This window comes from Pseudomonas trivialis (assembly GCF_036864995.1).
GTDB lineage: Bacteria > Pseudomonadota > Gammaproteobacteria > Pseudomonadales > Pseudomonadaceae > Aquipseudomonas > Aquipseudomonas trivialis.
Genome location: NZ_CP142151.1, coordinates 631,707 through 747,049 on the forward strand (window position 1 = coordinate 631,707; position 115,343 = coordinate 747,049).

At 62.2% G+C, this 115,343-nt stretch carries 88 protein-coding genes, 2 tRNA genes, 3 rRNA genes and 3 pseudogenes (2 of these 96 cut by a window edge); 41 read left to right on the forward strand and 55 right to left on the reverse strand.

Going from position 1 to position 115,343, the window contains the following annotated elements; all coding sequences use genetic code 11:
• Positions 1-2,327: the final stretch of an NEL-type E3 ubiquitin ligase domain-containing protein gene (locus tag VRB54_RS02625; protein WP_338479415.1), read on the forward strand. It extends 4,672 nt beyond the left edge of the window; only the last 2,327 of its 6,999 coding nucleotides appear in the window; the start codon falls outside the window, past its left edge; its stop codon occupies positions 2,325-2,327.
• A 45-nt stretch (positions 2,328-2,372) separates the two neighbouring features.
• Here VRB54_RS02625 and ureC read toward each other — a convergent pair whose 3' ends face one another.
• From ureC to urtA, 11 genes are all read right to left on the reverse strand, one after another.
• A complete protein-coding gene (ureC, locus tag VRB54_RS02630) occupies positions 2,373-4,073 on the reverse strand; it encodes an urease subunit alpha (protein WP_338479416.1) in 1,701 nt (566 codons plus the stop codon).
• Between the two features lie 112 nt (positions 4,074-4,185).
• Entirely contained in the window at positions 4,186-4,491 is a 306-nt protein-coding gene (locus tag VRB54_RS02635) for an urease subunit beta (protein ID WP_338479417.1), read from the reverse strand.
• On the reverse strand, positions 4,488-5,021 hold the full coding sequence (locus VRB54_RS02640; protein ID WP_338479418.1) for a GNAT family N-acetyltransferase: 534 nt from the start codon (positions 5,019-5,021) through the stop codon (positions 4,488-4,490). The genes VRB54_RS02635 and VRB54_RS02640 overlap by 4 nt, the downstream gene beginning before the upstream one ends.
• A complete protein-coding gene (locus tag VRB54_RS02645) occupies positions 5,018-5,539 on the reverse strand; it encodes an N-acetyltransferase family protein (RefSeq protein WP_338479419.1) in 522 nt (173 codons plus the stop codon). The genes VRB54_RS02640 and VRB54_RS02645 overlap by 4 nt, the downstream gene beginning before the upstream one ends.
• 10 nt (positions 5,540-5,549) lie before the next feature.
• Positions 5,550-5,852: an urease subunit gamma gene (locus VRB54_RS02650; protein ID WP_338479420.1), complete on the reverse strand. Its 303-nt coding sequence runs from the start codon at positions 5,850-5,852 to the stop codon at positions 5,550-5,552.
• A 145-nt stretch (positions 5,853-5,997) separates the two neighbouring features.
• A complete protein-coding gene (locus tag VRB54_RS02655) occupies positions 5,998-6,837 on the reverse strand; it encodes an urease accessory protein UreD (RefSeq protein ID WP_338479421.1) in 840 nt (279 codons plus the stop codon).
• 31 nt (positions 6,838-6,868) lie between these two features.
• Positions 6,869-7,567 carry an urea ABC transporter ATP-binding subunit UrtE gene (gene urtE / locus VRB54_RS02660; protein WP_057009713.1) on the reverse strand — a complete coding sequence of 233 codons (699 nt, stop codon included), beginning with the start codon at positions 7,565-7,567 and terminating at the stop codon, positions 6,869-6,871.
• 83 nt (positions 7,568-7,650) lie between these two features.
• Positions 7,651-8,484 carry an urea ABC transporter ATP-binding protein UrtD gene (urtD, locus tag VRB54_RS02665; RefSeq protein ID WP_338479422.1) on the reverse strand — a complete coding sequence of 278 codons (834 nt, stop codon included), beginning with the start codon at positions 8,482-8,484 and terminating at the stop codon, positions 7,651-7,653.
• The gene (urtC, locus tag VRB54_RS02670) at positions 8,481-9,548 is read right to left on the reverse strand and encodes an urea ABC transporter permease subunit UrtC (protein WP_338479423.1); all 1,068 of its coding nucleotides are present in this window, start codon (positions 9,546-9,548) and stop codon (positions 8,481-8,483) included. The genes urtD and urtC overlap by 4 nt, the downstream gene beginning before the upstream one ends.
• The gene (gene urtB / locus VRB54_RS02675; protein WP_338479424.1) at positions 9,548-11,050 is read right to left on the reverse strand and encodes an urea ABC transporter permease subunit UrtB; all 1,503 of its coding nucleotides are present in this window, start codon (positions 11,048-11,050) and stop codon (positions 9,548-9,550) included. The genes urtC and urtB overlap by 1 nt, the downstream gene beginning before the upstream one ends.
• A gap of 139 nt (positions 11,051-11,189) precedes the next feature.
• Positions 11,190-12,455, reverse strand: coding sequence for an urea ABC transporter substrate-binding protein (gene urtA, locus VRB54_RS02680; RefSeq protein WP_338479425.1), 1,266 nt, complete (start codon positions 12,453-12,455; stop codon positions 11,190-11,192).
• Positions 12,456-12,732: 277 nt separating this feature from the next.
• Between urtA and VRB54_RS02685 the strand changes: the two genes are divergently transcribed.
• From VRB54_RS02685 to VRB54_RS02700, 4 genes are all read left to right on the forward strand, one after another.
• Complete coding sequence (locus tag VRB54_RS02685) at positions 12,733-13,158, forward strand: hypothetical protein (protein ID WP_338479426.1); 426 nt, start codon at positions 12,733-12,735, stop codon at positions 13,156-13,158.
• A 130-nt stretch (positions 13,159-13,288) separates the two neighbouring features.
• Positions 13,289-13,840, forward strand: a complete 552-nt coding sequence (locus tag VRB54_RS02690) for a hypothetical protein (RefSeq protein WP_338479427.1) — start codon at positions 13,289-13,291, stop codon at positions 13,838-13,840.
• A gap of 38 nt (positions 13,841-13,878) precedes the next feature.
• Positions 13,879-17,223 (forward strand): hypothetical protein, encoded by a 3,345-nt coding sequence (locus VRB54_RS02695; protein ID WP_338479428.1) that lies wholly within the window; start codon positions 13,879-13,881, stop codon positions 17,221-17,223.
• 93 nt (positions 17,224-17,316) lie between these two features.
• Entirely contained in the window at positions 17,317-21,927 is a 4,611-nt protein-coding gene (locus VRB54_RS02700; protein WP_338479429.1) for a DUF4329 domain-containing protein, read from the forward strand.
• A 4-nt stretch (positions 21,928-21,931) separates the two neighbouring features.
• Here VRB54_RS02700 and VRB54_RS02705 read toward each other — a convergent pair whose 3' ends face one another.
• From VRB54_RS02705 to cbiE, 10 genes and pseudogenes are all read right to left on the reverse strand, one after another.
• Positions 21,932-22,942: an iron ABC transporter permease gene (locus VRB54_RS02705; protein WP_338479430.1), complete on the reverse strand. Its 1,011-nt coding sequence runs from the start codon at positions 22,940-22,942 to the stop codon at positions 21,932-21,934.
• The gene (locus VRB54_RS02710; RefSeq protein WP_338479431.1) at positions 22,939-23,886 is read right to left on the reverse strand and encodes an ABC transporter substrate-binding protein; all 948 of its coding nucleotides are present in this window, start codon (positions 23,884-23,886) and stop codon (positions 22,939-22,941) included. The genes VRB54_RS02705 and VRB54_RS02710 overlap by 4 nt, the downstream gene beginning before the upstream one ends.
• On the reverse strand, positions 23,883-24,671 hold the full coding sequence (locus tag VRB54_RS02715; RefSeq protein ID WP_057009705.1) for an ABC transporter ATP-binding protein: 789 nt from the start codon (positions 24,669-24,671) through the stop codon (positions 23,883-23,885). Before VRB54_RS02715 ends, VRB54_RS02710 begins: the two co-directional genes overlap by 4 nt.
• Before the next feature lie 59 nt (positions 24,672-24,730).
• The gene (locus tag VRB54_RS02720; protein ID WP_338479432.1) at positions 24,731-26,839 is read right to left on the reverse strand and encodes a TonB-dependent receptor; all 2,109 of its coding nucleotides are present in this window, start codon (positions 26,837-26,839) and stop codon (positions 24,731-24,733) included.
• 149 nt (positions 26,840-26,988) lie between these two features.
• A complete protein-coding gene (locus VRB54_RS02725) occupies positions 26,989-28,371 on the reverse strand; it encodes a PepSY domain-containing protein (RefSeq protein ID WP_338479433.1) in 1,383 nt (460 codons plus the stop codon).
• Positions 28,372-28,514: 143 nt separating this feature from the next.
• The gene (locus VRB54_RS02730) at positions 28,515-28,904 is read right to left on the reverse strand and encodes a DUF2946 domain-containing protein (RefSeq protein ID WP_338479434.1); all 390 of its coding nucleotides are present in this window, start codon (positions 28,902-28,904) and stop codon (positions 28,515-28,517) included.
• Positions 28,905-28,915: 11 nt separating this feature from the next.
• Positions 28,916-29,389 carry a copper chaperone PCu(A)C gene (locus tag VRB54_RS02735; protein ID WP_338479435.1) on the reverse strand — a complete coding sequence of 158 codons (474 nt, stop codon included), beginning with the start codon at positions 29,387-29,389 and terminating at the stop codon, positions 28,916-28,918.
• Positions 29,390-29,437: 48 nt separating this feature from the next.
• Positions 29,438-29,833, reverse strand: a complete 396-nt coding sequence (locus VRB54_RS02740) for a DUF2946 domain-containing protein (protein ID WP_338479436.1) — start codon at positions 29,831-29,833, stop codon at positions 29,438-29,440.
• A 197-nt stretch (positions 29,834-30,030) separates the two neighbouring features.
• Positions 30,031-30,755: pseudogene (locus VRB54_RS02745) on the reverse strand (cobalt-precorrin-6A reductase).
• Complete coding sequence (gene cbiE / locus VRB54_RS02750) at positions 30,752-31,957, reverse strand: precorrin-6y C5,15-methyltransferase (decarboxylating) subunit CbiE (protein ID WP_338479437.1); 1,206 nt, start codon at positions 31,955-31,957, stop codon at positions 30,752-30,754. Before cbiE ends, VRB54_RS02745 begins: the two are co-directional and overlap by 4 nt.
• A 38-nt stretch (positions 31,958-31,995) precedes the next feature.
• Here cbiE and cobG point away from each other — a divergent pair, with 38 nt between their 5' ends.
• The 5 genes from cobG to VRB54_RS02775 all read left to right on the forward strand — a co-directional run bounded on the left by cobG (position 31,996) and on the right by VRB54_RS02775 (position 37,325).
• Positions 31,996-33,333, forward strand: a complete 1,338-nt coding sequence (gene cobG / locus VRB54_RS02755) for a precorrin-3B synthase (protein WP_338479438.1) — start codon at positions 31,996-31,998, stop codon at positions 33,331-33,333.
• Positions 33,326-33,952 (forward strand): precorrin-8X methylmutase, encoded by a 627-nt coding sequence (locus tag VRB54_RS02760; protein WP_338479439.1) that lies wholly within the window; start codon positions 33,326-33,328, stop codon positions 33,950-33,952. Before cobG ends, VRB54_RS02760 begins: the two co-directional genes overlap by 8 nt.
• Positions 33,952-34,683 (forward strand): precorrin-2 C(20)-methyltransferase, encoded by a 732-nt coding sequence (locus tag VRB54_RS02765; protein WP_338479441.1) that lies wholly within the window; start codon positions 33,952-33,954, stop codon positions 34,681-34,683. The genes VRB54_RS02760 and VRB54_RS02765 overlap by 1 nt, the downstream gene beginning before the upstream one ends.
• A complete protein-coding gene (gene cobJ / locus VRB54_RS02770) occupies positions 34,680-36,320 on the forward strand; it encodes a precorrin-3B C(17)-methyltransferase (RefSeq protein ID WP_422396073.1) in 1,641 nt (546 codons plus the stop codon). Before VRB54_RS02765 ends, cobJ begins: the two co-directional genes overlap by 4 nt.
• 225 nt (positions 36,321-36,545) lie before the next feature.
• On the forward strand, positions 36,546-37,325 hold the full coding sequence (locus VRB54_RS02775; RefSeq protein WP_338479442.1) for a hypothetical protein: 780 nt from the start codon (positions 36,546-36,548) through the stop codon (positions 37,323-37,325).
• Between the two features lie 290 nt (positions 37,326-37,615).
• Here the strand turns inward: VRB54_RS02775 and VRB54_RS02780 are convergent, their stop codons facing one another.
• From VRB54_RS02780 to VRB54_RS02835, 12 genes are all read right to left on the reverse strand, one after another.
• Positions 37,616-40,387, reverse strand: coding sequence for a hybrid sensor histidine kinase/response regulator (locus VRB54_RS02780; protein WP_338479443.1), 2,772 nt, complete (start codon positions 40,385-40,387; stop codon positions 37,616-37,618).
• Positions 40,388-40,484: 97 nt separating this feature from the next.
• On the reverse strand, positions 40,485-41,777 hold the full coding sequence (gene purD, locus VRB54_RS02785) for a phosphoribosylamine--glycine ligase (RefSeq protein WP_338479444.1): 1,293 nt from the start codon (positions 41,775-41,777) through the stop codon (positions 40,485-40,487).
• Positions 41,778-41,933: 156 nt separating this feature from the next.
• Positions 41,934-43,541 carry a bifunctional phosphoribosylaminoimidazolecarboxamide formyltransferase/IMP cyclohydrolase gene (gene purH / locus VRB54_RS02790; protein ID WP_338479445.1) on the reverse strand — a complete coding sequence of 536 codons (1,608 nt, stop codon included), beginning with the start codon at positions 43,539-43,541 and terminating at the stop codon, positions 41,934-41,936.
• Positions 43,542-43,622: 81 nt separating this feature from the next.
• Positions 43,623-43,943, reverse strand: coding sequence for a DNA-binding transcriptional regulator Fis (gene fis / locus VRB54_RS02795; protein ID WP_003221275.1), 321 nt, complete (start codon positions 43,941-43,943; stop codon positions 43,623-43,625).
• Positions 43,940-44,953, reverse strand: a complete 1,014-nt coding sequence (gene dusB / locus VRB54_RS02800) for a tRNA dihydrouridine synthase DusB (RefSeq protein WP_338479446.1) — start codon at positions 44,951-44,953, stop codon at positions 43,940-43,942. The genes fis and dusB overlap by 4 nt, the downstream gene beginning before the upstream one ends.
• Before the next feature lie 186 nt (positions 44,954-45,139).
• Complete coding sequence (locus VRB54_RS02805; RefSeq protein ID WP_338479447.1) at positions 45,140-46,336, reverse strand: DUF3426 domain-containing protein; 1,197 nt, start codon at positions 46,334-46,336, stop codon at positions 45,140-45,142.
• A gap of 30 nt (positions 46,337-46,366) precedes the next feature.
• Complete coding sequence (gene prmA, locus VRB54_RS02810) at positions 46,367-47,245, reverse strand: 50S ribosomal protein L11 methyltransferase (RefSeq protein WP_338479448.1); 879 nt, start codon at positions 47,243-47,245, stop codon at positions 46,367-46,369.
• 265 nt (positions 47,246-47,510) lie between these two features.
• Complete coding sequence (gene accC / locus VRB54_RS02815) at positions 47,511-48,872, reverse strand: acetyl-CoA carboxylase biotin carboxylase subunit (RefSeq protein ID WP_057009687.1); 1,362 nt, start codon at positions 48,870-48,872, stop codon at positions 47,511-47,513.
• Positions 48,873-48,889: 17 nt separating this feature from the next.
• The gene (gene accB / locus VRB54_RS02820) at positions 48,890-49,351 is read right to left on the reverse strand and encodes an acetyl-CoA carboxylase biotin carboxyl carrier protein (RefSeq protein ID WP_015373672.1); all 462 of its coding nucleotides are present in this window, start codon (positions 49,349-49,351) and stop codon (positions 48,890-48,892) included.
• A 24-nt stretch (positions 49,352-49,375) separates the two neighbouring features.
• Positions 49,376-49,831 (reverse strand): type II 3-dehydroquinate dehydratase, encoded by a 456-nt coding sequence (aroQ, locus tag VRB54_RS02825; protein ID WP_015373673.1) that lies wholly within the window; start codon positions 49,829-49,831, stop codon positions 49,376-49,378.
• A 308-nt stretch (positions 49,832-50,139) separates the two neighbouring features.
• The gene (locus VRB54_RS02830; RefSeq protein WP_338479449.1) at positions 50,140-52,101 is read right to left on the reverse strand and encodes a methyl-accepting chemotaxis protein; all 1,962 of its coding nucleotides are present in this window, start codon (positions 52,099-52,101) and stop codon (positions 50,140-50,142) included.
• A gap of 53 nt (positions 52,102-52,154) precedes the next feature.
• Positions 52,155-53,825, reverse strand: a complete 1,671-nt coding sequence (locus VRB54_RS02835; protein WP_338479450.1) for a PleD family two-component system response regulator — start codon at positions 53,823-53,825, stop codon at positions 52,155-52,157.
• Between the two features lie 298 nt (positions 53,826-54,123).
• Between VRB54_RS02835 and VRB54_RS02840 the strand changes: the two genes are divergently transcribed.
• From VRB54_RS02840 to VRB54_RS02860, 5 genes are all read left to right on the forward strand, one after another.
• Positions 54,124-55,191 (forward strand): DUF2333 family protein, encoded by a 1,068-nt coding sequence (locus tag VRB54_RS02840; RefSeq protein ID WP_338479451.1) that lies wholly within the window; start codon positions 54,124-54,126, stop codon positions 55,189-55,191.
• A gap of 2 nt (positions 55,192-55,193) precedes the next feature.
• Positions 55,194-55,730, forward strand: a complete 537-nt coding sequence (locus tag VRB54_RS02845; RefSeq protein ID WP_338479452.1) for an NUDIX hydrolase — start codon at positions 55,194-55,196, stop codon at positions 55,728-55,730.
• Between the two features lie 183 nt (positions 55,731-55,913).
• Positions 55,914-56,285 (forward strand): translation initiation factor Sui1, encoded by a 372-nt coding sequence (locus VRB54_RS02850; RefSeq protein WP_209988113.1) that lies wholly within the window; start codon positions 55,914-55,916, stop codon positions 56,283-56,285.
• A 142-nt stretch (positions 56,286-56,427) separates the two neighbouring features.
• Positions 56,428-58,341, forward strand: a complete 1,914-nt coding sequence (speA, locus tag VRB54_RS02855) for an arginine decarboxylase (RefSeq protein WP_338479453.1) — start codon at positions 56,428-56,430, stop codon at positions 58,339-58,341.
• Between the two features lie 136 nt (positions 58,342-58,477).
• Positions 58,478-59,371, forward strand: coding sequence for an alpha/beta hydrolase (locus VRB54_RS02860; RefSeq protein WP_338479454.1), 894 nt, complete (start codon positions 58,478-58,480; stop codon positions 59,369-59,371).
• Here the strand turns inward: VRB54_RS02860 and VRB54_RS02865 are convergent.
• Entirely contained in the window at positions 59,316-60,653 is a 1,338-nt protein-coding gene (locus VRB54_RS02865; protein ID WP_338479455.1) for an MATE family efflux transporter, read from the reverse strand. The two genes, VRB54_RS02860 and VRB54_RS02865, sit on opposite strands and share 56 nt — an antisense overlap.
• A gap of 263 nt (positions 60,654-60,916) precedes the next feature.
• On the opposite strand from VRB54_RS02865, the gene VRB54_RS02870 reads away from it, so the two are divergent.
• Complete coding sequence (locus VRB54_RS02870; RefSeq protein ID WP_338479456.1) at positions 60,917-65,812, forward strand: alpha-2-macroglobulin; 4,896 nt, start codon at positions 60,917-60,919, stop codon at positions 65,810-65,812.
• A 57-nt stretch (positions 65,813-65,869) separates the two neighbouring features.
• Here the strand turns inward: VRB54_RS02870 and VRB54_RS02875 are convergent, their stop codons facing one another.
• Positions 65,870-66,163, reverse strand: a complete 294-nt coding sequence (locus VRB54_RS02875) for a hypothetical protein (protein ID WP_003233162.1) — start codon at positions 66,161-66,163, stop codon at positions 65,870-65,872.
• A 207-nt stretch (positions 66,164-66,370) separates the two neighbouring features.
• On the opposite strand from VRB54_RS02875, the gene pbpC reads away from it, so the two are divergent.
• From pbpC to VRB54_RS02900, 5 genes are all read left to right on the forward strand, one after another.
• Positions 66,371-68,686, forward strand: a complete 2,316-nt coding sequence (pbpC, locus tag VRB54_RS02880; protein ID WP_338479457.1) for a peptidoglycan glycosyltransferase PbpC — start codon at positions 66,371-66,373, stop codon at positions 68,684-68,686.
• A 159-nt stretch (positions 68,687-68,845) separates the two neighbouring features.
• Entirely contained in the window at positions 68,846-69,154 is a 309-nt protein-coding gene (locus VRB54_RS02885) for a MazG-like family protein (RefSeq protein ID WP_338479458.1), read from the forward strand.
• Positions 69,147-69,896: a methyltransferase gene (locus VRB54_RS02890; RefSeq protein ID WP_338479459.1), complete on the forward strand. Its 750-nt coding sequence runs from the start codon at positions 69,147-69,149 to the stop codon at positions 69,894-69,896. The genes VRB54_RS02885 and VRB54_RS02890 overlap by 8 nt, the downstream gene beginning before the upstream one ends.
• 24 nt (positions 69,897-69,920) lie before the next feature.
• Positions 69,921-70,532, forward strand: coding sequence for a DUF4136 domain-containing protein (locus VRB54_RS02895; RefSeq protein ID WP_338479460.1), 612 nt, complete (start codon positions 69,921-69,923; stop codon positions 70,530-70,532).
• Between the two features lie 23 nt (positions 70,533-70,555).
• Entirely contained in the window at positions 70,556-71,113 is a 558-nt protein-coding gene (locus VRB54_RS02900) for a DUF4136 domain-containing protein (RefSeq protein WP_338479461.1), read from the forward strand.
• Positions 71,114-71,175: 62 nt separating this feature from the next.
• Here the strand turns inward: VRB54_RS02900 and VRB54_RS02905 are convergent, their stop codons facing one another.
• On the reverse strand, positions 71,176-72,024 hold the full coding sequence (locus VRB54_RS02905; RefSeq protein WP_338479462.1) for a MaoC family dehydratase: 849 nt from the start codon (positions 72,022-72,024) through the stop codon (positions 71,176-71,178).
• Positions 72,025-72,026: 2 nt separating this feature from the next.
• Positions 72,027-73,370, reverse strand: coding sequence for a 3-oxoacyl-ACP reductase (locus tag VRB54_RS02910; protein ID WP_338479463.1), 1,344 nt, complete (start codon positions 73,368-73,370; stop codon positions 72,027-72,029).
• 105 nt (positions 73,371-73,475) lie between these two features.
• Between VRB54_RS02910 and VRB54_RS02915 the strand changes: the two genes are divergently transcribed.
• Positions 73,476-74,753 (forward strand): acetyl-CoA C-acetyltransferase, encoded by a 1,278-nt coding sequence (locus VRB54_RS02915; protein ID WP_338479465.1) that lies wholly within the window; start codon positions 73,476-73,478, stop codon positions 74,751-74,753.
• Positions 74,754-74,887: 134 nt separating this feature from the next.
• Positions 74,888-75,787 carry a PA4780 family RIO1-like protein kinase gene (locus VRB54_RS02920; RefSeq protein ID WP_338479466.1) on the forward strand — a complete coding sequence of 300 codons (900 nt, stop codon included), beginning with the start codon at positions 74,888-74,890 and terminating at the stop codon, positions 75,785-75,787.
• Between the two features lie 339 nt (positions 75,788-76,126).
• Here VRB54_RS02920 and cueR read toward each other — a convergent pair whose 3' ends face one another.
• From cueR to VRB54_RS02935, 3 genes are all read right to left on the reverse strand, one after another.
• Positions 76,127-76,528 (reverse strand): Cu(I)-responsive transcriptional regulator, encoded by a 402-nt coding sequence (cueR, locus tag VRB54_RS02925; protein WP_338479467.1) that lies wholly within the window; start codon positions 76,526-76,528, stop codon positions 76,127-76,129.
• The gene (locus VRB54_RS02930) at positions 76,525-78,717 is read right to left on the reverse strand and encodes a heavy metal translocating P-type ATPase (protein ID WP_338479468.1); all 2,193 of its coding nucleotides are present in this window, start codon (positions 78,715-78,717) and stop codon (positions 76,525-76,527) included. Before VRB54_RS02930 ends, cueR begins: the two co-directional genes overlap by 4 nt.
• A gap of 70 nt (positions 78,718-78,787) precedes the next feature.
• Positions 78,788-79,168, reverse strand: coding sequence for a hypothetical protein (locus VRB54_RS02935; RefSeq protein ID WP_003233137.1), 381 nt, complete (start codon positions 79,166-79,168; stop codon positions 78,788-78,790).
• A gap of 204 nt (positions 79,169-79,372) precedes the next feature.
• Here VRB54_RS02935 and VRB54_RS02940 point away from each other — a divergent pair, with 204 nt between their 5' ends.
• Positions 79,373-80,566: a multidrug effflux MFS transporter gene (locus VRB54_RS02940; RefSeq protein WP_209988152.1), complete on the forward strand. Its 1,194-nt coding sequence runs from the start codon at positions 79,373-79,375 to the stop codon at positions 80,564-80,566.
• 4 nt (positions 80,567-80,570) lie between these two features.
• Here VRB54_RS02940 and VRB54_RS02945 read toward each other — a convergent pair whose 3' ends face one another.
• Together VRB54_RS02945 and VRB54_RS02950 are read right to left on the reverse strand one after the other, a co-directional pair.
• Complete coding sequence (locus VRB54_RS02945; protein ID WP_338479469.1) at positions 80,571-81,584, reverse strand: zinc-binding alcohol dehydrogenase family protein; 1,014 nt, start codon at positions 81,582-81,584, stop codon at positions 80,571-80,573.
• A 37-nt stretch (positions 81,585-81,621) separates the two neighbouring features.
• Positions 81,622-81,915 carry a putative quinol monooxygenase gene (locus VRB54_RS02950; RefSeq protein ID WP_231422446.1) on the reverse strand — a complete coding sequence of 98 codons (294 nt, stop codon included), beginning with the start codon at positions 81,913-81,915 and terminating at the stop codon, positions 81,622-81,624.
• Between the two features lie 117 nt (positions 81,916-82,032).
• Between VRB54_RS02950 and VRB54_RS02955 the strand changes: the two genes are divergently transcribed.
• From VRB54_RS02955 to VRB54_RS02965, 3 genes and pseudogenes are all read left to right on the forward strand, one after another.
• A complete protein-coding gene (locus VRB54_RS02955; protein WP_338479470.1) occupies positions 82,033-82,944 on the forward strand; it encodes a LysR family transcriptional regulator in 912 nt (303 codons plus the stop codon).
• Positions 82,945-83,096: 152 nt separating this feature from the next.
• Positions 83,097-83,792: a helix-turn-helix transcriptional regulator gene (locus tag VRB54_RS02960; protein WP_338479471.1), complete on the forward strand. Its 696-nt coding sequence runs from the start codon at positions 83,097-83,099 to the stop codon at positions 83,790-83,792.
• Positions 83,793-83,897: 105 nt separating this feature from the next.
• Positions 83,898-85,267, forward strand: a pseudogene (locus VRB54_RS02965) (MFS transporter).
• A gap of 66 nt (positions 85,268-85,333) precedes the next feature.
• Here the strand turns inward: VRB54_RS02965 and VRB54_RS02970 are convergent.
• On the reverse strand, positions 85,334-86,287 hold the full coding sequence (locus VRB54_RS02970) for an adenosine deaminase (protein WP_338479472.1): 954 nt from the start codon (positions 86,285-86,287) through the stop codon (positions 85,334-85,336).
• A 193-nt stretch (positions 86,288-86,480) separates the two neighbouring features.
• Here VRB54_RS02970 and VRB54_RS02975 point away from each other — a divergent pair, with 193 nt between their 5' ends.
• Positions 86,481-87,572: a calcium:proton antiporter gene (locus tag VRB54_RS02975; RefSeq protein WP_338479473.1), complete on the forward strand. Its 1,092-nt coding sequence runs from the start codon at positions 86,481-86,483 to the stop codon at positions 87,570-87,572.
• Between the two features lie 123 nt (positions 87,573-87,695).
• Here the strand turns inward: VRB54_RS02975 and VRB54_RS02980 are convergent, their stop codons facing one another.
• From VRB54_RS02980 to VRB54_RS03005, 6 genes are all read right to left on the reverse strand, one after another.
• Entirely contained in the window at positions 87,696-89,036 is a 1,341-nt protein-coding gene (locus VRB54_RS02980) for an 8-oxoguanine deaminase (protein ID WP_338481040.1), read from the reverse strand.
• 138 nt (positions 89,037-89,174) lie between these two features.
• A complete protein-coding gene (locus VRB54_RS02985; RefSeq protein WP_338479474.1) occupies positions 89,175-89,861 on the reverse strand; it encodes an SDR family oxidoreductase in 687 nt (228 codons plus the stop codon).
• A 54-nt stretch (positions 89,862-89,915) separates the two neighbouring features.
• Positions 89,916-90,497, reverse strand: coding sequence for a YigZ family protein (locus tag VRB54_RS02990; protein WP_338479475.1), 582 nt, complete (start codon positions 90,495-90,497; stop codon positions 89,916-89,918).
• Positions 90,498-90,509: 12 nt separating this feature from the next.
• The gene (locus VRB54_RS02995) at positions 90,510-91,169 is read right to left on the reverse strand and encodes a TetR/AcrR family transcriptional regulator (RefSeq protein WP_003233113.1); all 660 of its coding nucleotides are present in this window, start codon (positions 91,167-91,169) and stop codon (positions 90,510-90,512) included.
• A gap of 87 nt (positions 91,170-91,256) precedes the next feature.
• Entirely contained in the window at positions 91,257-92,651 is a 1,395-nt protein-coding gene (locus tag VRB54_RS03000; protein ID WP_338479476.1) for a nucleobase:cation symporter-2 family protein, read from the reverse strand.
• 88 nt (positions 92,652-92,739) lie between these two features.
• Complete coding sequence (locus tag VRB54_RS03005) at positions 92,740-93,660, reverse strand: LysR family transcriptional regulator (protein WP_338479477.1); 921 nt, start codon at positions 93,658-93,660, stop codon at positions 92,740-92,742.
• Between the two features lie 126 nt (positions 93,661-93,786).
• Here VRB54_RS03005 and VRB54_RS03010 point away from each other — a divergent pair, with 126 nt between their 5' ends.
• The 10 genes and pseudogenes from VRB54_RS03010 (at position 93,787) to VRB54_RS03055 (ending at position 106,229) form a co-directional block, all read left to right on the forward strand.
• Entirely contained in the window at positions 93,787-95,136 is a 1,350-nt protein-coding gene (locus VRB54_RS03010; RefSeq protein WP_338479478.1) for an aspartate aminotransferase family protein, read from the forward strand.
• Positions 95,137-95,176: 40 nt separating this feature from the next.
• The gene (locus VRB54_RS03015; protein WP_338479479.1) at positions 95,177-96,670 is read left to right on the forward strand and encodes a CoA-acylating methylmalonate-semialdehyde dehydrogenase; all 1,494 of its coding nucleotides are present in this window, start codon (positions 95,177-95,179) and stop codon (positions 96,668-96,670) included.
• 612 nt (positions 96,671-97,282) lie between these two features.
• Positions 97,283-98,819 (forward strand): 16S ribosomal RNA (locus tag VRB54_RS03020).
• Between the two features lie 82 nt (positions 98,820-98,901).
• A tRNA-Ile gene (locus tag VRB54_RS03025) sits at positions 98,902-98,978 on the forward strand.
• A gap of 30 nt (positions 98,979-99,008) precedes the next feature.
• Positions 99,009-99,084 (forward strand) — tRNA-Ala (locus tag VRB54_RS03030).
• 247 nt (positions 99,085-99,331) lie between these two features.
• Positions 99,332-102,223 (forward strand): 23S ribosomal RNA (locus VRB54_RS03035).
• A gap of 172 nt (positions 102,224-102,395) precedes the next feature.
• A 5S ribosomal RNA gene (gene rrf / locus VRB54_RS03040) occupies positions 102,396-102,511 on the forward strand.
• The 16S, 23S and 5S rRNA genes sit together here with 2 tRNA genes alongside, the layout of an rRNA operon.
• A gap of 153 nt (positions 102,512-102,664) precedes the next feature.
• A complete protein-coding gene (locus VRB54_RS03045) occupies positions 102,665-103,324 on the forward strand; it encodes a paraquat-inducible protein A (protein WP_338479480.1) in 660 nt (219 codons plus the stop codon).
• Positions 103,311-103,934, forward strand: a complete 624-nt coding sequence (locus tag VRB54_RS03050) for a paraquat-inducible protein A (RefSeq protein WP_057007050.1) — start codon at positions 103,311-103,313, stop codon at positions 103,932-103,934. Before VRB54_RS03045 ends, VRB54_RS03050 begins: the two co-directional genes overlap by 14 nt.
• Positions 103,927-106,229 (forward strand): annotated as a pseudogene (locus VRB54_RS03055) (MlaD family protein). Before VRB54_RS03050 ends, VRB54_RS03055 begins: the two are co-directional and overlap by 8 nt.
• Positions 106,230-106,389: 160 nt before the next feature.
• Here the strand turns inward: VRB54_RS03055 and mksF are convergent.
• From mksF to mksB, 3 genes are read right to left on the reverse strand one after another with little or no spacing between them, the layout of a single operon-like run.
• Positions 106,390-109,221 (reverse strand): Mks condensin complex protein MksF, encoded by a 2,832-nt coding sequence (gene mksF / locus VRB54_RS03060; protein WP_338479482.1) that lies wholly within the window; start codon positions 109,219-109,221, stop codon positions 106,390-106,392.
• Positions 109,218-109,925: an Mks condensin complex protein MksE gene (gene mksE, locus VRB54_RS03065; protein ID WP_338479483.1), complete on the reverse strand. Its 708-nt coding sequence runs from the start codon at positions 109,923-109,925 to the stop codon at positions 109,218-109,220. The genes mksF and mksE overlap by 4 nt, the downstream gene beginning before the upstream one ends.
• On the reverse strand, positions 109,915-111,192 hold the full coding sequence (mksB, locus tag VRB54_RS03070; protein ID WP_338479484.1) for an Mks condensin complex protein MksB: 1,278 nt from the start codon (positions 111,190-111,192) through the stop codon (positions 109,915-109,917). The genes mksE and mksB overlap by 11 nt, the downstream gene beginning before the upstream one ends.
• Positions 111,193-111,379: 187 nt before the next feature.
• Between mksB and VRB54_RS03075 the strand changes: the two genes are divergently transcribed.
• Together VRB54_RS03075 and rimI are read left to right on the forward strand one after the other, a co-directional pair.
• On the forward strand, positions 111,380-112,123 hold the full coding sequence (locus VRB54_RS03075; protein ID WP_338481041.1) for an energy transducer TonB: 744 nt from the start codon (positions 111,380-111,382) through the stop codon (positions 112,121-112,123).
• Positions 112,116-112,568, forward strand: a complete 453-nt coding sequence (rimI, locus tag VRB54_RS03080; protein WP_003188286.1) for a ribosomal protein S18-alanine N-acetyltransferase — start codon at positions 112,116-112,118, stop codon at positions 112,566-112,568. Before VRB54_RS03075 ends, rimI begins: the two co-directional genes overlap by 8 nt.
• Before the next feature lie 120 nt (positions 112,569-112,688).
• Here the strand turns inward: rimI and VRB54_RS03085 are convergent, their stop codons facing one another.
• The gene (locus VRB54_RS03085; RefSeq protein ID WP_338479485.1) at positions 112,689-113,093 is read right to left on the reverse strand and encodes a serine kinase/phosphatase; all 405 of its coding nucleotides are present in this window, start codon (positions 113,091-113,093) and stop codon (positions 112,689-112,691) included.
• Positions 113,094-113,232: 139 nt separating this feature from the next.
• Here VRB54_RS03085 and can point away from each other — a divergent pair, with 139 nt between their 5' ends.
• A complete protein-coding gene (gene can / locus VRB54_RS03090) occupies positions 113,233-113,877 on the forward strand; it encodes a carbonate dehydratase (protein WP_338479486.1) in 645 nt (214 codons plus the stop codon).
• Positions 113,878-113,956: 79 nt separating this feature from the next.
• On the opposite strand, the gene VRB54_RS03095 is transcribed toward can, so the two are convergent.
• Both VRB54_RS03095 and acpA read right to left on the reverse strand, forming a co-directional pair.
• Positions 113,957-115,126: a hypothetical protein gene (locus VRB54_RS03095; protein ID WP_338479487.1), complete on the reverse strand. Its 1,170-nt coding sequence runs from the start codon at positions 115,124-115,126 to the stop codon at positions 113,957-113,959.
• 121 nt (positions 115,127-115,247) lie between these two features.
• A protein-coding gene (gene acpA, locus VRB54_RS03100) for an acid phosphatase (RefSeq protein WP_338479488.1) crosses the window boundary here: on the reverse strand, positions 115,248-115,343 show its 3' end. Its footprint extends 1,605 nt past the window's final position; 96 of the gene's 1,701 nt are visible here — the last part of the coding sequence; its start codon lies beyond the right edge, outside the window; its stop codon occupies positions 115,248-115,250.

Below are 115,343 nucleotides of genomic sequence, written 5' to 3' on the forward strand. Positions count from 1 at the left end.
TTGCCCCCGACTTCAGCCAGATCAGCGATATGCGTTCACTCGGCTTGTCCAACGCAGGCCTTGAGACCTGGCCGGTTGGCCTGGCTGAGCAACCGTTACTGGATGGGATAAACCTTTCGGCAAATCACCTGACGAGCATTCCTGCCTCGGTGATTTCGCCGCCCGACGCACAGTTGGCGCAAACCGCACGGGTCAACAACGTCACGGACGCGAGTAACAACCCATGGTCCGAGGCGACGTTGCAGCAGGTGCAAGCGTACGGCGAGCGGCTTGAACGCGCAGGGCTGGCATCCGCCGGGCGTCCGAATCGCTTGGTCGCCACGGTTGCGCGTCGCGCGAGCCCGGGTGCCCCGGCACTGGAAAGCGCTGCGCCCTTTCGACGTTGGGCCACGGGGCTTACCGAAGCCCAGGTGCCGGCCAGGAAAGCCCAGTGGGACGGGTTGCACGGGCGGGCGGGTGCGCAGGGTTTCTTCGAGATGCTCAGCGGCCTGGAAACCTCCAGCGCCGGCCATGCGGATCTGCAACGCCGGGTCTGGGAAGTTATCGATGCCATCACCGCCCATTCCGCCGAGTCCGAAAGCCTGCGCGAGCAAATGTTCGAGTGGGCGGGCAGGGCGGCGTGTTGTGATCGTGCCGCGCTGTCTTTCGGCAACCTGGAGATCATGGCCATGGTCTACAAAGCCCGGCTCCAGGCCATGGACGCGAACCAGGGCGCGGCCTTGTCGACCTTGTCAAAAAGGCTGTTTCGCCTGGACCAGGTTGAGAAGATCGCCTTGAACGATATCGACCAGCGGCGTACTGCAATCAACCATAACCCGCAGTTGACGCCGATCCAGAAAGAAAGCCAGTTGGCTGCGCTGGAGGAAGTCGAAATACGCCTGGCCTATCGAGATGGCCTCAAGGATCGGCTTGATTTGCCAGGGGCGCCTGCGCAAGCCCGGTTCACCCGCCTGGCAGAGGTGACGCAAGCCATGCTGGATGCCGCCTATGCCAAAGTCATGGCGCTGGACGAGTCTGTGCAAGCGTTTCAAGCGCTGCTGGCTAGGGAGTTTTGGCAGGACTTCATCACCCAGAAATATCGGCCGTACTTCGAGGCGCAGAGCAAACCCTATCAGGATGAGCTGGCGGTTTTATTCGAGCAAAACAGCGACGGTCGCTTGTCGAACCACGCATTTGAAACAAAGGCCCAGGCGTTGCAGGCACGGCTGGTGATCGAGGATGCGGCGTTGATTGACCGGCTGACGCGCAAAGAGATTGTTGATCACCAGGCGGCGGTGACCGGGCTTGAAGCGCTGATTGAACCCGTAGCCGGTCGACTGGCACTGTCACAGGCGCAGGTTATCGAGTGCGACGGGGCGCAGTATTTCATTGCGAGCATGCCGGATGCGGGGGATGGGCAGCATTACCTGTTGCGGGTACAGAGCCCGGACAATCCCTTCCAACTGGTCAGCAGCGGCATTGTTGCCAAGCCGGACGTGGCTGGCGTGTGGAAGCGCAGGGGCCTGGCGGGAGGCGGCTCCGACAGCGAATACGAGGAGGCATCGGAAGCCATGCCGGTGGCGCCCTACACCGCTGCAGAGCTCAGTTTCATGCGAGCCACCGCTCACTTCACCACCCTCAAGAACGAGCTGGGGCGCTACAACCGGGCCAACAACGGCAAGTATCCGCTCAGGGATCTACAGGGCAGGCCGATTCGTATCCGCAGCCTGCAGAGGCAGGTCACTATGCACCCAGACGCTATCTATGCCTCGACTCCTATCAAACCCTACCTCCAGTTTGAAGGGTATGAACACGTGGGGGGACTGTATGAAGAGAAATTGCAGTGGCGGCTGTTTACCGCCGATGATGTAAAAGTGCCTGGCGAACAGGCCTTGATCGGACAATCGATGGTGGTGGCCAACAGGCGAATCGTCAAAGGGGAAATTGTCGGCCTGTATGGTGGGACGGTTATTCCGTACGGCATGTCGGTGCGCTCGGAGAGTACGTTCGGGATGATCGTCGGCTACGAGCTGGCCCCTGTTGTGGGCAGCTTTCGTGCCGACCCGATCCTTATCATCGGCGACAACATCATTTCCAGGGTCAATACGAACTTCGAATATGACGTGCATGGCCAGCCCGTACGCCAGGCGCCCGAGGGGTATAACGTCGAGTGTGTTCCCTTCGAAGTTGAAGCCGAACACGCGACCAGCGCTGCGGGCAAAAGGACGTCGTACAGGCTGAATACTGTCTTCGCGACGCAGGACATCCCGGCGGGCACCGAGTTGCGCATGGATTATGGGTACACGGAGGCGATGATCAAAAACAAGTTTTCTGGCGCGGCGCAGTGAGGGTCAACCCTGAAGACACGGCTCTTCAGGGTTGATGGGCCTTTATCAGAACAGGAAATACCGCTGCGCCATCGGCAGCACATCGGCCGGCTCGCACCACAGCAGCACGCCGTCCGCCTTGACCTGATAGGTCTGCGGGTCCACTTCGATATCCGGCAGGTAATCGTTGTGGATCAGGTCGGTTTTCTGCACATCGCGGCAGCCCTTCACCACGGCAATCTGCTTTTTCAAACCCAGGGCTTCGGGCAATCCGGCGTCCTGCGCGGCCTGGCTGATAAAGGTCAGGCTGGTGGCGTGCAGCGAGCTGCCGAAGCTGGCGAACATCGGACGGTAGTGCACCGGCTGCGGGGTTGGAATTGACGCGTTGGCGTCGCCCATCAGGCTTGAGGCAATCGCGCCGCCCTTGAGAATCAGGGTCGGCTTGATACCGAAAAATGCCGGACGCCACAGCACCAGATCGGCCCACTTGCCCACTTCAATCGAACCGACGATATGGCTCACCCCGTGGGTGATTGCCGGGTTGATGGTGTACTTGGCGATGTAGCGCTTGGCGCGGAAGTTGTCGTTGCCAGGGCAGTCGCCGGGCAGTGGGCCGCGCTGTTTTTTCATCTTGTCGGCGGTCTGCCAGGTGCGTGTGATCACCTCGCCGACCCGGCCCATGGCCTGGCTGTCGGAGCTGATCATCGAGAACGCGCCGAGGTCGTGCAGGATGTCTTCGGCGGCGATGGTCTCGCGGCGGATGCGGCTTTCGGCGAAGGCCACGTCTTCGGCAATGCTCGGGTCCAGGTGATGGCAGACCATCAGCATGTCGAGGTGTTCGTCGATGGTGTTGCGCGTAAAAGGTCGCGTCGGGTTGGTGGAGCTGGGCAGCACGTTGGGGAAACCGCAGGCCTTGATGATGTCCGGGGCATGGCCGCCACCGGCACCTTCGGTGTGGTAGGTGTGAATGGTGCGGCCCTTGAGCGCGGCCAGGGTGGTTTCGACGAAACCCGATTCGTTGAGGGTGTCGCTGTGGATCGCCACCTGCACATCGTACTGGTCGGCGACGCTCAGGCAGTTGTCGATGCTGGCCGGTGTGGTGCCCCAGTCTTCATGCAGCTTCAAACCGATGGCGCCGGCCTTGACCTGTTCGATCAACGGTTCGGGCAGGCTGGCGTTGCCCTTGCCGGTGAAGCCGATGTTCATCGGGAACGAATCGCTGGCCTGGAGCATGCGCGCCAGGTGCCAGGGGCCCGAGGTGCAAGTGGTGGCGTTGGTGCCGGTAGCCGGCCCGGTGCCGCCGCCGATCATGGTGGTGACGCCGCTGGTCAGCGCCTCTTCGATCTGCTGCGGGCAGATGAAATGCACGTGGCTGTCGATGCCGCCAGCGGTGAGGATCATGCCTTCGCCGGCGATCACTTCGGTGCTGGCGCCGATGGCCATGGTCACGCCGGGTTGAATGTCCGGGTTGCCGGCTTTGCCGATGGCGTGGATGCGGCCATTCTTGAGGCCCACATCGGCCTTGACGATGCCCCAATGGTCGATGATCAGCGCGTTGGTGATCAACGTGTCGACCACTTCGTGGGCAAGCAACTGGCTCTGGCCCTGGCCATCGCGGATCACCTTGCCACCGCCGAATTTGACCTCTTCGCCGTAGACGGTGAAGTCCTGTTCCACTTCGACGAACAGCTCGGTGTCGGCCAGGCGGACCTTGTCACCGACGGTGGGGCCGTACATGTCGGCGTAGGCTTGGCGGCTGATTTTCATGTGTGTGAACCCTGAAAAAATGTGTTGAATGTGAAGCCGCTATCGGGAGCAAGCCCCCTCCCACAGTTGAAATACGTTCCCCTGTGGGAGGGGGCTTGCTCCCGATGAGGCCCTAAAGATCACCCATGACCCGTCCGGCAAACCCGAACACCCGCCGCCCACCGCTCAAATCCACCAACTCGATGTCGCGACTCTGCCCCGGCTCAAAGCGCACCGCCGTGCCCGCCGGAATATTCAGGCGCATGCCGCGGCTTGCCGCACGGTCGAAGGTCAGCGCGTCGTTGGTCTCGAAAAAGTGATAGTGCGAGCCCACCTGAATCGGCCGGTCGCCGCTGTTGGCCACGCTCAGGGTGACGGTGCGGCGGCCGACATTGAGTTCGATCTCGCCAGGCTGGATCTGATATTCACCAGGAATCATGCAGGTTGCCCCAAGGTCTTGAAGTAGATGGCGGTTGGGCTGTAGCGCCCGTCCGGGCTTTGGCAGTAGTCCGGCAGCTCACCGATTTTGGTGTAGTGCAGCGACCGGTAAAAGGCTTCGGCGCCGGAGCCGGCCTCGGTGTCCAGGTACAGCAGACCGCGCTTGTGCTGGCGCGCGGCGAGTTCGAGGGTAGTCATCAATTGCTGGCCCAGGCCATGACGGCGCGCGCTGCTGTGTACCAGCAGCTTTTGCACTTCGGCGCGGTTGCGCCCGTTGGCTTTCTGGCACAGCGCCAATTGCACGCTGGCGATCACCTGCTCGTCACGCACCACTACCCATAGCAGCAGGCTCTGGTCTTCGATGCTGGCCTGTACGCCGGTCAGGTAGGCGCGGGCCTGGGCTTCATCGAAGTCGGCCATGAAGCCGACCGAGGCGCCATGCTGTACCGCGTCCAGTAACAGGTCGATCAGCCCCAGGCGGTAGTGGGCAAAACTTTCAGCATTGACTCGACGCAGTTGCGCAGTACTCATCGATGCCACTCCTTGGGCGGTTCGGCGCCCGGGTTCAAGGCCAGTTGCATGAAGGTCAGGTCCAGCCAGCGGCCGAACTTGATGCCCACTTGCGGCATCTGCCCGGTGGTGACGAACCCCAGGCGTTCGTGCAGGCGGATCGAGGCCAGGTTGCCGCTTTCGATGGCGGCCACCATCACGTACTTGCCGCAGGTGCGGGCACGTTCGATCAGGGCTTCCATCAACCGTGGGCCCAGGCCTTTGCCGCGCTGGTCGTTGCGCACGTACACCGAGTGTTCGACGCTGTAGCGAAAGCCTTCGAAGGGGCGCCAGTCGCCGAACGAGGCGTAGCCGGTGACCTCGTCGTTTTCGATGGACACCAGAATCGGGTAGCCCTGGGCCTGTCGCGCATTGAACCAGGCCTGGCGGTTGGCCAGATCCACCGGTTGCTCGTTCCAGATCGCCGTGGTGTTGAGCACCGCATCGTTGTAGATGGCGCAGATCGCCGGCAGGTCGCTTTCAATGGCGTCACGAATCATGGCCGGCTTCTCACGCGATGGGCTGGTGGACGGTGACCAGCTTGGTCCCGTCCGGGAAGGTGGCTTCCACCTGGATATCCGGAATCATCTCCGGGATGCCTTCCATCACCTGCTCGCGGCTGAGCAGGGTGGTGCCGTAGTGCATCAGGTCGGCGACGGTGCGGCCATCGCGCGCGCCTTCCATCAGCGCAGCGGAAATGTAGGCGATGGTTTCCGGGTAGTTGAGCTTCACCCCGCGTGCCAGGCGGCGCTCGGCAACCAGGTCGGCGGTGAAGATCAGCAGTTTGTCTTTTTCCCGTGGGGTCAGATCCATGGTTCAAGGTCCTTCAGACTACATTCATAAAAACACTGGAGATCCCCGTGGGAGGGGGCTTGCTCCCGATAGCTGAGTGTCAGGCAATGCCGCTGTCACTGACCCACCGCAATCGGGAGCAAGCCCCCTCCCACAGTGTTGATCTTCATGTGCTCCAGATTCTCGGTGCTACCGCTTCCCGTCCCAGCACCGCCGGGCGCAGCAAACGCCATAAATCAATCAACCAGGCCCGCGCCTGCAGCGCTTCACTGGCCAGGCAGCGGGCCACCAGCAGACCGGGCAGTTGGGTCAGGTCGCCGCGCACCGCATGGGGCAGGGCGCGGCAGGCTTCAAGTAATTCAGGATCGATGTCGCCGGTGAGCAGCAGGGTGGCGAACACCGGTTGCCCGTCCAGCCCAATCGGTGAGTCAAGCAACCCATCGTCGCCCACGATGCGCTGGCGTTCATGCCAGAGCAACTGGCCGTCACGGCGGATGTTCAGATGCGACTGAAAATGGCCCAGGTCAAAGCGCTCGCCGCTGGCCGGGCGACCGAGGGCGACCACGTCCCAGTAGAACAACCGTGCATCGCCCTGCAGCTCAATGCGTGTGGTCAACTCGGCCTGGGCGGCGCTGAACACGATGGTTTCCTGGGGCAGCCACTCCAGCGTGGCGCCAGCCTCCACGGTCAGTTCGAGCTGTTGATACGCCGGACCGCTGGCGCGGTACCACTTGGCGGCGCCGGGGCTGGTCAATTGTGCCCACGCCCCTTCGCCAACGTGCGCGCGGATATCCAGCCGATCGCCGCCGGCAATGCCGCCGGGCGGGTGCACGATGATGTGCTGGCACACCTCGGGGCCTTCGGTGTACAGGTGCTTTTGCACGCGCAGCGGGCCGATGTGCCGGCGCATCACCGGGCGCGTGGTATCGCCGAAACGCGCGTAGCCGAGGTCCAGCGCGGCGTGCCAGCTGGGAGTGAACAGGGCAGGGGAAACGGGCAGGTTCATGGTTTCTGGCTTAGTGTCGGGACGCCACAGGTTAGATGGTTACGAGGCCGCGTACACCCTCGCTCTGCATATTTTCGCCACGGCCCTGCTGCACGATTTCACCCCGCGACATCACCAGGTACTGGTCGGCCAATTCGGCGGCAAAGTCGTAGAACTGCTCCACCAGCAGGATCGCCATGTCGCCGCGAGCCGCGAGTTTCCTGATCACCGCGCCGATTTCCTTGATCACTGACGGCTGGATGCCTTCGGTCGGTTCATCGAGAATCAGCAGGCGCGGACGACTGGCCAGGGCGCGGCCGATTGCCAATTGCTGTTGCTGCCCACCGGACAGGTCGCCGCCGCGTCGATGTTTCATCTGCAGCAGCACCGGGAACAGCTCGTAGATGAACGCCGGTACTTCCTTGGCCTCGGCGCCAGGAAAACGCGACAACCCCATCAACAGGTTCTCCTCCACCGTCAATCGAGCGAAAATTTCCCGCCCCTGGGGCACGTAGGCAATGCCGGCGTGCACGCGCTGGTGCGGCTTGTAGCCGGTGATGGCTTTGCCTTCCCAGTTCACTGCGCCTTCCTTGGCCGGCAGCAGGCCCATCAGGCACTTGAGCAGGGTGGTCTTGCCCACGCCGTTGCGTCCTAGCAGGCAGGTGACTTCGCCGATCTTCACGTCAAACGAAAGCCCGCGCAGGATGTGGCTACCGCCGTAGTACTGGTGCAGCTTGTCGACTTGCAGCATGTTCAAATACTCCTCAAATCGTGCGGGTGCCTGGCTTCTGTGGCAAGCCTGCTCGCCACACAGGCGTGCGTACCACCCACTTTTCAGCGACCGAGGTAAACCTCGATCACCCGCTCGTTTTCCTGCACCTGTTCCAGCGACCCTTCGGCCAGTACGCTGCCCTGGTGCAACACGGTCACGTGATCGGCAATCGAACCGACGAAGCCCATGTCGTGCTCCACCACCATCAGCGAATGCTTGCCCGCCAGGCGCTTGAACAGCTCGGCGGTGAACTCGGTTTCGGCGTCGGTCATGCCTGCCACCGGTTCATCCAGCAGCAACAGTTGCGGGTCCTGCATCAGCAGCATGCCGATTTCCAGAAACTGTTTTTGCCCGTGAGACAGCAACCCGGCCGGGCGCTGCACCGAGGCGGTCAGGCGAATGGTCTCGAGCACTTCCTCGATGCGGTCCTTCTGCTCGCCACTCAGGCGCGCACGCAGGCTGGCCCATACGGACTTGTCGGTCTTCTGCGCCAGCTCCAGGTTTTCGAACACGCTGAGCGCTTCGAACACCGTGGGCTTCTGGAACTTGCGACCGATGCCGGCCTGGGCGATCTGCACTTCGCTCATGCTGGTCAGGTCCAGGGTTTCGCCGAACCAGGCCTTGCCGTGGCTGGGGCGGGTCTTGCCGGTGATCACGTCCATCAGCGTGGTCTTGCCTGCGCCGTTGGGGCCGATAATGCAGCGCAGTTCGCCGACGCCGATGTACAGGTTCAGATCGTTGAGCGCCTTGAAACCATCGAAACTGACGCTGATGTCTTCCAGGGTCAGGATAGTGCCGTGGCGCGTATTGAGGCCCTTGCCTGCGGCCTGGCCGATGCCGATGGCATCGCGGCCGCTGCCCGCATCGAAGATAGGTTCCAGCATGACGTTCCTCATTTTTTCAGCAGCCCGATCACGCCCTTGGGCAGGTACAGGGTGACGATGATGAACAGCGCCCCAAGAAAGAACAGCCAGTATTCCGGGAAGGCCACGGTGAACCAGCTCTTCATGCCATTGACCACGCCGGCGCCGAGCAGCGGCCCGATCAGCGTGCCGCGTCCGCCCAGCGCCACCCACACGGCGGCTTCGATCGAGTTGGTCGGCGACATTTCGCTGGGGTTGATAATGCCCACCTGCGGCACATACAAGGCTCCGGCCAGGCCGCACAACACCGCGCTCAGCACCCACACGAACAGCTTGAAACCGCGCGGGTCGTAGCCGCAGAACATCAGGCGGTTCTCGGCATCGCGCAGGGCGGTGAGCACCCGGCCGAACTTGCTTTGCGCCAGGCGCCAGCCGATGTACAGGCTGGCGATCAGCAGCAGCACGGTGGCGATGAACAGCGCCGCACGGGTGCCGGGCTCGGTGATGCCGAACCCGAGGATGCTGCGGAAATTGGTGAAGCCGTTATTGCCGCCAAAGCCGGTCTCGTTGCGAAAGAACAGCAGCATTCCAGCGAAGGTCAGCGCCTGGGTCATGATCGAGAAATACACGCCCTTGATCCGCGAGCGAAACGCGAAGAAGCCGAACACCAGAGCGAGCAATCCGGGAGCGAGCACCACCAGGCACAGGGCCCAGAGGAAGTGGTCGGTGCCGGCCCAGTACCAGGGCAATTCCGTCCACGACAAAAAGGTCATGAACGCCGGCAGCTCATCGCCGGACGCCTGGCGCATCAGGTACATGCCCATGGCATAACCGCCGAGGGCGAAGAACAGGCCGTGGCCGAGGGACAGCATGCCTGCGTAGCCCCACACCAGGTCCAGGGCGAGGGCGACAATCGCATAGCAAAGAATCTTGCCCATCAGCGTCAGCGTGTAGGCGGAAACATGAAGGGCGTTTTCCGGCGGCAACAATGACAGCAGCGGCAGGGCCAGCAGCACCGCGAGGATCAACGCGCCCACTGCAATCGTCACCTTGGGGCCGGCCTTTTGCGTGGCCGTGAGCATCAATGGCTGGTTCATCAGTCGATCACCCGTCCTTTCAGTGCGAAGAGTCCCTGCGGACGTTTCTGGATAAACAGAATGATCAGCGCGAGGATCAGGATCTTGCCGAGCACCGCGCCAATCTGCGGCTCCAGAATCTTGTTGGCGATGCCCAGCCCGAACGCGGCCATGACGCTACCGGCCAACTGACCGACGCCGCCCAGTACCACCACCAGGAACGAGTCGATGATGTAGCTCTGGCCCAGGTCCGGGCCGACGTTACCGATCTGGCTCAGCGCCACGCCGCCAAGGCCTGCGATGCCGGAGCCCAGACCAAAGGCGAGCATGTCCACACGCCCGGTGGGTACACCGCAGCAGGCGGCCATGTTGCGGTTCTGGGTGACGGCGCGCACGTTGAGGCCCAGGCGCGTCTTGTTCAGCAGCAGCCAGGTCAGCACCACCACGAACAGCGCAAACGCGATGATCACAATGCGGTTGTACGGCAGCACCAGGTTGGGCAGCACTTGAATGCCACCGGACAGCCACGCGGGGTTGGCCACTTCGACGTTCTGCGCACCGAACACCAGGCGCACCAGCTGGATCAGCATCAGGCTGATGCCCCAGGTGGCGAGCAGGGTTTCCAGTGGGCGGCCATACAGGTGACGAATCACCGTGCGCTCCAGTGCCATGCCGATGCAGGCAGTGACGAAGAACGCCACCGGCAGTGCGATCAGCGGGTAGAACTCGATGGCGCCGGGCACGTAGCGCTGCATCAACAGTTGCACCACATAGGTGGAGTAGGCGCCGAGCATCAGCATCTCGCCGTGGGCCATGTTGATCACGCCAAGCAGGCCGAAGGTGATCGCCAGCCCCAGCGCCGCCAGCAGCAGGATCGAGCCTAGGGACATGCCGCTGAACGCCTGGCCGAGGATCTCGCCAAACATCAGCTTGCGTTTGACCTGGGCCAGGCTGGTCTCGGCGGCGGTGTGCACGGCGGCATCGGTTTCCACACCGGGCGCCAGCAGCGCCTCAAGGCGGGTGCGGGCCAGCGGATCGCCGGTGCCACCGAGCAGGCGTACGGCGGCCAGGCGCACCAGCGGGTCGCTGTCGACCAGTTGCAGGTTGGCCAGGGCGAGGCTGAGGGCGGTGTGGACGTCCTCGTCGGTCTCGGCGGCGACCTGCTGATCGAGAAATTTGAGTTGCGCAGGCACGGCGCTTTTTTGCAGGGTGCGGGCGGCCGCCAGGCGCACTTTGGGATCGGCGGCAAGCAGTTGCTGGCTGGCCTGTACGTTATCGATCAGGCTGCGCAGGCGATTGTTCAGGCGTACGGTTTTGGTTTCGCCGTTGAGTGTGAGCTGGCCTTGTTGCAGGGCGTCCACCAGCTCGATGCGTGCCGGGTCAGGCTGGGCGGCCCAGTCCTGGAGCAGCTTGGCTTGTTGCATCGGGTTGGCGGCGAGGAAGTCTTCGGCGTCGCCTGCGTGTGCGGTGAGGGGCAGCCACAGCAGGGCGGCGAGGATGAAGCGGTAAAGGGCAGAGGGCATAAACAAATGTCCTGATCATGCGTGGACAGTGTGGGAGGGGGCTTGCCCCCGATAGCGGAGTGTCAGGTGAAACTTCTGTCACTGAACCACCGCCATCGGGGGCAAGCCCCCTCCCACATTTTTAACCTGTGGTGGGGTTTTAGTTGCTCTTCACCGCGTGATCCGGCTTCTTGTCATTGCCCGGAATGTAAGGGCTCCACGGCTGTGCACGGATCGGCTCTTCGGTCTGCCACACCACCTGGAACTGCCCGTCGGCCTGGATCTCGCCGATCATCACTGGCTTGTGCAGGTGGTGGTTGGTCTTGTCCATGGTCAGGGTGAAGCCGGACGGCGCAGCGAAGGTCTGGCCGGCCAGGGCTTCACGCACTTTGTCGACGTCGGTGGACTTGGCTTTCTCCGCCGCCTGCGCCCACATGTGGATGCCCACGTAGGTGGCTTCCATCGGGTCGTTGGTCACCGCTTTGTCGGCGCCCGGCAGGTTGTGTTTCTTGGCGTAGGCTTTCCAGTCGGCGACGAATTTCTGGTTCACCGGGTTCTCCACCGACTGGAAGTAGTTCCAGGCGGCGAGGTTGCCCACCAGCGGCTTGGTGTCGATGCCGCGCAGTTCCTCTTCGCCCACCGAGAACGCCACCACCGGCACGTCGGTGGCTTTCAGGCCCTGGTTGGCCAGCTCCTTGTAGAACGGCACGTTGGAGTCGCCATTGACGGTGGAGATCACGGCGGTTTTGCCGCCGGCGGAGAACTTCTTGATGTTGGCGACGATGGTCTGGTAATCGGCGTGGCCGAACGGGGTGTAGACCTCTTCGATGTCCTTGTCCGCCACGCCTTTGGAATGCAGGAACGAACGCAAAATCTTGTTGGTGGTGCGCGGGTAAACGTAGTCGGTGCCCAGCAGGAAGAAGCGCTTGGCACTGCCGCCTTCTTCGCTCATCAGGTATTCCACTGCCGGGATCGCCTGCTGGTTGGGCGCCGCACCGGTGTAGAACACGTTTGGCGACATCTCTTCACCTTCGTATTGCACCGGGTAGAACAGCAGGCCGTTGAGCTCTTCGAACACCGGCAATACCGATTTGCGCGACACCGAGGTCCAGCAACCGAACACCACAGCGACCTTGTCCTGGGTCAGCAACTGACGGCCCTTCTCGGCGAACAGCGGCCAGTTCGACGCCGGGTCCACGACCACCGGCTCAAGCATCTTGCCGTTCACACCACCCTTGGCGTTGATCTCGTCGATGGTCATCAGCGCCATGTCTTTAAGGGACGTCTCGGAGATCGCCATCGTGCCGGACAACGAATGCAGGATGCCGACCTTGATGGTCTCGGCGGCCTGTACGGTCCAGGTCAGGCCCATGGCGACAATGGAGGCGGACAGGGTGAAAGCCTTGATCAAGCTGCGACGCTTCATGGTGCGATCTCCGGAACTATTGGTGTTGTAAGGGCAGATGCAGGAGGCATTGCAAGGGGTGTGCCTAGTCGCAAAGGAGCACCTGCCGGTCGTTTCGCCAGGGGGGCTGGCGCGATGGCGCACCACAAGCGGGCAGATGCAATTGATGGTGCGCTGCGAAGCGCCAAAATGACGCGCATTAGCTATGTAGTGATTGTGTTGACGCTATTGGGCCGACAGTAACGAGCACTCTCCCTGCCATGGTGGCGTGGAGCATGTTTTTCGCAAGGAGCCCCAGATGAGCGAATTGGTTGACCCAAAAAAAGTGCCTGTATTACCCCCGTTGGGGCCGTCTTTCCTGGCGCTCGACGATGCCGCCCGTTGGGCCCATGAACAGATCGGCAACCGTCGGGACCGCGAATATGGCGGTGTGATACTCAAACAGGGGGATCGTTACTTCGCGACGACGCCGGTAGTGGGTTCCACGATGACTTACGATCACGGCGATATCCTCGCCCGGAATGCCAACCATCTGTTTGTCACGCCTGCAGGCTTTACCGGCGCGGCGTTCTATCACTCCCATCCGAAGCAGGCCGCACCTGGTTTCACTGCGCAGCAATTGAAACTGATCAACAGTTTTTTTCCCCACCGGACCAGATATTCAGCATCGTTCACCGTTACTTTGCCCCGGTCCATTATTTGTCCGGGCCAGATGGGTCGATGATCAAGTATGTCTCCAGCGGTTCGGCGCCAGAGCGTCAACTGCTGATGCAGTTGCTCGGCAAAGCGCCTCCTCCCCCCATGGGTATTTTGAAAGTCGAATACATCAATTGGCTGCGGTGGGGGAGTTGTGGGTGTTGGTGCCCAATGCTCCGTGGGGCAGTAAGCGTGGCCTTGTAACGCAGCACTGGCTGTTGGGCAAACCCGTGGAGCCCGAGCCAAGGCCGCAACCGTTCTTCACACCGCTCTTTGACAAGGCCAGCGATGCCATCGCCAGTGTATTGAGTGATCTGCCGCCCAACCTTGCGAATCGTCGCTGGGGCGTGGTGCTCAAGCATGTGGGCGAGAAGGCCTACGCTGCCAGCCTGCCAGTCGTTGAGGGCGCAGCGTTGCCACTGCCGGAGTCGCATTTTGCGCGTGACGCTCAAGGCGTTGCGCAATTGCCGCTGCGGTATCAGCTCGACGGGATTTACCTTTCATCGTCCACGCCCGAAAAACTTCCGGTGAAAGAGCCTCGGTTGTATCGCAACTTTTTTCTCCGGCAGAACTGGCTCAGGGCATCGCGCAGTCAAGACGCGGCGCTCCCCAGCCTGCTTCGCAGGGTGATTTCTCGATCTATCGGGCCACCCGTGACGGCGCTTTATTGCAGTACCGATGTTCGGGCAATGACCTTGAAACCCGCCTGATGGGGCCTGCAAAAAAGGGAAGCGCATTCAGGACCGGTTTGCAGGAGCCGATTCTTTCCGGGCGCCTGACGCCCTCTGAGTTTGTGTATCGGGTGGCGGACGCAGGTGAGCTGGAAGTGTTGCGCACCGGCGGTCTATGGGACGTGCCGGGCATCGTGGGCCCGCAATGGGTGCCTCATGCCTGGCGCCAGCGCACCCTGGGCCTGGCCTTCGCCACTGCCGACGATGCGGCGCGCCATGCCCATGAACAGGTAGGGGATCGGCGGGAACAGGATCATGCGGCGCTGATCCTGCAGCGCGAAGACGGGCGCTTTGTGGTGACGGATCCTTTGGTTGCCAAAGGTGCGCGTTTTGCCCTGGATACGGTCTATTCGTCGCAGGAGCACAGCGCACTACAGGGCTACAAGCTGCATGGACTGTTTGCTTCGCGGGGTCGCACGGCCAAGCCCCGGCAATGGAGTGGAGCGCAGGCTGAAGTTTTTACGCAAATGTTCAGCGATGACGATATTTACCGGCTGCTTACCCAACGCAAAACGGTGGACCTGGCCTATCTCAGCGGCTCGCGGAACAGTTTGCTGAGGTTCGTCTCGGATGGCCTGACGACAGGGGCGGAGCAGGAGTTGCTGGGCCAGGTCAGTCCTGGCGATGGCAGCAGCGCCGTTGCCCTCGAGTGGGCCCAGGGCACCCGTTTGCCCAGTGAGTTTGTGCAGACGCTGGCCTTCACCAGTCACTTGACCGTGCTGGTGGGAAGTGCGCTGTGGGGCGCACCGGTTGATCTGTCCGGGGACTGGGAGCCTTACGGTGCCGATCGATGGAGCGTTTTGCCTGCGGTGCCGATGACGGGCGCGATGTGCGCCAGTGCCCAGGAAGCCGTGCTGCAAGCCCATGGCCGGGTGGCGGACCGCTATGCGTCCGAGGTGGCGGGCATGGGGTTGCTGCTCAAACACCAGACTCTGGAACAGTACGTGGCGACACAGCGCGTGCCGGCCGACCAATTGAATCTATTGGCGCAACGCTGTGAAAACGCCTTGCCTTTGAGCAGTGCAGGGTTTGTGGTGGACAGTGTGTATTACTCCTCGCGCCGCGTTTCCGCTGGTGCTTCGGAGCAGGCGCGCTGGTTGCATCGGCATTTTCTGGCACCCGCGGAGCTGTTCGCCGCCCTTTACAAAAGCGCCGGTGAACGGCGGTTTGCCTTGACCCGTCCGGCGGTGGTGCACATCGCTTGCCTGGACGGCGCTGTACTGCACTACGCATACTCCGCCGGTTCGCGCCTGTTCCAGTTGGCGCCGGGTAGAGATAGCCCTGCCGTTCTTGAACACGATCTGATGCACGGGGCGCTGTCGGCCCGCGACTACGTGGTAAAAGTGGCCGGGCAGGGACAGCTCACGGTCAACCTCAGCAGCGAGTGCTGGGATGAAGACGGGCTGGTCGGCCCGCACTGGCAGCCGTTTGCGCATATCACCCCGCGCTATCTGAGCCCTGCGTTCGCCACGGCCGACGATGCCGTTCGCTACGTTCATCGAATACTGGGCAAACGACGGGACCAGGTCTACGGTGGACTGGTCTTGAAGGGGGTCGGTGGTGGGTATGTGGTGACCGAACCACTGGCGGTGCATGTGGAGGATTTTGATCCGCAGTGGGTCCGTTTGCATGCATTGGTGGAAACGGGGCAGTTTCTGGGTGGCAGCTCGATTGTCGCCTGCTACCACACGCGCGCGCCGTCGCGCGGGGGCTTGTCGGTATCAACCCAGGAGCAGGCGGTTTACGAGGGCATGTTCTCGACGCACTTTTTGCAGGCCGTGCTGGGCAATGAAGCCTGGCCACAGACGGCCAGCCCCAGAACCGATTACCTGCTGTGTCACGACGGCGCATTGCTGCGGTTCAGGGTCAATGGCACGGCACATCCGTCCATCCTCGCAGACGATGTGGAGCAGCGCCTGCGCAACGGCGTGCTGTTGCCCAGCGAGTGGGTGCGGCGGGTTGCCGCTGCGGGAGATCTTCAGGTGCTGGAGGGCAGCCCGCTATGGGGCGTGCCGCAAAAAGTCATGGCGGCCTGGACCCCTTATCCCGAGGAGCAAGACCCCTGGCTGTCGCCAGCCGTGCAGGCGGATTTGCCCATGAGCCCTTTGTTTGCGCAGATCAATGACGCGGTGCGCTACGCTCACCGACAAGCAGGGGAGCGCCAGTCTCGTGTGTTCGGCTGGGTGCTGAAGGTGCCCGGCAATTTGTATATGGTCAGTCAACCGACGCCGTTGTGGGGGCGACGCAGCATTGGCCTGGATCATCTGTTCGAGGGGGGAGTGCTGCCTGCGGGCTATTTCGTTATTGGTGTGTATCTGTGCACACAGGCGCCTGAGGCGCAGGCGTCGGCAGAAGAGGTGCGCAGCAGCTTTCTGCTTCCGCTGGATCTGCAACTCGGCCTGTCGGCCGCCATGCAGCCTGGTGCAGCCCATGGCACGGGCGTGTTGCTGTTCATCTCCTGTACCGACGGCGCGTTGCTCAAACTCGATCACTTTCGGCCCGACAACGACTTGCTGCACGGCGCCGATCGCTATGATGCCCGCGTGCGAAAGGGCGATGTCAGCACCGCCGATTACGTGCACAAGGTGGCCCGCACCGGAGCCCTTAAAGTGCTGGTGCCCAGTGAATTCTGGAGCGCCAGGGGCGTGGTCTCGCAGCAGTGGCAGCCCTTCCAGAGCGCAGGGTTGAGCCAGCAGCAGGACAATCGCCTTGACTTGGGACCGCTGTGCCTGCAACCCGATGATGCGGCCCGGCACGCCCAGCAATGGGTGAGAGATCAGCCGGATAAAGCCTGGCTGGGAGGCGTTCTGACCCATTCCCGGCTAGGGGCGGTCGCCATTGAACCATTGCTGGATACCCAGACGCCTTCGGTTGCCGAGCAACGGCTGTTCTGGACGTCCGGGCGCAATGCGACTGCGCCTGAACCGCTGCCGGTTCCGGAACTGCCCGAAGGGTTCGAGGTGACGGCAGCTCATCATTTCTACAAGAGCGATATGCCGGCTGAAGAGGGCCCGTTGCAAGCGAACTTTATCTCCTGGACCTATCTGTTCAATTACACCCGGCGTTTGCGGCGGTTTGGGCTGCCCGTGACGTGCTACTACTTATCGACCCGCGACGGAGCATTGCTCAAATACACGGTGGACAGTTCCGTTGGAAGTCATCAGAACGAGATGGTCGAGAGCTTCAGGCATCTGGGGACATACACCGCCGCTTATCTGCTGGATCAACTGATGACCGACAAGAGCCTGACGGTGGTACAAACCGGCAGCTTCTGGCAGCGACGCGGGCCGGTTGTTGCGCCAGCGAAGTCCTCGCCGGCGGCGAACACACCTGTGTTGCTCCGTGAAAGGGATGAGTTCTAGCGCCAGGTTGGCAGCGCGGTACCGTGCGGCATGAGCCGTACGGTGTCAGCGCAAGCAACTATGTAGCGCCCTCGGCGTTGGCGAAGGGGGAGGATGAAACGCTTATCCACATTGCGTTTCGAGGTTTATGTCATGGATGCACCCCTCTCCCGGGAAAAGCGCGCCACTCTCGGCACCCTGACCCCCGCTTTTCTCAGCGCCGATGATGCCGCGCGCTACGTGCACGAGCGTATTCCGCGCACCACCGAGCGCGAATACGGCAGCGTGATCCTGCAGCGGCTGTCCGATGATCTGTTTGTCGCCTCGCAACCGATTGCCGGCAGCGCCAGCTCATTTGACTTCACCCAACTGCTGGAACGCTCCGGACCCACCGCAGACTTGATTAACCCGGCCGGCTACCGGATCGTGGCCCACCTGCATTCCCACCCCGATCTTGTTCAGTCCACCAGTCAATTGAACCCGACGTGGTCGATGCCGCAGGTCAAGGCGTTTCTCAGTTTCTATTCCGAGCCGGATATCGTTTTCAACTTTACCGAGCGCGCGCAATTCAGGCTGGCCTATTTGTCTGGCCCGGACGGCGCGCTGCTCAAGTACCAGGTGCACGATGTCAAGGCTGCCGAAGGCCATGTGAATTGGTTGAAGGCACGGGGGCCCTTTACCTCCCCTGATGCGCCAGATGGAACCCTCGAAGGCTCGTTCAAGAAACTCGCCAGTGTGGGCAAGTTGATGTTCCTGGTCTCGAGCCCATCATGGGGCGGCTCCGTCGGCGAGGTGCCGAGTGATTGGCAGCCGCTTAGGCCGTTCGCCAGCGAACCGCTAACCTTGCCCTGTGGGCCGGTCTTTCCCTCGCAGGACCTGGCGCTGAACTACGCTCAACAGCGCATTCAGCGCCAGCCCGCGTCGCAACAGCAGGTGGTGATCCTGCAGCAGACGCTCTCGGAGCGCTACATCGCCAGCGAACCCGTCGCGCTTGAGCCGCTGTTCGATCCACTGCCGCCGTTACCTGCCGGCTGCTACGTACGCGGCTTCTACGTGCAGGCGCGACCGTTGCCGGCCAATTACCCCGAACTGGAAGACTGGCTGTATAAAAACTTCATCAGCCCGATACAGCTGGCCCGGCACATCGCCCACTACCGACATTTTGCCCGCAGCGTGCAATCAACCCTCGGTGCTTCGCTGTTCATCCGGCTACGTGATGAGGCGATTCTGTACTACCGCTTCTCTGGTTCGGCCGCCGAGTCGAAGCTGTTCGACACGGGCAGCGACGGCACGGTCAATGACAACGGGCACCAGGCCAAACTCAAGGCCGGCACCTTGTTGACCCGAGCGTTCGTGCGCCAGGTGGCGCAGGCAGGTGAACTGTCGGTGCAAAAAACCAGTGCACTGTGGGACCGCCTCGGTGTGGTCAAGGAAGCGTGGGAACCCTACGCCGACTTTTCGTTGCCGGGGCTCAGTCGCCGTTTTCTGACGGCCGACGATGCGGTTCGCTACGCTCACGCCAGTATCGGCGAGCGCCGGGACAAGATGTTCGGCGGGCTCGTTTTGCAACGCAGTGACGGTCGCTTTGTGGTCACAGAGCCTGTTGAGACCCCTGTGCGGGGATTGCTGCATGACGGCTGGTACCCGAAGGACCGGTTGGGGAAAATGATCATTGTGCATGCAGGCCATCGTTTGAAAGGGCGCTACGGTTCTTGCCCTGGGTTGTCGACGATGGACCCGGCCCACATTGCCCGGCTCAAATGGACACACCAGGAAGCCGAACTGCATGGGCAAATGTTCACCGACCAGGAGGTCGAGGCGATTGTTCAGTCCGGGTTGCCGGGGTATCTGTCAGGTACACAGGACAGCTTGATCAGCTTCCAGTTAGGCCCCGCCCCAGGCAATTGGCGGCAGCAGTGGCAAGCCGATGCATCTGGCGGGATAAGCCCCATCTCCAGGCAACTCGAAGACGGCAAGATCAAGCCAGCCGACGTGGTTCGCTCCCTTGCCGAGGGCGGCACGTTGCGGGTCATGACCGGCACGGCGCTGTGGGGGCCGGCCGGGAAAGTGGAAGTGGACTGGGGGCCTTTTGTACGCGTGCTGGAGTTTCAACGCCCGGTCGAGCTCAGTTACGGCGCGCTGTTCGAAACGGCGGATGCAGCCGCGCTGGATGTCTACCACCGTCGGCCTGAGCGGGAGCAGAATCGGCATGTCGATCAGTACTTCGCCTTTATTTTCAAGCACGAAGGAAAAGAGGAGTACCTCGCCAGCGAGCTCGTGGCGACCACGCGCAAGACACCGCTGCTGTCACTGGCGGACGTATCCGCAAACCCGGTGCCTGAAGGTTTTGGTTGCTGTGGTGTGTACTACGCCCAGCAATGGTCGGGTGAAGGCAAGACGAAATGGCTGGATCGTTTTTTCATCGCACCGCAGGATTTGAGTATCGCGATTACCCAGCTGCGTAGTGCCCAATCGCTGTCGACCAGCCAGCCTTCGTTGTATATCGCACCGCCCGAAGGTGTATTGCTGCGCTATCGCTCACCCTCTACCAGCGCCTTGTTTGAAGCGCAAAGCGAAAGCGATACGTTTCAGACGATCCAGGCCAAGCTGGATGTAGGTTCCCTCTCGCCACCGCAGTTTGTCCACATGGTGGCCGATGCGGGTGACCTGCAGGTCATCCGCTACAGTCATTGCTGGGACCGCCTGGGCAAGGTGACGGGGCAGTGGAAGCCCCACGCACATATCCAGCGTCGCCGGTTGGGCCCTGCGTTCCTGTCGATGGATGATGCTGCGCGGTATGTGCGTCGGCGGGTGCCGGTGACGGCGCGCGTTTGCTACGGTGGTCTGATCCTGCTACGCGATGATGGCTGGTTCTTGGCCACTGAACCGGTTGTGGTGCTCAATGAAGTGTTCGATATCAAGCAGATTTTTCCTGACGTATTGGCGGACCTGGGGCTTCATCCTGTCCGCACTTCTGTGGTGGCGCGCTATCACTCGAAACCTGCCACGCACATGCCGTTCCTGCTGACCGCCGAGCAGGCCGTGATCTACAGCGCCATGTTTTCCACGCGAGTACTGGCCCAGGCCATGGTCGCCGGAGACGATCGCATGCATCACTATGCATTGGGCGCGGACGGATCATTGATCAGCCTGTTGATAACCCCTCGCTCCAGGCTGATCACTCGTCATGACTTGGTTCTCTACCCGCACGGTCGCCATGATTGGCTGCACGGAGAGCTTGAGCGCAAGCTTCGCTCCGGCGAGTTGACGCCTTTGGGGTATGTGAAGCGAGTCGCCGGAACCTACCCATTGCGGGTGGTGGTGGGCAGCCGGATGTGGGGTGAGCCGGGCCAGGTATCGAACGGGTGGCGCCCGTTCGCTTCGGCCGTCGGTACCGACAAGGGCTACACCCTGGCTCAAACTGACCCGGCCTGCAGTGCGATCTGCGCCCAACCGGACGATGCCGCACTGTGTGTGCACCAGCAAGTGACGACGCGTGCCGAACTGAGTTTCGGTTACTTGCTCAAGTCCATTAAAAACGGCAACTACACCGCGACGTTGCCGGTGGCCGACAGGGGCGCCAGGTTTGCTCGTCGCCGGGTGTTCAGCGACGCCGGTTACCCCTACCGCCATGAAATGGCCGGGCTGTATTTTTGCGTGCCGCAGCGCGCTGACTTTCATCCGGCGGGGCCATCGGTAGCGGGCGACAGCCGGTACCTGGGGCTGTTCTCGCCCGAGGATTTGAAAAGCGCGATTGTGTTGGTGCACGCCACTGCGTCGCGCACGGCCCTGCCGGTTTATATCTCCTGTGCGGACGGTGCGTTGCTCAAGTTTGTGGTAGCGGATAGTCAGTTTATCAAGCCCAACGATCTGCTTTTTTTAAGGCTGAGGTTGTTGAGCCCGCGTGACTATATCCGCCGCATGGCGTCGGCCGGGGAATTGCGGGTGCTCCGTTCCAGCGCAAGTTGGCCAGGCCTTGGCGTGGTCGGCAACGACTGGCAACTGGGGCAAACACGAGCCGTTGCAGACCCGCTCGACAGCCGTTTGGTGCTGGGACCGATTCACGCCCACGCAGAAGATGCTGCGCACTATATCCATGGACGGGCGGGGACATTCAGCGGCGAACAATATCTGGGTGCTCAACTGGCGAGCCCGGACGGTCTTTGCTATTTGCCAGTGCTTGCGCAGACCGATGACGGTTTTCCTTCGGCGGTGGCCGAACGATTGTTTCCTCAGGCGCGCTTTGTGACCGGACCGAACCCCTCGCTTGCCCTCCCGCTGCCGCAGTTGCCTCACGGTTACCAGTTCAATGCTGCTCACCTGGTGTTTCATGCGGGGCTCGACCAGCCGGAAGCGGTCGGTGAAAGTGAGTACAGACAGTATTTCGTCTCCTGGCGTGAGCTGGGGTTCTACCTTCATGAGTTGAAACGCAAGGGGCTGCCTGTAAACCGGGTCTATCTGTCGCTGCGCGATGGAGCGTTATTGAGCTACATGGCACGGTTCAGCAACGACGAGGCCACGCTATTCGACACTACCGCCAAGTGGTCGAAAGACGAGGGGTACTCAGCCAGTGCGCCTGCCCCTTCCCGGGTCGTCTTCGAGCTGACAGGCATTGGCGAGTTACGCGTGATTCACCCGGGAAGCTTCTGGAAGTTGCGGGGCAAGGTGGAGCAGGATTTCAAGGACGTGAATGGCAGTTTCGTGCCGGACAGGGACGAGCTGTGAGCCGTTAGCGCTTGCGCATCAACCCGATAAAAAACAACCCGCCAATCGCCGCCGTGGCCACGCCGATCGGTAGATCCTCGGGGGCGATCAGGGTGCGCGCGGCCACATCCACCCACACCAGGAACAGGCTGCCCAGCAGCGCGCACACCGGCAGCAGACGACGATGCTCGGCGCCGACCAGACGCCGCGCGATATGCGGCACCATCAGCCCGACAAAGCCGATGGAGCCGCTAATGGCCACCAGTACGCCAGTCATCAGCGAGGCCACCAGAAACACCTTCAGGCGTACCGTGCGCGCGTTGAGCCCGAGGGTCACGGCGGTCTGTTCGCCGGCCATCAGCGCGTTCAGCGGCCGGGCCATGCCCAGCAGGATCAGCAGGCCCAGCAGCACCGTGGCGGCGGGAATCGCGAGCAACTCCCAGCGTGCCAGGCCAAGGCCGCCGAGCATCCAGAACATCACCGCCGACGCTGCACGATGGTCGCCCATGAACAGCAGCAGGTTGGCGGCGGCCATCATCACAAAGGACACCGCCACGCCGCACAGCAACAGGCGATCACTCTCCAGCCGGCCATTGCGACTGGCCACCGCCAGCACCACCAGCATGCTCGCCAGCGCGCCGATGAATGCAGCGATGGGCAGGGTCAGCAAACCGATGATTTCACCCACATGCAGCACCACGATCACAGCGCCCAGGGTGGCGCCGGACGTGACGCCGAGCAGGTGCGGGTCGGCCAAGGGGTTGCGCGTGACCGCCTGCAGCACCGCGCCGATCAGCGCCAGCCCCGCACCCACCAACGCCCCGAGCAGCATGCGCGGCACGCGGATCAGCCAGACAATATGCTCCTGCCCGGCCGGCCAGTTCACCTCGCCGAATCCAAAGGCCTTGTGCAGCAGGATGCGCCACACCACGTCCACCGGCACTCGCGCCGGGCCGAAGCCCAGGGAGATTACGCAGGACACCAGCAACAGCGCACCGAGGGCGGCGAGCAACAGGGCGTAGCGACGGCTGATCATTCGCCGTGGAACCCCTTGGCCAGGGTTTCCACCGCCTGCACGTTGTCGATGCCCGGCGTGGCCTGCACGTAAGGGATTACGATAAAGCGCTGGTTTTTGATCGCGTCCACCCCTTGCAGCGCGGGGTTATTGAGCAGGAATTGCTCCTTCTGGTCGGCAGTGATTTCGCTGTAGTCGACGATCACGATCACCTGCGGGTTGCGCTCTACCACGGTTTCCCAGTTGACGCGGGTCCAGCTGGCGTCGATGTCGTCGAGGATATTGCGCCCGCCAGCGGCGGCGATCAGCGCGTGCGGCATGCCCAGGCGCCCGGAGGTCATGGCGCGGTCTTCGCCGCTGTCGTAAAGAAACACACGGGGTTTGTCGGCCGGCAGGTCTTTTTGCACCTCGGCCACTTGCGCCTGCATCTGCGCGATCAGTGCGTTGGCGCGGTCCTGCACGTCGAAGATCCTGCCCAGATTGCGCAGGTCGTTGTAGGTGTCGTCCAGGGTTGCCGCCTTGCGCTTCATCACGAACGCGCAGGACTCGGTCAGCTCATACACGTTGATGCCCAAGGGTTGCAGGGTGGCGGGCGTGAGGTCGCCGCCTACGCGCATGCCGTAGTCCCAGCCAGCGAAGAAGAAATCCACGTTGGCGTTGAGCAGGGTTTCCACCGACGGGTACTTGCTCGCCAGTTCCGGCAGGCCGTCGAGGATCGCGGCCATCTCGGGCGTCACCGACTTCCAGCCAGTGACGCCGCTGTAGCCGGCCATCCGCGACTTCAAGCCCAGGGCGAGCATCATCTGGGTCATGTTGATGTCATGGCTGACCGCATGTTGCGGCGCTTCCTGGAAGGTCACGTTGCGGTTGCAGCTCTTGATGGTCACCGGGTAATGGGTGGCCTCGGCGAACGCCTGGGCGGTGCCGAGCAGCAGGGCGAGAGACAGCAGTGAGCGCAGGATCATGGTTGAGTTATCCAGGTGATTCGGGGGTAGCCGGACAAGGGGTGAGTGTCGATCAGTGCCTGCACGCCAAACACGTCGTGCAGCAGTTCGGCGGTGAGGACTTCATGGGGTGTGCCGCTGGCGATGATGCGGCCGTGGTCGATCACGTACAGGCGATCACAGAACGCGGCGGCCAGGTTCAGGTCGTGGATGCTGGCCAGGGTGCCGATGTGCAGGCGCTTGACCAGGCGCAGCAGCTCCAGTTGGTAACGCGGGTCGAGGTGGTTGGTCGGCTCGTCGAGGATCAGCAGGTGCGGCTCCTGGGCCAGGGCGCGGGCGAGGATCACACGCTGCTTTTCGCCGCCTGAGAGGGTGGCGAAAGCGTGGTCTTCGAAACCTTGCATGCCAACTGATTCGAGCATGCTGCACACCAACTGCCGGTCGTGCACGGTGTCGCCGTCGAACAGGCCCTTGTGGGGCGTGCGGCCCATGGCGACCACTTCATCCACGCGCAGGCCGAAGGCATCGGGGAACTCCTGCAGCACCACGGCGATGCGTTGCGCGCACCACTTGGCGCTTTGCTTCCACACGTTCTGGTGCTGCAGCAGCACGTCGCCCTGGTCCGGTTTGCTGAAACGGTAGGCGCAGCGCAGCAGGCTGGTCTTGCCGCTGCCGTTGGGGCCTATCAGCCCCACGAACTCACCGGCGGCGACGTGCAGGCTGGCGTCACACAGGTGGAACTGGTGATGACAGCTGCCGTGGTCCCGTGGGGTCCAGGTGAGGTGAGTGAGGCTCAGTGCGGTCATCAATTTTCTCAGGTGCAGTGCAGGGTCTAAAGGTGGGAGGGGGCTGTGTGTAATGCCGGTCAGAAGGTGTAGTCCGCCGTGACGAACAGCGAGCGCGGCTCGCCGAGGATCCACTGTTGGCCGTCGTTGTACTGGCTGACGGCGTAGGTGCGGTCAAACAGGTTGTTCAGCTGCAGGCCCAGGGTGGTGTTGCGCAGGGCCTTCCATGACACGCTCGCGTCCACCACGGTGTAGCTCGGCAGTTCGTTCTGGTTGGCCATGTCGGCATAACGCGCGTCGACATACCGCACGCCGGCCCCGGCGCGGATGTTTTCGCTCACGGCCTTGCTCAGCCACAGGTTGGCGGTTCGTCGCGGCACGTCCACCGGGCGGTTGCCGTCGCGCGATACCTGCTCACCGCCGACGTCCTGCTGGAAGTCGTCGTACTGCGCACGCACGAGGGCGGCGTTGGCTTGCAGTTGCCAGGCATTGGGCAGTTGCAGGTCGAGGCTGGCTTCCAGGCCACTGGAGGATTGCTGGCCGACTTGCTGCTTGAGGTTCGGGTTTCCCGGAACGTCGGTCAGCAGTTTCTTTTTCACAATGTGGTAGGCCGCCAGGGTCCAGTTGCCGCGTCCGCTCCAGAACGCCTGCTTGATGCCGATTTCGCTTTGTCGGGCCGTGGACAGGTCGAACTGCTGCTGGCTCGGACTCAGCGAAATCAGGCCGCCGACGCCGTCGGTGCTGGTGGCGTACTGGCCATAGACCGAGGTGTCCGGCGTGATTGCATACACCAGCCCGGCCTTCCAGTTGTTGCCGGTCAGCGTTCTGCTTGTTTGGCTGCCATCGCGCAAATCATCGCGATCGACATGGGCGTAGTCGCGGCGAATGCCGGTGACCAGTGCAAGCTGGTCAGTGAGCTGCAGGCGGTTTTCGGCAAAACCTGCAACGGTTTTGGTGGTGGTGGCGAACAGCGGTTCGAACGGATCGGCGCTGGCAAACGGCCCCGGTTGCGGGTGGTTCACGTCGATGGGCTGGCCGTTGGCAAAGGTGTCGTCAAACGGCGAGTTGCTGGCCAGGCGAAAGCGGATGCGGTTGTACTCAATGCCGGTCACGGTCTGGCTGTCGAGACCGAACAGCGTGTGCTTGAAGGTGACGGTCTGGCGATCACCCACCTGTTCCTGATTGTGCTTGATGCCGAAGTTGCCGCTGCGGGTGAGTTGGCCGTTGGTGAAGTTGTAGTTCTCGGCGTTCTGCCAGCGGCGCTGGTTTTTCAGGTAGAACAACTCGTTGGTGGTGCTGACGCTGTCGTTGATCTGCCACTCGCTGGTCAGGCGCGTCCACTGGTCGTTGTAGTGCTGGGTGTCGTTGCTGACGTTGTAATTTTTGTCGCGCAGGCCCTTGTGCAACTGGCCATTGATCAACGGGGTGCCGAAGTAGTTTTGCGGTTGCTGGTCACCGTAGTCGCTGGCAAGTGTGAAGCTCAGGGTGTCCGCCGCCTGCCAGCGCAGCGCACCGCTGACGAAGTCGCTGGCCGAGTCGCCACGGTCGATGAAACCGTTGCTGCGCAGGCGGTTGACGTTCAAGCGATAGCTCAAGGTGTCGGTCAGCGAGCCGCCGCTGTCGAGGGCTTGCTGTTGGCGGTCGTAGGAGCCGTAGCCGAGGCGCACGTGGTTTTCGATTTCGCCTTCGAACGGCTTTTTCGGCACGGTATTGATCACCGCACCGGTGGCGCCTTCGCCGTACAGCACCGAGGCCGGGCCGCGCAGCACGTCAACGCGTTCCACCGACCAGGTGTCCACCGGGAAGGTCGAGGTGCCCATGCCCATGTACATGCGGTTGCCGTCGTACAGCTGCATCACCGAACCCTGGCCGGTAAAACCGCGTGCCGACAACGAGGTGCCGCCGTCGCCCGGCGAGCCGGTGCGGCTGATGCCGGTGGCACGGGAGATGGCGTCCTGCACACTGGCATCGCCACGCTGGCGAATCTGCGTGCCGGTCTGGCTTTCGACGCTGCCCGGGGTTTGCAGGGCGGTGAGGTTAAGGCGCGAGCCAGCGGTGGTCGGGGTGTTCAGGTCGACCCGTTCGTCATCCACGGCGGGCGCGGTGACGGGGCTGGCTGGCAGGGTCAGGGCCTGGGCGCTGTTGTGCAGGGCGAGCAGGCACAGGCCGGACGCAAGGTACTTGTTCATCGGTCGATCAGTCTTCCTGGGGTGTGCTCGCCGCAGGGCGCGGCGAGCAACGATAACGCACAAAGTGTTATAAGTTAACACTTATCGACTGCATGACTAAAAGTTCGCGCAGCCTACACAAGCCTTGTGGCGTGGGCATCTCGCCGGTTTCATGCAGAACCTGAGGCGGATTCACCTTGAGCAAAAAGACGCGACAGCACCAGGCGATCGACTGCCCACACGGCGATCAACGACGCGCCTACCAAGGGAAAAATGATCGCCAGGCCGAGCATGATCAGCATCGCGGTTTTCCATTTCGGCAGGTCATGACGCAGCGGCGGAACGCCCAGCCCGCCCATGGGCCTGCGCTTCCACCAGATCACCACGCCACTGACCGCGCTGAGCAGAATCATCAGGCAGATCAGCAATACGATCAGTTGGTTTACCCAGCCGAACATCTTGCCTTCGTGCAGCATCACGCCGGTCTCGGTGGCGCGCGCCGCCAGGTTGTAGTGCTGCCAGCGCACGTCGGCGAGGACCTTGCCGGTGTACTGGTCCACATGCAGGGTGGCGTCATTGCGCGGGTCGTCGGCGAACACCGAGACTGTGAACACGCCTGTGGCGGTGGTGGGGAAGGTGATGCTGTAGCCGGGTTCGACCTTGCGCGCAGTGGCAAGGTCGACCACCTGTTGCAGGCGCACGCCGGGCGCGGCGGGGCCTGCATGCATGGCGCCGTGGTTCATGTGTTCGGCATGGTCGCCGGACATCGGCATCGGCGTGTTTTCCATCGCCCACGGCACCGTCTGCTGGCTGGCGCTGTTGAGGATGCGCGCCTGCTGGTCGGACTGCGGCACGTTGTTCCACATTGCCGCGGGGAAGGTGTTCCACAGGGCGGCGTATTGCTTGCCCCAGAAGCCGGTCCAGGTCATGCCGCTGAGCAGCATCACCAGCAGGAAGGCCGCGCCCCAGAAACCGGCGACGGCGTGCAGGTCGCGCCATAGCAGGCGGCCCCTGGCGCTCAGGCGTGGCCACAGGACTCCGGCCGATGACTTGCCACGCGGCCACCACAGGTACAGGCCGGACACCACCAGCATCACCCCCCAACCGGCGGCGAGTTCCACCAGGCGGTCGCCGGTGGTGCCGATCATCAACTCACCGTGCAGCGCGCGGGCGATGGCTTGCAGGTTGTATTTGGCGTCCTGCTCGCCGAGCACGTTGCCGCGATAGGGGTCGACGAACACGGTTAGTTCGCGGCCGCCGTTGTGCATGACGAATTGCGCGCTGCGGGTGGCGTCGACCGGTGGCAGGTACTTGCTGACCGTCGCCTGCGGGTACGCGGCCCTGGCGCGCTGCAACTGTTCGTCGGCGCTCAGAGCGTGCTCGGCGCTTTTTACGGTGAGCAGGTCGGCGTACATCAACGGGTCTAGCTGGGGTTTGAACAGGTAGATGATGCCGGTGAGGGCCAGCAGCACCATGAACGGTGCCACGAAGAGGCCGGCGTAGAAGTGCCAGCGCCAGGCGAGGTTGTAGAAGGATACTTTTTGGGTGGTCATCAGGGGCTCCGCAAGCCTTGAATGTTGGATGCCGGTTGGGCTTCATCGGGAGCAAGCCCCTTCCCACAGTCGATCTGTGAACACATTTGAATGTGCGAGGGGCTTGCTCCCGATGCTCTTTACAAGCACAGGGTGTAAAGGGCTTACGCGGCAGCGGGCGGAGCGCGGGTACGGGCGCCTGGGAAGGTACTTTGCCGGGCATGACCCAGGCGCGGGGCGGGGGTAAGGGCGCCTATCGGCGGCGGTGTGTCGAGGGCGACCCAGGACAGGCCGCCGGGCAGGGCGGGGCAACTGAACAGCAGGTCGCAATAGCCGCATTTTGCCCAGAGTGCGTGATGGTCGTCGGGAGCTTGAGGGTGATGGGATTTGCCGTGGTGTGCCGGCATGTCCATGGACATGCCGACGTGATGATTCATCGGCATCGCCTGGGAAATCAGCGGACCGATAAAGATCATCAGCATGGCGAACAGGCTGACCCAGCCGCCGCGTGTCAGGCGGTGGCGTGCAGACAGCCCGGCGCGAGGGGCGCCCATCGATCAGCGACCTATTGGGCGTGGTTATGCGCGTGGGGCGGTGCCTTTTGCACCGACACTTGCACTTCGACCCTGCCGGCCTTTTCGAAGGTCAGGGTCAGCGGGAAGTGCTTGCCATCGGCCAACAAACTGCGGTCCTTGAGGCCCAGCAGCATCACGTGATACGCCATGGGCGCAAAGGTCAGTTCACCTTTGGCCGGCACTGCGACGCTGGTTACCTGCTGCATCTTCATCAGGTCGCCCTGCATCACATGCTCATGCAGCTCGGCCTTGTCGGCCACGGGGGTTTCGACGCCGAGCAGACGGTCCGGGGTTTTGCCGTCGTTATGGATCACGAAATACGCCGCGACGGTGGGCGCATTCGGTGGCAGCTCCTGGGACCAGGGGTCGCTGACCAGCAGCTCGCCGGCCTTGTAGTCGTCGGCATTGGCGGCGCTGAACACTGGCATCAGCAATGCGGCCAGCAGCAGGGAAGATTTGAGCATGACAGTTCTCCAGAACGGTTTTTGAACGCAGTTCACGAGCGAAGCAAATCAGACCGTGGGAGAGGCGCGGGGGTTGAGGCTCGGCCATTGACGGCGCGGGGTGGGGGCCTGCCGCGACTGCGGTGGCAGGCCCTGGGAGGCTTCAAACCGAGTGACGTACAACTGCGGCACATGCCCCGGCAGCGCCACCCATGGCGTCGAGCCCGAGCAGCACCAGCAATGCTGCATGGTGGAGTGATCGTCCTGCTGCGGCGCCGGGATCTCCAACTGGCCCAGGGCGACGGTGTTGACGCTTGCGCCAGTGGACGAACAGAACCCGCCCCAGAACAGCTGCGTGACCGGATCGTGCGCTGGCTGCATCGCATTGGCCAGCGGCATTGCAAACGCATTGAACAGCACTGCAAGGCAGGCGATCCAGGCAAGTGCAAAGTGTTGACGGGCCATGGTGGACAATCCGTGGGGTAAGCGATCAGGCGGGTATTTAGCCTGAACGGGGTGGATAAGTAAAAAGGCTGGTGTGGTGTCGCAGGGTTTGAGGATAGGCGGGGAATGGCTGTCGCGTCGGTATTCTTCAATCTCAATCATTAGCCGGCCTGAAGGTAACAAATAGGCTACCAATCAAGCAGGCGACCGCTTCTGACTTATCGAATGAAATTTGCCAACGCGATGAGTGTTTCTTCAGGCGACAATAGTTCCAGGTCTACGGTTGCCAGCACCGGCCGCCTCAGCACCAACACCGGCACCCCCTTTCCCGCGCCACCTCCAGCTTTGGCTCGGTGGCCGTGCTGCCACTGTTTTTGCTGATCAGCACATCAATTCGCTGGCGCGCAAACAACTGACGCTCATCCTCGAGCAGAAATGGCCCGCGCGCGCCGATCACTTCGCAGCGTTCATTGCCCGGGTACACCTCCAGCGCGCGCAGGGTCCAGAACTGGTGGTCGGGGATTTCGTCGAGGTGCTGCAACGGCTCGCGGCCCAGGGTGAACAACGGTCGTTTGAACGGTTTCAACGCTTCGGCCAACTGCGTCCAGTCACCGACTTCGCGCCAGTCGTCCCCGGGCTGCGGCTGCCAGGCCGGACGCCGCAGCGCCCAGCACGGCACCCCGCAGGCGCGCGCCGCCTGGGCCGCGTTGTGGCTGATCTGCGCCGCATACGGGTGGGTCGCGTCGAGAATCAGGCTGACGCCTTCAGCGCGCACAAACTGCGCCAGGCCGTCCGCACCACCATAGCCCCCCACACGTACCTGGCAGGTCAGGTCGGTGGGCACGCGCCCAACCCCCGCCAGGCTGTAGATATGCTGCGGCCCTAACGTGCGCGCGATGGCCAGCGCCTCGGTCACGCCGCCCAGCAGCAAAATCCTGTTCATAACGGCTTGACCATGTCCAGCAGGGTGATCGGCAGCGCCTGGCGCCACGTATCGAATTCCCCCAACGGCTGCGCCTGGGCCACGTGGATGCGCGTGAGTTCGCCGCCATGCCGGGCGCGCCAGTTCATCAGGGTCATTTCGCTTTGCAGGGTCACCGCATTGGCGACCAGCCGCCCGCCTGGGCGCAATTGCTGCCAGCAGGTTTCCAGCACGCCCTCGCGGGTAACGCCGCCGCCGATGAAGATCGCGTCCGGTGCCTCAAGCCCCGTCAGAACCCCGGGTGCCTTGCCGCGAATCAGTTGCAGGCCTGGCACGCCAAGGGCATCACGGTTGTGTTCGATCAGGCCCTGGCGACCGCCATCGGCTTCAATCGCCAACGCGCGGCAGCTTGGGTGCGTGCGCATCCATTCGATGCCGATGGAGCCACTGCCCGCGCCCACATCCCACAGCAGTTCGCCGGGCAGCGGCGCGAGGCGCGCGAGGGTCATGGCGCGCACGTCACGCTTGGTCAGTTGACCGTCGTGCCGGAACGCCGAATCCGGCAGGCCGGCAAGGCGTGACAGCCCCGGCGTGTCACTGCAGGCCTGGCAGTCGATGGCGACCAGGTTCAAATCGGCGACCCGGTCCAGCGTCCACGACTGCGCGAGCCCATCGATGCGCTGCTCATCCGCGCCGCCCAGGTGTTCAAACACGCTCAGTCGGCTCGGTCCAAACCCGGCCTGTGCCAGCAACGCGGCGATCAACCCAGGGCTGCTGCCGTCGTTACTCAACACCAGCAAACGCACGCCGCTGGCCAGATGCGCGTTGAGCGCCGCCAGCGGCCGGGCGACCACGGATAACGTCACCACGTCCTGCAACGGCCAACCCAGCCGTGCCGCCGCCAGCGAGACGGACGACGGTGCCGGCAACACCAGCAGCTCATCCGCCGCCACTTGGCGCGCCAGGCTGGCGCCCACGCCGTAGAACATTGGATCGCCGCTGGCCAGGACGCACACCGGCTCACCGCGCCGTGCCAGTACCGGCTCCAGGGAAAACGGGCTCGGCCACAGTTGCCGTTCGCCGCGAATACACACCGGCAGCAGGTCCAACTGGCGCTGACCACCTATAATCCGCGTGGCGCGCAACAGGGCGTGCCGGGCGTTTTTGCCCAGCCCATTGAAGCCGTCTTCACCGATGCCTACAACCGTCAGCCAGGGCGACATATCCATTCCTTGAGCGACATCCGACGGGCAGGCTTTTCATGCCGCCGGACAAAGCAGGCATAATACCGCGCCTTTACCCGTCAACCGGTAGCCCCGTGAACCCATCGCCCGCCCTGAACACCTTGCGCCCCTCGGCTTGTCCGGGGTTGCTGCGTATCGTCCAGGCGCTGGATGGCGGCATCTGCCGGATCAAACTGGCCGGCGGTTCGATCACCGCCACCCAGGCCCACGCCGTGGCGGACGCGGCCCGGGCCTACGCAGGCGGCGTGATCGAGGCGACCAACCGCGCCAACCTGCAGATTCGCGGGATCGGCGCCGAGCAGGACGCCTTGATCGCAGCCCTGCTGGCTGCAGGCCTTGGGCCGAATAATGCGGCGGGTGACGACGTGCGCAACCTGATGCTCAGCCCCAGTGCCGGCATCGACCCGCAGATGCTGTTCGACACCCGCCCGCTGGCCGCGCAGATCCTCGCCACCCTGGAAAACCATCCGCGCTTTCATGAACTGTCGGCCAAATTCGCCGTGCAACTGGACGGCGGCGAGGCTTTGGCGATGCTCGAACACCCTCACGACTTGTGGCTGTCGGCGTTTGAACACGGCGGCGATACCTTGCTGGCGTTCGGCCTGGCCGGGTGCCCGGGGCTGGATGCGCCACTGGCGGCCGTGCGTCTGGAGCAGGGGCATGCCCTGGTGGTCGCCGTGCTGGACGCGTTTCTGGCACTGGCGACGCCGCAGCAAACGCGCATGCGTCATCTGGCGGTGGATAACCTGGTGAGCCGCCTGAGCCTGCCGCTGTTGCCGGCAGATGGCTTCAAACGCCCGGCCAGTGATGCCTTGCAGCACCTGGGCAGTTATCCACAGCGGCAAAAAAACCGATGTTACGTCGCCGCCGTTGCGCCGTTGGGTCGTCTGGATTCGACGATGCTCAGCGGCGCCGCGCAACTGGCCAGCGAGCATGGCGACGGCACCTTGCGCTTCACTCCCTGGCAAGGCGTGCTGCTGCCCAACCTCACACAACCTCAAGCGGTGACTGCGGGTTTGGCGCAACTGGGCTTTCTCTGCTCGGGCGAGCAACCCCTGGCCCGCGTGATCGCCTGCACCGGTTCCAGCGGCTGCGCCAAGGGCCTGGCCGACACCAAGGCCGACGCTCTCGGCCTGCCGCCCGGCCACGACGTGCACCTGTCCGGCTGCTCGCGCTCCTGCGCCGCTGCGCACACCGCGCCAGTCACCTTGCTGGCGGTGAGCCCCGGCCACTACGACCTCTATTTTCGCGATGCAGCCCAGCCGGGTTTCGGCCGGCTGCACGCGCGCAACCTTTCCATTGAAGCGGCGGGCGCCGTGCTGCGCGCTCGTCCACGGAGCAACACCGATGATTGATTACATCCGCGACGGTCAGGAGATCTATCGCAACTCCTTCGCCATCATTCGCGCGGAAGCCAACCTGAAGCGCATCCCGGTCGACCTGGAAAAACTCGCGGTGCGGGTGATTCATGCGTGCGGCATGGTCGGCGCCATCGACGGCCTGCAGTTCTCCGAAGGTGCGGGCAAGGCCGGGCGCGATGCGCTGGCGGCCGGCGCGCCGATCCTGTGTGACGCGCGGATGGTCTCCGAAGGCGTGACCCGCACGCGCCTGCCGGCCAACAATCAGGTGATCTGCACCCTGCGTGACGACAGCGTGCCGCAGTTGGCGCGCGACTTGGGCAACACCCGCTCTGCCGCCGCGCTGGAGCTGTGGCGCCCGCACCTGAAAGGCAGTGTGGTGGTGATCGGCAACGCACCGACCGCGCTGTTTTACCTGCTGGAGATGCTCGATGCCGGCGCGCCGAAACCGGCGCTGATACTCGGCTTTCCTGTTGGCTTCGTCGGCGCCGCTGAATCCAAGGCAATGCTCGCCGCCGACAGCCGTGGCGTGCCCTTCGTGATCATGCAGGGTCGCCTCGGCGGCAGCGCCATGGCCGCCGCCGCCGTCAATGCGCTTGCCACGGAGGTGGAGTGATGCCGGCACGCGGACGCTTGATCGGCCTGGGCGTCGGCCCCGGCGACCCGGAGCTGATCACCGTGAAGGCCCTGCGCCTGCTGCGCGAATCTCCGGTGGTGGCGTACTTTGTGGCCAAGGGCAAGAAAGGCAACGCGTTCAGCATCATCGAGGACCACCTGGTGCCCCAGCAGACCCTGATGCCGCTGGTGTACCCGGTGACCACCGAAGCGCTGCCGGCGCCGCTGTCCTACGAACAGGTGATCAGCGACTTCTACGACACCGCCAGCCTGCACGTGGCGGCGCATCTGGACGCCGGCCGCGATGTGGCGGTGATCTGCGAGGGTGACCCGTTCTTCTACGGCTCCTACATGTACCTGCACGACCGCCTCGCCGAGCGCTACGAAGCACAGGTCATCCCCGGTGTGTGCTCGATGCTCGGTGGCGCTTCGGTGCTTGGCGCGCCGCTGGTGTACCGCAACCAGAGCCTGTCGGTGCTGTCGGGGGTATTGCCCCATGAAGACCTCAAGCGCCGTTTGGCTGATGCCGACGCGGCGGTGATCATGAAGCTGGGCCGCAACTTCCCCAAGGTGCGCCAGGTGCTGGAAGAACTGGGGCTTGCCGACCGTGCGCTGTATGTGGAGCGCGCAACCATGGCCAATCAGAAAATCGTGCCGTTGGACCAGGTGGTGCCGATGTCGTCGCCATATTTCTCGCTGATCATTGTGCCCGGTGAACGGTGGCAAGGATGATCAGTCCCGCGATCGTTATCCTCGGCCAGGGCAGCCTCGCCACGGCGCGCCGGATCCAGCAGGTGTATCCCGGCGCGTTGATCCACGGCCTGGCCGGACGCATCGAAGGCGCGGACGTAAATTACAGCGAATTCGGCGCCACGCTGCGCCAGCTCTACCAGCAGGGCACGCCGCTGATTGCGCTGTGCGCTGCCGGCATTGTGATTCGCACCCTGGCGCCGCTGTTGTTGGAAAAGGGCGAAGAGCCCGCCGTGCTGGCGGTGGCCGAGGACGGCAGTGCGGTGGTGCCGCTGCTCGGTGACCTGGGCGGTGTGAATGTCATGGCGCGCGAGATCGCGGCGGCCTTGAACGTGGCGGCGGCGATCACCACCAGTGGCGAGCTGCGTTTCGGCACCTGCCTGCTCAACCCGCCCCAGGGTTATGAACTGGGAGACCTGGAGCTGGGCAAGCGCTTTGTCAGCGATCTGCTGGCCGGTGAACGTGTGCGCATCGAAGGGGCGGCGCCGTGGTTGAACGAGGCGAATCTGCCCCGGGATCAGCAGGCTCATCTGGCGATTCACGTGGGCAGCGCCGCGCGCGCGCCTGCGGCCAATGAACTGCTGATTTACCCGAAAAATGTGAGCGTCACCTGCAAACCAGGCGCGCAGTTGGCCGAGCGGGTGCGCACCGCGCTGCAACAGGCCGGCATCGCGCTGCAATCGCTGGCCTGTCTGTTGGCCAGTGACACGCAGATGGCGGACGCGTCGCTGCACGAAGCCGCAACGCAGTTGGCGGTGCCGCTACGGTTCGCCAGCGTCAGCCAGGACGCCGATATCGTGATCGATGTTGCCGAGCAACCGCTGGACCTGTCCCAGGTCGGTCGCGCGCGTGGTCGTCTCGCAGTGATCGGTCTGGGCCCCGGCGCCGTCGAGTTGATGGTGCCGGCGGTGAAGGCCGAGCTGGCGCGCTGTACCGATGTGCTGGGCTATGAAACCTACGTGCGCATGGCCGGGCCGTTCCGCGACGATCAGGTACAACACTGCACCGACAACCGCGAAGAAATGCAGCGCGCGCGGCACGCCTTCGAACTGGCCGTGCAAGGCCGTTCGGTGGTGGTCGTGTCGTCCGGCGACCCGGGCGTATTTGCCATGGCGGCGGCAGTGATCGAGGCGCTGCACGAGTCCAGCGACCCGGCGTGGCATCAGGTCGACCTGCAGATTTTGCCGGGGGTGTCTGCGTCGCTGGCGACCGCCGCCCAGGCCGGCGCGCCGTTGGGTCACGACTTCTGCATGATGTCGCTGTCGGACAACCTCAAGCCCTGGTCGATCATCGAAAAACGCCTGGACCTCGCGTCCCAGGCCGACCTGGCGCTGGCGTTCTACAACCCGATCTCCCGCGCACGGCCTTGGCAACTGGGGCGAGCGCTGGAAATCGTCGCGCAGCACCGCACGGCCGAAACGCCGGTGGTGCTCGGCCGCGATATCGGGCGACCGGGCCAGAGCCTGCGCGTCACCACTCTGGGGCAACTCACGCCCGAGCAGGTGGACATGCGCACCATGGTGCTGATCGGCTCGTCCACCACCTGCACATTCCCGCGTGCCGGTGGCGGTGAGTGGGTATACACGCCGCGCTGGTACGGCGACAAACCCAACGCCTGATACCGTGGGAAAGCTCCGATTAATTCTCGGGTTATACCGGGGGTTAGTCGGGGCTTTTTCTTTTTTCATCGATGAAATAAGTGCGACCTGGCGCTGCGCCCGGCAATTGCTGGGCGGCATGTTCAGGTGCGAGCAGGCAAGGGATAAGTGTGGTCTGGCAAGCGCGCCCGTCACTGGACTAGGGTGAAGGCAGCCCCAATGTGGGGTGCTTGTGGAGAGCTGAACATGGAGCGACATCATAGAAGGATCAACAGTACAAAAAGGCGCAAGTTGATTGCGGCCTACAAGCTGCCGGCGGCGCCAGGTGCGCCGGCATTGTCGGCGCCCGACCTCGAGGATGAGTCGAACGCGGCGGTGGTCAACAACAGCGTGATCTCGTTTGCCGAGGGACTGTCCGGCCTGAGCCGCGAATACATTCGCAAAAGTTACCTGCTGGCCAGCAGTTATGTCAGCGATGTGTTGAAGATTCATCGCGGCACCGAGGCGTGGTATGACGAATTCCTCAAGGTGATGATCAGCCTGGGCTGGCTGCCGATGCGCAGCAGCTTCGAGCGGGTCTCCAGCAGCGGCAAGGGCCTGACGGTGCAACTGGCGGTGCTGAACATGATTGCCGCGATGCTCGCCTCGACCGCACTGGCCGGGCCGGTGCTGGCGGCCTTGCCCAGGCTGGCGGCGGATGCGCTGGAGGCCATGAAGCAGCAACCCGCCTCGTTCGAGCTGTTCAAGCGCAACAGTACGCTGCAGCAGGGCGGTGACTTTGGCGTGGCGTCGTGCACCGAAGCCAACGGCGAAGTGATGATGGTGCTGGTGACCTACAGCAGCCAGGGCGTGAGCAAACAGGTGGGGCTGCCGTTTCTGGAGTGGGACAGTTCCTCGTTCGAAGCCTTCAGCGGGCAGACCTGCCTGGTGCTCAATACCTCGCTGGTCAACGAAAAAACCATCCAGCTGATGCGCGAGAGCGCGGGGGACAAGGTGCAGTCGGCTATCGCCAGATACCGCATCTGAGGCATTTATCAGGCCTGTGAGATTGCGAAGACGATTTGACGGGGCGCCTCAGATCAAAAGCAAAAGCGCGGCGGCCTTAGAGCCGACCGGAATGGTTTGCCGAACGCCGTACAAAATGTGGGAGCGGCTTGCCCGCGAAAGCGGTGGGTCAGTCAACATCAATGTTTGCTGGACTACCGTCTTCGCAGGCAAGCCAACTCCCACAGGGGATCTGCGCTTGACTGAACGGCATCAGGGCGAGCCCGCTCGCCACAGCGGCTAGAGTTTGCTGCAAGACAGCGCAGTTGAAGTCAGGAGGGCTCGTGTTCCGGGCGCTGTTGGCGCTGTGCCACCCAGAATTCCACCAGCTCACGCAACTGCGACAACTCCACCGGCTTGGCCATGTGCCCGTCCATTCCGGCCTGGCGTGCGCGTTCCTTGTGTTCCGAGAGGATATGCGCAGTCAGCGCCACCACCGGCGTGCGGATGCGCTGGTGGCTGACTTCCCACGCGCGCAGTTGCTGTGTGGCGGAGAAGCCATCGAGGATCGGCATTTCGCAGTCCATCAACACCAGATCGTAGCGCTGGGCCTTCATCGCCTGCAGGGCTTCTTCGCCGTTGCTGGCGGTGTCCGGGTTGAGGTTGAGCTTGCCAAGCATGCCGCGAATCACTTTGGTGGAGATGCTGTTGTCTTCGGCCACGAGGATGCGGAAGTCGGCCGGCACAGTAATCGCGGCTGGTGCGCTGAGTTGCGCGCGTGGCTGTGCGTTGCCTTTGTTGCGCTGGGTCAGTTCGTCGGCCAGGGTGGTCTTGAGTGTATAACCGGCCACCGGCTTGGCGAGGATGCGCTTGATCCCGCTGTTGCGCGCGATGATTTTGCTCGGCGCGTTGCTGATGCCGGTGAGCATGATCAGCAGGATGTCGTGGTTCAGGCTCGGGTCTTCCTTGATCTTGGCCGCGAGCTGCATGCCGGTCATGCCGGGCATGTTCTGATCCAGCAGCACCACATCGAAGTAGTCGCGCAGGTGCGCCTTGGTACGCAGCAGCGCCAGGGCTTCCTTGCCGGACGACACGGCGCTCACGTTCAGGCCCCAGGCGCTGCATTGCTGCACCAGCACCTTGCGGCAGGTGTCGTTGTCGTCCACCACCAGCACGCGCGCATCCTGCAGCGGACCGTCCAGGTCGCAGGTGGGATGTTGCAGGCGCTGCGGGTCCAGCGGCAGGGTCAGCCACAGGGTGCTGCCCTGGTGCGTGCCACTCTTGATGCCGAACTCGCCGTTCATCAACAGGATCAACTGGCGGGCAATCACCAGGCCCAGGTGGCCGCTCAGGCGCGTGGCCGAAACGAAGTTCTTGCTGTGCAGTTCGCTGTGCAGCAAGGCGTCGCGTTCGGCGGCGTCCATCGGCAGGCCACTGTCCTGCACGGCAATGCGCAGGCGTGGCTGGGTGTTGCGGTCTTCCAGTGCGATCACGATCAGCACTTCACCTTCGTCGGTTTTCTGCAGGGCGTTTTCCAACAGGCTCAGCATTGCCTGGCGCAGGCGCGTGGGGTCGCCGCTGATGACGCGGGGCACCTGGGGCTGGATAAAGCTGATCAGCTCGACGTTCTGCTGTTCGGCCTTGGCGCGGAAGATGCTCAGGCAGTCGTCGATCAGTGCATTGAGGTCGAACTGCACGTCATCGAGCTCGATCTGCCCGGATTCGAGCTTGGAGATGTCGAGAATCTCGTTGATCAGCGTGAGCAGCTCGTTGCCGGCGCTGTGGATGGTCTGCACATAGTCGCGCTGCTTGACCGACAGCGGCGTGCCCAGCAGCAGCTCGGTCATGCCCAGCACGCCGTTCATGGGGGTGCGGATTTCGTGGCTGATCTTTGCCAGAAACTCGGCCTTGGCGGCGATTTCGGCGTTGCTTGCGGCCAGGTCACGGCTGAGGCTGAAGCGGGTTTCGACAATGGCGCGCTGGCGTTCGCCCAGCGCCAGGCTCATCAACAGGCCGCTCAGGCAGATAAAACCGAGCAGCGTCACGATCAGCCCCTGCGGTGCCACCAGCGTCAGGCCGAGCAGGGCGGGCAGGATGATCAGTGTGCCGATGTTGAACACCACCATCGCCGCCACGAACAGGCGCGCCGGGCGGTAGCCTTTTTGCCAGTGATAGGCCGAGACGAACAGCATGCTCAGGCCTGCCAGTGCCACCAGGGCGTAGGTGATGATGTTCAGCGGCAGGGTGTTGACGAACAGCAGCAACAGGCCGCAGAGCACAATCACCAGGATATCGGCCATCAACAGCTTGTTCAGCGGATGCGGGCCCAGCGGCATGAAGAAACGGTAGGCATACATCAGCCCGCAGGGTGCGGTGAGCAGCAGGGCGAGGTAGGCGCCGGGGGTCTGGATCGCGTGCCAGTTGGGCAGCCATGGCCCCACCAGGTTGAGCAGCAGCGCCAGGCTGAGCATCAACAGCACTTCGCAGGCCGCCAGCCACAGGCTGCTGCGCGAGCGGTGATAGGCGAAGCGCGTGAGGTTATGCAGGATCAGCATCGCCAGTACGCCGAACAGCAGGCCGTAGATCAGCGTCTGGTTCTGGTTGGCGGCGGCCAGTACCGCCGGCTCCAGAGTGATGTACGGGCGCAGTTCGTGTTCCGACACCATGCGCAGGTACACCTCCAGAGGCTTCTGGCTCTGGGGCATCGGCAGCATGAAGTCACTGCTGGGCAGCGGGCGCTCCGATTGCGGCTGGCGGGTGCCGGTGTTCTGCTGTTCGACCAGGGCGTCGCCGTCCAGCACGTACAGGCTCAAGTGCGACAGGTCAGGGGCGAACACCCGCAGCAGTTGCTCGTGCTTGCCGGGTTGCAGCTTGAAGCGTACCCACAATGCACCGTCCGGCGGGGCAGCGGTGATACGGTCCAGTTCGGTGGGGCTGAATTGATTGGTGTAGCGCGGGGACCGTATGTCGCTCAGTTGCAGGTCAGCCTGTTCGTCGAGCAATATCGCCCAACCACTGCCTTGTGCGGCCGCCTGGGCCGGGAACAAGCAGAGCAATGTCAGCAGGCTGACAGTGAAACCTATGGCGATCCTGAGCCAGCGCAAGGCGAAATCCCTTCGTAGGTTGGTGCACGGGTGAACTATGCGCGGGGAGGCATGAGTACGGCAAGGGCCACAGGCCCTCACCTAACCGAACGGATAGCTACGAGTTCTCGCCACGTTCACGGGCAATGGCGCGGTAGCCGATGTCCGTGCGGTAAAAACAGCCTTGCCAGTCGATCTTCGCCGCCAGCTTGTACGCCTGTTGCTGCGCGGCGTCGACACTGGCACCCATCGCGGTGGCGCACAATACGCGGCCACCGGCGGTCACGACCTTGCCATCCTTGAGCGCGGTGCCCGCATGGAACACCTTGCCTTCCAGCGTAGCAGCGTCTTCGAGACCTTCAATCACATCGCCCTTGGCATAGTCGGCGGGATAACCCCCGGCGGCTATTACAATCCCGACGCTCGGGCGCGGGTCCCACTGCGCTTCAACCTTGTCCAGCGCCTGGGCCAGGGCGGCTTCCACCAGCAGCACCAGGCTGGACTGCAGGCGCAGCATCACCGGCTGGGTTTCCGGGTCGCCGAAGCGGCAGTTGAATTCGATGACTTTCGGGTTGCCGGCCTTGTCGATCATCAGGCCCGCGTAGAGGAAACCGGTGTAGACGTTGCCTTCGTCGGCCATGCCGCGCACGGTCGGCCAGATCACCAGGTCCATGACGCGCTGATGCACTTCGCTGGTGACCACGGGGGCAGGGGAGTAGGCGCCCATGCCGCCGGTATTCGGACCGCTGTCGCCGTTGCCGACGCGCTTGTGGTCCTGGCTGGTGGCCATCGGCAGCACGTTCTTGCCGTCGACCATCACGATAAAGCTGGCTTCTTCGCCGTCGAGGAACTCTTCGATCACTACCCTGGAACCTGCGTCACCAAAGGCGTTGCCGGCGAGCATATCGCGTACCGCGTCTTCGGCTTCCTGCAGGGTCATGGCGACGATCACGCCTTTACCGGCGGCCAGGCCATCGGCCTTGATCACGATTGGCGCGCCTTTTTCACGCAGGTAAGCCAGGGCCGGCTCGATCTCGGTGAAGTTCTGGTAGTCGGCGGTGGGGATCTTGTGACGCGCCAGGAAATCCTTGGTGAAGGCTTTCGAGCCTTCCAACTGCGCGGCGCCAGCGGTGGGGCCGAAGCAATCCAGGCCACGGCTGCGGAACAGATCCACCACGCCCGCCACCAGCGGTACTTCCGGGCCGACGATGGTCAGCGAAACGTTCTTTTCGGCAAAGTCAGCCAACTGCTCAAGGGCCAGTACGTCGATGGCGACGTTCTCGCACTTGGCTTCAATGGCGGTACCGGCGTTGCCGGGTGCCACGAAAACCTTCTGGACGCGTGGGTCCTGAGCAACTTTCCAGGCCAGGGCGTGTTCACGGCCACCGCTGCCAATGATCAAAACATTCATTTCAAAAACCTCGGATGACGCAAATTCTGTTGGGCGCCGCAAGAGCGCTTTATGTGGGAGGGGGCTTGCTCCCGATAGCGGTCTATCAGTCAAATAATCGCCTGCTGAAATACCGCCATCGGGAGCAAGCCCCTCCCACATTTCGATCAAGTTGGATCAGTGACGGAAGTGGCGCATGCCGGTGAAGACCATGGCAATGCCGGCCTCATCCGCAGCGGCGATCACTTCGGCATCACGCATCGAACCGCCCGGCTGGATCACGGCGGTCACGCCTGCCTTGGCGGCGTTGTCCAGGCCATCACGGAACGGGAAGAACGCGTCGGACGCCATCACCGAACCAGCCACCTGCAGACCGGCGTGTTCAGCCTTGATCGCAGCAATGCGCGCCGAGTTCACGCGGCTCATCTGGCCGGCGCCGACACCGATGGTCTGGCGGTTCTTGGCGTAGACGATGGCATTGGATTTAACGTACTTGGCCACTTTCCAGGCGAAGATCAGGTCGTTGATCTCCTGCTCGGTCGGCGCGCGTTGGGTCACGACTTTCAGGTCTTCACTGCCGATCATGCCGATGTCGCGGCTCTGTACCAGCAGGCCGCCATTGACGCGCTTGTAGTCCCAGGCAGCGGCACGCTCGGCCGACCACTCGCCGCACGCCAGCAGGCGCACGTTGGCTTTGCCGGCGACGATGGCGCGGGCTTCTGCGCTGACGCTTGGGGCGATGATCACTTCGACGAACTGACGCTCGACAATGGCCCTGGCGGTTTCGGCGTCCAGCTCACGGTTGAAGGCAATGATGCCGCCGAAGGCCGACTCGGTGTCGGTGGCGTAGGCCAGTTCGTAGGCCTGGCGAATCCCGCCTTCTGCGTCGGGGCTTACCGCCACGCCGCACGGGTTGGCGTGCTTGACGATCACGCAGACCGGCTTGACGAAGCTCTTTACGCATTCCAGCGCGGCGTCGGTGTCGGCCACGTTGTTGTAGGACAGCTCTTTACCTTGCAATTGGGTCGCGGTGGCGATGCCGACTTCGGCAGGCTTGGCCTCAACGTAGAACGCCGCGCTCTGGTGCGGGTTCTCGCCGTAGCGCATTTCCTGAGCCTTGATGAACTGGCTGTTGAAGGTGCGCGGGAACTGGCTGCGGTCTTCGGTGCTCAGGGTGTCGGCGGCCTGATTCACGGTGCCCATGTAGTTGGCGATCATGCCGTCGTAGGCGGCGGTGTGTTCGAACGCCTTGAGCATCAGGTCGAAGCGCTGGGCGTAAGTCAGGCCGCCAGCCTTGAGGCCTTCGAGCACCTGGGCGTAGTCGCCGGCGTTGACCACGATGGCCACGTCTTTATGGTTCTTGGCTGCCGAGCGGACCATGGTAGGGCCGCCGATGTCGATGTTTTCGATGGCGGTCGGCAGGTCGCAGCCGGGCTTGTTGATGGTGGCTTCGAACGGGTAGAGGTTGACGGCCACCAGGTCGATCGGCTTGATGCCGTGCTCGCTCATGATGGCGTCGTCGATACCGCGACGGCCGAGGATGCCGCCGTGGATTTTCGGGTGCAGGGTCTTGACCCGACCGTCCATCATTTCTGCGAAACCGGTGTAGTCCGCCACTTCCACTGCGGCCACGCCGTTGTCCTGCAGCAGTTTGAAGGTCCCGCCCGTGGAGAGGATTTCCACGCCCAGGGCTTCCAGCTCCCGGGCAAATTCCAGGATGCCGGTCTTGTCGGAAACACTGATCAAGGCGCGGCGGATCGGCAGGCGGGTAGTCTGGTCGGTCATTTCAATTTCCATCAAAAGCAAAGGAGTCAGCAAAAAAGGCGACCGGTTCTACGCGGGCGCCTTTCTGGTTTGATTGAATGCTTACAGCAAATCGTACTGCTTGAGCTTTTTGCGCAAGGTGCCACGGTTGAGGCCGAGCAGCTCACTGGCTTTGGTCTGGTTACCCTTGACGTAGTTCATCACGCTTTCGAGCAAGGGCGCCTCGACTTCGGAAAGCACCAGGTTGTACACGTCCGTGACGGAAGCGCCCTCAAGGTGGGCGAAATAATTGTGCAGCGCCTTCTCCACACTCCCGCGAAGGGTCTGGCCTTCTTCGCTCGGCGTGTTCAGGTGCTGTTTCAAATTGACGTTGTCGCTCACGGGTGCTGTTCCACTCACTAAAGTCTCGGTCATCATCGTCATGCGGCCACCCATTCTCCGTCCCCTGCTCTCAGGCTCTTGTCTCGCTCGGTAAAGAACTCACGAACGGCGGTGACCTGTGCTTGCGTTTCATCCAAACGATTGAACCCGGCGCGAAACTCCCTGGCGCCTGGCAGGGTTGCGAGATACCAACCCACATGCTTGCGAGCAATACGCACGCCCATCACATCGCCGTAAAACGTGTGAAGGGCCGCCAGATGCTCTAGCAGAATACGTTCCACCTCGGGCAACTCCGGTGCCGGCAATACCTCGCCAGTGCGCAGGAAATGCTCGATCTCACGAAAGATCCATGGCCGCCCCTGGGCGGCCCGGCCAATCAACAGGCCATCGGCGCCGGTGGCGTGCAGCACGCGCCGGGCTTTCTCGGCCGAGTCGATATCGCCATTGGCAAATACCGGCATCGACACCGCCTGCTTGATCGCGGCAATGGTGTCGTACTCGGCAACACCTGTGTACAGATCGGCGCGGGTGCGACCATGCACCGCCAGCGCCGTAATGCCTGCCTGTTCAGCGATCTTCGCCACTGTCAGGCCGTTCTTGTTGTCCCGGTCCCAGCCGGTACGGATCTTCAGGGTTACCGGCACATCGACTGCGGCCACAACGGCCTGCAGGATCTCGGCAACCAACTGCTCGTCCTTCAACAGCGCGGAACCGGCGGCCTTGTTGCAGACCTTCTTGACCGGGCAGCCCATGTTGATATCAATGATCTGTGCACCCAGCTCCACATTGGCCCGGGCCGCGTCCGCCAGCATCTGCGCATCACCACCGGCGATCTGTACCGAGCGGGGCTCGGGATCACCTTCGTGGATCATGCGCATCCGCGATTTGCGGGTGTTCCACAAGCTCATGTCGCTGGTGACCATTTCCGAGACTACAAGACCCGCACCCAAACGTTTGCACAGCTGACGAAAGGGCTGGTCGGTGACGCCCGCCATCGGGGCGAGGATCAAGCCGTTCTGCAATGTGTATGGGCCGATGCGTACCGCCGACATAGGACTTCCCTGTTGTGGGGCCGGATCATTAGAGTTCGAAAAAGGGTTGGCATGATACCCGCTCTCGATGACTGGATAAAGGCTGAATTGGATAAAATCTGAACAGTTATTTCTTTATCGCCGCCCGTTAGGTAACCGGCGATTCTGGCAGGAATCTGCCACCAAAGCCCCGCAGTGCGGGCCGTTTCACTCGGGCGAATGAAAGCTCAGGCTGTAATTTACGGCTTTGTTGCCGGGGTCGAGGATATCCAGCGAGATGTGGATCGGCGTTTGTGATGGCATTTCGCTCACTCCGGCCAGCTCGCCGCTCAGGTATTCGGCAGGCTTGAAGCGACGACTGGCGATCAGGCCGCCGTTCATGTCGGCAAAGCGCAACTCCAGCAAGGGGAAGGGCTGGGAGAACGTCGCACGGTTGTAGATGATCGCATCCACCACCAGCGCCCCGGCGAACTCAGGGTGGCTGCGCACCACCAGGTTGCTGCTCTTGATGTGCGCAATATCGACCCGCGATGGCACCTTGCAGCCAAGCACCGGGCACACTTGCTGGAACCACGGGCGGTAGGCGTCCTGGCGCGCGAGGTCGTCGAACTGGTAGGCGATGAACTGCCCGGCGAGGCCGGCCGCCGCGATCAGCACGAGCAGTATCCACAGCAGGCGACGGCCCGGTGTCGATGCGCGCTTTTGCGCGTACAGGTGCAGCGGGTCGTCTTCCAGGTCCAGCAGTTGCTCGTCGTGAACACGGGTCTCGGCGCGCGGGCGCTTGCGGCGCAGCGGTGGGCGTTGATCCTGCGGCTCGGCCGCATGGGTCAGGAGCGTGAACGGTGGGTCGGGATTTTCATCATCCAGGGCAGGTTCGTCGTCGAGGGCTTCGGCACGCCGCGACATGGACGGTTCGGTGCGCTGTCGTCCGCTGCTCGGCTCAGCGGGCTCGTCGACAGCCTGGGTGCGTTCCTGCGGCGGTTCGCTGAACAGGCTGGCGGCCCATTTCTCTTCCTCAGCCTTCACGTTGTCGCGACTGGCGCTGAGGGCATCCTCTTTTTGTCGACGGTCGGAGCCGGCGTGCCGACGCTCGGCGCCCAGCGGTTTTTCGCGCTGTTCCAGCTTGGCCAGCTCTTCGTCCAGGTCCAGGTTGTCCAGGTCCAGCTCTTCGGCGTTCCACTGTTTCTGGCTGATGGCGCGCGGTGACTCTGGCGCCGGTTCAACGGCCACCGGCAGCTCGGCGTCGCCGGCCTCGGCGCGCTGCTCGAGCAGTTGGCGCAGGGCGTTGAAGACCTGAAGACACGAGCCGCAACGCACCACGCCGCGAGCCGCGCTCAGTTGAGCGTGGTTGACGCGAAAGCGCGATTGGCAATGCGGGCACTGGGTGACGAAACTGTCGGTCATGCGGCCATCCGATTCAGGCAAGCGCTCATTCTAGCGCCGACGTCCGCTGATGCGTACCCAGCCATCGCGGTTGGCTATCGGATCCAGCTCAAAATCCTTCGCGTAGGCGGCGGCAACGTCTTCGTCCTGCTCGGCAAGGATGCCCGACAGCGCCAGGCGCCCGCCCGGTTTGACCAGGCTCGACAACTGCGGCGCCAGGGCAACCAGCGGCCCGGCAAGGATATTGGCCACCAGCACATCGGCCTGCACCTGCGGCAGGTCCTGGGGCAGGTACAGCGGGAATTTGCCTTCGGCAATGTGGTTGCGTCCTGCGTTGTCGCGCGAAGCTTCCAGTGCCTGCACGTCGATATCGGTGCCCACGGCCTCCCTGGCGCCCAGCAACAGTGCGGCAATGGCCAGGATCCCCGAGCCACAGCCGAAGTCCAGCACATTGCAATCGGTCAGGTCCTGGCCATCCAGCCATTCCAGGCACAGCGCGGTGGTGGGGTGGGTGCCGGTGCCGAATGCCAGACCCGGGTCCAGCAGCAGGTTGACCGCATCGGGTTCAGGCGCGGCATGCCAGCTCGGCACGATCCACAGGCGCTGGCCGAAGCGCATCGGCTGGAAGTTGTCCATCCAGCTGCGCTCCCAGTCCTGGTCTTCGATCACTTCGCTGTGATGCTCGGGCAGCGGGCTGCCGGTGAGCAGTTCCATATGGGCCAGCACGGCGGCAGCATCGGTGCCGTCTTCGAACAGCGCCAGCAAATGGGTGTGGGACCACAGCGGGGTGGTATTGAGTTCGGGCTCGAAGATCGGCTGGTCTTCAGCGTCCATGAAGGTCACCGACACGGCGCCCACTTCGAGGAACGCGTCTTCGTAGGTTTCGGCTTGTTCTGGGCTGATGGCGAGACGGACTTGCAGCCAAGGCATGGCGGGCACCTTTGAAAAAATGAGTGTGCAGCGGGTGGGGGGCTGCGAAAGGGCGCAAGTTTACGCGAGCGGCGGGCAGAAGACGACTGTACTGACTGAACACAAATCAAATGTGGGAGGGGGCTTGCCCCGATGGCGGTGTATCAGTCATGGAATATTCAACTGACCCACTGCTATCGGGGGCAAGCCCCCTCCCACATTTTTGATTTGTGTACATCCCAGAAACAACAAAGCCGCCCGAAGGCGGCTTTGTTGGGTGGAGCGCTTACTGATTGGCCAGCTTGTGTTCCAGGTAGTGAATGTTCACACCACCTTCGCAGAAGCCTTCATCACGTACCAGATCCCGGTGCAGCGGGATGTTGGTCTTGATGCCGTCGACCACGATTTCGTCCAGGGCGTTACGCATGCGGGCCATGGCCTCGTCGCGAGTCGCGCCCCAGGTGATCAGCTTGCCGATCAGCGAGTCGTAGTTGGACGGAACCTTGTAGCCGCTGTACAGGTGCGAATCCACACGGACGCCGTTGCCGCCGGGCGCGTGGAAATGCTTGACCAGGCCAGGACTTGGGATAAAGGTTTTCGGGTCTTCGGCGTTGATCCGGCACTCCAACGAGTGACCGTGCATCTTCACGTCGTCCTGGGTGAAGGACAGCACGTTGCCAGCGGCGATGCTCAGCATCTCCTTGACGATGTCGATACCGGTGACCATCTCTGAAACCGGGTGCTCTACCTGCACACGAGTGTTCATCTCGATGAAGTAGAAGCGGCCGTTCTCGTAGAGGAACTCGAAAGTACCGGCGCCACGGTAGTTGATGTCGATGCACGCCTTGACGCAGCGAGCCAGCACTTCCTGGCGCGCTTTTTCGTCCAGGCCCGGTGCCGGGGCTTCTTCCAGGACCTTCTGGTGACGACGTTGCAGCGAGCAATCGCGGTCGCCCAGGTGGATGGCGTGGCCTTGGCCGTCGGACAGTACCTGCACTTCCACGTGACGTGGGTTGGTGAGGTACTTCTCCAGATAGACCATCGGGTTGCCGAACCAGGCGCCTGCTTCGGAGCGGGTCTGCTTGGCGGCTTCGATCAGGTCTTCTTCCTTGTGCACCACGCGCATGCCGCGACCACCACCGCCACCGGCAGCCTTGATGATCACCGGGTAACCGACTTCGCGACCAATGCGCAGGGCGGTTGCCTCGTCTTCCGGCAGCGGGCCGTCGGAGCCTGGAACGGTTGGCACGCCGGCCGCGATCATCGCGTCCTTGGCCGAAACCTTGTCGCCCATTAGGCGAATGGTGTCGGCTTTCGGGCCGATGAAGGCAAACCCGGATTTTTCCACCTGTTCGGCGAAATCGGCGTTTTCCGCGAGGAAGCCGTAGCCAGGGTGGATGCCATCAGCGCCGGTCACTTCAGCGGCCGCGATGATGTTCGAGACTTTCAGGTACGAGTTCGTGGCCAGCGGCGGGCCGATGCAGATGCTTTCGTCCGCCAGTTTCACGTGCATCAATTCGGTATCGGCCGTCGAGTAAACAGCGACGGTCTTGATGCCCTCTTCCTTACAGGCGCGCAGGATACGCAGCGCGATCTCGCCGCGGTTGGCGATCAGGACTTTTTGCAGTTTCTTCGCAGGTTTCAACATCGAAGGCGCTCCGCGGTTCAAACGATGGTGAACAGCGGCTGGTCGTACTCAACCGGCTGACCGTTTTCTACCAGGATGGATTCAATGACGCCGGCTTTTTCAGCGGTGATATGGTTCATCATCTTCATCGCTTCAACGATGCAGATGGTGTCGCCCACTTTCACGGTCTTGCCGACTTCAACGAAGGCTGGCGAGGTCGGTGCCGGGGTGCGGTAGAAGGTACCGACCATTGGCGACTTGACCACGAAGCCGTTCAGCACAGGCTCTGCCGGTGCGGCAGGCGCAGCGGCAGCAGGTGCGGCGGCCGGAGCAGCAGCGGCCGGAGCCGGCGCTTGCATTTGCGGCGCGTAGAACTGTTGGGCCGGGGTCTTGCTGTGACGGCTGATCCGTACGGACTCTTCGCCTTCCTTGATTTCCAGCTCGTCGATACCGGATTCTTCCAGCAGTTCGATCAGTTTCTTGACTTTACGGATATCCATGAATCATCAACTCCCAAGGGTCGGTCAGGGGCGCTTGGCCGGTTGTTCAAGTTGTTCCAGGGCGGCCTCCAGGGCCAGCCGGTAACCGCTGGCGCCAAGGCCGCAGATCACACCTACCGCTACATCGGAGAAGTAGGAGTGATGGCGGAAAGCTTCGCGTTTGTGCACGTTCGACAAATGCACTTCGATGAATGGGATGCTCACCGCCAGCAGCGCGTCACGTAATGCAACACTTGTGTGCGTAAAAGCGGCGGGATTGATCAGGATAAAGTCCACGCCTTCGCCACGCGCGGCATGGATTCGATCAATCAGTTCGTACTCGGCGTTGCTTTGCAGGTAGAGCAAATGGTGGCCGGCCTCACGAGCCCTGCGCTCCAAGTCCAGGTTGATCTGGTCCAGGGTGACTGCCCCGTAGACGCCCGGTTCGCGGGTGCCAAGCAGGTTCAGGTTGGGTCCGTGAAGAACCAGAAAGGTCGCCATCGGCTGTTCCTTGTTATTGATGTGGGTACGGCAGAACCCGGCGACTATGCCGCAAAGCGTTTGTGACTGTCCAGTTCTATGCAGTAGGCAGCACGATTAGCGAGGATAGCGAAAAATTTGTGACTAAGGGCTTGAATCCAGTCATGCGTAACATTGTCTCGAATTCTGTGGAGATCAAATGTGGGAGCTGGCTTGCCCCCGATAGCGGTAGATCAGTTACAGATACTGAGGCTGACACACTGCAACCGGGGGCAAGCCCCCTCCCACCTTTATGATCTCCATTGGGTTTTGGATCTGTATTGGGCAGGTTAGACGCGGAAGGCTTTGACCGCCGTGTTCAGTTGCCCGCCGAGCACCAGCAAGTGTTCTCCCTGGCTGCGGCCCTGGCCGATACGAAGCAGATTGTCCTCGCCCAGTTGATGAATCCGCTCGCTGTTATCGCGTATCTCGCTCACCGCGCCACTTTGTTGCGCGGTCACGTCGGCAATGCGCACCGCCGTCTCGGAAATGGTCTGGATCGCCTCGACGATCTCATCCAGTGCACCATCCGCCGCCTGGGCTTGCTGGGCGGTGGCCTCGGCGTGTTCGACCTGGGCGCGCATGCCTTGCACCGACTGATGGGCAGCGGTCTGCAGGCTGGCGATCAGGCTCTGGATCTCGGCAGTGGCGCCGGCGGTGCGCTGGGCCAGCGAGCGCACTTCGTCGGCGACCACGGCGAACCCACGCCCGGCCTCACCGGCGCGAGCGGCTTCGATGGCTGCGTTGAGCGCCAGAAGGTTGGTCTGGTCGGCAATCGAGCGGATCACGGTAAGCACACCGCCAATGGTGGCCGATTCTTCCGCGAGTTTTTCGATCATTTGCGCGTTCTGCTGCACCTCGCCCACCAGCGCACGCAGCCCGGTCAGGCTCAGGCCGATCACGCGCTGGCCCTGTTCCACCGCCTGGCCGGCGCTGCGACTGGCGCCGGCGGCCTGGCTGGCATCGCCGGCAACCTGCTGAATAGTTGCCTCCAGTTCGCCCAGCGAATCGCGAATCTGCGCGGTATCCCCGGCCTGGCGTTCGGCGCCGTCGTGCAGGCCGCTGCTCAGTTCGGCCAGGGTACGGCTGGTGCCGGCCACCGCTTCGGCATTGCCGCGAATGGTGCCCACCAGCTCCACCAGATACGTGCGCAGACGGTTGAGAGACGCTTCGATGTCATGCAGTTCGCGGTTGGTCCTGCCCAAGGCAATCGGCTGGCTGAAGTCGCCTTCGGCCCAGGTCGACAGGGCCGGTGCCAGGCTGGTCAGCTTGCGCGCCAGATGCCGTTGCAGGGTGTCGATCAGCAGCGCAATCAGCAGGATCAGGCCGATCATCAGCCCTTGCATCAGGCGCACTTCGCCCTGGATCTTGCCGTGCTGGGCGCGCACCACCGGTTCCAGCCCGGCAATGGCCTGCTGTACGGCGGCGATTTTCAGGTGGGTGGCGGCGCTGAGGTCGGTGCGTTGCTGGATCTGTTCGCGGGTGCGCTTGAGTTCGGCGGGGTAGCGGGTGAGCAGGCTGTTGAGTTCACGCTTGAGGTCGACGCCGGTGTCCTGGGTTTCGGTCTTCGTGGTGTTTTCCAAACCCATCAGCGCTGAAAAATCGTCGGTATTGGAGTCGGCGGCGGCCTTGACGCCCAGCAGCGGCAGGTGTTCCAGCACCTCGGCCTGGGTGCGCATATTGCCGACTTCGCGCTCCACATCGTCGGCCAGTTCCGCGCGCCCGCTGCTCACCAATTTGTCGCGGGCCAGGGATAACCGGCCCAGGTGTTGCGACGCCGCCAGCAGCGGCGGCAGGTAGCGTGCGGCGTCTGGCGAGTTTATGCCGTTGGCGTACTGGCTGAGCTGGTCAAGGTTGGCGCCCAATTCGCGCTCGGCTTGCAGCAACAGCGCCTGTGGGTCGCCGGCCAGTTTGCCAGCGGCCAGCAGGTCGGTTCTGCTGAAGGCTTCCAGGTTGGTCAGGCTGGGGCGCAGGTTTTGCGCAAGTTCGGCGGGCAATTCGTCGAGCTGCTGCAACAGGGTTTCCAGGCTCTGGCTGGCGCTGCTCAGGCGCAGGGCATCGCCGCTGGCCAGGTAGTCGTCGATATTGCGCGCGGCGTGGTTCTGGAATGTCTGCGCCAGGCCCAGGTAGCGCTCCATGAGCAAATAGGGACGCTCCAGTGCGCGTTGCGACCACCACAGCGTCGCCCCCAGCGCCAGGCACACGGCCACCAGCAACAGGGTATTGAGATTGGTCAGCAGCTTCAGGCGCATGCGAGGTTTCTACCGACAGCGAAAGATAAGCGCCTGAAGTTATTGCGTTTCCATTACAGCGTTATGACGGAATCAGTCGATTCCGGTGAAAAGATGGCACTTTGATTCGGTGCATGCGCGGCATGCACACGATTGCGTCCAGCGTGCTTGGCGCGGTACAGCGCTTCGTCGGCTTGGGCGGCCATCATCAGGCTGTCGGAATCGTCACGCAGCTCCACCAGCCCGGCGCTGAAGGTGCACCACAAATCCTGCGGCTTGGCCGGGTAGTGGATTTCGGCAAAGCGCTCGCGAATTTCATCCAGCACCTTGCTGGCCGATTCCAGGTCGGTGTCGGGCATCACAATGGCAAACTCTTCGCCGCCGTAGCGCCCGATGTAGTCGGTCTTGCGCAGGCGCTGCTTGAGAAACAGCGCCAGGCTCTTGATCACTCGGTCGCCCATGGGGTGGCCGTGGCTGTCATTGACCCGCTTGAAGTGGTCGATGTCGAGCATGGCAAAGCTCAGCGGCTTGTTCTCGCGGCGCGCGCGGAAGCTGCAGTCTTCGAGCAATTGCAGGATATGGGTGTGGTTGTACAACCCGGTCAGGCTGTCGCGCACCATCCTCGCCTTGAGGTTGCGGGCGCGGGCGGCGCGGTTGCGCACGGTGGTGATCAGGTGACGCGGCTTGATCGGCTTGGTGAGAAAGTCGTCGCCGCCTTCGCTCATGGCGTCCAACTGCTTGTCCAGGTCGTCTTCGGCCGACAGATAGATGATCGGCACGCTCACGTAGCGGTCGTTATGCCGGATGACCTTGGCCAGTTCGGTGCCGGTGCAGGCGGGCATGTACATGTCGAGGATGATCAGGTCGGGCTGGAAATCGGCCAGCTCGGCCATGGCCTGGATCGGCTCGATCAGCGTGCGGGTGACGATGCCGGCGCTGTTGAGCAGCCGCTCGGTGTGCAGCGCCTGGGCCCGTGAGTCGTCGATGATCAACACTTTATAGGGCTCGTACTGGGCGACGCAGGTGAGCACCTCGATCTTTTCCAGCAGGCTCGACGCTTCGAGGGTGCCGGTGAGGAATTCCTGTCCGCCGGCACGCACCGCCGCCAGGCGTGTCGGGGTGTCGGTTTCATGCAGGCTGAAAAACAGCAGCGGCAGTTTTTGCTCCAGTCCCTCCTGGGCTTCGGCGGCGAGCTTGAGGCCAAGGCCTGCGCCGCAGAAATCCACGTCCATCACCAGCGCCGATGGCAGGCGCTCGGCCATGGACGAGCGAAACGCCGCCACGCTGTCCAGGGATTGCGCGCTCAGGCCAAAGAATTCCAGTTGCTTGGCCAGGCGTTCGGCGCGGCCGTGATCGGCCAGCATCACGTAGATCGGCTTGCGCATGGGCGGCAGGAACGTCTGCTCCAGCTGATCGCCCTGGCGCAGGCCGGTGCGCGACAGGCGCTGCATCAGGCGGTTGAGGTCGGTGATCAGGTGGCTGCTCAGGCGGCCGCGATTTTCGTCCACCGCTTTGAGCGATTCACCGATATGCCGCGCCAGTTGGCTGTGTTCGGGCTGTTCGAAGCGCTCGGCAAAGCGCAGCAGGCGCAGGTTGGCCTCGCTGAGTTCGCAAAAGTCGGCCTCGGACCATTCGCTGCGTTGCAGGCGCTGCCAGATCTCGAGAATTTGACGCGCCTGATGAATTACCCGCTGGGCAAAATGCTGCTTGAGGCGTTCACGGCTGGGGTCTTCTGACTCGGTCATATCCTGACTACTAGTTAGGCTGCATGCTGAGGTCGACTGATGGCGCTATGCTAGCACCTCTTTCGGTCGGATGAGTGTTGTATGTCAATAAACTGCGCGCCGCTGATATTCAGTCACGTCCTGCTCGTCGCGTCGCGCAAAAAAAGCGTGCATCCTTTATAGTCGACTGCCCGGCAACCGCCAGTTTGCGCAAAGCCTGCGCACTGACGGGCACGATGGGTTAGGGTTGTGGTCGGAATATTTGAACGCACGCCGCCTTTTGAAGTGCATGAACTCAAGTGATTGAAAGGATATCGCCATGCTGGACTGGAAAAATCGCGCAGGCAGTGCCAAAGGCCCCGCCCCTGAGCCCAAGTCGACCCAACGCGGCTATTTGCGCAGCGTACTGATGAGCCGCGCCGTGCTTGGTGTGCTCGGCTTGTACCTGTTGGTCACCGGCGCCCTTGGCTGGTATTGGAGCGAAGAACCTGCGCTGTTTCCGGTGCAGCAGAATGCCCAGCTTGCCGCCGAGCAGGAAGGCAAGCAGATGGTGATCGGCTATACCACCGTCGAAACCCTCAAGACCGTGGTCGGCACCCTTCTGAACAAGCCGGGTGGCTACATTTCCAACGACCGCTTCCCGCCTGGCCTGTGGATGGACAACATGCCGAGCTGGGAATATGGCGTGCTGGTGCAGGTGCGTGACCTGACCCGTGCCCTGCGTAAGGACTTTGCCCGCTCCCAGTCCCAATCGGCCGAGGACGCTGACCTGGCCAAGGCCGAGCCGCGCTTCAACTTCGACAACAAGAGCTGGGTGCTGCCCTCCAGCGAGTCGGAATACCAGGAAGGCATCAACTCCCTGAGCCGCTACGAAGCGCGTCTGTCCGACCCGAACCAGCGCGGCGCGCTGTTTTATGCGCGGGCCGACAACCTCAACAATTGGTTGGGTGATGTCGCCACGCGCTTGGGCTCGCTGTCGCAACGCCTGTCGGCCAGCGTGGGCCGGGTGAAGCTCAACACCGCGCTGAAAACCGAGGCGCTGGCGCCGGGCGAAGTGCCGCAGGTCGATGAAGAAGTGGTGGAAACCCCATGGATGCAGATCGATAACGTGTTCTACGAAGCGCGCGGTCAGGCCTGGGCCCTGTCCCACCTGCTGCGTGCCATCGAAGTCGATTTTGCCGACGTGCTGGCCAAGAAAAACGCCACCGTCAGCGTGCGCCAGATCATTCGTGAGCTGGAGGCCTCGCAGGAACCGGTTTGGAGTCCTATGATTCTTAACGGCAGTGGCTTCGGTGTACTGGCGAATCATTCGCTGGTGATGGCCAACTATATTTCCCGAGCAAACGCTGCAGTGATCGATTTGCGTCAGCTCCTCAATCAGGGTTGATGATGGACGCTATTCAAAAAGAGGCCGCACACCGAGCGGCCTCGGATGCTGAACTGATCTGCTGGGTGGACGAGCAGGACAACCTGCTCGGCCACCTTGTACGTTCCGACCTTCGCCAGCGCGGCCTGATCGGCCGCTGCACCTTCATTTTTCTGTTCAATGCCAAAGGCGAGCTGTGCGTGCATCGGCGCACCTTGAGCAAGGCGCTGTATCCCGGGTTCTGGGACACGGCAGCCGGCGGCATGGTGGCGGCAGGGGAAAGCTACGCTGTGTCGGCGGCCCGCGAGCTTGCAGAAGAGCTTGGGGTGAGCGGGGTCGAACTGGTCGAACATGACCACTTCTACTTCGAAGACGGCGACAGCCGCCTGTGGTGCACATCCTATTCCGCCGTGTGGGACGGACCGCTGCTCCTGCAGCCCGAAGAGGTCATGGAAGCGCGCTTTCTACCTCTGGACACCGTGCTCGCAGAGGCTGAGCAAAAGCCTTATTGCCCGGACGCTCAGGAGGGCTTGCGACGCTATCTGGCTTCACGTCGCTAAAGCGGCATGAATTGGCGCCATTTGGCCCTTAGCAAGCTGCGTTTTTGCCGTTACACTGCGCGCCTTTTCACCCGAACCGCCTTGGCGGTTCGGTAGCGCTGCCCCTGCCTGAGTGGGGCTTCGCGGTCGATATTCGCCCTGTGCTAACGTCGATCAGTCTCCATCCTCCCAAGAGGATTGCCGGTGGCCAAAAAAGCCGCATCCTTCGCCGCCCTCGGTGGCCTGGTATTTTCCACCGACGCAGGTCGACACTGCCCGGACTGTCGCCAGCCCGTGGACGCCTGCCTCTGCAAACAGACCCTGATCCCCGAAGGTGACGGCATTGCCCGCGTGCGCCGCGAAAGCAAAGGCCGTGGCGGCAAGACGGTGACCACCATCACCGGCGTGCCCCTGGCCGAAGACGCGCTCAAGGAGCTGGCCACCACGCTGAAGAAGCGCTGCGGCACCGGCGGCGCATTGAAGGACGGGGTCATCGAGATCCAGGGCGATCACGTCGAACTGCTGTTGGCCGAGCTGATCAAGCTCGGTTACAAGGCCAGGAAGTCCGGCGGCTGAAGGCCGCTTGCCAACCTGTGTCTAAACTCTGCCCCGCAGGCGAGGTCTCACCTGCTTACAGGCAAATCGTCATTTTCATTCTTTAGACTGCGCCAGCCTCCGCTTGAGGTGGCGCTTTCGCCTTCATTTATAGGGGACTTCGATGTCCGTACGACGCACACGCAAAGACGATGGCAGCCAATGGACCGTTGCGGACAGCCGCAGCGTTTACGGGATTCGCCATTGGGGGGCCGGGTATTTCGCGATCAATGAAGCCGGTCGCGTCGAAGTCCGTCCGAACGGCCCGAACAGCACCCCCGTCGACCTCTACGAGCAGGTCGACCAACTGCGTAAAAGCGGCCTGTCGCTGCCGCTGCTAGTGCGCTTCCCCGATATTCTGCAAGACCGCGTGCGCCAGCTCACCGGTGCCTTCGATGCGAACATCGAACGCCTGGAATACCAGAGCAAATACACCGCGCTGTACCCGATCAAGGTGAACCAGCAGGAAGCGGTGATCGAAAACATCATCGCCACCCAGAACGTGTCCATCGGCCTGGAGGCCGGTTCCAAGCCGGAGCTGCTGGCCGTGCTGGCCCTGGCGCCGAAAGGCGGCACCATCGTCTGCAACGGTTACAAGGACCGCGAGTTCATCCGCCTGGCGCTGATGGGCCAGAAGCTCGGTCACAACGTGTTTATCGTGATCGAGAAAGAATCCGAAGTTGAGCTGGTGATCGAAGAGGCCGCGTCGCTGAAGGTCAAGCCACAGGTGGGCCTGCGCGTGCGCCTGTCGTCCCTGGCGTCGAGCAAGTGGGCGGACACCGGTGGCGAGAAGTCCAAGTTCGGTCTGTCGGCGGCGCAATTGCTGTCGGTGGTCGAGCGTTTCCGCGCAGCCGACCTGGATCAGGGCATCCGCCTGCTGCACTTTCACATGGGTTCGCAGATCGCCAACCTGGCCGACTACCAGCACGGGTTCAAGGAAGCCATTCGTTACTACGGCGAACTGCGCAACCTCGGCCTGCCGGTGGACCATATCGACGTCGGCGGTGGCCTGGGCGTGGACTACGACGGTACCCACTCGCGCAACGCCAGCTCGATCAACTACGACATGGACGACTACGCCGGTGTGGTGGTGGGCATGCTCAAGGAATTCTGCGACGCGCAGAGCCTGCCGCACCCGAACATCTTCTCCGAAAGCGGCCGCTCGCTGACCGCCCACCACGCCATGCTGGTGGTGCAGGTCACCGACGTCGAGAAACACAACGACGAAATCCCGACCATCGAAAACAAGGAAAGCCTGCCGGAAACCGTGCAATGGCTGGTGGACCTGCTGGGGCCGACCGACATCGAGATGGTCACCGAGACCTACTGGCGCGCCACCCATTACATGAGCGACGTGGCCACCCAGTACGCCGACGGCAAACTGACCCTGGCCGAAAAAGCCCTGGCCGAACAATGCTACTTCGCCGTGTGCCGCCGCCTGCACAACTCGCTCAAGGCGCGTCAGCGTTCCCACCGCCAGGTGCTGGACGAACTCAACGACAAGCTGGCCGACAAGTACATCTGCAACTTCTCGGTCTTCCAGAGCCTGCCGGACACCTGGGCCATCGGCCAGGTGCTGCCGATCCTGCCGTTGCACCGCCTCGACGAAGAGCCGCTGCGCCGCGCGGTGCTGCAGGACCTGACCTGCGACTCCGACGGCAAGATCAAGCAGTACGTCGACGAGCAAAGCATCGAAACCAGCCTGCCGGTGCACGCCCTCAACGAAGGCGAAGACTACCTGCTGGGTATCTTCCTGGTGGGCGCATACCAGGAAATTCTTGGCGACATGCACAACCTGTTCGGTGACACCGACTCGGTGAACATCTACCAGCGCGAAGACGGTTCGGTGTACAGCGCCGGCATCGAGACCCACGACACCATCGAAGACATGCTGCGTTATGTGCACCTGTCGCCGGAGGAGTTGATGACCCACTACCGCGACAAGTGCGCGAGCGCGAAGATCTCCGCGTCGGAACGCACCCAGTTCCTGGACGCATTGCGTTTGGGCCTGACGCGCTCTTCGTACCTGTCCTCGTAACTCATGTGGCAGGGGGCTTGCTCCCGATTGCGGTTTGTCAGTTGATGCATGTGTTGACTGACACACTGCCATCGGGAGTAAGCCCCCTCTCACATTTGAAGCACTGCTGATCCTGAAATTTTGTGGGGGCTGAGCAATGTCGAGCAAATGGCTGCAAATGTTCACCCTGGCGATGGCTGCCTTCATGGCCGCCTGCTCGCCCATCAAAGTGCTCAATGCACTCACGCCCTCCAGCACCTTCACCAAAACACCCGCAATCGCCTATGGCAGCGACCCCCGGCAGAAGCTCGATGTCTACCGGCCACTCCCGGCCGTCTCGAATGCCCCCGTGGTGGTGTTTTTCTACGGCGGCAGCTGGAACAGTGGCTCCAGAGAAGATTACGGTTTTGTCGGCGAAGCCCTGGCTTCGCGCGGCATTGTGGTGGTGATTGCCGATTACCGGCTTTACCCGCAGGTGCGTTACCCCGCGTTTCTCCAGGACGGCGCCAAGGCAGTGGCCTGGGCCGTTCAGCACAGCGCGGACTACGGCGCCGACCCTGGGCGCCTCTACGTGATGGGCCATAGCTCCGGCGCCTACAACGCTTCGATGCTGGCGCTGGATGCACGCTGGCTGAAAGAGGTGGGCCTGGCACCGTCGATATTCAAAGGCTGGATCGGCCTGGCTGGGCCTTATGACTTTCTGCCGATTGAAAATCCGGACGTGAAACCAGTGTTTTTCTTCCCTGATTCACCGCCGGATTCGCAGCCGATCAACCATGTCAGCGCTGCGGCGCCGCCCAGCCTGTTGATTGCTTCCAACGATGACAACCTGGTCAATCCCACGCGCAATACCGGTGGGCTGGCTGAACGACTGGCGGCGGCAGGCGTACCGGTGCAGACGTTCTACTTCGGTCGCACCAACCACCAGACGCTGGTGGCGGCCATGTCCAAACCCCTGCGTTGGCTGGCGCCGGTGCTGGAGCGCGTCACGGCATTCATCCAAGCCAGCGACCCTGTCGATTCAAGCGCCAGGCAATTGCCCACAAGGTAAGGCTGCGCACGGCCATGAACAGCAGGAAGCTGATCCACAGGCCGTGGTTGCCGTAACCCTGCAACAGCCAGGCGATGGGCAGCAGGATCAACACCGTCAGCAGCATGCCGTTGCGCATCTCCCGCGCGCGGGTGGCGCCGATAAACAGCCCGTCGAGTACGTAACTCCACACCGCAATCAGCGGCAGCACGGCCAGATACGGCAGATAGCGGTCGGCGGTGTCGCGTACGCTGGGGATGTCGGTCTGCATGGCAATAAACAGATGGCCGGCGAAGGTGAACAGCAGGGCGAAGCCGACGCTGGCGATCAGTGACCAGCCGCAGGCGACGATCAGTGAGCGGCGCAGGGCCTGGCGGTCATGGGCGCCGATGGCGTGACCGCACAGGGCTTCAACCGCGTGGGCCAGGCCGTCCAGCGCGTGGGCGGTCAGCAACAGGCCATTGAGCAGCAGCGCATTGGCCGCCACCGTGGCATCACCCAAACGCGCGCCTTGCACGGTGATCATGAAAAACACCGACTGCAAGGCCAGGCTGCGGATAAAGATATCGCGGTTGACCGCCAGCAGCGGGCGCCAGTTCTGCCACACCTTGAGCGCGGCCCAGGCGATCTGTCCGGGGTAGGCGCGCAGGGCCTTTTGCGTGAGTGCCAGCCCCAGCAGGGCGCCGGTCCATTCGGCGATCACCGACGCGCGGGCGGATCCGACCACGCCCCAATCCAGGCCGAGCACGAACCACAGGTTGAGTGCGATGTTCACCAGGTTGGTGGTCAGCAGAATCGCCAGCGGCGCACGGGCGTTCTGCGTGCCGAGAAACCACCCGACCAGGGCGTAGCTGGCCAGCGCGGCAGGCAGGCCGAACAGGCGGGTGTGGAAGAACTCGCGGGTGAGTTGGCCCAGTTCGGGCGAGGGCTGCATCCATTCCAGCGCCAGATGGCTGAGGGGGATGCCCACGGTGCCGAGCAGCATCGCCAGGCCCAGCGCCAGCAGCAGACCCTGCAGCAGAATTTGCCGCAACGCCGCGCCGTCATTGCGCCCGGCAGCCTGGGCGGCAAAGCCGGTGGAGCCCATGCGCAGAAAGCCCATGGCCCAGGCGAGGAAGGTATACAGCGTGGCCCCGACTGCGACGGCGCCCAGCTGATGGGCGTGGGGCAAGTGGCCGATGACCATGCTGTCGACCAGCGCCACCAGCGGCACTGAAATATTCGAAAGAATCATCGGCGCCGCCAGCGCCCAGACACGGCGATGAGTGGGGCGGTCGTGCCAGTCGTTCAGTAAGGTCGGCATGGGGGCTCCTTCGGGGAGCGGCATTGTAACCTCGTATTAACCACACCAAGGAACCAATGTGGGAGGCATTGTCGCGCAGCAAACAGAGCCTCTGTGGCAAGCCCGCTCGCCACAGGAGTGGGGTTGCCTGAAGTTTCAGGTTTTAAAATCAACCCGTTATTTTGTGTTTGATAAAAGGTCTCTCCACCTTTTGATCTCCAGCGGCAGTCTCGCTACGGCTGATATATAGTTCACACCCGGTTCCCTCTCACTACGAGTGCCCCATGCTTAACAAAGGATTGTTCCTGGCCTGTGCGCTGGCCCTGCTGAGCGCCTGCGATTCTTCCGATAAACCGGCCGCACCGTCTGCGCCCAGCGCGGCGGCGGTGCCCAAATCGGCCAAGGCGGCGCCGGATGTGGCAGCGTTGAAGCAGCGCTACGCCGGGCGCGAGTTGAGCGTGGTGGACGTGTCCGAGGTGCAACTGGACGGCGCCAGCACGCTGTCGGTGAGCTTTTCCATTCCCCTGGACCCAGATCAGAAATTCGCTGACAAGCTCCATCTGGTCGACAGCAAATCCGGCAAGGTCGATGGCGCCTGGGAGCTGTCCGACAATCTGATGGAACTGCGCCTGCGTCACCTGGAGCCGCAGCGCAAGCTGGTACTCACGGTCGACCCCGGCGTGAAGGCGGTGAACAACAACCTGCTGCCCGCCGAATACACTGCGCGCCTTGAAACCCGCGACCTGCAAGCCACTGTGGGTTTTGCCAGCCGCGGCACCCTGTTGCCCACGCGTCTGGCCGAAGGTTTGCCGGTGATCGCGCTGAATGTCGACAAGATCGATGTGGAGTTCTTCCGCATCAAGCCCGAATCCCTGCCAACGTTCCTGGCGCAATGGGGTCGCAACACCAGCCTGCAAAGCTATGAATCCCAGGAACTGCTGCCCCTGGCCGACCTGGTCTACGGCGGCCGCTTCGACCTGAATCCGGCGCGCAACACCCGTGAAACCCTGTTGTTGCCGATCGCCGGCCTCAAGCAATTGCAGCAGCCGGGCGTGTACCTGGCGGTGATGCGCGCATCGGGCACCTACAACTATTCGCAACCGGCGACGCTGTTCACCTTGAGTGATATCGGCCTGTCGGTGCACCGCTACGCCAATCGTCTGGATGTGTTCACTCAGGCACTGGAAGGCGGCAAGGCGCTGGAGGGCGTCGAGCTTGAAGTGCTGGACGCCGAGGGCCGCGTATTGGGTCAGGGCAAGACCGAACAGGGCGGCCACGCCGAGTTGCCGCTGCCGAAAAAGGCCCAGGTGCTGCTGGCCAAACAGGGCGAGCAAACCAGCCTGTTGCGTCTGGACAGTGCGGCGCTGGACCTGGCCGAATTCGATATCGGCGGGCAACCGTCGCACCCGTTGCAGTTTTTTGTGTTCGGCCCGCGCGATCTGTATCGCCCCGGCGAAACCGTGCTGCTCAATGCCCTGCTGCGCGACAAGGATGGCAACCCCGTCAAGCCGCAGCCGGTGAGCGTCGAGGTGCGCCGCCCGGACGAACAGGTGAGCCGCAAATTCGTGTGGGAGGCCGATGCCTCCGGCCTCTATCAATACCCCTTGCAACTGGCCGGCGAAGCGCCGACCGGGCGCTGGCAACTGGTGTTCGACCTGGGCGACGGCAAGCCGCAGTTGTATGAATTTCTCGTCGAGGATTTCCTGCCCGAGCGGTTGGCGCTGGAACTCAAGGGCAGCGACACCGCACTGAGCCCGGCGGACAACCCGGTGATCCAGGTGAATGGGCGCTACCTGTACGGCGCCCCGGCGTCGGGCAATCGGGTCAGCGGCCAGGTGTATGTGCGCCCGCTGCGCGAAGCGGTCAAGTCGCTGCCGGGTTACCAGTTCGGCTCGGTCACCGAAGAAGAGCTGAGCCAGGATTTCGAGCTGGACGAAAGCGTGCTCGACGCCAAGGGCCAGCAGGCGTTGACCCTGGAAAGCAAATGGGCCGAGGCCAAATCACCGCTGCAACTGATCGTGCAGGCCAGCCTGCAGGAGTCCGGCGGGCGCCCGATCACCCGGCGCCTGGTGCAGCCGATCTGGCCGGCCGAGCAACTGCCGGGCCTGCGCGGGCTGTTTGACGGCAAGGAAACCAATGGTGACGGCCCGGCGGAATTCGAAGTGCTGCTGGCCAACCAGGCGGGGCAGAAACTCGCCGCGCAGAACCTCAAGGTGCGCCTGGTGCGCGAGCGTCGTGACTACTACTGGAACTACTCCGACAGCGACGGCTGGAGCTATCACTTCAACGAAAAATTCCTCAACCTCGACGAGCAGACCCTCAACATCAAGGCCGGCGATACCGCCAGGGTCAGCTTCCAGGTGGAGTGGGGCCCTTACCGCGTCGAGGTTGAAGACCCGCAGACCGGGCTGGTCAGCAGCCTGCGGTTCTGGGCCGGCTACCAGGCCCAGGACAACACCGAAGGCGGCGCCGTGCGGCCGGATCAGGTCAAGCTGGCGCTGGATAAACCCGCCTATGGTGACGGCGACACCGCCAACGTCACGGTGATGCCGCCGGCGGCCGGCAAGGGCTACCTGCTGGTGGAATCCGCCGAAGGGCCGTTGTGGTGGCAGGAAATCGACGTGCCGGCCGAAGGCAAAAGCTTCGCCGTGACACTCGACCCGAAATGGGCGCGGCATGACCTGTACGTCAGCGCCCTGGTGATTCGTCCCGGCGAGCGCAAGGCCAATATCACCCCCAAGCGCGCCGTGGGCCTGCTGCACCTGCCGCTGGATCGCACCCAGCGCAAACTCGGCCTGACCCTCACCGCGCCGGAAAAAATGCGCCCCAAACAACCGCTGACGGTGAAGATCGCCGCCAAAAATGCCGACGGCAGCGTGCCCAAGCAGGTGCATGTGCTGCTGGCGGCGGTGGACGTGGGCATCCTCAATATCACCGAATACCCGACGCCCGACCCGTACTCCAGCCTGTTCGGCCGCAAGGCCTACGGTGTCGATCAGTTCGACATCTACGGCCAGTTGATCGAAGCCGGGCAGGGCCGTCTGGCCAGCCTGGCGTTCGGTGGCGACGCCGCGCTGGCCAAGGGCGGCAAGCGCCCGGACACCAGCGTGACCATCGTCGCCCTGCAAAGCGCGCCGGTTACCTTGAACGAGCAGGGTGAGGGCGAAGTCAGCGTCAACATTCCCGACTTCAACGGCGAACTGCGCCTGATGGCCCAGGCCTGGAGCGATGACCGCTACGGCATGGCCGAGGGCAAGACGGTAATCGCCGCACCGCTGATCGCTGAACTGTCGGCGCCGCGCTTTCTGGCCGGTGGCGACCAGACCACCCTGGCGCTGGACCTGTCCAACCTGTCAGGCAAGGCGCAGAAACTGGAGGTGCAGTTGAGCGCCGAAGGGCAACTGGAGCTGGTCAATGGCGGTGCGCAAACCGTCGAGTTGAAACAGGGCCAGCGCACCACGTTGCGCATTCCGGTGAAAGCCTGGGGCGGCCTGGGGCAGGGCAAGGTCAAGGTGAGCGTCAATGGCCTGGACCTGCCAGGGGAAAACCTGCCGCCGTTCAGCCGCGAGTGGACCCTGGGCGTGCGCCCGGCCTACCCGGCGTTGCTCAAACATTACCGCGCGGTGCTCAAGGACCAGCCGTGGAACCTGCCGGCGGGCGCGCTGGATCAGTTCGATGCCTCCGGGCGTGAGGCGCTGTTGAGCCTGTCGAGCCGACCGCCGTTGAACCTGGGCGCGCAAATCGCGGCGCTCAAGGCGTATCCCTACGGCTGCCTGGAGCAAACCGCCAGCGGCCTGTACCCGTCGCTGTATGCCGATGAGGCGTTGCTCAAGCGCCTGAGCATCAAGGGCGAACCGGACGCCGAGCGTAAGCGCAAGATCGAGCTGGGCATCGAGCGTCTGCTGGGCATGCAGCGCTATAACGGCAGCTTTGGCCTGTGGGGCGCCGATGGCGAGGAGGAATACTGGCTGACCGCCTACGTCACCGACTTCCTGCTGCGCGCCCGCGACCAGGGTTTTGCCGTGCCGCCTGAAGCCTTGAAAAAAGCCAGTGAGCGCCTGCTGCGCTATGTGCAGGAGCGCAACCTGATCGAGGTGGATTACAGCGACAACGCCGAACACACCCGCTTTGCCGTGCAGGCTTACGCCGGCATGGTGCTGGCGCGCAGTCAGCAGGCGCCGTTGGGCGCATTGCGCAGCATTTTCGAGCGACGCAGCGACGCCCGTTCCGGGTTGCCGCTGGTGCAATTGTCCATCGCTTTGCAGAAGATGGGCGACCAGCCGCGTGCCGATCAGGCATTGCAGGCAGGGCTCGCCGCCCAGCGCAGTACCAAGGAATGGCTGGCCGACTACGGCAGCCCGCTGCGCGATCAGGCGATGATCCTGGCGTTGCTGGAGGAAAATGACCTGGCCAAGGGCACGCGTGAAGAGCGCCTGTTCAGCTTGTCGGACCAGTTGGCGGCTAGCCCGTACCTGTCGACCCAGGAGCGCAACTCACTGTTCCTGGCCGGGCGGCTCGGGTTTGCCCAACCCGAGGCGAACTGGCAGGTCGCATTGACCGGCAGCGGCGGTGCGCAGGCACTGAACAACCAGCACTCGACTGTGCAACTGGATGACAAGTCGCTGTCGGACGACCTCAGCCTGAGCAATGGCGGCGAAACGCCGGTGTATCAGCAACTGACGATTTCGGGTTATCCACAGGTGCCACCGGCGCCGGGCGGCGACAACCTGAGCATCCGCCGCGAATACCTGGGCATGAACGGCCAGCCGTTGAACCTGCGTAACCTCAACAGCGGCGACCTGGTGCTGGTGCACTTGACGGTCGGCGCCAAACAGCGCGTGCCGGATGCGCTGGTGGTGGACCTGCTGCCGGCCGGCCTGGAGCTGGAAAACCAGAACCTGGCGCAAAGCGCCGCCAGCCTGGAAAACGCCAGCAGCCAGGTGAAGGAATGGCGCGAGTCGATGCAGAATGCATCGCTCAAGCATCAGGAGTTCCGCGATGACCGCTATGTGGCGGCGCTGAATCTGGATGGCTCCGGCGCCACGCACCTGCTGTACCTGGCGCGTGCGGTCACCCCGGGCACCTACCGTGTGCCGCCGCCGCAGGTGGAGTCGATGTACCGGCCGAATTGGCAGGCGGTGGGCGAGACCCCGGCAGACATGGTGATCAAGGGCCGCTGACGGCCCGATGTATAAGGGGGCAAATGTGGGAGGGCGCCAGCGCTCTCCCACAGGGGATCAGTGCACCACCCAACTGAGCAACCACAACCCCAGCATCAGCCAGATGATGCCCATGATGATCGAGGCGCGCATGAACGCACGCACCGCCGAGTACAGCAGCATCAGGCCGATGATCAGGGTGATGATGCTGATGATCGAGGTGTCCATGCCCAGGGTGCGCGACAGGCCTTCGACAAAGTTGCCGCCCGCATGGGTCAAGGCCCCGAACAGGCCGCTGAGGCCGTCGACGATAAACCGGATCACCGAACCCAGTGCCTGGCCCAACCATTCGAAGAAGCTTTCTACCTGCATGTGTGTGTCCTGATGAGAAGGTGGGCGTGTGTGCCTTTGGTTGCCGATAACGCGGGCTAGTTCCCTGCAAGCATAGAGGTTTGGCGGTTTGAGTTTTCGATTAATCATGCAGCTCAAGGTGGGAGGGGGCTTGCTCCCGATAGCGGTGTGTCAGCTGTGAATAAGTTGGCTGGAAGGTCGCCATCGGGAGCAAGCCCCCTCCCACAGGTGCTGCGCTGGGCCTTTGCAATTGTGTTGTTGGTGATAGCGCTGTTGTGGCTGGTCGACCGCCTCTGGCCCTTGCCGCTGCCCCAGGACGACCTCGCCCGTGTGGTGCTGGCCGAGGATGGCACGCCCTTGTGGCGCTTTGCCGATGCCAACGGTGTATGGCGTTACCCCGTGCAAACCGGTGAAGTCTCGCCTTATTACCTCGATGCTCTGCTCACTTACGAAGACCGCTGGTTCTACGAACACCCCGGCGTAAACCCGCTGGCGCTGGTGCGTGCCACCTGGCAGAACCTTACCGGCGCACGTGTGGTGTCGGGCGGCAGCACCCTGTCGATGCAGGTGGCGCGCCTGCTCGACCCGCATTCGCGCACCTGGCACGGCAAGTTGCGCCAGCTGTGGCGCACCGCGCAGCTGGAATGGCACCTGTCCAAGAAGCAGATTCTCAACCTCTATCTTAACCGCGCGCCGTTCGGCGGTACCTTGCAGGGCGTGGCGGCGGCCAGTTGGGCGTACCTGGGCAAGTCTCCGGCGCAGCTCACCCGTGCCGAAGCCGCTTTGCTCGCGGTATTGCCCCAGGCGCCCAGCCGCCTGCGCCCGGACCGCCACCCGCAGCGCGCCCAGCAGGCCAGGGACAAAGTGCTGCGCCGCCTCGCCGAGTTCCAGGTGTGGCCGCAGGCAGCGGTCGATGAGGCCCTGGAAGAACCGCTGCTGCTGGCGCCGCGCCTGGAACCGAGCCTGGCGCCGTTGCTCGCGCGTCGCCTTAACCGCCCGGACAGCCCGCCGCTGATCCGCACCACGCTGGACGCCACCCTGCAGCGCCGTCTCGAAGACCTGTTGCTGGGCTGGCGCGCGCGCCTGCCCGAGCACACCTCGGCCGCGATTCTGGTGGTGGAGGAAGAAACCATGGCCGTGCGCGCTTACCTGGGCTCGGTGGACATCAACGACGCCAGGCGCTTCGGCCATGTGGACATGATCAGCGCCCTGCGCTCGCCCGGCTCGACCTTGAAACCGTTTTTGTACGGCATGGCCCTGGACGAGGGGCTGATTCATTCTGAGTCGCTGTTGCAGGACGTGCCCCGGCGCTATGGCGATTATCGCCCGGGCAATTTTTCCATGGGCTTTACCGGCGCGGTGCCGGCCAGTACCGCGCTGTCCAGTTCATTGAATCTGCCGGCGGTGCAGTTGCTGGAAGCCTACGGGCCCAAGCGGTTTGCCGCGCAGATGCGCATCGGCGGCGTGCCGCTGGCATTGCCCGCGCTGGCCGAGCCGAACCTGGCGCTGATCCTCGGCGGGGCTGGCAGTCGCCTTGAGGATTTAGTGAGTGGCTACAGTGCGTTTGCCCGCGACGGCAAAAGCGCAACTATTCGTTTGCAGCCGGACGACGTCTTGCGCGAGCGTCCGTTGCTGTCGCCAGGGTCCGCCTGGATTGTGCGGCGCATCCTCAGCGGTCAGGCGCGGCCCGACCGTGACCCGCGTGCCGAACTGGTGCAACGCCCGGCGCTGGCCTGGAAGACCGGCACCAGCTATGGCTTTCGCGATGCCTGGGCGATTGGCGTGGGGCCGCGCTATCTGATCGGCGTGTGGATCGGCCGGCCGGACGGCACGCCGGTGCCGGGGCAGTTCGGCCTGGCGTCGGCGGCGCCGTTGATGTTGCAGGTGCACGATGTGCTGGCCAACCGCGACAGCCAGCGCGGCATCAGTGCGCCGGTCAAACCGGTGCCGGCCAATGTCGGGGTGGCAGCGATCTGCTGGCCGCTGGGCCAGCCCATGAGCCGCAGCGACCCCAATTGTCGGCGCCAGCGCTTTGCCTGGACGCTGGACAACACCACGCCGCCGACCCTGCAGGCGCTGGACCAGCCGCTGAGCGTGGGCCTCAAGGAAACCGTGTGGGTCAACGCCAAGGGCTTGCGCGTCGACGCCCATTGCCCCGGCGCGGTTGCGCGAGATATTGCCCTGTGGCCCGCGCCGCTGGAACCGTGGCTGCCGAAGGTGGAGCGCCGTGAAGCGCGGATTCCGGCGGCGGACCCGGGTTGCCCGCCGCCGGCACTGGCGGCGGCGTCGCCGTTGTCGATTGTCGGCGTGCGCGAAGGTGACCAGTTGCGCCTGCCGGCCGCCAGCCAGCAGACGCTGCGCCTGAAGCTATCGGCGCTGGGGGGCAGTGGTCGGCGCTGGTGGTTCCTCAACGGTGCGCCGCTGGGGGACAGTGCCAATCAGGACAGCATCAATGCCGGCTTTGATCGGCTCGGGCGTTATCAACTGAGTGTGCTGGATGAGGCCGGGCAGACGGCCAGGCTTGAGTTCAGCGTTGTTGATTAAGGCCTCATCGGGAGCAAGCCCCCTCCCACATTTTCAGGTGTGAATACCTTCAAATGTGGGAGGGGGCTTGCTCCCGATAGTGTCCTGAAGGCCAGCGCAGGCTATTCACTTGCCTTCAAAGCCCATCCCCCTGAAGCTATACCCCTTCAGGAGCCCAGCATGAACCTCGAACACCTCACCGAACGCCTGCACCGCATCCGCGATACCAACGACTGGAAGCAATTCCACAGCCCGAAAAACCTGGCCATGGCTGCCAGTGTGGAAATGGCCGAGCTGGTGGAAATCTTCCAATGGCTCAGCGAAGACCAGTCGCGCCAGCTACCGCCGGAAAAGCTCGCCCACGCCGGGCAGGAAGTCGGCGATATCGTGTTGTACCTGCTGCTGCTGTGCAGCGAACTGGGCCTGGACATGGACGCGGCGGTGCGCGCCAAGCTGGCCGACAGCGAACGGCGGTTTGCCCATGAGTGACCGCCACTTCGACCAGTTGGCCACGCGCTTCGCCGAGAAGATCTACGGCGGCGCCAAGGGCGCCATCCGCCTGGCGGTGCTCCAGGCCGACCTCGCCGAGGCCTTGCCGCAGCGCCCATTGCGGGTGCTGGACATCGGCGCGGGGCTGGGCCACATGTCGCTGTGGCTGGCCGAACGCGGCCACACGGTGACGCTGGCCGAGCCCGCCGCGCCGATGCTCGACGGCGCGCGCCAGCGTTTTGCCGAGGCCGGGCAGAGCGCAACTTTCATTCATGCGCCCTGGCAGGATCTGCCCGACCAGCTCACCGAGCCCTACGACCTGGTGCTTTGCCACGCCGTGCTGGAGTGGCTGGCCGAACCTCACGCGATTCTGCCGGTGCTGCACCAGTTGACCGTGCCGGGTGGCTGGCTGTCGCTGGCGTTCTACAATCGCGATGCGCTGATCTACCGCAACCTGCTCAAGGGCCACTTTCGCAAGATGCGCAACAATGACATGGCCGGTGAGAAGCAGAGCCTCACGCCCCAGCAACCCCTGGATCCACGGGAACTGGCGGCGCAACTCGCCGGCGCGTGGCAGGTCGAAAGCCAAAGCGGTGTCAGAGTGTTTCACGATTACATGCCGGTGGAATTCCAGGCCCGCGCGCAGTTGCAGGACCTGGTCGAGATGGAGCTCGCTCATCGTCGTCACCCAGCCTTTGCCGGACTTGGGCGCTATTTGCACTGGATGTGCCGTCCGGTTTAAGCACGCCAGTGTGCGGAGGTCCGAATGCGTCGTCTCGGTTTGATCCTGTTATCCCTGGGATTGGGCGCCTGTTCCAGCCCCAACCCTTACGTGGCCAGTTCGGCGCCGATGCCGCCGGCACCTGCGCAGGCGGCCAACGTGTTCGATGCCAGCGCGTATCCGGCGCCCGTGCGCGACTACGGCGCCTACCGCAATTGGGCCTGGCGCAACGGCCAGCTCCCGGCGGGCAGTGCCTGGGCGGATTCGGCGCAGATTGCCGAGGCGGTCAGCGGTGCGCTGGACCAGCGTGGCTTGCGCCCGTTGCACGACAACCGTGCGCCGGACTTGCTGGTCAGCGCCGACGTGCACACGGAAAAGCGCCTGCGACAGGTGCGCGATGACTATGGCTACGGCGGTGGCGGCTACGGCGGCTACAACCGCTATGGCAATGGCTACGGAATGTACAACTCGGCGCCGTTGGTGCGCACCTATGAAGTGCAAGTGGTTGTGGTGCGGGTCGACCTGTTCGACGCGCGCAGCGGCCAGCCGGTGTGGAGTGCCAGCGCGGAAACCGGTAGCTCGGGCAGCCTGGGCGAGCGCGCCGATGCATTGCGCCAGGCGGTGCAAAAGGCGCTGACGGCGTATCCTCCGCATTAACGCTAGGGTCTGGGAGAATCACCATGTTTGGACGTATCGCTGCGCTTGCCGTTGTCCTGCTGCTGGGCGGTTGCCAGAGCGGCCAGGTCAACCACGATTTTGACGCCAGCCGAGACTTCGGCGCCTACCGCAGCTGGGCCTGGAAAGACCCGGCCCTGCAATACAGCCCGGATGATCCGCGCATCAAGAGCGACCTCACCGAACAGCGCATCCGTCAGGCCGTGGGCGAGCAACTGGACCAGCGCGGCCTGCGCGCTGCCGCGCCAGGCGCGCGGGCCGACCTGCGTGTGCAGGCCTATCTGATCGTCGAAGATCGCCAACAACAAGTCACCACCCATTACGGCGGCCCGTGGGGCAACCCGTGGAACGGCTACTGGGGCGCGCCGATGTACAACGAAACGCGCAACCTCACCTATAAGGTGGCGACCCTGCAGATCGACCTGCTTGACGGCAAGGACGGCAAGCTGGTGTGGCGCGGCAGCGACGAGCAACTGATGGCCAGCTCGCCCAATCCGCAGGACCGCGATAAAGCCATACGCACCACGGTGGCGCGAATCCTCTCGAGCTACCCGCCCCGTTAAAGACACCCCAGCTCCAGCATGTGAGTGGGGTTCATGTGGGAGGGGCAAGCCCCCTCCCACATTCAAGCAATGGGTCGCCAGGTGCCGACCATGTGCTCGATATCCCCTGCGCCTTTCAACTGCAATTCGCCGCTTGTCCCGGTGGGGCTGGCAGATAGCGTCACCTCGCCGGGCAGACGCACCGGCTTTTTGAACTCGACGTCGATCTCCACATTCGCCGCAGGCAAGTGCTCACCCAGCGCGGCAAGCATGCGCGCCTTGTTCCACAAGCCATGGGCGATGGCCTGGGGGAAGCCGAACAGTTTGGCGGTGAGCGCGCTCAGGTGGATCGGGTTGTAGTCACCGGACACCCGCGCATAGCGTCGGCCGATGTCGGCCGGAGCTTTCCAGCGAGTCAGTTCGCCGACGTCCACGGGTGCAGGCCGCGTGTCATCCGGCGCTTCACCGTCGAGCTTGACGCCTCGGCACAGCATGCGGCTCTCGGCTTGCCACAGCAGGCCGAGGGCATCGTGGGCGGTGGTCACCAGATCGAAAGTGGCACCCTTGGCGTGGGGCTGGAGGTTTTCGGCATGCACTGCCAGGGTCAGCTCGCTGACACTGCCCAAGGGCCGATGCAGACGAATGCGATTACTCAGGTGGATCAGCCCCAGCAAGGGGAACGGGAACTGCTGGTCGGTGAGCAGTTGCATTTGCAGGCCGAACGCGAGGATATGCGGGTAAGTCGCCGGCAATATCGGCCCGTCGGCAAAACCGCAGACCTTGCGATACGCCGCCACGTGCCGGGGGTCAAGGCTGACTCGGCAGCGCAGGCCCTTGTCGGGCAGCGTGCTGCCGCTGATCTTGCGCTTGAGCGCCGCGCGCCAGTACAGCGGCGGAAGAAACGGCGGACTGTCCAGTGTTTGCCAATCCATGCTTACGCTCCCAGAAGACTTTGCCCACAGACCCGCAGGGCCTGGCCGGTGACCGCGCCGGATCCCGGCTGGCCAAGCCATGCCACGGCTTCGGCGACATCCTGGGGCAGGCCGCCCTGGCCCAGTGAACTCATGCGTCGCCCGGCCTCACGCAGGCCGAACGGAATATGCGCGGTCATCTGGGTTTCGATAAACCCCGGCGCCACGGCATTGATGCTGATGCCTCGTTGCTGCAACAGCGGCGCCCAGGCCTGGGCCAGGCCGATCAGGCCGGCCTTGCTCGCGGCGTAGTTGGTCTGCCCGCGGTTGCCGGCGATGCCGCTGATGGAGGCCAGCAGCACCACGCGCGCGTTGTCGTGCAGGGTGCCGCTGTCGAGCAGGGCCTTGGTCAGCACCTGCGGCGCATTGAGATTGACCGCCAGCACGGCGTCCCAGTATTCCGGGGTCATGTTGGCCAGGGTCTTGTCGCGGGTGATGCCGGCGTTGTGCACCAGGATGTCGACGCCGTCGGGCAGGTGTTCGATCAACTGGGCGGCGGCGTCTTCGGCGCAGATATCCAGGGTGATGGTGCGCGCGCTGAGGCGCGCGGCCAGGGCGTCGAGGTCGGCCTTGGCCTGGGGCACGTCCAGCAGGATCACCTCGGCGCCATCGCGGGCCAGGGTTTCGGCGATGGAGGCGCCAATCCCGCGCGCGGCGCCGGTGACCAGTGCCTTGCGCCCGGCCAGTGGCCGCGTCCAGTCCTCCACTGGCGTTGCGCAGGCTTGCAGGCGCAGCACCTGGCCCGAAATGTAGGCGCTTTTGGGCGAGAGGAAGAACCTCAGCGCACCTTCCAACTGGTCTTCAGCCCCCTCACCGACATACAGCAACTGCAGCACACCGCCGCTGCGCAGCTCCTTGGCCAGGGAACGGCTGAACCCTTCGAGGGCGCGCTGGGCGCTGGCGGCAAACGGATCGCCGAGGCTTTCCGGCGCGCGACCGAGGATCACCAGGTGGGCGCTGTGGTCGAGGTTCTTGAGAAGCGGCTGGAAGAACTCGCGCAGTTGCTTGAGCTGATTGGTGTGCTGCAAGCCGCTGGCGTCGAACACCACCGCCTTGAGTTTGGGACCGTGGCCGGGAATCCAGGTCGAGGCCTCGGTGCCATAGCGGTAAGTGGCGTCGGTAAATTTGTGGGCAAAGGCCTGCACCTTGTCGGCCAGCGCGCCGCCGCTCAGCAACAGCGCTCCCTCCACCGGACGCAGGCGCCCGGCTTGCCAGCGTTCCAGGCGCACCGGTGACGGCAGGCCAATGGCGGCGACCAGGCGATGGCCGAGGCTTGAGTTGGCGAAGTCGATATAACGGTCAGACATGGAACGCTCTCCGAAGGCTGGGGTTCAAAAGGTTGACCATTCCAGGGTAGCAGTCGTTCGACTAGGCTCAGTGATCCAGCCCGCAACCGACAGAGGGAGCTTCTTATGACTCAATTGCGCCGTGTGGCGATCATTGGCGGTAACCGTATTCCGTTCGCCCGCTCCAATGGCCCTTACGCCACGGCGAGCAACCAGGCGATGCTGACCGCTGCATTGGAAGGCCTGATCGAACGCTACGACCTGCACGGCCAGCGCATTGGCGAAGTGGTTGCCGGCGCTGTGCTCAAGCATTCGCGCGACTTCAACCTCACCCGCGAGTGCGTCCTGGGCTCGCGGCTGTCGCCGCAGACGCCGGCCTATGACATCCAGCAGGCCTGCGGCACGGGGTTGGAGGCGGCGTTGCTGGTGGCCAACAAGATCGCTCTGGGCCAGATCGAGTGCGGTATTGCCGGCGGCGTCGACACTACCTCGGACGCGCCGATTGGCGTGAATGAAGAGCTGCGCAAGATCCTGCTGCAGGCCAATCGCGCCAGGTCCATGGCGGATAAATTAAAAGTCCTGTTACAACTTCGCCCGCAGCACCTCAAGCCCGAGCTGCCGCGCAATGGTGAACCGCGCACCAAGATGTCGATGGGCCAGCACTGTGAATTGATGGCGCAGACCTGGCAGATCCCTCGCGCCGAGCAGGACCAGTTGGCCCTTGAGAGTCACCGGAAAATGGCCGCGGCCTATGCCGAAGGCTGGCACAACGATTTGCTCACACCGTTTATGGGGCTCACCCGTGACAACAACCTGCGCCCCGACCTGACCCTGGAAAAACTCGCCGCACTCAAGCCTGCCTTCGAGCGCAGTGAAAAGGGCACGCTCACCGCCGGCAACTCCACGCCGCTCACCGATGGTGCATCCCTGGTGTTGCTGGGCAGCGAAGCCTGGGCCCGTGAGCGCGGCTTGCCGATTCTGGCGTACCTGCGCGACGGCGAAGCGGCGGCGGTGGATTTCGTCAACGGCGCCGAGGGCCTGTTGATGGCGCCGGTGTACGCGGTGCCGCGTCTGTTGGCGAGGAATGGTCTGACGCTGCAGGACTTTGATTACTACGAAATCCACGAAGCGTTCGCCGCCCAGGTGCTGTGCACGCTCAAGGCCTGGGAAGACGCCGACTATTGCAGGACGCACCTGGGGCTGGACGCGCCGCTGGGGGCTATCGACCGCCGCCGGCTGAACGTCAAGGGCAGCTCCCTGGCCGCCGGGCACCCGTTTGCGGCCACCGGTGGGCGGATCGTCGCCAACCTGGCCAAGTTGCTCGACGCAGCGGGCAAGGGGCGCGGGCTGATTTCGATCTGTGCTGCGGGCGGGCAGGGCGTTACCGCCATCATTGAACGTTGATGGGCGGTTAAATTGGCACACAGGATGCATTCTTGGGTGGTCAAAGGTCGGTCGCCTCTCCCACCGGCGCGCCGATTGCCGTATAACGAGTGCCATACGCGTATTTGGTAATAAAGGACCCACAATAAAAGCTGATGAAGACTCCTAAACGCATTGAACCCCTGATCGAAGACGGTCTGGTCGACGAAGTGCTGCGCCCTCTGATGAGTGGTAAAGAAGCAGCTGTTTATGTGGTGCGCTGCGGCAACGAATTGCGTTGCGCCAAGGTTTACAAGGAGGCGAATAAACGAAGTTTTCGTCAGGCGTCCGAATACCAGGAGGGCCGCAAGGTCCGCAACAGCCGCCAGGCCCGGGCCATGGCCAAGGGCTCCAAGTTCGGCAAGAAAGAAACCGAAGACGCCTGGCAGAACGCGGAAGTGGCGGCATTGTTCCGTCTGGCCGGTGCGGGCGTTCGCGTGCCCAAGCCGTACGACTTCCTCGAAGGCGTGCTGTTGATGGAACTGGTGGCTGATGAATACGGTGATGCGGCGCCGCGTCTGAACGACGTGACCCTGGACCCGGATCAGGCGCGCGAATACCACGCCTTCCTGATCTCCCAGATCGTACTGATGCTGTGTACCGGCCTGGTGCACGGTGACCTGTCCGAGTTCAACGTACTGCTCACGCCTGCGGGCCCGGTGATCATCGACCTGCCCCAGGCGGTGGATGCGGCGGGCAACAACCACGCGTTCAGCATGCTCGAGCGCGATGTGGGCAACATGGCGTCCTACTTCGGGCGCTTTGCCCCGGAGTTGAAGGCGACCAAATACGCCAAGGAAATGTGGGCGTTGTACGAAGCCGGCACCCTGCACCCGGCCAGTGTATTGACCGGTGAGTTCGACGAGCCGGAAGAGCTGGCGGACGTGGGCGGTGTGATCCGCGAGATCGAAGCGGCGCGGCTGGACGAAGCGCGCAAGCAGGCGATTCGGGCGGCGGATGATGCGCCACCGAGCAAGGGATCCGACGAGCCACCGCCGCCGCCTTGGATGCAGTGATCTTTGGCTGTATAGCCATCAACTGTGGGAGGCTCCGTCAAGTCTTCGACTTGGCGCTGTCGCACAGCAAACTGGACTCTCTGTGGCGAGCGGGCTTTTTGTGGCGAGCGGGCTTGTCCCGCGTTGGGGCGCGCAGCGCCCCCAATCAAGGAAAGCGCGGTGTACCTTGCACTGCGCGGAGCATGGTTTTGGGGCTGCTGCGCAGCCCAACGCGGGGCAAGCCCGCTCGCCACAGGAATGTGGCTGACTGAAATTTCAGGCTTTAAAAATCAAAAAGTTATTTTGTGTTTGATTTGATAAGAGGGAGCTTTGCCCCTCCCACATTGATTGCGCGTGCGATCAGTTGCAGCAACTGCCTGACGCCAATTCCTTGAGGATCGGGCAGTCCGGCCTGTGGTCGCCCTGGCAGTGATCCATCAGGTCCTGCAAGGTGTCGCGCAGTTGCCCAAGCTCCAGAATCTTCTGGTTCAACGCCTCGATATGCTGACGCGCCAGTGCCTTTACATCGGCGCTGGCGCGTTGCCGGTCCTGCCACAGGGTCAGCAACTTGCCGACCTCTTCCAATGAAAACCCAAGGTCCCGCGAGCGTTTAATGAACGCCAGGGTGTGCAGGTCCTGCGCGCCGTATACGCGGTAGCCACTGTCGGTGCGCTGGGCGGCTTCGAGCAGGCCGATGGATTCGTAGTAGCGAATCATCTTTGCGCTCAGGCCACTGTGGCGAGCGGCTTGGCCGATGTTCATGGGTGTTTTTCCTCCAGGTGTTGCGGTTTCCAGGTGTTCAACAGTAGCGCATTGCTCACCACGCTGACGCTGGACAAGGCCATCGCCGCGCCGGCAATCACCGGGTTGAGCAGGCCGAATGCCGCCAGCGGAATGCCGATCACGTTAAACACAAAGGCCCAGAACAGGTTCTGGCGGATTTTTGCACAGGTTTTGCGGCAGATCTGCAGCGCCGCCGGCACCAGGCGTGGGTCGCCGCGCATCAGGGTGATACCGGCGGCGTGCATGGCCACATCGGTGCCGCCGCCCATGGCAATGCCGATATCGGCAGCGGCCAGGGCCGGGGCGTCGTTGATGCCGTCGCCGATCATGGCCACTACGCCGGTTTTTTTCAGTTGCGCGATGATGGCGGCTTTCTCGCCGGGCAGCACCTGTGCGTACACGTCCTCAATGCCCAGCGCCTGAGCCACGGCCTGCGCGCTGCCGCGATTGTCGCCGGTGAGCAAGTGGCCGCCGATGTGTTGCGCCTTGAGCGCCTGCACCGCCGCCAGCGCGCCGGGCTTGAGCGTATCGCCAAAGGCGAACAGCCCGAGCACGCGCGGTTGCGCACTTTGTTCGATCATCCAGGACAGGGTGCGGCCTTCGGCTTCCCAAGCGCTGGCGCGGGTTGCCAGTTCGCCTTCGCTCAAGCCGTGTTCTTGCAGCATGCGCGTGTTGCCCAGCGCCAGTTGCCGACCGTCAACGGTGCCGGTCATGCCGCGCCCGGTGAGGGATTGGCTGGCACTCGCGTCAGCGACGGGCAGACCCTGTTCGTTGCAAGCGTCCAGCACCGCCTTGGCCAACGGGTGCTGGCTGCCACGTTGCAACGCACCAGCCTGCTGCAGCAACTGCGACTCGTTGCCCTCCACCGCCACCAGGTGCGCGATGGTTGGCGCGCCGCTGGTGAGGGTGCCGGTCTTGTCGAACACCACGGTGCTTACGGCATGGGCGCGCTCCAGCGCTTCGGCGTCCTTGATCAGAATGCCGTGACGCGCGGCGACGCCGGTGCCGGCCATGATCGCGGTGGGCGTGGCCAACCCCAGGGCGCAGGGGCAGGCGATCACCAGCACGGCGACCGCATTGATGATCGCGGTTTCCAGCGGCGCGCCGTACAGCCACCAGCCCACCAGGGTGACCAACGCCAGCGTCAGCACCGCCGGGACGAACACCTGGCTGACTTTATCCACCTGTTTCTGGATGGGGGCCTTCGCCGCCTGGGCGTCTTCCACCAGGCGAATGATCCGCGCCAGCACGCTTTCTGCGCCAAGGGCCAGGGTGCGCACCAGCAGGCGGCCTTCGCCATTGATGGCGCCGCCGGTAACCTTGTCGCCCGATTGCTTGGGCACCGGCAGGCTTTCACCGCTGATCAGCGCTTCGTCGGCGTGGCTATGACCGTCCACCACTTCACCGTCCACCGGGAAGCGCTCGCCGGGCTTGACCATGACCAGGTCGTGGCGCTTGAGCTGGTGGATGGCGACGCTTTCTTCACGTCCGTCCCGCACGCGCACCGCCCGCTCCGGGCGCAGGGCCTCCAGGGCGCGGATGGCGCTGGCGGTTTGACGCTTGGCGCGGCTTTCCAGGTGTTTGCCGAGCAGCACCAGGGCGATCACCACCGCAGATGCTTCGAAATACAAGTGCGGCGCGGTGGCGGTCAGCCATTGATGGACGCTCAGGCCATACGCGGCGCTGGTGCCAATGGCCACCAGCAGGTCCATGTTGCCGCTGCCGGCCCGCACGGCCTTCCACGCGGCGCTGTAAAAGCGCGCACCGAGGATGAACTGCACCGGCGTGGCCAGGGCGAACTGCGCCCAGGCCGGGAGCATCCAGTGCAGGCCGAAGGGTTGCACCAGCATCGGCAGCACCAGGGGCAACGCCAGCGCAATCGCCAGCAGCAACGCCCAACGCTCGCGGTGCAAGCGCCGGGCCTGGTCGGCCTGAGTATCCATGTCGGATTGGGGCAGGGTGGCGGTGTAGCCGGCCTTGTCGATGGCGGCGATCAATACGCCAGGGTCCATTGGGCCGAGCACTTGGACATGGGCGCGCTCGCTGGCCAGGTTGACGCTGACGCTTTGTACACCCGGCACCTGGCCCAGCGCGCGTTCGACCCGGCCGGCACAGCTGGCGCAACTCATGCCGCTGATGGGCAGGTCGAAGGTGGTGGATCGGTTCATGGGGCAATCCTCCAAGGGAAGTTGCCCCAAGCATCAACCTTGACCTGTGGGGAAGGTCAAGGTCGATGTTTCAGTAATCGAGTTCGGCCGCCTTGAGGTACATGCCGTCCGGCCCCTGGGCGATACGCAACTTGCGTATGTCGCCGGCCTTGAGCGTGATGTTCTGCGCGGGCGGCGCAAGCAGGCCCGGCAGGCAACCCGGGGTCTGGCCCGGCAGTAGCTTGAGACGCAGCGACACATCGCCCGGCGGCAGGTTGAATGAGGTGGACTCTTCCTGGAACAGGCGGCCGGCCAGTTGGTCCTGGATGTAGAGGCCGATTTCGCAGGTGGTCGGCACTTCCAGGCGTTCACGGGAAATGATCAGCACTGCGTAATCCTGTGCGGCACTGGCCAGGGGCGCAGCGGTAGACAGGCTCAGCAGGCCGGCAACGGCGAAATACGACCAGCGCATGGCGAATGCTCCGTGGTTCAGATGCAAAGATAGGTGCAGCTTGGCCGACCGCGCGTGCAAATACCAGCCCGGCCGATGTTGCTGGAACTTGATGGGAAGAAGGCTACAGGGGCGTCTGAACTTCAATAGTTAGCGAGCTATCGTTCTATCCAAGAAACTCACCCGCAGCTAGACTATCGGGCTGCCGACTCACTTGGGTGTCTGATGAACCTTCGCATAATCCTGATCCTAGGCGCCTTGAGCGCCTTCGCGCCGTTGTCGATCGATTTTTACCTGCCGGGCTTTCCGGCGATGGCCACGGCGTTTGCCACCGATGAAAAACATATCCAGCTGACCCTGGCGGTGTATTTCGCAGGCCTGGCCATTGGTCAATTGATCTACGGCCCGCTGGCCGACCGCTTCGGGCGCCGGGTGCCGCTGCTCAGCGGTGTAATCCTGTTTACCCTAGCGTCTTGCGCCTGTGCCTATGCGCCGTCCCTGGAATGGCTGATCGGCGCGCGCTTCGTGCAGGCCCTGGGCGGGTGCGCGGGCATGGTGATTTCCCGCGCGGTGGTCAGTGACAAGTGCGATGCCATAGGCTCGGCCAAGGTGTATTCGCAACTGATGCTGGTGACCGGCCTGGCGCCGATCCTGGCGCCGTTGGCGGGCGGGGTCATGGTCGGCTTGTGGGGCTGGCAGTCGATCTTTCTGGCGTTGTCGCTGTTCAGCGCACTGGCCGCCATCGCGGTGGCGGTGGGGTTGCCGGAAACCTTCCCGGCCCATCAGGCGCGTCAACCATTGTCCGGTTCGTTGCGTCGCTACGCCGCGTTGCTCTCGGACCGCGTCTACCTGGGTTACGCGCTGACTGGCGGTATCTCGATTGCCGGCATGTTTGCCTACATCGCCGGTTCGCCTTTCGTCTTCATCAAGCTCTATGGCGTGGCGCCCGAGCACTACGGCTGGCTGTTCGGCTCCAATGCGGCGGGCTTTATCCTGATGGCGCAGGTGAATGCGCGGCTGCTGGCCAAGCGTGGGCCGGCGTTCCTGTTGTCGCGTACCGTATGGTTGTATGCGTTGGCGGCGCTGACGCTGTTGGGCATCGCCGCGTTGCGCACCGAAGCGCTGTGGCCGTTGCTGGTGCCGCTGTTTATCTGCATCGCCAGCCTGGGCTGTATTTTGCCGAACACCTCGGCCTGTGCCATGACCGGGCAGGGCGCCCGGGCCGGCAGTGCTTCGGCGTTGCTGGGGTGTATTCAGTTCGGCGTGGCGGCGGGGGCCGCGTCGTTGGTGGGGGTGTTACACGATGGCACCGCGCTGCCGATGGCGATGGTCATCAGCCTGTGCGGTGTACTCGCGGTGACCATTGCCGTGTCGACCCAGCGCCTGCAACGGGCGCGGGCCGAGCAGGCGCAGGTCTGACCGATCAGAACCCTTCGAGCACGATCTTGCCCTTGGCCTTGCCGCTTTCGAGCAACGCGTGGGCGCGGCGCAGGTTGTCAGCGTTGATCACGCCGAAGTGCTCGCCCAGTGTGGTTTTCAGGGTGCCGTCGTCGATCAGGTCGGCGACGCGGTTGAGCAGGTTGTGTTGCTCGATCATGTCCGGTGTTTCGAACATCGAGCGGGTGTACATGAACTCCCAGTGCAGCGACAGGCTCTTGCGCTTGAGCGTGCTCACGTCCAGCGCCTTGGGGTCGTCGATCAGCGCCAGTTTGCCCTGGGGTTGCAGCGCTTCCACCAGTTGATCCAGGTGATGCTCGGTCTGGGTCAGGCTGGCGACGTGGGTCACCTGCGGGTGGCCGGCCTGTTGCAGGGCCTGGCTCAGCGGTTGGCTATGGTCGATCACCAGGTGGGCGCCGAGGTCTTTGGCCCAGGCCTGGGTTTCCGGGCGCGAGGCGGTGCCGATCACTTTCAGTGCGGTAAGCCGGCTGGCCAGTTGGGTGAGGATCGAGCCCACGCCCCCGGCGGCGCCGACGATCAGTAGGCTCTGGCCTTCATCTGTTTGACCTTCACGCACCTGCAGGCGCTCGAACAGCAGTTCCCAGGCGGTGATGGCGGTCAGTGGCAGTGCGGCCGCCTCGGCGAAACTCAGGCTTTTGGGCATGTGCCCGACGATACGTTCGTCGACGGTGTGCAGCTCGCTGTTGCCGCCCTGGCGCACCAGGGAGCCGGCGTAGAACACCTTGTCACCGGGCTTGAACAGCGTCACGTCGCTGCCGACCGCCTTGACCACGCCCGCCACGTCCCAGCCCAGCACCTTGGCGGCGCCGTCTTCCGGGGCGACGTTCTGGCGGATCTTGGTATCGACCGGGTTGACCGAGATGGCTTTGACTTCCACCAGCAGGTCGCGCGGGCCGGCGACGGGTTCGGGCAGTTCGATGTCCTGCAGGGATTTTGGATCGTTGATCGGCAGTGAAGCGTAATAGGCGATGGCTTTCATGGGGGCTCCGCAAAAGGGTGATGGGAAGGTGCGGTGATCAGGCGAGCAATGTCAGGCGCTTGAGTTCGAAATGTTCGATCACATCGGCGGCCTTGGCGCGAAAGCTCTGGATATGTGCACTCTGGTCGTGGTCGGCCAGGGCGGCGTCGTCGCTCCAGCGTTCGAGCATGTAGAAGGTCTGCGGGTGTTGGAGGTCCTGGTGCAGGTCGTATTGCTCGCAACCGGCTTCAAGGCGGGTGGGCTCCAACAGCTCGCGCAGGAGTTTTTCCAGGGTGTCCTGCTGGTCTGGCTTGGCGATCAGCGTGGCAATGACGTTAAAGGCGGTGGACATGGTCGACTCCAGATACGTGATGAGCGGGATGCACAGATGATTGGCTATTTGCAGGGCGGATAAAAGCCGCTAAAACAGAGGTCTGTTTCAATAAAATTTTGATAATGGATGGGTTTGATGCTGCGTTTTGATGATTTGCAGCTGTTTGTGCGCGCCGCGGACCTGGGCAGTCTGTCGGCGGCGGCGCGGGTGATGGACCTGTCACCGGCAGTGGCCAGTGCCGCCCTCAAGCGCATCGAGCAGCAACTGGGCGCGCGCTTGCTGGCGCGTTCCACCCGCAGCCTGCGCCTGACGGCCGAGGGTGAGGGCTTTCTGGACTACGCGCGCACCGCGTTGGGCGCGCTGGAGGACGGTCGGCGTCATCTGGCCAGCGGCCAGGACCACTTCAGCGGTGTGCTGCAACTGTCGGCGCCTTCGGATTTCGGCCGCAACCTGCTGTTGCCGTGGCTGGATGAGTTCCAGCGCGAGCACCCGCAACTGAATATCCGTCTGCTGCTGGGCGACCGTATTGCCGACCTGTTTCGCCAGCCGGTGGACATTGCCCTGCGCTATGGCGAGCCCGAGGATTCCAGCCTGGTCGCGCTGCCTGTTGCGCCGGACAATATCCGCGTGCTTTGCGCCGCGCCCAGCTATCTCGCGCGGCATGGCGAGCCGCAGCAGCTGGAGCAACTGGCCCAGCACAATTGCCTGCTGTACATGCTCGGCACCCGCGTGCACGATCAATGGGGCTTTAACGACGGCAAGCGCAAGGTCGGCCTGACGGTTACGGGGGATCGCTTCAGTGACGACGCCGATGTGGTACGGCGCTGGGCAGTGGCGGGCATGGGCATTGCCTACAAGTCCTGGCTGGATGTGAGTGCCGATGTGCTGGCCGGGCGCCTGCGGCTGATCCTGCCGGCGCTGCGCGGCGAGGGCACGCCCCTCAATCTGCTGTGTGCGCACCGTGCGCAATTGAGCAAGCCCATCAACCTGCTGCGGGAAATGCTCGTGTCCCGCTGTGCGACATTGACGGCGCAAATGCCCGGATGAATGCGTGCTACGTAAAACCTTCCATCAATGCCGGAAATTTCACTCAGCTCATGTCCCTATCCATGCTGTAAGACCCCATGGAACCGGCACTTTGTGTGCCTGTACTCTGGCGGCAACCGCATCAGAAAAATGCGTCAACAGGGAGTGGATAGATGGAACAGGCACCATGCATCAGTCGTATTGCCAGCTTGCTGGCCGAGCCCAAACGCACCGCCATGCTCTGGGCATTGATGGACGGTTCGGCCAGATCGTCGGAGGAATTGGCGACGCTGGCGGGCGTGTCGTCGACTTCGGCCAATGCGCACCTGGCGCGACTGACCGGCAGCGGCCTGCTGCGGGTCGAGGTGCGGCGTGGCCGGCGCCTCTTCCGCGTTGCCGCCGCCGACGTCAGCCTGGCCATCGATGCCCTGGCCAGCACCACCATGGCCAGTGCCGCGCGTTGTTCACCCCAGGTGGCGCCCGTGTCGTTGTCAGCGCCGGCGCTGCTGCGCCACGCGCGTTTGTGTCACGGCCATCTGGGCGGTGAACTGGCGGCGCAGTTGTACCAACGGATGATAGCGGCGGGGTGGATCGAGCGTTGTGAGCAGCGCGTCGAAGTCACGCTCAAGGGCGGGCAGCAACTGGCCGGTCTGGGGATTTTCACCCAGGCGCTGAGCACGCCGCTGGTGTGTGATTGTTTCGATTGGAGTCAGCAGCAACCGCACCTGGGCGGCGCTTTGGGGGCGGGGCTGATGCAACTGTTTTTGCAGTCGAACTGGATCCGCGCCACGCATGAGTCGCGCGGCCTGTTGGTAAGCCCCGCCGGGCTGCTGGAAATCGCCCGCCTGGCCGAACCGGGCCAGGCCTGAGACGGTTGGCGTCGTTCAGGGTTTCAGTCAGGTCGCATCCAGCAATAGCCCGCCAATACGATGCCGCACACTCGCCGAGGGGAATTTCACACGGTGGGGTGCAGCATGGGCAGGCAAGGCTATAGCGCGGCGGAACGGCTGGAACGGTTACCTTTGAGCGGCTATCACCGCGTCATCTTTATCATCATCGCCCTGGCGTTTTTCTTCGACTCCATGGACCTGGCGATGATGACCTTTCTGTTGGGCTCGATCAAAACCGAGTTTGGCCTGAGCACGGCCCAGGCCGGGTTGCTCGCCAGCTCGAGTTTTTTGGCATGGTGGTGGGCGCGTCCCTGTCCGGCATGCTGGCGGACCGCTTCGGCCGCAAGCCAGTGTTCCAGTGGAGCATCGTGCTGTGGGGCCTGGCCAGCTACCTGTGTTCCACGGCGCAGACGGTGGAGGCGCTGACCTTGTTCCGTGTGCTGCTGGGCATCGGCATGGGCATGGAGTTTCCGATTGCCCAGTCGATGCTGTCGGAGCTGATTCCCGCCAAGCGGCGCGGGCGCTACATCGCCTTGATGGACGGCTTCTGGCCGCTGGGTTTTGTGGCCGCCGGGGTGCTGTCTTACTTCCTGTTGCCGGTGATTGGCTGGCGCGACATCTTCCTGGTGCTGGCAGTGCCGGCGGTGTTCGTCCTGGCGATCCGCTTCTTTATCCCGGAATCGCCGCGCTGGCTGGAGCAGGCCGGGCGGCATGCGGCGGCGGACAAGGTGTTGCTGGGGATCGAGCAGAAGGTGCGCGATTCGCTGGGCCGCGCGGACTTGCCCGAACCGATTGCATTGCCACGGGTTGAGAGTGCGCCGGGCACGTTCTTCTCTGCATTCCACCAACTGTGGTCGGCGCAGTACCGCCAGCGCACGATGATGATCTGGAGCGTGTGGTTCTTTGCGCTGCTCGGGTTCTACGGGTTGACCTCGTGGCTGAGCGCGCTGCTGCAACAGTCGGGGTTTGCGGTGACACAGTCGGTGTATTACACGGTGATCATTTCCCTGGGCGGAATTCCCGGCTTCCTGATGGCGGCCTGGCTGGTAGAGCGCTGGGGGCGCAAACCGGTGTGTGTGGTGACGCTGCTCGGCGGCGGGGTGATGGCGTTTCTCTACGGACAAAGCGCGGTGTTTGGCGGCAACGTCGGCCTGCTGATCACCTCGGGGCTGCTGATGCAGTTCTTCCTGTTTGGCATGTGGGCGGTGCTGTACACCTACACGCCGGAGCTTTACCCCACGTCGGCGCGTGCGACAGGCTCCGGATTTGCCTCGGCCATCGGCCGGGTCGGCTCGCTGCTCGGGCCGTTGGTGACTGGGCTGGTATTCCCGATAACCGGGCAAGGCGGGGTGTTTGCCCTGGGCGCGCTGTGCTTTGCCGTGGCGGCACTGGTGGTGTGGGTGTTCGGAATGGAGACGAAGGGCAAGACCCTGGAAGAACTCACCGAAGCCTGAAGAACACTGCAAACCGGAATGTGGGAGGGAGCAAGCCCCCTTCCACATTTGGTTTTATTGATTAAGTTATGGCTTGATCAACCGCGCATCCAGGCTGTTCTGCGCCAGGCGTTTGGCCTGGTCCTGGGTCATGCCCAGGCTGGTGTACAGCGCATGGAAGTTCTCGGTGACATAACCGCCGAAGTACGCCGGGTCATCGGAGTTCACCGTCACTTTCACACCGCGCTCGAGCATGTCGAGGATGTTGTGCTGGGCCATGTCGTCGAATACGCAGAGCTTGGTGTTGGACAACGGGCACACGGTCAGCGGGATCTGTTCGTCGATGATGCGCTGCATCAGGCGTTCGTCTTCGATGGCGCGCACGCCATGGTCGATGCGCTGGATTTTCAACAGGTCGATGGCTTCCCAGATGTACTCGGGCGGGCCTTCTTCGCCGGCGTGGGCCACGGTGAGGAAGCCTTCGCCACGGGCGCGCTCGAACACGCGCTGGAACTTGCTCGGCGGGTGACCCATTTCCGAACTGTCCAGACCCACGGCCACGAATGCGTCACGGAACGGCAGCGCCTGGTCGAGGGTTTTTTCGGCTTCGGCTTCGCTCAGGTGGCGCAGGAAGCTGAGGATCAGGCCGCTGGTGATGCCCAGTTGCTGCTCACCGTCCTTGAGTGCGGCAGCGATGCCATTGAGCACCACTTCAAAGGGGATGCCACGGTCTGTGTGGGTTTGCGGGTCGAAGAACGGTTCGGTGTGGATCACGTTCTGTGCCTTGCAGCGCAGCAGGTAGGCCCAGGTCAGGTCGTAGAAGTCCTGGGAGGTGCGCAACACATCGGCGCCCTTGTAATACAGGTCGAGAAACTCCTGCAGGTTGTTGAAGGCGTAAGCCTCGCGCAGGGCTTCGACGTCGTTCCACGGCAGCGCAATCTTGTTACGTTCGGCCAGGGCGAACAGCAGCTCAGGCTCCAGCGAGCCCTCCAGGTGCAGGTGCAATTCGGCCTTGGGCAGGGCGTTGAGCCAATCGTACATAGTCAAATTCTCATCAGGTGCAATGGCGGCATTCTACAGGCCATGGCAGAAATAATCGGCAAAACCTGACCGGCAGGAGAGTATTCCTATTATTCGCGCAAGGGCGACTTGAACTAAGGTGTAACGAAACGTTAGCGGCGCGATGCAGTCTGTACCCCATCAATGACTGATTTGCCCTACCAGAAGGCCCGCAATGCTTACCTCACTCAAGCAAGAAAAATTCATGCTGCTGGCGCTGATTGCCGCCATCGCCGCCTACCCGCTGGAGCACTGGATGCTGCACAGCGGGCAGGTCGTGGCGCTGGTGGCGGGCGTGGTGTTGATCGGCTTTATCGTCATGGCCTCGATGCGCGTCGCGCACCATGCCGAGCAATTGGCGGAGAAGGTCGGCGACCCCTACGGCACCATGATCCTGACGCTGGCCGCCGTGCTGGTGGAGGTGGTGATCCTGGCCATCATGATGAGCAACGAGCCGTCGCCCACGTTGGTGCGCGACACCATTTATTCGGCGGTGATGCTGGATATCAACGGCATCCTCGGCCTGGCCGCGCTGATGGGCGGCATCAAGCACGGTGAGCAGTCCTACAACGATGACTCGGCGCGCACCTACAGCGTGATGATCCTGACCGCTATGGGCGTGTCGATGGTGGTGCCGGAATTTATTCCCCAGGCCGACTGGAAGATTTACTCGGCGTTCACCATCGGCGCGATGGTGGTGCTCTACACCTTGTTTCTGCGCATGCAGGTCGGGCCGCACAGTTATTTCTTCAGCTACAGCTACCCGGAAAAACGCCGCAAGAAACTGCCGGAAGTCGAACATGAGGCGCCGGTGAGCCTGGCGTTTTCCATCGGCACCCTGGTGTTCGGTGTGATCGTGATTGGCGCGCTGGCCGAAGTGATGTCCAAGACCCTCGACCTGGGCCTGGAAGGCACGGGCGCACCGCCGGTGATCACGGCGATTGTGGTGGCGGCCATTTCCGCGGCGCCGGAGATCCTGACCGCATTGCGTGCGGCGCTGGCCAATCGCATGCAGTCGGTGGTGAACATTGCCTTGGGTGCTTCGTTGTCGACGGTGATTCTGACCGTACCGGTGATGGAGGCCATGGCGCTCTACAGCGGCCAGCCGTTCCAGATGGCGATGACCCCGGTGCAGACAGTGATGGTGTTTATCACGCTGATCGTGAGTGCGATCAACCTCAACGATGGCGAAACCAATGCGATCGAAGGGATGACGCACTTTGTGCTGTTTGCGACGTTCATCATGTTGTCGCTGCTCGGACTTTAAGCACCGCATAACGGATGTGGGAGGGGGCTTGGTCCCGATAGCAGTGGATCAGTCAGCTTATCTGGTAGCTGACATACCGCCATCGGGAGCAAGCCCCCTACCGCATTTTGAACAGTGTCTGGCTCAGGTCCCGGCGATCAACTGCCGCGCGGCCTGGGTGTGATCGGCGATCAGGCCCTTGAGGTCGAGGCCTTCGATCTGACCGTCGATGACGCGCCACTTGCCGCCCACCATCACCCGATCAGCCCGGTCGGCGCCACACAGCAGCAGCGCCGAAATCGGGTCATGGCTGCCGGAAAAACGCAGCTCATCAAGCTTGAACAGCGCCAGGTCTGCCTGTTTGCCTACGGCCAATTCGCCGATATCCGTACGTCCCAATAACTGCGCCGAGCCTTTGGTCGCCCAGCCAAGCACACCTTCGGGGGTGATTTTTTCGGCGCCGTAACGCAGGCGCTGGATATACAACGCCTGGCGCGTCTCGAGGATCATGTTCGACGCATCGTTGGACGCCGAGCCGTCCACGCCAAGGCCAATGGGCGCGCCGGCGGCGAGCAGGTCAAGGGTGGGGCAGATGCCGGACGCCAGGCGCATGTTTGAGCTGGGGCAATGGCAGATGCCGGTGCCGGCCGCGCCCAGGCGTGCGATTTCATCCGGGTTGAAGTGAATGCCATGGGCCAGCCAGGTGCGCGGGCCAAGCCAGCCGACGCTGTCGAGGTAATCCACGGTGCGCAGGCCGAAGCGTTGCAGGCAGAAATCTTCTTCGTCGAGGGTTTCCGCCAGGTGCGTGTGCAGGCGTACATCGAGTTGACTGGCCAACTCGGCGCTGGCTTGCATGATTTCGCGGGTGACGGAGAACGGTGAGCAGGGCGCCAGGGCAATCTGGATCTGCGCGCCGTCGCCGCGTTCGTGATAGTCGCGGATCAGGCGCTGGCTGTCGTCGAGAATCACCTGGCCTTGTTGCACGGTCTGTTGCGGCGGCAGGCCGCCGTCTGCTTCGCCCAGGCTCATGGAACCGCGAGTGAGCATGGCGCGCATGCCCAGTTCGCGCACGCTTTGCACTTGCACGTCAATGGCGTGCTCCAGGCCGTCGGGAAACAGGTAATGGTGGTCGGCGGCGGTGGTACAGCCGGAGAGTAGCAGTTCGGCGAGGGCGACTTTGGATGCCAGCGCGAGCTTTTGCGGCGTCAGCCGCGCCCACACCGGGTAGAGGGTTTTCAGCCAGGGGAACAACGGCTGGTTGACCACCGGTGCCCAGGCGCGGGTCAGGGTCTGGTAGAAGTGGTGATGGGTGTTGATCAGGCCCGGCAGGATCACGTGCTCGCGGGCGTCGAACACCTGTGTGCAGGGATGTGCGGGCGCCTGGCCGTGGGCCAGTACTTCGCTGATCACACCGTCTTGCAGCACCAGGCCGCCACGGGCATCGAGGCCATTGGCGGTAAATATCGCGAGGGGGTTTTTAACCAGATACGGGTCGCAGGCATTGGCCGGCTCCTCTGAATGATGGGTTCAGGTTTGCCAGCTCAGTGTTGCCCTGTCTGCTGATCCAGGGTCGCCGGGGAGGGCGAGGTGCTGGAGCGAGCAAGCTCGCTCCAGGCGGGAAGATTACCAGGCGATGGTGTCGCCCTTGTAGTCCACGAAGTGATGACCGCCTTTGCCGGTGTAGGCATTTACCTGGTCCACCAGGTCGCGCACGCTGGTGTCGACATCGATGTGCGCGTTCTCACCGCCCATGTCGGTCTTCACCCAACCCGGATGCAGCGACAGCACGGTGAGTTTTTTTCCGCCCAGTTGGGTGACGAAACTGTTGGTCATGGAGTTGAGCGCGGCCTTGCTGGCTTTGTACAGCGCCATATCCGAACCGTCCGGGATGGTCACGCTGCCCAGCACCGAACTCATGAACGCCAGCACACCACTGTCCTTGCGGATTTGCCCGACAAAGCGCTGAGCCAGGTTGATCGGCGCCACGGCGTTGGTAAAAAACAGCTGGCCGACCTGCGCCAGGGTGGCGTGGCCCGGTTCCTGGTTGTCCGGGCCCTTGACGCCGGCGTTGACGAACAGCAGGTCGAAGGTGCGGTCCTTGAGACGCTGGCTCAGGGCGATCACGGCTTGTTGATCGTCCATGTCCAGTTTTTCGATCTGTACCGGGCCGACGGCCTTCAGGGCATCGGCCTTGCTCGGGTCGCGCACGGTGGCAGTGACGTCCCAGCCGTCCTGCAGCAATTGCTTGACCAGGCCAAGGCCCAGGCCGCGCGAGGCGCCGATGATCAGTGCGGTTTTTTGCGTAGACATGAAAAGCTTCCTTTGCAGTAGCGGTTCAGGGTGCAGTGGGCAACAGTAGCAGGTTCAGCGTTGTAGCAGGATACGGCCACGGCTCAGATCGGCCAGTTGGGTCTGCAGGGTATCGATGTGCGCTTCGCCCAGGGCCAGTTGCAGCTCGACACCGTTGGCGGTGAAACTTTCTTCCACGATCAGCCCGTCCAGTTCGGCCACGCGCAGCTTGACCAGGTTCAGTTCGGAGAAGCCGCAGGCGCAACTCAGCGCCACACGGCTGATCAGCTCGATGCGTTCGGCCGTTTGCAGGCACTTGTTGGCGCCGCCGCCATAGGCGCGGGCCAGCCCGCCGGTGCCCAGTTGAATGCCGCCGTACCAGCGGATCACCAGCACCGCGACCTGATCGAACCCTTGCGCCTCGATGGCAGCGAGTATCGGGCGCCCGGCGGTGCCACCGGGTTCGCCGTCGTCGTTGCTGCGGTATTGATCGGCCAGTTTCCAGGCCCAGCAGTTGTGGGTGGCGTTGAGGTCACTGTGGTGCTCGATAAACGCCTGAGCGTCCTGCGCAGTGGTGATCGGCGCGGCCAAGGTAATAAAGCGGCTTTTGCGTATTTCTTCGCGAAATTCGCAAAGGCCGGTCAGCGTGTAAGGCATAAGTCGCTTCGTTTATTGGGCTGGCTTGATGCCACAGCCTTTGAGAATGATGTGGATCAGGTTGGTGCCGGCCTCTTCCATGTCCTGCTTGGTCAGCCGGGTGCGACCGGTGACGCGGCAGATCTGGGTAGCGAAGTCGGCGTAGTGCTGGGTGCTGCCCCACAGCAGGAAGATCAGGTGCACAGGGTCGATCGGGTCCATTTTGCCGGCGTCGATCCAGGCCTGGAATACCGCCGCACGGCCGCTGAACCAGGCGCGGTAGTCCTGGCTGAAATATTCGGTGAGGCATTCGCCGCCGCTGATGATCTCCATCGCGAAGATCCGCGAGGCCTGGGGCTGGCGCCGAGAGAATTCCATCTTGGTGCGGATGTAGCGAGTGAGCGCCACGGCGGGGTCGTCCTCGGCGGTCAGCGCGTTGAAGGTGCTGTCCCACAGTTCGAGGATATTGCTGAGCACTGCGATATACAGGCCCAGCTTGTTGGTGAAGTAGTAATGCAGGTTGGCTTTGGGCAATCCGGCACTGGCCGCGATGGTGTTCATGCTCGTGCCCTTGTAGCCATGGCGCGCGAACTCATCTTCAGCAGCCCGCAGAATCGCTTGTTCGTTCTTTTGCCGAATGCGGCTGGCAGGTTTACCGGCGTGGTTGCTGTGGGCAGGAACTTCGAGGCTCATGGAGGTTTCCGTGCTGATCGATAGAGACGACGTGTGCACAGATAACCCACCCTCAAGCCTCAGACAAGTCCTGATGCAATAAAACCGTCAAAGCGGTTCCAGGGTGTCGCTTTCGGTTGCCAGGTTTGCGGCTACCGATGTCGCCTTGGCTTCGGGCAACAGCAGGCACAGCACGATAGCGGTCAAGCCGCCGCTGGTGATGGCCGAGTCGAACAGGTTCTGCACCAGGGTGGGCATCAGGTGCAGCAGATTGGGCTGGGCGGCGATGCCCAGGCCGACGCCGAACGAGGTGGCGATGATCAGCATACTGCGCCGGTCCAGCGGGGCCTGGGCGAGGATGCGCACGCCGGCGGCGGCCACGCTGCCGAACATCACCAGGGTCGCGCCGCCCAGCACCGGTTTGGGGATTTGCTGCAACACGGCGCCAATCAGCGGAAACAATCCGAGGCAAAACAGCAGTACGCCTATATATAAGCCGACGTAACGGCTGGCCACACCGGTGAGTTGGATCACGCCGTTGTTCTGCGCAAAGGTGGTGTTGGGAAAGGCGCTGAAGGTGGCGGCGATCATGCAGCTCACGCCGTCGCCCAGTACGCCGCCTTTGAGTCGGCTTATATAGGAAGGGCCGCTGATGGGTTGGCGGGCGATCATGCAGTTGGCGGTGAGGTCGCCCACGGTTTCGATGCTGCTGATCAGATAAATCAGCGCGATTGGCAGGAAGGCGCTCCAGTCGAAGTTGAACCCGAAGCGAAACGGGATCGGCACGCTGACCCAGGGCAAGTCCGGCAGCGCCTGTGGGACGAGTCTGCCGCTGAACCAGGCGGCCAGGCTGCCCAGAGCCAGGCCGATGATGATGGCCGAGAGGCGCACCCAAGGCGTAGCGGAGCGGTTGAGCAGGATGATGGTGAGCACCACGAACAGGCCGAGCGCCAAATTGGTGGGCGCGCCGAAATCGGGCGCGTTGAAGCCGCCGCCCAGGTCGGTGATGCCGACCTTGATCAGGCTGATGCCGATCAACGTGATCACGATGCCGGTCACCAGCGGGGTGATTACCTGACGCAGTTGGCCGATGAAGCGGCTGAGCACGATCTGCACCGCGGCACCGAAGAAACACACGCCGAAGATCATCGCCATGATGTCCTCGGGGCTGCCGCCGCGTTGTTTCACCAGAAAACCTGCTGACAGCACTGCGCCGAGAAACGCGAAGCTGGTGCCTTGCAGGCAGATCATGCCGGCTCCGATACCGAACGGCCTGCGTGCCTGGATGAATGTACCCACGCCGGAAACCATCAATGCCATGCTGATCAGGTAGGGCAAGTAGGCGGTGAGGCCCAGGGTGGAACCGATAATCAGCGGCGGGGTGATAATGCCGACGAAGGCGGCCAGCACATGCTGCAGGGCGGCGAGCAGGGCCGGTGCGGGTTTCGGGCGGTCGTCGAGGCCGTAGATCAGGTCGCTGGGGCTCAAGGATTCTGGGGGCATGGTGGGTCAACTCAAGGCGGACGGTTCAAGGTAGTTGCGTCCTTGCAAAAAGCTGTCCAGTTGCTCAGCTTTTTGCTCGAGGCCCGAGTCAGCGGGTCGCGGCGAGGCTTTCGAGAAAGCTTTCCAGCACCAAATGAGGGCGACGGCCTTTGCGCGTGACCGATGCCAGGCTCAAATCGTAAAAACGTGTAGCCGATTTCAGCGCGCGCAGTCGGCCTTGTTGCACCCACAGGCTGGCGTAGTGGTCGGGTAAATAACCGATATAGCGCCCGGTGAGGATCAGGAACGCCATGCCTTCACGGTCGGAGGCGCTGGCCGTGCAGCGCAGGGCCTGGTAGTGCGCCTGGATCTCGGCGGGCAGGCGGAAGGTGGGCGCGATGGCGTCCTGGCTGTCGATGCGGGCATCGTCCAGCTGTTTGTCGTCGGCGTAGAACAGCGGGTGGCCGACCGCGCAATAGAGCAGTGAGCGCTCGCTGTACAGCGGCTGGTATTCAAGGCCGGACAATGCGCTGGCCTGGGGTACAACGCCGACATGCAGGCGGCCGTCGAGTACGCCTTGTTCCACTTCGTTGGGGGCGATCATGCGGATCTGGACCTGCACGTCCGGGCCGCGTTCTTTCAATTGCGCCAAGGCGTGGGTGATGCGCATGTGGGGCAGGGTGACCAGGTTGTCGGTGAGGCCGATGATCAACTCGCCGCGCAGGTGCTGGTGCAGTCCGTTGACCTCGGTGCGAAAACTTTCCAGCGCGCTCAACAGTTGCAAGGCGGATTGGTAGACCTCGCGACCTTCTTCGGTCAGCGAGAACCCGGCGCGTCCACGTTGGCAGAGTCTCAGCCCGAGGCGTTGCTCCAGGTCGCTCATTTGCTGGCTGATGGCCGAGCGGCCAATGCCGAGTACGGTCTCCGCCGCCGAAAAACCGCCACATTCGACCACGCTGCGAAAGATGCGCAGCAGGCGGATATCGAAGTCGCTGACTTGAGCGAGGGGATCTGGCCTGCGACTGCTCATAGTTTAGTGAAGGCCTGACTGAAGGTTAGAAAAGTTGGATTTTATTGACTTTATCGCCATGGCAATTTACTCGCAACTACACTTTTTCGATCCCGACGCTGCCGTTTGCCCTGCGAGGTTTTGCTGATGAACATGCCCGAAAACGCCCCATCGTCCCTTGCCAGCCAGTTGAAGCTGGATGCGCATTGGATGCCGTATACCGCCAATCGCAGTTTCCAGCGTGACCCGCGCCTGATCGTGGCAGCGCAAGGTAGCTGGTTGACGGATGACAAGGGGCGCCAGGTGTATGACTCCCTGTCGGGCCTGTGGACCTGTGGCGCCGGGCACACGCGCAAGGAAATCCAGGAAGCGGTGGCCAAACAATTGGGCACATTGGACTACTCGCCGGGCTTTCAGTACGGTCATCCGTTGTCCTTCCAGTTGGCGGAAAAGATTACCGAGCTGACCCCGGGCAACCTGAACCATGTGTTCTTCACCGATTCGGGCTCCGAGTGCGCCGATACCGCCGTGAAGATGGTACGTGCCTATTGGCGCCTGAAAGGCCAGGCGACCAAGACCAAGATGATCGGCCGCGCCCGTGGTTATCACGGTGTGAATATTGCCGGTACCAGCCTGGGCGGGGTTAATGGCAACCGTAAGATGTTTGGTCAGGCCATGATGGATGTTGACCATCTGCCTCACACGTTGCTGGCGAGCAATGCGTTCTCCCGGGGTATGCCGGAGCAGGGCGGCGTTGCGTTGGCCGATGAGTTGCTCAAGTTGATCGAGTTGCACGACGCCTCGAATATCGCCGCCGTATTTGTCGAGCCGATGGCGGGTTCAGCCGGTGTGCTGGTGCCGCCACAGGGGTACCTCAAGCGTCTGCGCGAGATCTGCGATCAGCACAATATCCTGCTGGTGTTCGATGAAGTGATCACCGGTTTCGGCCGTACCGGCTCAATGTTCGGCGCCGACAGTTTCGGCGTGACGCCGGACCTGATGTGTATCGCCAAACAAGTTACCAACGGCGCAATCCCGATGGGGGCGGTGGTCGCCAGCAGTGAGATCTATCAAACCTTCATGAACCAGGCGACGCCGGAGTACGCGGTGGAGTTCCCCCACGGCTACACCTATTCGGCCCACCCGGTAGCCTGCGCTGCGGGCCTGGCGGCGCTCGACCTGTTGCAGAAGGAAAACCTGGTGCAGAGCGTGGCCGACATTGCACCTCACTTCGAGAATGCGCTGCATGGCTTGAAGGGCAGCAAGAACGTGGTCGACATCCGCAACTACGGCCTGGCCGGTGCCATCCAGATTGCGCCGCGTGATGGTGATGCGATTGTGCGTCCCTTCGAGGCGGGTATCGCGTTGTGGAAGGCCGGTTTCTATGTGCGCTTTGGCGGAGACACCTTGCAGTTCGGGCCAATGTTCAACAGCAAAGCGCAGGACCTGGATCGCTTGTTTGATGCCGTCGGCGAAGTGCTACGCAAGATCGATTGATTTTCTCCTTCTCTATAGAACAATTCTTCAGGAGCCCTGCATGAGCGTTATCCAGCATTTGATCAACGGTGAATGGGTCAGCGACAGCGGCCGTACGGCTGATGTGTACAACCCGTCCACCGGCCAAGTGATCCGCCAGGTACCGTTGGCCAGTCGCGAAACCATTCAAAGTGCGATCGACACCGCCAAGGCCGCGTTCCCGGCCTGGCGCAATACGCCGGCCGCCAAGCGGGCGCAGGTGATGTTTCGTTTCAAGCAATTGCTGGAGCAGAACGAGGCGCGTATCGCGCAGTTGATCAGCGAGGAGCATGGCAAGACGCTGGAAGACGCCGCCGGTGAGTTGAAGCGTGGGATCGAGAACGTGGAGTACGCGTGTTCGGCGCCGGAGATTCTCAAGGGCGAGTACAGCCGCAACGTGGGGCCGAATATTGATGCCTGGTCGGATTTCCAGCCGTTGGGCGTGGTGGCCGGTATTACGCCGTTCAACTTCCCGGCGATGGTGCCGTTGTGGATGTACCCGCTGGCGATCGTGTGCGGTAACTGTTTCATCCTCAAGCCGTCGGAGCGTGATCCGAGCTCAACGCTGTTGATCGCGCAATTGCTGCAGGAGGTCGGCTTGCCCAAGGGCGTGCTCAGTGTGGTGCACGGCGACAAAGGGGCGGTGGATGCCTTGATTGAAGCGCCGGAGGTCAAGGCGCTGAGCTTTGTGGGTTCGACGCCGATTGCCGAGTACATTTATGCCGAGGCGACCAGGCGCGGTAAACGCGTTCAGGCGTTGGGCGGTGCGAAGAACCATGCGGTGCTGATGCCGGACGCGGATCTGGACAACGCCGTCAGTGCCCTGATGGGCGCTGCCTATGGTTCGTGCGGTGAGCGGTGCATGGCGATCTCGGTGGCGGTGTGCGTGGGCGACCAGGTGGCGGATGCGTTGATCGCCAAGCTGGTGCCGCAGATCAAGGCACTGAAGATTGGTGCGGGCACTACGTGCGGCCTGGATATGGGCCCGTTGGTGACGGGGCAGGCGCGGGACAAGGTCAGCGGCTATATAGAAGACGGCGTGGCGTCGGGTGCTGAGTTGGTGGTGGATGGGCGCGGCTTGAGCATTGCCGGGAATGAGCAGGGCTTCTTTCTGGGCGGCAGTCTGTTTGACCGTGTGACACCCGAGATGCGTATCTATAAGGAAGAGATCTTCGGGCCGGTGCTGTGCGTAGTGCGAGTGAGCAGCCTGGAAGCGGCGATGCAACTGATCAACGATCATGAGTATGGCAACGGTACGTGCATCTTTACCCGTGACGGGGAGGCGGCGCGTTTGTTCTGTGACGAAATTGAGGTGGGCATGGTGGGTGTGAACGTTCCACTGCCGGTACCGGTGGCCTATCACAGCTTTGGTGGCTGGAAGCGTTCGCTGTTTGGTGACTTGCACGCCTATGGGCCCGACGGGGTGCGCTTTTATACGCGTCGCAAGGCGATCACCCAGCGCTGGCCGCAGCGGGCCAGTCATGAAGCTTCGCAGTTTGCTTTCCCTAGTTTGTAGGATGCGATGAAAGCCGGCCCCTTTGGGCCGGCTTTTTTGTTTTTGGGGTTTATGACAGAAAGATGAAAATAGGTATTGACGGCAGATTCTGGAAGTCTATAATTCGCCCCACTTCCGGCGCAGTCGAAACGGAAAACTCCTTGGTAAACAAGTAGTTATGCAAGATTCGACAGCGAGTTGCTTCAGTTCATCGAAGCCCAGAAGGAGTTGGTAGTGCAGTGTTGTTTGGCGCTATTAACGTTTCGATCTTCTCGGTCGAAAGCGCAGAAAAAGAGGTGTTGACAGCAGCGTGTAACGCTGTAGAATTCGCCTCCCGCTGACGAGAGATCGGAAGCGCAAGTGGTTGAAGTTGTTGAAGAATTCTTCGAAAGCTTCTGAAAATAATCACTTGACAGCAAATGAGGCTGCTGTAGAATGCGCGCCTCGGTTGAGACGAAAGATCTTAACCAACCGCTCTTTAACAACTGAATCAAGCAATTCGTGTGGGTGCTTGTGGAGTCAGACTGATAGTCAACAAGATTATCAGCATCACAAGTTACTCCGCGAGAAATCAAAGAATAACCAACGATTGCTGAGCCAAGTTTAGGGTTTCTTAAAAACCCAAAGATGTTTGAACTGAAGAGTTTGATCATGGCTCAGATTGAACGCTGGCGGCAGGCCTAACACATGCAAGTCGAGCGGTAGAGAGAAGCTTGCTTCTCTTGAGAGCGGCGGACGGGTGAGTAATGCCTAGGAATCTGCCTGGTAGTGGGGGATAACGTTCGGAAACGGACGCTAATACCGCATACGTCCTACGGGAGAAAGCAGGGGACCTTCGGGCCTTGCGCTATCAGATGAGCCTAGGTCGGATTAGCTAGTTGGTGGGGTAATGGCTCACCAAGGCGACGATCCGTAACTGGTCTGAGAGGATGATCAGTCACACTGGAACTGAGACACGGTCCAGACTCCTACGGGAGGCAGCAGTGGGGAATATTGGACAATGGGCGAAAGCCTGATCCAGCCATGCCGCGTGTGTGAAGAAGGTCTTCGGATTGTAAAGCACTTTAAGTTGGGAGGAAGGGCAGTTACCTAATACGTGATTGTTTTGACGTTACCGACAGAATAAGCACCGGCTAACTCTGTGCCAGCAGCCGCGGTAATACAGAGGGTGCAAGCGTTAATCGGAATTACTGGGCGTAAAGCGCGCGTAGGTGGTTTGTTAAGTTGGATGTGAAATCCCCGGGCTCAACCTGGGAACTGCATTCAAAACTGACTGACTAGAGTATGGTAGAGGGTGGTGGAATTTCCTGTGTAGCGGTGAAATGCGTAGATATAGGAAGGAACACCAGTGGCGAAGGCGACCACCTGGACTAATACTGACACTGAGGTGCGAAAGCGTGGGGAGCAAACAGGATTAGATACCCTGGTAGTCCACGCCGTAAACGATGTCAACTAGCCGTTGGAAGCCTTGAGCTTTTAGTGGCGCAGCTAACGCATTAAGTTGACCGCCTGGGGAGTACGGCCGCAAGGTTAAAACTCAAATGAATTGACGGGGGCCCGCACAAGCGGTGGAGCATGTGGTTTAATTCGAAGCAACGCGAAGAACCTTACCAGGCCTTGACATCCAATGAACTTTCTAGAGATAGATTGGTGCCTTCGGGAACATTGAGACAGGTGCTGCATGGCTGTCGTCAGCTCGTGTCGTGAGATGTTGGGTTAAGTCCCGTAACGAGCGCAACCCTTGTCCTTAGTTACCAGCACGTAATGGTGGGCACTCTAAGGAGACTGCCGGTGACAAACCGGAGGAAGGTGGGGATGACGTCAAGTCATCATGGCCCTTACGGCCTGGGCTACACACGTGCTACAATGGTCGGTACAGAGGGTTGCCAAGCCGCGAGGTGGAGCTAATCCCACAAAACCGATCGTAGTCCGGATCGCAGTCTGCAACTCGACTGCGTGAAGTCGGAATCGCTAGTAATCGCGAATCAGAATGTCGCGGTGAATACGTTCCCGGGCCTTGTACACACCGCCCGTCACACCATGGGAGTGGGTTGCACCAGAAGTAGCTAGTCTAACCTTCGGGAGGACGGTTACCACGGTGTGATTCATGACTGGGGTGAAGTCGTAACAAGGTAGCCGTAGGGGAACCTGCGGCTGGATCACCTCCTTAATCGACGACATCAGCTGCTCCATAAGTTCCCACACGAATTGCTTGATTCATTGAAGAAGACGATAAGAAGCAGCCCGAAATTGGGTCTGTAGCTCAGTTGGTTAGAGCGCACCCCTGATAAGGGTGAGGTCGGCAGTTCGAATCTGCCCAGACCCACCAATTTTGTGTGGGAAACGCCTGTAGAAATACGGGGCCATAGCTCAGCTGGGAGAGCGCCTGCCTTGCACGCAGGAGGTCAACGGTTCGATCCCGTTTGGCTCCACCACTACTGCTTCTGTTGTATGAAAGCTTAGAAATGAGCATTCCATTGTGATGATGGTGAATGTTGATTTCTAGTCTTTGATTAGATCGTTCTTTAAAAATTTGGGTATGTGATAGAAAGATAGACTGAACGTTACTTTCACTGGTAACGGATCAGGCTAAGGTAAAATTTGTGAGTTCTCTTAACTGAGAAATTCGAATTTTCGGCGAATGTTGTCTTCACAGTATAACCAGATTGCTTGGGGTTATATGGTCAAGTGAAGAAGCGCATACGGTGGATGCCTTGGCAGTCAGAGGCGATGAAAGACGTGGTAGCCTGCGAAAAGCTTCGGGGAGTCGGCAAACAGACTTTGATCCGGAGATGTCTGAATGGGGGAACCCAGCCATCATAAGATGGTTATCTTACGCTGAATACATAGGCGTAAGAGGCGAACCAGGGGAACTGAAACATCTAAGTACCCTGAGGAAAAGAAATCAACCGAGATTCCCTTAGTAGTGGCGAGCGAACGGGGACTAGCCCTTAAGTGGCTTTGAGATTAGCGGAACGCTCTGGAAAGTGCGGCCATAGTGGGTGATAGCCCTGTACGCGAAAATCTCTTAGTCATGAAATCGAGTAGGACGGAGCACGAGAAACTTTGTCTGAATATGGGGGGACCATCCTCCAAGGCTAAATACTACTGACTGACCGATAGTGAACTAGTACCGTGAGGGAAAGGCGAAAAGAACCCCGGAGAGGGGAGTGAAATAGATCCTGAAACCGTATGCGTACAAGCAGTGGGAGCCCACTTTGTTGGGTGACTGCGTACCTTTTGTATAATGGGTCAGCGACTTATTTTCAGTGGCGAGCTTAACCGAATAGGGGAGGCGTAGCGAAAGCGAGTCTTAATAGGGCGTCTAGTCGCTGGGAATAGACCCGAAACCGGGCGATCTATCCATGGGCAGGTTGAAGGTTGGGTAACACTAACTGGAGGACCGAACCGACTACCGTTGAAAAGTTAGCGGATGACCTGTGGATCGGAGTGAAAGGCTAATCAAGCTCGGAGATAGCTGGTTCTCCTCGAAAGCTATTTAGGTAGCGCCTCATGTATCACTGTAGGGGGTAGAGCACTGTTTCGGCTAGGGGGTCATCCCGACTTACCAAACCGATGCAAACTCCGAATACCTACAAGTGCCGAGCATGGGAGACACACGGCGGGTGCTAACGTCCGTCGTGAAAAGGGAAACAACCCAGACCGTCAGCTAAGGTCCCAAAGTTATGGTTAAGTGGGAAACGATGTGGGAAGGCTTAGACAGCTAGGAGGTTGGCTTAGAAGCAGCCACCCTTTAAAGAAAGCGTAATAGCTCACTAGTCGAGTCGGCCTGCGCGGAAGATGTAACGGGGCTCAAACCATACACCGAAGCTACGGGTATCACGTAAGTGATGCGGTAGAGGAGCGTTCTGTAAGCCTGTGAAGGTGAGTTGAGAAGCTTGCTGGAGGTATCAGAAGTGCGAATGCTGACATGAGTAACGACAATGGGTGTGAAAAACACCCACGCCGAAAGACCAAGGTTTCCTGCGCAACGTTAATCGACGCAGGGTTAGTCGGTCCCTAAGGCGAGGCTGAAAAGCGTAGTCGATGGAAAACAGGTTAATATTCCTGTACTTCTGGTTATTGCGATGGAGGGACGGAGAAGGCTAGGCCAGCTTGGCGTTGGTTGTCCAAGTTTAAGGTGGTAGGCTGAGATCTTAGGTAAATCCGGGATCTTAAGGCCGAGAGCTGATGACGAGTGTTCTTTTAGAACACGAAGTGGTTGATGCCATGCTTCCAAGAAAAGCTTCTAAGCTTCAGGTAACCAGGAACCGTACCCCAAACCGACACAGGTGGTTGGGTAGAGAATACCAAGGCGCTTGAGAGAACTCGGGTGAAGGAACTAGGCAAAATGGCACCGTAACTTCGGGAGAAGGTGCGCCGGTGAGGGTGAAGGACTTGCTCCGTAAGCTCATGCCGGTCGAAGATACCAGGCCGCTGCGACTGTTTATTAAAAACACAGCACTCTGCAAACACGAAAGTGGACGTATAGGGTGTGACGCCTGCCCGGTGCCGGAAGGTTAATTGATGGGGTTAGCTAACGCGAAGCTCTTGATCGAAGCCCCGGTAAACGGCGGCCGTAACTATAACGGTCCTAAGGTAGCGAAATTCCTTGTCGGGTAAGTTCCGACCTGCACGAATGGCGTAACGATGGCGGCGCTGTCTCCACCCGAGACTCAGTGAAATTGAAATCGCTGTGAAGATGCAGTGTATCCGCGGCTAGACGGAAAGACCCCGTGAACCTTTACTATAGCTTTGCACTGGACTTTGAATTTGCTTGTGTAGGATAGGTGGGAGGCTTTGAAGCGTGGACGCCAGTCTGCGTGGAGCCAACCTTGAAATACCACCCTGGCAACTTTGAGGTTCTAACTCAGGTCCGTTATCCGGATCGAGGACAGTGTATGGTGGGTAGTTTGACTGGGGCGGTCTCCTCCTAAAGAGTAACGGAGGAGTACGAAGGTGCGCTCAGACCGGTCGGAAATCGGTCGTAGAGTATAAAGGCAAAAGCGCGCTTGACTGCGAGACAGACACGTCGAGCAGGTACGAAAGTAGGTCTTAGTGATCCGGTGGTTCTGTATGGAAGGGCCATCGCTCAACGGATAAAAGGTACTCCGGGGATAACAGGCTGATACCGCCCAAGAGTTCATATCGACGGCGGTGTTTGGCACCTCGATGTCGGCTCATCACATCCTGGGGCTGAAGCCGGTCCCAAGGGTATGGCTGTTCGCCATTTAAAGTGGTACGCGAGCTGGGTTTAGAACGTCGTGAGACAGTTCGGTCCCTATCTGCCGTGGACGTTTGAGATTTGAGAGGGGCTGCTCCTAGTACGAGAGGACCGGAGTGGACGAACCTCTGGTGTTCCGGTTGTCACGCCAGTGGCATTGCCGGGTAGCTATGTTCGGAATAGATAACCGCTGAAAGCATCTAAGCGGGAAACTAGCCTCAAGATGAGATCTCACTGGAACCTTGAGTTCCCTGAAGGGCCGTCGAAGACTACGACGTTGATAGGTTGGGTGTGTAAGCGCTGTGAGGCGTTGAGCTAACCAATACTAATTGCCCGTGAGGCTTGACCATATAACACCCAAGCAATTTGACTACTCCTGACTTGGAAACAAGTAGAAGCATCAGATTGCGGTGTGTGAAGACGAGATGAACCGAAAGTTCGACGCTCACAAAACACCGACAGCTGTCACATACCCAATTTGCTGAAGCGAGGCCATCTGGTCACGACTCAGTACCCGAATTTCTTGACGACCATAGAGCATTGGAACCACCTGATCCCATCCCGAACTCAGTAGTGAAACGATGCATCGCCGATGGTAGTGTGGGGTTTCCCCATGTGAGAGTAGGTCATCGTCAAGATTAAATTCCGAAACCCCATTTGCGAAAGCAGATGGGGTTTTGTTTTGGGCGATTGGAAAGTCAGGTAAGCCTTCGCCTACAAAATTGCACAGTTATTTCTGAACCAGACTACTAGAATAGGCGCCTAACCTTTTTAGAGTAAGAGCCCTATCCATGCCCGAGCCGGTTGATGCCCCACAGGTGTCTGACTTACCACTGGACGATCTGGTGGCATGCCATGAGTGCGACTTGCTGATGCGCAAACCTGTGCTTGCCCGAGGCGAAAAAGCCCAATGCCCACGTTGCGGTTATGAGCTGTACGCTCATCGCCACAATGTCATTGAGCGCAGCCTTGCTTTGGTGATCGCTGCACTATTGCTGTACATCCCCGCGAACTTTCTGCCCATCATGCAGCTCAATCTACTCGGGCAGACCTCAGAGGACACCGTGTGGACCGGCGTCGTCGGCCTGTTCGATACCGGTATGCAAGGCGTCGCAATCGTGGTGTTCCTGTGCAGCATGGGTATCCCGTTGCTCAAGCTGCTCTGCCAGTTGGCCGTGCTACTCAGCATTCGCTGGAAGATCGGCCGCAATTACGGGCTGCTGCTATACCGCATCTACCATCACATGAAAGATTGGGGGATGTTGGAGGTCTACCTGATGGGCGTGCTGGTCGCGATCGTCAAGCTCGCCGATATGGCTTCCATCACGGTTGGCGTGGGTCTCGTTTGTTTCATCAGTCTATTAGTGGTTCAGGTTCTGCTTGAGGTGGTGATGTCGCCGCACCAGATCTGGCAAGCGTTGTCAGGAGAGGATGATCATGCGGGCGATTGATGCAGGCATTCTGGTGTGTACCGAATGCCATGAACTGAATACACAAGAGCCGGACACCGATGAACAAACGTGCACCCGCTGTGGTGCGTTGATTCATCCGCGTCGGCCCAACAGCCTAACCCGCACGTGGGCGTTGCTGGTCACTGCGGCGATCCTCTATATCCCCGCCAACCTGTTGCCTATCATGACCGTCAACTCACTCGGCCAGGGCGAGCCCAGTACCATCATGGCAGGTGTGATCCAACTGGTGCAGCATGGGATGTTTCCTATTGCTGCCGTGGTGTTCATTGCCAGTATTCTGGTGCCGACGTTCAAGCTGGTGGGCATTGGTCTGCTACTGTTCTCGGTGCAGCGTCACCAACCGCTGTCCGCACAACAACGCATTGTCATGTACCGCTTTATCGAATTCATTGGCCGCTGGTCAATGCTGGATATCTTCGTGATCGCCATCCTGGTGGCGGTCGTAAACTTTGGGCGGCTCGCCAGCGTCGAAGCCAATCTCGGCGCTGCGGCGTTTGCCAGTGTGGTGATCTTGACGATGCTTGCCGCTGTAACTTTCGATCCCCGACTGATTTGGGATAACACGGAGTCGGACGACGACCATGAGTGATTTGCCTAAAGCTAAAACCCGCCCTGCCTCCAATTGGTCGGCCATTTGGGTGTTGCCCCTGATTGCGCTGATCATTGGCGGCTGGCTCGGATGGCGCGCCTATTCCCAGCAGGGTATCGAGATCCAGGTGCGCTTTGAAAGCGGTGAAGGCATCCAGGTCAACAAGACCGAGGTGGTCTACAAAGGCATGCCTGTGGGCAAGGTCAAGGCCTTGGCGCTCGACGACGAGGGCAACAATCGAGGGGTAATTGCCACCATCGAGATGGGCAAGGACGTCGAGCAATACCTCAAGACCAATACCCGCTTCTGGCTGGTCAAGCCCAGCGTAACGCTGGCCGGCATCACTGGTCTGGAAACCCTTGTGTCGGGTAACTACATCGCCGCCAGCCCTGGCGACGGCGAGCCCACGCGCAAATTCAAGGCGCTCTCCGAAGAGCCGCCGCTGTCCGACGCCAAGCCCGGCTTGCACATCACCGTCAAGGCCGATCGCCTCGGCTCGCTCAACCGTGGCAGTCCGGTGTTCTACAAGCAGATCCAGGTCGGCCAGGTTAAAAGCTACCTGTTGTCCGAAGACCAGAGCACCGTCGAGATCAAGCTCTACATCGAACCGACCTACGCCCACCTGGTGCGTAAACACACGCGCTTCTGGAACGCCAGCGGCATCAGCATCGACGCCAATCTGTCCGGAGTAAAGGTGCGCAGCGAGTCGCTGTCCAGCATCGTCGCCGGCGGTATCGCCTTTGCCACCCCCGAGAATCGCAAGGACAGCCCGCCCACCGATCCCAGCCTGCCATTCCGTCTGTACGAAGACTTCGACGCCGCCGCCGCCGGCATCCGAGTCAAGGTCAAGCTCAGCGACTTCGAAGGCCTGCAGGCTGGTCGCACGCCGGTGATGTACAAAGGCATCCAGGTCGGCAGCCTGAAAACCCTGAAGATCGACCCGGACCTGTCCAGCGCCAGTGCCGAACTGACCCTCGACCCATTGGCCGAAGACTATCTGGTCCAGGATACCCAGTTCTGGGTGGTCAAGCCGTCGATATCCCTGGCCGGCATCACCGGCCTGGAAGCCCTGGTCAAAGGTAACTACATCGCCATCCGCCCAGGCGACAAAGGCACCACGCCCCAGCGCGAATATGTCGCCCGCGCGAAGGCGCCCCCCTGGACCTGCGTTCCCCAGGTTTGCACATGGTGTTATTCACCGACAATCTCGGCTCCCTGGATGTCGGCAGCCCGATTCTCTACAAGCAGGTCAAGGTCGGTTCGGTGCAGAGCTACCAGTTCTCGCGCAAGAACAAGCAACTGGTGATTGGCGTACACATCGAGAAAGAATACGAAAACCTGGTCAACGGCTCGACGCGTTTCTGGAATGCCAGCGGCGTCACTCTGACCGGTGGCCTCACCAGCGGCATCCAGGTCAAGAGCGAATCCCTGGTCAGCCTGATGGCCGGCGGTATCGCGTTCGAAACACCTGAGCCGAATGTGCCGCTGAAAAAACACATCCCGCGCTTCCGCCTGTTCCCTGACCGCGATGCTGCCAATCAACACGGCACACTGGTGACTATCAAGGTTGATCGCGCCGATGGCCTACGCCCGGGTACGGCGGTACGTTTCAAAGGGCTGGACGTGGGCAAGATCGAAAGCGTCGACCTGAGTGCCGACATGCAATCGGTGCTGCTCAAGGCACGTATCACCCAGGTGGCCGACCGCATCGCACGTGCCGGCAGCCAGTTCTGGGTGGTCAAGCCGGAACTGGGCCTGATGAAAACCGCCAACCTGGAAACCCTGGTGACCGGGCAATACATCGAAGTGCAGCCTGCGGCGAAAAATGCGGGCCCGCAGAAAAACTTCGTCGCCCTGGCCCAGCCACCCGAGGCCGTGCGCCAGGAACAAGGCTTGAGTCTGGTGCTCAGTGCCGCGCGCCGTGGTTCATTGAAGGAAGGCGTACCGGTGACCTACCGCGAAGTCACCGTGGGCAAGGTCACCGGCTACGAGCTGGGCCAGACTGCCGACCGCGTGTTGGTGCACATCCTGATCGAGCCCAAGTACGCACCGTTGGTTCGCAGCGGCAGCCGCTTCTGGAACACCAGTGGTTTTGGCGTGGACTTCGGCCTGTTCAAGGGCGCGACGGTGCGCACCGAATCCCTGGAGACACTGGTCGCCGGCGGTATCGCCTTCGCCACGCCGGATGGCGAGCGGATGGGCAATGCAGCGCGGCCGCAGCAGACCTTCCCGTTGTTCGACAAGTTTGAGGATGAGTGGCTGACCTGGGCGCCCAAGATTCCATTGGGCAAATAAACCGAGGCGCAGCTATCGGGAGCAAGCCCCCTCCCACATTTTGACCCGTGGAACCGAGCCAAATGAGGGAGGGGGCTTGCTCCCGATGAGGCCCTCTGCAGCACCACAAAAAAGGCCGCGATCCATAGATCGCGGCCTTTTTTCATTTCAACGCGCCAAGTCAGACCTCATCCAACTCCGCCTGCGCAATCACCGTCGCCTTCACCTCATCATGACGCCGGATGTACTTCCAGTCCGCCTCGTCAATGTAGATCCCGTTCGGCCCGCTGCCGCCTTCCAGGTCGATGGCCACCTGGGCGGACACCTGCGGCTTCACACTCGCCAGGATCGGCACGAAGCCCAACTGCAAACTGGTTTCCAGCAACGCCGCCTGGTTCTTCTCGTCGATGTCCGCTGCCTCGTCGAGGTAGTACGGCAAGCGCACGCGCCCGGCCTGGTCGCGGTCCATCAAGTGCAGCAACAGGTACATGTTGGTCAGCGCCTTGATGGTCATGGTGGTGCCGTTGGACGCGGCGCCATCGATGTCCGTGTGAATTACCGGCTGGCCGTTCACCTTGGTGATCTCGAACGCGAGTTCGAACAAGTCCTTGAGGCCCAACTGGTTGTGGTTGGCCGCCACCAGACGCGCCAGGTATTCCTTGGCCTCTTCGTTCTTGTTGTCCTGCTCGGCGCTCTGGCTGAGATCGAACACCGACAAGGTCTCGCCTTCTTCATACTGACCGGCGCTGTGGATGATCTGGTCGATATGCTTGAGCGCTTCCTTGTTCGGTGCCAGCACGATGCGGAAGCTCTGCAGGTTGGAGACCTGTCGCTTGTTGATCTCGCGGTTGAACAGCGCCAGTTGGTGTTCCAGGCTGTCGTAGTCGCTGCGGATATTGCGCAGAGTGCGCGCGATATCGGTGACTGCCGCCCGCCGCGCCTTGCCCAGCGTCAGCGCCTCATCGGTACGGTGCGCATAGGCGTTGATCAGCAGTTGCAGACGACGCTCCACGTCATCCTCGCTGTCGAACTTGGCCACGCCCTTGAGGCGCACCTGAGCGTACAACGCTTCAATCTGGCCATCGGCACGCAGCAACCCCTGCCAGCTGTCTTGATAGTCATTGAGCAGCGGCAGCAGGTTGTCCATGGAATCGTCGACCGGGTCCATGAACGGCGTGCCGAACGGCAAGTCCGCCGGCAACAGCTGGCGACGGCGCAACGCGTCATCCAGGGTGCGCTGTTTGGCTTCCATATCGCCAATCTGGCGGCCGACCAGTTGCAGCTTGGCCGACAATTGCTGGACACGCTCGGTGAACGCATCGCTGGAACGCTTCAACTCATCCTGCGCCGCTTCCATCTGCGCCAGCTGTTCGAGCTTCTCGCCTTCCTCGGCGCTCAGGGTCTGCGCGCGGCGGAAATCTTCCAGGGCCTTTTGCGCATCCAGCACCTGCTGGTACAGCGCCTCGGTCTGAGTCTTGCTCGCTGCGCGGTCGGAGGCTACAGCCTGCTGGGTTTTGAGTTGCTTGAGCTCTTTTTCCAGACGCTCTTTTTGATCACGCAGTGCCGCGCGATCCGCCAACGCCTGCAACGCGGGTGGTTCGATGTGCGAGATGTCGATGGACAGTCCCGGCACCTCAAAGCGCTCGCCCTTGAAGCCATCGAGGATCCGCTCCAGGGATTTGACCCACTGGCCGTCTTCATCCAGCGTGATGCCATGTTCACCCAATGGCAGGCTGAACAGCGAACTGTTGAACAGCCGCATCAGACGCTCGACGTCCTGCTGTGAGAATTCTTCGCGCAGCTTGGCGTAGCTGTTGTTGTCCGCGTGATCAAGCTGCTGCTTGACCGACTTCAGGCGTTTTTCCAGGTCGCGCAGACGCTCGTCCAGATCCTCGGCACTGAACTGCCGCGACTGCGCCAGCGCACCTGCCAATTCATCGTGAGCATCCTTGGCCGCGAGCAACTGCTGCTCCAGCATCTTCACGTCGTCCACCAGCGCAAAGCGATGCTTGAGCACCGACAGCTCGCCCAGCCAGCGCTGGATGCCGCTGATTTCCCGCTCCAGGCGCATCAGCTCCTGGGTGCCGCCGCGCTGGTCGTGCTGCAGTGCATCCTGCTCATTACGGTAGTGCTCGGCCTGGATGGTCAGCTCTTCCTTGCGTGCACTGGCGTAGTCCGACCAGGTGCCCAGCAGCGAATCCAGCAGCGGTGACAGGCGATGCAACTTGCCGCGCAACACATCGCGTTGCCGCACGCCATTGGCCAGCGCCTCGACCAGTGGCCCGGCGGCCACCAGCGAGTTGTAGTCCTGCTCCATGCGTCGTACGTCGCGGAAGGCCTCTTCACACGCCGCGATGTAATCCACGCTGCCGGAACGCAGGCTGTGTTCGAAGGCATCAAGGAACAGTTGCTTGAGTTTGGCCGCGGTGATTTCGCGCATGTGCAGCAGGTTGATAAACAGCGCGCGGAAAGTCTTCAGGCTCTGCTCACTGGTGGAACGCAGCGGGATCAGCGTCAGGTCCAGCGGGATCGAAGTGTGACCGCCCACCAGCAAACGCCGCAGTTCATCCGGCTTGAGTTCGTAGGCCTTGAGGCCCTCTTTCTCAAGGTTGGTGAACAGCTCTTTCTGCCGCAGGCAGGTGTCGTTCTTCTGGTAGTGCGCCAGGTCCAGCTTGCCGGCATAGGCGAAGAACTGGTGACCGAAACCGCCACCCGGGCCGCGCCCGACCACGCCAATCACATGGGGGCCGTGGGGCAGCGAGACTTCCACGAGGATGTAGCTGGTGTCAGTGGCGAAGTAGAATCGCCGCGATTGCTCGAGGGTGTACTTGCCGAAACTCATGTCCGACATGCGCGCCAGAATCGGAAACTGCAGGGCGTTGATCGAGGCGGATTTGCCCAGGTTGTTCGCGCCGTACACCGACAGCGGCTCTTCCAGCGGGAACAGGCCCAGGCTGTAACCGGCGGTGTTCAATAGGGCGAAGCGGCGGATGCCGTAGCGTTCCTTGCTCATGCATCGGTCTCCTGTTCTTCGGCAATGGCACGCGCCAGGGCGTCCTCTTCGCTTTCTTCCTCGAAGTCGCTCAAGTCCAGCGGGTCATCGGTCTTCAGCAGTTTTTCATCGCTGTCTTGGTCAATGATTACCGGCGCTGGCAATGGCAACACGCTGTGCACGCTGGCGGCAAGGTCGCGGTCCTGCTGCACCGACAGGCACACGTCGAGGAAACGATGCATCGGCGGCAGGAAGCGATAGATGCCGTTGTCTTCGCTGGCAAAACCCAGCTGGGTCATGCGGCGCATGATTTTTTCTTCGAGTTCTTCCTGGGTCTGCACTTCGGCCTGGATAAACAGGTCGCGGTATTTATCCAGCAGCGACGGCAGTTCATCACGCCCCAGGCTGCCGCCGTCGAGCACGGCAATCGGGTCGCGGCCCTGGTCGGCCAGGTGTTCGACGATGATGAAGGTGAACAGCGCCAGACGCTGGGCGGTCTTGTTGACCTGCGCACTGGCGATGGCGGAGTCGGGCACGAAGTAATAGAAACCACGGGTGTCGCACACCAGCTCAAAGCCCAGGGCCTTGAACAGCGTGCGGTACTGGTCCTGGAAGTTCGACAGTTGCGCGTACAGCTCCGGGTCGCGGCGGCTGACGTGGTAACCCTTGAACAGCTCGCGAAAGATCGGCGCCAGCTGGGACAGTTCGGATAGATCAAGATGCATAAGGTGTACTCGCAGGTTGCTCGGCGGCGTCTATGCCGGCCGGGAGCAGGGCGAATGAGCGCAGGCTGACCTGGTGCTCGTGTGTGTGGTAATCGCGGCGTTCCAGGCGTTCGCGCTTGAAGCGTTTTTCGCGCGAGAGGCGGGAGAACCAGTACAACAATTCGTCGGTGGCGCCGTCCGGCTCCTGCTCCAGCAGCCAGGTCATCAGGTCGGGCATCGGCAGCGCGTCTTCGCAGCGTTCGAGCATTTCCTTGACCGTGCGCGGCGCGCGTTGGGCCTGGCCCTTGTGGGATTTGTGCGCCTTGGGGAAACGCGCCGGTTTCGGCTCGAAATTCGCCAGGGCATACACGTAGGCCTCGACCTGGCTGGCACTGCCCAGAAAGGTGCTTTGCGGCCGGGTGAACAGCGGCATTGCCGCCTGCGGCACCGCATCCAGGCCTTTGCGGCGAATCGCCGACAGGGCCAGCGCCGCGCCACGGGTCACCGCGTTGTGGCGGCGCGCCTCCTCACGCAACGGCAACAGCAGTTCGCGGGCGTGACGCAGGGTCAACTGGGCGCTGGTCTGCATTTCGAGAATGCGCGCGTGGGTGCGCAGCAGCATGTCGTCGTCCACCAGATGGCCCAGGCGCTGTTGCTCGGTGAGCATGCGCAGCAGCACATTCTCGACCTTGCGCACGCCTTGCTCGAAGGCACCGTCGGCGTTCACCAACTGGATCATCGGTTCGACGTATTCATCCCAGGTCGCCAGGACTTCGGCGTAACGCTGGCGCAACGGGATCTGCCGGTCGCTGGTCTTGGCGCGATCGGCTACGGCGGCGAGGGCCTGTTCGTCGTTGGCGAGTTTTTTCAGCACGTCGCGCACGCGCATGTCCAGCAGGCGCAATTGCCGGGCCAGGTCGTGGCCGTCACGGATGTCAAAGGCGTCCTGGATATAGCCGGCCAGACGCTCGAGGTGGCGCAGGTAGGCTTCGATTTCCAGGCACAGGCCAAGCCGGTGTTCTTTGCGCAAATAGGCGAGGAAGTCGTGGATCTGCGCGTTGAGCTCGAAACGGTTCGGGCTTTTGGCCACAGGCACCAGGATGTCCAGGCGAATCCACACGTCCAGCAGGCTGGTGATGTCCTGGGGCGTGCTGTCCAGTTGTTGGGCAGCCAATTGCGCGCGCAGCTCGCCCAGGCTCAGGGTGCCTTGGTCGAAGTGTTCGCACAGTGGCTCAAGCAAGGCCCAGTGTTCGGCGAGGGCGCGCAGGACGCGCTTGGGTTCGATCATGGGAAAGGCCGGCTGGTTGGCGATTAAAGGTCGCGATTGTACTGCATCGGGAGTGGGATTTATCCACAGCCGGTCAGCGCGCAGTGGGCGATTGTTGCCGAACAGCGGTAGAATCCCCGCTCTTTACTTATCCACAAGTGGCCGAGCTGTGCTTATCGAGTCCCGACGTCGCGCTTACTTGACCGCCATGCAGGTGGTCAACTGGCTGCCCCGCACCGAACTGCCGTTTGCCGCACCGTCGCGGCCCGAGCTATTGCAGGCGCCAGAGCCCTATGAAGCGTTCGAGTCTTCGGGCGAGGAGGCCGCTGCGCCGGTCGCGGTGGTCAAGCCTGTGCCCGAGGTGCGGCCGGTGGTCGAACGGGCCAAAATCGAAGTGCCGCGCCCTTCGCCAGTGACCAAACCAATGGTGGCCGAAGACACGACGTCGGTGGCCAGGGCGCCAGTGGTGCCGCCGCCGCGTTTTGCCCTGCAACTGCTGCGAGCCGGGCGTTGCCTGCTGCTGGTGGAACTGCCCACCGGCGAGCGCTTCCAGACCCGCGACCCGGCCTACATGCTGCTCAAGGACATGCTGCGCGCCGCCGGCCTGCCCGACAGCCCGCAGATCGTCGGCGACCCGGTGCGCTGGCCGTTGCTGGTGCGCGGCACCATGGATCAGGGCCCGAACGCCGCGCGGGATTTTGTGCAAGGTTTTGTCTCGGCACGCCTGGAAGACGAACCCTGTGTGTGCCTGTGGCTGATCGGCCTGCCCGCCGTGCGCTTTGCCGGTGAAGCCAATGCCGAAGCCTGGTACCGCGAACTGCAGGTCGAAGGCCTGGGCTCGGTATGGGCCTTGCCGGGCCTGGAATTATTAATGGAAGAGCCACAGCGTAAGGCTGATGTCTGGCAAGCCATGCGCCGGCTGATGGCGCGCTGGAAAACAACCGATGAGTGAGGCTTTATCCTTCCGCCCGATGACCGAGGCCGACCTCGACGCCGTGCTGAAAATCGAATACGCGGCGTTCAGCCATCCCTGGACGCGCGGCATCTTTCTCGATGGGCTGGGCAAGTACCAGATCTGGCTGATGTTCGAGGGTGAGCAGCAGGTGGGGCACGGTGTGGTGCAGATCATTCTGGATGAGGCCCATTTGCTCAATATCACCGTCAAACCGGAGAACCAGGGGCGTGGCTTGGGCCTGGCGTTGCTGGAGCACTTGATGTCCCGCGCCTATGCGGCCAACGCCCGGGAATGCTTTCTGGAAGTGCGCGACAGCAACACCGGGGCGTTCCGGTTGTATGAGCGTTATGGCTTCAATGAGATTGGGCGTCGGCGCGATTACTACCCGGCTGTGGGTGGCCGCGAAGACGCAGTCGTCATGGCCTGCACGCTCGTCGACTGAATGCATGGATCAGTGTGGGAGCGGGCTTGCCCGCGAAGACGTCGGCCCGGCAAACATTGACGTTGACTGACACACCGCCTTCGCGGGCAAGCCCGCTCCCACATTTCTAACCGTGTGGTGTCAGCGGTTGCCGTCGACCGGATCGATATCCGCCAGCTCTGCTTCATCCAGGCCATTGCCGCCGCCGATCTCATCTTCATCCACAATGCTGAGGTCGAAGTCGGCTGGGTTGTCCTCCCCGGCCTCTCGCGCATCCCGCGCGCCGTCCTCATGGATAAGGGTTTCCGGGCTCATATCATCGTCAGTCGACTCATGGTCATCCGTCGACGCTCCGGTCATTCCGGCTTCGCGCACACGCTCTTCGGGCATCAGATGTTCGCGCTCGCCGCGCGGGATCTCATCGCCTATTTCCGCCGTCTGGTCTTCCTGGTCAAAATCCAGCTCGCGCATCGAACCCATGCGGTCTTCGTTATCGTCAATCGGTTCGGGCTGCGTAGCGCCGTAGGGACGTCGTGATTCAGTCATGGCCAATCCTCATACTGTGGGGCTTATAGTGTGTGGACAGGCTCTGCACCCCAAAGATTCAAGCTAATTTGCGCCAGGCGTGACCCGGACGAGGGGTTGTCAGTCACACAGCTGCGCATCATTCCCGAGGCTTTCCCTGATGAACGAACTACAAGACCTGCTTGATAACAACGAACGCTGGGCGGATGCGATCAAACAGGAAGATCCCGAATTCTTCGCCAAGCTCGCCCGCCAGCAAACCCCGGAGTACCTGTGGATCGGCTGTTCCGATGCGCGCGTACCGGCCAACGAGATCGTCGGCATGCTGCCAGGCGATCTGTTCGTGCACCGCAACGTGGCCAACGTGGTGCTGCACACTGACCTCAATTGCCTGTCGGTGATCCAGTACGCGGTCGATGTGCTCAAGGTCAAACACATCCTCGTCACCGGGCACTACGGCTGCGGCGGCGTGCGTGCGTCGATGCAGGATCGCCAGTTCGGCCTGATCGATGGCTGGCTGCGCACCATTCGTGATCTCTACTACGAAAACCGCGAAGTGCTGGCGCAGCTGCCTACTGAAGAAGAGCAGGTCGATCGCCTGTGCGAGCTGAACGTGATCCAGCAGGTGGCCAACGTCGGCCACACCAGCATTGTGCAAAACGCCTGGCACCGTGGGCAGAGCCTGTCGATCCACGGCTGTATCTACGGCATCAAGGATGGCCGCTGGAAAAGCCTGAACACGACCATCAGCGGCTTCGAGCAACTGCCGCCGCAGTATCGCCTGCGCCCGCTGGGTGATGTCTAAGGTCGCAGTGTCGCTAACATTGGGGGGCTGATTTCTACTGTCATATTCGGCAGTAGAAATCGGCTCGCCGGTGTGCAATCTACAGCGCGGGCGCCGGCAGGAGAGCTGCGGGTGCGGGGTTCTTCAGCTGTTTCAACTGCGCCTTGATCGGTGCAGTGGCGCATTTGGCATTTGCCTGTTCCGGAGTCAGCGAGCGTACCGAGGTGTAGAACAGTTCGCAGGTCTGCTCCTTGCGCGTGACCTGCCACGTGGTGTTGCACGCCTGGAGCAACACATTGGGATCACTGGCCGGCTTGCGGCCCATGCCGGCTTGCCAGCAGGCCGCGCTCAGATCCTGCCCCATTACCTTCAGGCCGGCTTCGTCGGCTTTCTGTTCGTTACCGCCATAGCTCGCCGGGTCCGCCGCGTACCAGATGTAACTGGGGTGGTTGGCGCCCAGTACCGATACGCTTTTGCCGGCCACCGGGCTGATCTGCGCCAGGCCCATCACATCAACGGTCTGCCCGTATTGTTGCTTGATCCAGCTGCGCACCGGCGCGCCGAACGCCACCAGGGGCAGTGCACCGTCGGGCCGCAGGCTCAGTTCACTGACCATGCGTGTCTGGTAGTCGGTGAAATAGCCGTAGACGTTTTCCAGGTCCTTGCCCGCGTTGGACGGCGCGGCAATCGGGGCGATGTCGATGATGGTCTGGTAGGCCGGGGTTTCGCTGGCCGGCACGCCGTTGTCGGTGAGCAGTGCGGCCCAGCGGTCGGTGGTGGCCGATTCCAGGTAGTCCTGGAAGTGGGTCAACGAATAATCCGGCGGAAAGTGCAACAGCTCAATGCTTTTGCGGTTTTCCAGGGCCATGCCCAGCGGCAGGAACAGGTACCAGTTGTAGGCCCATTTACCGTCGCTGTTCAGCTTGCTGGCGCCCTGGTAGGCCAGATCGGCGGTGTTGAGCAACTGGGTGAGAGGCTGGCCGTAGGTATCCGGTACCCCGCTGAATGTGGCGGTCAGTTGGTCTCCGTCGGTTTTGACACTGACCTTGGCGCGGCTATAGCCGTCACGTTGCAGGCTCTGGTTGAGGTAGTGTTCGGCAGTTTGCTCCAGCGTCCACGGCTTGAAGCAGATGACGTTGCAGTTATTGGGGAAGGCGAATAATTGCGTGACGCGCTGGGTGCTCCCCAGCGGTACGTTGATGTCGGCCTGTACGACCGCACTGGTCAGCAGTGCGATCAGGGTGCAGGACAGCCTGGTCTGTTTAAACATAGTCGATTCCTTGTCAGCGAAAGCCCGTCTGCGCGGGTGAAAAGCCCACCTGCACACAGTAGCGGCTGGCCAGGAAAACCGCGTGCTAAATCGCTGCCGGTGTCGCTATTGGATAAGCGCCTTAGAGGTCGAAGCGCAATGCATTGCTCAGATCCCCCATCGGCTTCTGGCCTCGGGCACTCATTGCGTCATCGCGCTGCTTGAGGCCGTCCAGTGT

Coding starts and splice junctions, on each gene's coding strand:
- ureC (WP_338479416.1), bottom strand. CDS start 4,073: ATGAAAATCAGCCGCCAAGCCTACGCCGACATGTACGGCCCCACCGTC.
- VRB54_RS02635 (WP_338479417.1), bottom strand. CDS start 4,491: ATGATTCCTGGTGAATATCAGATCCAGCCTGGCGAGATCGAACTCAAT.
- VRB54_RS02640 (WP_338479418.1), bottom strand. CDS start 5,021: ATGAGTACTGCGCAACTGCGTCGAGTCAATGCTGAAAGTTTTGCCCAC.
- VRB54_RS02645 (WP_338479419.1), bottom strand. CDS start 5,539: ATGATTCGTGACGCCATTGAAAGCGACCTGCCGGCGATCTGCGCCATC.
- VRB54_RS02650 (WP_338479420.1), bottom strand. CDS start 5,852: ATGGATCTGACCCCACGGGAAAAAGACAAACTGCTGATCTTCACCGCC.
- VRB54_RS02655 (WP_338479421.1), bottom strand. CDS start 6,837: ATGAACCTGCCCGTTTCCCCTGCCCTGTTCACTCCCAGCTGGCACGCC.
- urtE (WP_057009713.1), bottom strand. CDS start 7,567: ATGCTGCAAGTCGACAAGCTGCACCAGTACTACGGCGGTAGCCACATC.
- urtD (WP_338479422.1), bottom strand. CDS start 8,484: ATGAGGAACGTCATGCTGGAACCTATCTTCGATGCGGGCAGCGGCCGC.
- urtC (WP_338479423.1), bottom strand. CDS start 9,548: ATGAACCAGCCATTGATGCTCACGGCCACGCAAAAGGCCGGCCCCAAG.
- urtB (WP_338479424.1), bottom strand. CDS start 11,050: ATGCCCTCTGCCCTTTACCGCTTCATCCTCGCCGCCCTGCTGTGGCTG.
- urtA (WP_338479425.1), bottom strand. CDS start 12,455: ATGAAGCGTCGCAGCTTGATCAAGGCTTTCACCCTGTCCGCCTCCATT.
- VRB54_RS02685 (WP_338479426.1), top strand. CDS start 12,733: ATGAGCGAATTGGTTGACCCAAAAAAAGTGCCTGTATTACCCCCGTTG.
- VRB54_RS02700 (WP_338479429.1), top strand. CDS start 17,317: ATGAAACGCTTATCCACATTGCGTTTCGAGGTTTATGTCATGGATGCA.
- VRB54_RS02705 (WP_338479430.1), bottom strand. CDS start 22,942: ATGATCAGCCGTCGCTACGCCCTGTTGCTCGCCGCCCTCGGTGCGCTG.
- VRB54_RS02710 (WP_338479431.1), bottom strand. CDS start 23,886: ATGATCCTGCGCTCACTGCTGTCTCTCGCCCTGCTGCTCGGCACCGCC.
- VRB54_RS02715 (WP_057009705.1), bottom strand. CDS start 24,671: ATGACCGCACTGAGCCTCACTCACCTCACCTGGACCCCACGGGACCAC.
- VRB54_RS02720 (WP_338479432.1), bottom strand. CDS start 26,839: ATGAACAAGTACCTTGCGTCCGGCCTGTGCCTGCTCGCCCTGCACAAC.
- VRB54_RS02725 (WP_338479433.1), bottom strand. CDS start 28,371: ATGACCACCCAAAAAGTATCCTTCTACAACCTCGCCTGGCGCTGGCAC.
- VRB54_RS02730 (WP_338479434.1), bottom strand. CDS start 28,904: ATGGGCGCCCCTCGCGCCGGGCTGTCTGCACGCCACCGCCTGACACGC.
- VRB54_RS02735 (WP_338479435.1), bottom strand. CDS start 29,389: ATGCTCAAATCTTCCCTGCTGCTGGCCGCATTGCTGATGCCAGTGTTC.
- VRB54_RS02740 (WP_338479436.1), bottom strand. CDS start 29,833: ATGGCCCGTCAACACTTTGCACTTGCCTGGATCGCCTGCCTTGCAGTG.
- cbiE (WP_338479437.1), bottom strand. CDS start 31,957: ATGTCGCCCTGGCTGACGGTTGTAGGCATCGGTGAAGACGGCTTCAAT.
- cobG (WP_338479438.1), top strand. CDS start 31,996: ATGCCGCCGGACAAAGCAGGCATAATACCGCGCCTTTACCCGTCAACC.
- VRB54_RS02760 (WP_338479439.1), top strand. CDS start 33,326: ATGATTGATTACATCCGCGACGGTCAGGAGATCTATCGCAACTCCTTC.
- VRB54_RS02765 (WP_338479441.1), top strand. CDS start 33,952: ATGCCGGCACGCGGACGCTTGATCGGCCTGGGCGTCGGCCCCGGCGAC.
- cobJ (WP_422396073.1), top strand. CDS start 34,680: ATGATCAGTCCCGCGATCGTTATCCTCGGCCAGGGCAGCCTCGCCACG.
- VRB54_RS02775 (WP_338479442.1), top strand. CDS start 36,546: ATGGAGCGACATCATAGAAGGATCAACAGTACAAAAAGGCGCAAGTTG.
- purD (WP_338479444.1), bottom strand. CDS start 41,777: ATGAATGTTTTGATCATTGGCAGCGGTGGCCGTGAACACGCCCTGGCC.
- purH (WP_338479445.1), bottom strand. CDS start 43,541: ATGACCGACCAGACTACCCGCCTGCCGATCCGCCGCGCCTTGATCAGT.
- fis (WP_003221275.1), bottom strand. CDS start 43,943: ATGACGATGATGACCGAGACTTTAGTGAGTGGAACAGCACCCGTGAGC.
- dusB (WP_338479446.1), bottom strand. CDS start 44,953: ATGTCGGCGGTACGCATCGGCCCATACACATTGCAGAACGGCTTGATC.
- VRB54_RS02805 (WP_338479447.1), bottom strand. CDS start 46,336: ATGACCGACAGTTTCGTCACCCAGTGCCCGCATTGCCAATCGCGCTTT.
- prmA (WP_338479448.1), bottom strand. CDS start 47,245: ATGCCTTGGCTGCAAGTCCGTCTCGCCATCAGCCCAGAACAAGCCGAA.
- accC (WP_057009687.1), bottom strand. CDS start 48,872: ATGTTGAAACCTGCGAAGAAACTGCAAAAAGTCCTGATCGCCAACCGC.
- accB (WP_015373672.1), bottom strand. CDS start 49,351: ATGGATATCCGTAAAGTCAAGAAACTGATCGAACTGCTGGAAGAATCC.
- aroQ (WP_015373673.1), bottom strand. CDS start 49,831: ATGGCGACCTTTCTGGTTCTTCACGGACCCAACCTGAACCTGCTTGGC.
- VRB54_RS02830 (WP_338479449.1), bottom strand. CDS start 52,101: ATGCGCCTGAAGCTGCTGACCAATCTCAATACCCTGTTGCTGGTGGCC.
- VRB54_RS02835 (WP_338479450.1), bottom strand. CDS start 53,825: ATGACCGAGTCAGAAGACCCCAGCCGTGAACGCCTCAAGCAGCATTTT.
- VRB54_RS02840 (WP_338479451.1), top strand. CDS start 54,124: ATGCTGGACTGGAAAAATCGCGCAGGCAGTGCCAAAGGCCCCGCCCCT.
- VRB54_RS02845 (WP_338479452.1), top strand. CDS start 55,194: ATGGACGCTATTCAAAAAGAGGCCGCACACCGAGCGGCCTCGGATGCT.
- speA (WP_338479453.1), top strand. CDS start 56,428: ATGTCCGTACGACGCACACGCAAAGACGATGGCAGCCAATGGACCGTT.
- VRB54_RS02860 (WP_338479454.1), top strand. CDS start 58,478: ATGTCGAGCAAATGGCTGCAAATGTTCACCCTGGCGATGGCTGCCTTC.
- VRB54_RS02865 (WP_338479455.1), bottom strand. CDS start 60,653: ATGCCGACCTTACTGAACGACTGGCACGACCGCCCCACTCATCGCCGT.
- VRB54_RS02870 (WP_338479456.1), top strand. CDS start 60,917: ATGCTTAACAAAGGATTGTTCCTGGCCTGTGCGCTGGCCCTGCTGAGC.
- VRB54_RS02875 (WP_003233162.1), bottom strand. CDS start 66,163: ATGCAGGTAGAAAGCTTCTTCGAATGGTTGGGCCAGGCACTGGGTTCG.
- VRB54_RS02885 (WP_338479458.1), top strand. CDS start 68,846: ATGAACCTCGAACACCTCACCGAACGCCTGCACCGCATCCGCGATACC.
- VRB54_RS02890 (WP_338479459.1), top strand. CDS start 69,147: ATGAGTGACCGCCACTTCGACCAGTTGGCCACGCGCTTCGCCGAGAAG.
- VRB54_RS02895 (WP_338479460.1), top strand. CDS start 69,921: ATGCGTCGTCTCGGTTTGATCCTGTTATCCCTGGGATTGGGCGCCTGT.
- VRB54_RS02900 (WP_338479461.1), top strand. CDS start 70,556: ATGTTTGGACGTATCGCTGCGCTTGCCGTTGTCCTGCTGCTGGGCGGT.
- VRB54_RS02905 (WP_338479462.1), bottom strand. CDS start 72,024: ATGGATTGGCAAACACTGGACAGTCCGCCGTTTCTTCCGCCGCTGTAC.
- VRB54_RS02910 (WP_338479463.1), bottom strand. CDS start 73,370: ATGTCTGACCGTTATATCGACTTCGCCAACTCAAGCCTCGGCCATCGC.
- VRB54_RS02915 (WP_338479465.1), top strand. CDS start 73,476: ATGACTCAATTGCGCCGTGTGGCGATCATTGGCGGTAACCGTATTCCG.
- VRB54_RS02920 (WP_338479466.1), top strand. CDS start 74,888: ATGAAGACTCCTAAACGCATTGAACCCCTGATCGAAGACGGTCTGGTC.
- cueR (WP_338479467.1), bottom strand. CDS start 76,528: ATGAACATCGGCCAAGCCGCTCGCCACAGTGGCCTGAGCGCAAAGATG.
- VRB54_RS02930 (WP_338479468.1), bottom strand. CDS start 78,717: ATGAACCGATCCACCACCTTCGACCTGCCCATCAGCGGCATGAGTTGC.
- VRB54_RS02935 (WP_003233137.1), bottom strand. CDS start 79,168: ATGCGCTGGTCGTATTTCGCCGTTGCCGGCCTGCTGAGCCTGTCTACC.
- VRB54_RS02940 (WP_209988152.1), top strand. CDS start 79,373: ATGAACCTTCGCATAATCCTGATCCTAGGCGCCTTGAGCGCCTTCGCG.
- VRB54_RS02945 (WP_338479469.1), bottom strand. CDS start 81,584: ATGAAAGCCATCGCCTATTACGCTTCACTGCCGATCAACGATCCAAAA.
- VRB54_RS02950 (WP_231422446.1), bottom strand. CDS start 81,915: ATGTCCACCGCCTTTAACGTCATTGCCACGCTGATCGCCAAGCCAGAC.
- VRB54_RS02955 (WP_338479470.1), top strand. CDS start 82,033: ATGCTGCGTTTTGATGATTTGCAGCTGTTTGTGCGCGCCGCGGACCTG.
- VRB54_RS02960 (WP_338479471.1), top strand. CDS start 83,097: ATGGAACAGGCACCATGCATCAGTCGTATTGCCAGCTTGCTGGCCGAG.
- VRB54_RS02970 (WP_338479472.1), bottom strand. CDS start 86,287: ATGTACGATTGGCTCAACGCCCTGCCCAAGGCCGAATTGCACCTGCAC.
- VRB54_RS02975 (WP_338479473.1), top strand. CDS start 86,481: ATGCTTACCTCACTCAAGCAAGAAAAATTCATGCTGCTGGCGCTGATT.
- VRB54_RS02985 (WP_338479474.1), bottom strand. CDS start 89,861: ATGTCTACGCAAAAAACCGCACTGATCATCGGCGCCTCGCGCGGCCTG.
- VRB54_RS02990 (WP_338479475.1), bottom strand. CDS start 90,497: ATGCCTTACACGCTGACCGGCCTTTGCGAATTTCGCGAAGAAATACGC.
- VRB54_RS02995 (WP_003233113.1), bottom strand. CDS start 91,169: ATGAGCCTCGAAGTTCCTGCCCACAGCAACCACGCCGGTAAACCTGCC.
- VRB54_RS03000 (WP_338479476.1), bottom strand. CDS start 92,651: ATGCCCCCAGAATCCTTGAGCCCCAGCGACCTGATCTACGGCCTCGAC.
- VRB54_RS03005 (WP_338479477.1), bottom strand. CDS start 93,660: ATGAGCAGTCGCAGGCCAGATCCCCTCGCTCAAGTCAGCGACTTCGAT.
- VRB54_RS03010 (WP_338479478.1), top strand. CDS start 93,787: ATGAACATGCCCGAAAACGCCCCATCGTCCCTTGCCAGCCAGTTGAAG.
- VRB54_RS03015 (WP_338479479.1), top strand. CDS start 95,177: ATGAGCGTTATCCAGCATTTGATCAACGGTGAATGGGTCAGCGACAGC.
- VRB54_RS03045 (WP_338479480.1), top strand. CDS start 102,665: ATGCCCGAGCCGGTTGATGCCCCACAGGTGTCTGACTTACCACTGGAC.
- VRB54_RS03050 (WP_057007050.1), top strand. CDS start 103,311: ATGCGGGCGATTGATGCAGGCATTCTGGTGTGTACCGAATGCCATGAA.
- mksF (WP_338479482.1), bottom strand. CDS start 109,221: ATGAGCAAGGAACGCTACGGCATCCGCCGCTTCGCCCTATTGAACACC.
- mksE (WP_338479483.1), bottom strand. CDS start 109,925: ATGCATCTTGATCTATCCGAACTGTCCCAGCTGGCGCCGATCTTTCGC.
- mksB (WP_338479484.1), bottom strand. CDS start 111,192: ATGATCGAACCCAAGCGCGTCCTGCGCGCCCTCGCCGAACACTGGGCC.
- VRB54_RS03075 (WP_338481041.1), top strand. CDS start 111,380: ATGCAGGTGGTCAACTGGCTGCCCCGCACCGAACTGCCGTTTGCCGCA.
- rimI (WP_003188286.1), top strand. CDS start 112,116: ATGAGTGAGGCTTTATCCTTCCGCCCGATGACCGAGGCCGACCTCGAC.
- VRB54_RS03085 (WP_338479485.1), bottom strand. CDS start 113,093: ATGACTGAATCACGACGTCCCTACGGCGCTACGCAGCCCGAACCGATT.
- can (WP_338479486.1), top strand. CDS start 113,233: ATGAACGAACTACAAGACCTGCTTGATAACAACGAACGCTGGGCGGAT.
- VRB54_RS03095 (WP_338479487.1), bottom strand. CDS start 115,126: ATGTTTAAACAGACCAGGCTGTCCTGCACCCTGATCGCACTGCTGACC.